Source organism: Chitinimonas viridis (genome assembly GCF_030409555.1).
Lineage (GTDB): Bacteria > Pseudomonadota > Gammaproteobacteria > Burkholderiales > Chitinimonadaceae > Chitinimonas > Chitinimonas viridis.
Map to the genome: position 1 here is coordinate 126,425 of NZ_JAUFPU010000009.1, position 107,765 is coordinate 234,189.

80 protein-coding genes are annotated in these 107,765 nt (G+C 60.1%); 44 read left to right on the forward strand and 36 right to left on the reverse strand.

The features are described 5' to 3' along the window. Nucleotides 1-134: 134 nt before the first annotated feature. Genes QWZ03_RS11855 through astE form a run of 3 tightly spaced genes read left to right on the forward strand, consistent with a single transcriptional unit; the run spans nt 135 to nt 2,636 of the window. Entirely contained in the window at nt 135-281 is a 147-nt protein-coding gene (locus QWZ03_RS11855; RefSeq protein WP_290332906.1) for a hypothetical protein, read from the forward strand. Between the two features lie 20 nt (nt 282-301). Then, nucleotides 302-1,648 (forward strand): N-succinylarginine dihydrolase, encoded by a 1,347-nt coding sequence (astB, locus tag QWZ03_RS11860; RefSeq protein ID WP_290332907.1) that lies wholly within the window; start codon nt 302-304, stop codon nt 1,646-1,648. Between the two features lie 10 nt (nt 1,649-1,658). Further along, complete coding sequence (gene astE, locus QWZ03_RS11865) at nt 1,659-2,636, forward strand: succinylglutamate desuccinylase (protein ID WP_290332908.1); 978 nt, start codon at nt 1,659-1,661, stop codon at nt 2,634-2,636. A 39-nt stretch (nt 2,637-2,675) separates the two neighbouring features. Here astE and QWZ03_RS11870 read toward each other — a convergent pair whose 3' ends face one another. Further along, complete coding sequence (locus tag QWZ03_RS11870) at nt 2,676-3,416, reverse strand: RNA methyltransferase (protein ID WP_290332909.1); 741 nt, start codon at nt 3,414-3,416, stop codon at nt 2,676-2,678. A 170-nt stretch (nt 3,417-3,586) separates the two neighbouring features. Between QWZ03_RS11870 and QWZ03_RS11875 the strand changes: the two genes are divergently transcribed. From QWZ03_RS11875 to QWZ03_RS11885, 3 genes are all read left to right on the forward strand, one after another. Further along, entirely contained in the window at nt 3,587-4,360 is a 774-nt protein-coding gene (locus tag QWZ03_RS11875; protein WP_290332910.1) for an inositol monophosphatase family protein, read from the forward strand. 203 nt (nt 4,361-4,563) lie between these two features. After that, a complete protein-coding gene (mutS, locus tag QWZ03_RS11880; protein WP_290332911.1) occupies nt 4,564-7,134 on the forward strand; it encodes a DNA mismatch repair protein MutS in 2,571 nt (856 codons plus the stop codon). Between the two features lie 307 nt (nt 7,135-7,441). Next, complete coding sequence (locus QWZ03_RS11885) at nt 7,442-7,861, forward strand: hypothetical protein (protein WP_290332912.1); 420 nt, start codon at nt 7,442-7,444, stop codon at nt 7,859-7,861. 133 nt (nt 7,862-7,994) lie between these two features. Here QWZ03_RS11885 and QWZ03_RS11890 read toward each other — a convergent pair whose 3' ends face one another. The 3 genes from QWZ03_RS11890 to QWZ03_RS11900 form a co-directional block, all read right to left on the reverse strand. Next, the gene (locus QWZ03_RS11890; RefSeq protein ID WP_290332913.1) at nt 7,995-9,113 is read right to left on the reverse strand and encodes a tryptophan 7-halogenase; all 1,119 of its coding nucleotides are present in this window, start codon (nt 9,111-9,113) and stop codon (nt 7,995-7,997) included. 2 nt (nt 9,114-9,115) lie between these two features. After that, a complete protein-coding gene (locus QWZ03_RS11895; protein WP_290332914.1) occupies nt 9,116-10,993 on the reverse strand; it encodes a LodA/GoxA family CTQ-dependent oxidase in 1,878 nt (625 codons plus the stop codon). A 186-nt stretch (nt 10,994-11,179) separates the two neighbouring features. Further along, nucleotides 11,180-11,818, reverse strand: coding sequence for a C40 family peptidase (locus QWZ03_RS11900; RefSeq protein WP_290332915.1), 639 nt, complete (start codon nt 11,816-11,818; stop codon nt 11,180-11,182). A 139-nt stretch (nt 11,819-11,957) separates the two neighbouring features. Here QWZ03_RS11900 and QWZ03_RS11905 point away from each other — a divergent pair, with 139 nt between their 5' ends. After that, the gene (locus QWZ03_RS11905; RefSeq protein ID WP_290332916.1) at nt 11,958-13,640 is read left to right on the forward strand and encodes an ABC1 kinase family protein; all 1,683 of its coding nucleotides are present in this window, start codon (nt 11,958-11,960) and stop codon (nt 13,638-13,640) included. Here the strand turns inward: QWZ03_RS11905 and ppsR are convergent, their stop codons facing one another. Beyond that, a complete protein-coding gene (ppsR, locus tag QWZ03_RS11910) occupies nt 13,641-14,465 on the reverse strand; it encodes a posphoenolpyruvate synthetase regulatory kinase/phosphorylase PpsR (protein WP_284196225.1) in 825 nt (274 codons plus the stop codon). 328 nt (nt 14,466-14,793) lie between these two features. Between ppsR and ppsA the strand changes: the two genes are divergently transcribed. Next, nucleotides 14,794-17,190: a phosphoenolpyruvate synthase gene (gene ppsA, locus QWZ03_RS11915; protein WP_290332917.1), complete on the forward strand. Its 2,397-nt coding sequence runs from the start codon at nt 14,794-14,796 to the stop codon at nt 17,188-17,190. 118 nt (nt 17,191-17,308) lie between these two features. Here the strand turns inward: ppsA and QWZ03_RS11920 are convergent, their stop codons facing one another. Next, nucleotides 17,309-19,300 carry an NADPH oxidase family protein gene (locus QWZ03_RS11920; protein WP_290332919.1) on the reverse strand — a complete coding sequence of 664 codons (1,992 nt, stop codon included), beginning with the start codon at nt 19,298-19,300 and terminating at the stop codon, nt 17,309-17,311. A gap of 401 nt (nt 19,301-19,701) precedes the next feature. Here QWZ03_RS11920 and QWZ03_RS11925 point away from each other — a divergent pair, with 401 nt between their 5' ends. The 9 genes from QWZ03_RS11925 to QWZ03_RS11965 all read left to right on the forward strand — a co-directional run bounded on the left by QWZ03_RS11925 (nt 19,702) and on the right by QWZ03_RS11965 (nt 29,366). After that, entirely contained in the window at nt 19,702-21,267 is a 1,566-nt protein-coding gene (locus tag QWZ03_RS11925) for a flagellin N-terminal helical domain-containing protein (RefSeq protein WP_290332920.1), read from the forward strand. Nucleotides 21,268-21,347: 80 nt separating this feature from the next. Further along, nucleotides 21,348-21,731, forward strand: coding sequence for a flagellar protein FlaG (locus QWZ03_RS11930; protein ID WP_290332921.1), 384 nt, complete (start codon nt 21,348-21,350; stop codon nt 21,729-21,731). Between the two features lie 88 nt (nt 21,732-21,819). Further along, on the forward strand, nt 21,820-24,222 hold the full coding sequence (gene fliD, locus QWZ03_RS11935; protein ID WP_290332922.1) for a flagellar filament capping protein FliD: 2,403 nt from the start codon (nt 21,820-21,822) through the stop codon (nt 24,220-24,222). Between the two features lie 29 nt (nt 24,223-24,251). Then, on the forward strand, nt 24,252-24,728 hold the full coding sequence (fliS, locus tag QWZ03_RS11940; protein WP_290332923.1) for a flagellar export chaperone FliS: 477 nt from the start codon (nt 24,252-24,254) through the stop codon (nt 24,726-24,728). Further along, nucleotides 24,721-25,053, forward strand: coding sequence for a flagellar protein FliT (locus QWZ03_RS11945; protein WP_290332925.1), 333 nt, complete (start codon nt 24,721-24,723; stop codon nt 25,051-25,053). Before fliS ends, QWZ03_RS11945 begins: the two co-directional genes overlap by 8 nt. Nucleotides 25,054-25,090: 37 nt before the next feature. After that, the gene (locus tag QWZ03_RS11950; RefSeq protein ID WP_290332926.1) at nt 25,091-25,465 is read left to right on the forward strand and encodes a DUF2802 domain-containing protein; all 375 of its coding nucleotides are present in this window, start codon (nt 25,091-25,093) and stop codon (nt 25,463-25,465) included. A gap of 54 nt (nt 25,466-25,519) precedes the next feature. Further along, a complete protein-coding gene (fliK, locus tag QWZ03_RS11955; protein ID WP_290332927.1) occupies nt 25,520-26,686 on the forward strand; it encodes a flagellar hook-length control protein FliK in 1,167 nt (388 codons plus the stop codon). Next, entirely contained in the window at nt 26,676-27,008 is a 333-nt protein-coding gene (locus QWZ03_RS11960) for an EscU/YscU/HrcU family type III secretion system export apparatus switch protein (RefSeq protein WP_290332928.1), read from the forward strand. Before fliK ends, QWZ03_RS11960 begins: the two co-directional genes overlap by 11 nt. 765 nt (nt 27,009-27,773) lie before the next feature. Next, on the forward strand, nt 27,774-29,366 hold the full coding sequence (locus QWZ03_RS11965) for a flagellin N-terminal helical domain-containing protein (protein ID WP_308447556.1): 1,593 nt from the start codon (nt 27,774-27,776) through the stop codon (nt 29,364-29,366). 93 nt (nt 29,367-29,459) lie between these two features. Here the strand turns inward: QWZ03_RS11965 and QWZ03_RS11970 are convergent, their stop codons facing one another. Further along, nucleotides 29,460-30,305, reverse strand: coding sequence for a 23S rRNA (adenine(2030)-N(6))-methyltransferase RlmJ (locus QWZ03_RS11970; protein ID WP_290332929.1), 846 nt, complete (start codon nt 30,303-30,305; stop codon nt 29,460-29,462). A gap of 163 nt (nt 30,306-30,468) precedes the next feature. Between QWZ03_RS11970 and cysD the strand changes: the two genes are divergently transcribed. The 13 genes from cysD to flgL all read left to right on the forward strand — a co-directional run bounded on the left by cysD (nt 30,469) and on the right by flgL (nt 45,777). After that, nucleotides 30,469-31,392 (forward strand): sulfate adenylyltransferase subunit CysD, encoded by a 924-nt coding sequence (cysD, locus tag QWZ03_RS11975; RefSeq protein ID WP_290332930.1) that lies wholly within the window; start codon nt 30,469-30,471, stop codon nt 31,390-31,392. Then, complete coding sequence (gene cysN / locus QWZ03_RS11980; protein ID WP_290332931.1) at nt 31,392-32,831, forward strand: sulfate adenylyltransferase subunit CysN; 1,440 nt, start codon at nt 31,392-31,394, stop codon at nt 32,829-32,831. The genes cysD and cysN overlap by 1 nt, the downstream gene beginning before the upstream one ends. A gap of 254 nt (nt 32,832-33,085) precedes the next feature. Next, complete coding sequence (gene flgB / locus QWZ03_RS11985; protein WP_284196211.1) at nt 33,086-33,499, forward strand: flagellar basal body rod protein FlgB; 414 nt, start codon at nt 33,086-33,088, stop codon at nt 33,497-33,499. A 66-nt stretch (nt 33,500-33,565) separates the two neighbouring features. Further along, a complete protein-coding gene (flgC, locus tag QWZ03_RS11990; protein WP_284196210.1) occupies nt 33,566-33,979 on the forward strand; it encodes a flagellar basal body rod protein FlgC in 414 nt (137 codons plus the stop codon). 15 nt (nt 33,980-33,994) lie between these two features. Beyond that, nucleotides 33,995-34,669 (forward strand): flagellar hook assembly protein FlgD, encoded by a 675-nt coding sequence (locus tag QWZ03_RS11995; RefSeq protein WP_290332932.1) that lies wholly within the window; start codon nt 33,995-33,997, stop codon nt 34,667-34,669. A 68-nt stretch (nt 34,670-34,737) separates the two neighbouring features. Next, complete coding sequence (locus tag QWZ03_RS12000; protein ID WP_290332933.1) at nt 34,738-36,756, forward strand: flagellar hook protein FlgE; 2,019 nt, start codon at nt 34,738-34,740, stop codon at nt 36,754-36,756. 97 nt (nt 36,757-36,853) lie between these two features. After that, nucleotides 36,854-37,591, forward strand: coding sequence for a flagellar basal-body rod protein FlgF (gene flgF, locus QWZ03_RS12005; RefSeq protein WP_290332934.1), 738 nt, complete (start codon nt 36,854-36,856; stop codon nt 37,589-37,591). 62 nt (nt 37,592-37,653) lie between these two features. Beyond that, complete coding sequence (gene flgG / locus QWZ03_RS12010) at nt 37,654-38,436, forward strand: flagellar basal-body rod protein FlgG (RefSeq protein ID WP_284196206.1); 783 nt, start codon at nt 37,654-37,656, stop codon at nt 38,434-38,436. A 51-nt stretch (nt 38,437-38,487) separates the two neighbouring features. Further along, nucleotides 38,488-39,159 (forward strand): flagellar basal body L-ring protein FlgH, encoded by a 672-nt coding sequence (locus QWZ03_RS12015; RefSeq protein ID WP_290332935.1) that lies wholly within the window; start codon nt 38,488-38,490, stop codon nt 39,157-39,159. Nucleotides 39,160-39,163: 4 nt separating this feature from the next. Beyond that, nucleotides 39,164-40,276, forward strand: coding sequence for a flagellar basal body P-ring protein FlgI (locus QWZ03_RS12020; protein ID WP_290332937.1), 1,113 nt, complete (start codon nt 39,164-39,166; stop codon nt 40,274-40,276). Between the two features lie 204 nt (nt 40,277-40,480). Next, nucleotides 40,481-41,386, forward strand: a complete 906-nt coding sequence (flgJ, locus tag QWZ03_RS12025) for a flagellar assembly peptidoglycan hydrolase FlgJ (RefSeq protein WP_290332938.1) — start codon at nt 40,481-40,483, stop codon at nt 41,384-41,386. Between the two features lie 48 nt (nt 41,387-41,434). After that, nucleotides 41,435-44,086 carry a flagellar hook-associated protein FlgK gene (flgK, locus tag QWZ03_RS12030; RefSeq protein ID WP_290332939.1) on the forward strand — a complete coding sequence of 884 codons (2,652 nt, stop codon included), beginning with the start codon at nt 41,435-41,437 and terminating at the stop codon, nt 44,084-44,086. Nucleotides 44,087-44,115: 29 nt separating this feature from the next. After that, nucleotides 44,116-45,777: a flagellar hook-associated protein FlgL gene (gene flgL / locus QWZ03_RS12035; RefSeq protein ID WP_290332940.1), complete on the forward strand. Its 1,662-nt coding sequence runs from the start codon at nt 44,116-44,118 to the stop codon at nt 45,775-45,777. Nucleotides 45,778-45,857: 80 nt separating this feature from the next. On the opposite strand, the gene dnaE is transcribed toward flgL, so the two are convergent. The 5 genes from dnaE to metG form a co-directional block, all read right to left on the reverse strand. After that, nucleotides 45,858-49,286 carry a DNA polymerase III subunit alpha gene (dnaE, locus tag QWZ03_RS12040; protein WP_290332941.1) on the reverse strand — a complete coding sequence of 1,143 codons (3,429 nt, stop codon included), beginning with the start codon at nt 49,284-49,286 and terminating at the stop codon, nt 45,858-45,860. A gap of 74 nt (nt 49,287-49,360) precedes the next feature. Next, on the reverse strand, nt 49,361-49,636 hold the full coding sequence (locus QWZ03_RS12045; protein WP_290332942.1) for an acylphosphatase: 276 nt from the start codon (nt 49,634-49,636) through the stop codon (nt 49,361-49,363). Further along, nucleotides 49,633-50,319 (reverse strand): HAD family hydrolase, encoded by a 687-nt coding sequence (locus QWZ03_RS12050; RefSeq protein WP_290332943.1) that lies wholly within the window; start codon nt 50,317-50,319, stop codon nt 49,633-49,635. The genes QWZ03_RS12045 and QWZ03_RS12050 overlap by 4 nt, the downstream gene beginning before the upstream one ends. Next, nucleotides 50,316-50,882 carry a GNAT family N-acetyltransferase gene (locus QWZ03_RS12055; protein WP_290332944.1) on the reverse strand — a complete coding sequence of 189 codons (567 nt, stop codon included), beginning with the start codon at nt 50,880-50,882 and terminating at the stop codon, nt 50,316-50,318. Before QWZ03_RS12055 ends, QWZ03_RS12050 begins: the two co-directional genes overlap by 4 nt. Before the next feature lie 104 nt (nt 50,883-50,986). Next, nucleotides 50,987-53,020 carry a methionine--tRNA ligase gene (gene metG, locus QWZ03_RS12060; RefSeq protein WP_308447559.1) on the reverse strand — a complete coding sequence of 678 codons (2,034 nt, stop codon included), beginning with the start codon at nt 53,018-53,020 and terminating at the stop codon, nt 50,987-50,989. A 101-nt stretch (nt 53,021-53,121) separates the two neighbouring features. On the opposite strand from metG, the gene QWZ03_RS12065 reads away from it, so the two are divergent. From QWZ03_RS12065 to QWZ03_RS12090, 6 genes are all read left to right on the forward strand, one after another. Next, nucleotides 53,122-53,967, forward strand: a complete 846-nt coding sequence (locus tag QWZ03_RS12065; protein ID WP_290332948.1) for an isopenicillin N synthase family dioxygenase — start codon at nt 53,122-53,124, stop codon at nt 53,965-53,967. Nucleotides 53,968-54,052: 85 nt separating this feature from the next. Next, nucleotides 54,053-55,141: an iron-sulfur cluster carrier protein ApbC gene (gene apbC / locus QWZ03_RS12070; protein WP_290332949.1), complete on the forward strand. Its 1,089-nt coding sequence runs from the start codon at nt 54,053-54,055 to the stop codon at nt 55,139-55,141. After that, complete coding sequence (locus QWZ03_RS12075) at nt 55,138-55,956, forward strand: GNAT family N-acetyltransferase (RefSeq protein WP_290332950.1); 819 nt, start codon at nt 55,138-55,140, stop codon at nt 55,954-55,956. Before apbC ends, QWZ03_RS12075 begins: the two co-directional genes overlap by 4 nt. A gap of 3 nt (nt 55,957-55,959) precedes the next feature. Continuing rightward, the gene (gene dcd / locus QWZ03_RS12080; RefSeq protein WP_290332951.1) at nt 55,960-56,535 is read left to right on the forward strand and encodes a dCTP deaminase; all 576 of its coding nucleotides are present in this window, start codon (nt 55,960-55,962) and stop codon (nt 56,533-56,535) included. A gap of 155 nt (nt 56,536-56,690) precedes the next feature. After that, nucleotides 56,691-57,293, forward strand: coding sequence for a peroxiredoxin (locus QWZ03_RS12085; RefSeq protein WP_290332952.1), 603 nt, complete (start codon nt 56,691-56,693; stop codon nt 57,291-57,293). A 169-nt stretch (nt 57,294-57,462) separates the two neighbouring features. Further along, entirely contained in the window at nt 57,463-58,389 is a 927-nt protein-coding gene (locus tag QWZ03_RS12090; RefSeq protein WP_290332953.1) for an ABC transporter substrate-binding protein, read from the forward strand. A 36-nt stretch (nt 58,390-58,425) separates the two neighbouring features. Here the strand turns inward: QWZ03_RS12090 and QWZ03_RS12095 are convergent, their stop codons facing one another. From QWZ03_RS12095 to QWZ03_RS12105, 3 genes are read right to left on the reverse strand one after another with little or no spacing between them, the layout of a single operon-like run. After that, the gene (locus QWZ03_RS12095; RefSeq protein WP_290332954.1) at nt 58,426-59,049 is read right to left on the reverse strand and encodes an alpha/beta hydrolase; all 624 of its coding nucleotides are present in this window, start codon (nt 59,047-59,049) and stop codon (nt 58,426-58,428) included. An 8-nt stretch (nt 59,050-59,057) separates the two neighbouring features. Next, on the reverse strand, nt 59,058-59,366 hold the full coding sequence (locus tag QWZ03_RS12100) for a (2Fe-2S) ferredoxin domain-containing protein (RefSeq protein ID WP_308447557.1): 309 nt from the start codon (nt 59,364-59,366) through the stop codon (nt 59,058-59,060). An 11-nt stretch (nt 59,367-59,377) separates the two neighbouring features. After that, nucleotides 59,378-60,484 carry a hypothetical protein gene (locus QWZ03_RS12105; protein WP_290332955.1) on the reverse strand — a complete coding sequence of 369 codons (1,107 nt, stop codon included), beginning with the start codon at nt 60,482-60,484 and terminating at the stop codon, nt 59,378-59,380. A 428-nt stretch (nt 60,485-60,912) separates the two neighbouring features. On the opposite strand from QWZ03_RS12105, the gene QWZ03_RS12110 reads away from it, so the two are divergent. Next, entirely contained in the window at nt 60,913-62,388 is a 1,476-nt protein-coding gene (locus QWZ03_RS12110; protein WP_290332956.1) for a methyl-accepting chemotaxis protein, read from the forward strand. A 96-nt stretch (nt 62,389-62,484) separates the two neighbouring features. On the opposite strand, the gene QWZ03_RS12115 is transcribed toward QWZ03_RS12110, so the two are convergent. Next, a complete protein-coding gene (locus QWZ03_RS12115) occupies nt 62,485-65,622 on the reverse strand; it encodes a glycoside hydrolase family 3 protein (RefSeq protein ID WP_290332957.1) in 3,138 nt (1,045 codons plus the stop codon). 308 nt (nt 65,623-65,930) lie between these two features. Between QWZ03_RS12115 and QWZ03_RS12120 the strand changes: the two genes are divergently transcribed. Genes QWZ03_RS12120 through QWZ03_RS12130 form a run of 3 tightly spaced genes read left to right on the forward strand, consistent with a single transcriptional unit; the run spans nt 65,931 to nt 68,883 of the window. Then, the gene (locus QWZ03_RS12120) at nt 65,931-66,959 is read left to right on the forward strand and encodes an efflux RND transporter periplasmic adaptor subunit (RefSeq protein ID WP_290332958.1); all 1,029 of its coding nucleotides are present in this window, start codon (nt 65,931-65,933) and stop codon (nt 66,957-66,959) included. Continuing rightward, the gene (locus QWZ03_RS12125; RefSeq protein WP_290332959.1) at nt 66,956-68,197 is read left to right on the forward strand and encodes an ABC transporter permease; all 1,242 of its coding nucleotides are present in this window, start codon (nt 66,956-66,958) and stop codon (nt 68,195-68,197) included. The genes QWZ03_RS12120 and QWZ03_RS12125 overlap by 4 nt, the downstream gene beginning before the upstream one ends. Continuing rightward, nucleotides 68,194-68,883: an ABC transporter ATP-binding protein gene (locus QWZ03_RS12130; protein ID WP_290332960.1), complete on the forward strand. Its 690-nt coding sequence runs from the start codon at nt 68,194-68,196 to the stop codon at nt 68,881-68,883. Before QWZ03_RS12125 ends, QWZ03_RS12130 begins: the two co-directional genes overlap by 4 nt. 136 nt (nt 68,884-69,019) lie before the next feature. Here QWZ03_RS12130 and QWZ03_RS12135 read toward each other — a convergent pair whose 3' ends face one another. From QWZ03_RS12135 to QWZ03_RS12180, 10 genes are all read right to left on the reverse strand, one after another. After that, nucleotides 69,020-71,542 carry a phosphoketolase family protein gene (locus tag QWZ03_RS12135; protein ID WP_290332961.1) on the reverse strand — a complete coding sequence of 841 codons (2,523 nt, stop codon included), beginning with the start codon at nt 71,540-71,542 and terminating at the stop codon, nt 69,020-69,022. Between the two features lie 397 nt (nt 71,543-71,939). Then, nucleotides 71,940-73,880 carry a S9 family peptidase gene (locus tag QWZ03_RS12140; RefSeq protein WP_290332962.1) on the reverse strand — a complete coding sequence of 647 codons (1,941 nt, stop codon included), beginning with the start codon at nt 73,878-73,880 and terminating at the stop codon, nt 71,940-71,942. Between the two features lie 76 nt (nt 73,881-73,956). Beyond that, nucleotides 73,957-74,175, reverse strand: a complete 219-nt coding sequence (locus QWZ03_RS12145; RefSeq protein WP_290332963.1) for a TM2 domain-containing protein — start codon at nt 74,173-74,175, stop codon at nt 73,957-73,959. A 154-nt stretch (nt 74,176-74,329) separates the two neighbouring features. Beyond that, a complete protein-coding gene (locus QWZ03_RS12150; RefSeq protein ID WP_284196179.1) occupies nt 74,330-75,541 on the reverse strand; it encodes an ABC transporter permease in 1,212 nt (403 codons plus the stop codon). A gap of 8 nt (nt 75,542-75,549) precedes the next feature. Then, complete coding sequence (locus QWZ03_RS12155; RefSeq protein WP_290332964.1) at nt 75,550-76,263, reverse strand: ABC transporter ATP-binding protein; 714 nt, start codon at nt 76,261-76,263, stop codon at nt 75,550-75,552. Further along, nucleotides 76,260-77,471: an efflux RND transporter periplasmic adaptor subunit gene (locus QWZ03_RS12160; protein WP_290332965.1), complete on the reverse strand. Its 1,212-nt coding sequence runs from the start codon at nt 77,469-77,471 to the stop codon at nt 76,260-76,262. The genes QWZ03_RS12155 and QWZ03_RS12160 overlap by 4 nt, the downstream gene beginning before the upstream one ends. A gap of 78 nt (nt 77,472-77,549) precedes the next feature. After that, a complete protein-coding gene (locus QWZ03_RS12165; RefSeq protein WP_290332966.1) occupies nt 77,550-78,227 on the reverse strand; it encodes a YIP1 family protein in 678 nt (225 codons plus the stop codon). Nucleotides 78,228-78,429: 202 nt separating this feature from the next. Next, on the reverse strand, nt 78,430-81,729 hold the full coding sequence (locus QWZ03_RS12170; protein WP_290332967.1) for an efflux RND transporter permease subunit: 3,300 nt from the start codon (nt 81,727-81,729) through the stop codon (nt 78,430-78,432). Between the two features lie 42 nt (nt 81,730-81,771). Continuing rightward, on the reverse strand, nt 81,772-82,953 hold the full coding sequence (locus tag QWZ03_RS12175) for an efflux RND transporter periplasmic adaptor subunit (RefSeq protein ID WP_290332968.1): 1,182 nt from the start codon (nt 82,951-82,953) through the stop codon (nt 81,772-81,774). Nucleotides 82,954-82,957: 4 nt separating this feature from the next. Beyond that, complete coding sequence (locus tag QWZ03_RS12180) at nt 82,958-83,803, reverse strand: TetR/AcrR family transcriptional regulator (RefSeq protein ID WP_290332969.1); 846 nt, start codon at nt 83,801-83,803, stop codon at nt 82,958-82,960. A gap of 261 nt (nt 83,804-84,064) precedes the next feature. Here QWZ03_RS12180 and QWZ03_RS12185 point away from each other — a divergent pair, with 261 nt between their 5' ends. Together QWZ03_RS12185 and QWZ03_RS12190 are read left to right on the forward strand one after the other, a co-directional pair. Beyond that, entirely contained in the window at nt 84,065-88,039 is a 3,975-nt protein-coding gene (locus QWZ03_RS12185; RefSeq protein WP_290332970.1) for a PAS domain S-box protein, read from the forward strand. A 99-nt stretch (nt 88,040-88,138) separates the two neighbouring features. Further along, nucleotides 88,139-89,341 (forward strand): glycosyltransferase, encoded by a 1,203-nt coding sequence (locus tag QWZ03_RS12190; protein WP_290332971.1) that lies wholly within the window; start codon nt 88,139-88,141, stop codon nt 89,339-89,341. 238 nt (nt 89,342-89,579) lie between these two features. Here QWZ03_RS12190 and acnA read toward each other — a convergent pair whose 3' ends face one another. Beyond that, nucleotides 89,580-92,279, reverse strand: coding sequence for an aconitate hydratase AcnA (gene acnA / locus QWZ03_RS12195; protein WP_290332972.1), 2,700 nt, complete (start codon nt 92,277-92,279; stop codon nt 89,580-89,582). 143 nt (nt 92,280-92,422) lie between these two features. Continuing rightward, on the reverse strand, nt 92,423-93,313 hold the full coding sequence (locus tag QWZ03_RS12200; RefSeq protein ID WP_290332973.1) for a transcriptional regulator GcvA: 891 nt from the start codon (nt 93,311-93,313) through the stop codon (nt 92,423-92,425). 201 nt (nt 93,314-93,514) lie between these two features. On the opposite strand from QWZ03_RS12200, the gene acnB reads away from it, so the two are divergent. Then, nucleotides 93,515-96,103: a bifunctional aconitate hydratase 2/2-methylisocitrate dehydratase gene (gene acnB, locus QWZ03_RS12205; protein WP_290332974.1), complete on the forward strand. Its 2,589-nt coding sequence runs from the start codon at nt 93,515-93,517 to the stop codon at nt 96,101-96,103. 145 nt (nt 96,104-96,248) lie between these two features. On the opposite strand, the gene QWZ03_RS12210 is transcribed toward acnB, so the two are convergent. Next, nucleotides 96,249-97,793 (reverse strand): M20/M25/M40 family metallo-hydrolase, encoded by a 1,545-nt coding sequence (locus tag QWZ03_RS12210; RefSeq protein ID WP_284196167.1) that lies wholly within the window; start codon nt 97,791-97,793, stop codon nt 96,249-96,251. 204 nt (nt 97,794-97,997) lie between these two features. Further along, nucleotides 97,998-98,891, reverse strand: a complete 894-nt coding sequence (locus QWZ03_RS12215; RefSeq protein WP_290332975.1) for a DMT family transporter — start codon at nt 98,889-98,891, stop codon at nt 97,998-98,000. 87 nt (nt 98,892-98,978) lie between these two features. On the opposite strand from QWZ03_RS12215, the gene QWZ03_RS12220 reads away from it, so the two are divergent. Continuing rightward, nucleotides 98,979-99,926 carry a LysR family transcriptional regulator gene (locus QWZ03_RS12220; protein WP_290332976.1) on the forward strand — a complete coding sequence of 316 codons (948 nt, stop codon included), beginning with the start codon at nt 98,979-98,981 and terminating at the stop codon, nt 99,924-99,926. 49 nt (nt 99,927-99,975) lie between these two features. Here QWZ03_RS12220 and QWZ03_RS12225 read toward each other — a convergent pair whose 3' ends face one another. The 6 genes from QWZ03_RS12225 to flgA form a co-directional block, all read right to left on the reverse strand. Then, nucleotides 99,976-101,022 carry a porin gene (locus QWZ03_RS12225; protein WP_290332977.1) on the reverse strand — a complete coding sequence of 349 codons (1,047 nt, stop codon included), beginning with the start codon at nt 101,020-101,022 and terminating at the stop codon, nt 99,976-99,978. A 319-nt stretch (nt 101,023-101,341) separates the two neighbouring features. Continuing rightward, on the reverse strand, nt 101,342-102,277 hold the full coding sequence (gene ispH, locus QWZ03_RS12230) for a 4-hydroxy-3-methylbut-2-enyl diphosphate reductase (RefSeq protein ID WP_284196163.1): 936 nt from the start codon (nt 102,275-102,277) through the stop codon (nt 101,342-101,344). A gap of 16 nt (nt 102,278-102,293) precedes the next feature. Beyond that, nucleotides 102,294-102,776, reverse strand: a complete 483-nt coding sequence (lspA, locus tag QWZ03_RS12235; protein WP_284196162.1) for a signal peptidase II — start codon at nt 102,774-102,776, stop codon at nt 102,294-102,296. Continuing rightward, nucleotides 102,769-105,639, reverse strand: a complete 2,871-nt coding sequence (gene ileS / locus QWZ03_RS12240; protein WP_290332980.1) for an isoleucine--tRNA ligase — start codon at nt 105,637-105,639, stop codon at nt 102,769-102,771. Before ileS ends, lspA begins: the two co-directional genes overlap by 8 nt. 76 nt (nt 105,640-105,715) lie before the next feature. Next, a complete protein-coding gene (locus tag QWZ03_RS12245; protein WP_290332982.1) occupies nt 105,716-106,660 on the reverse strand; it encodes a bifunctional riboflavin kinase/FAD synthetase in 945 nt (314 codons plus the stop codon). Nucleotides 106,661-106,755: 95 nt separating this feature from the next. Continuing rightward, complete coding sequence (flgA, locus tag QWZ03_RS12250) at nt 106,756-107,439, reverse strand: flagellar basal body P-ring formation chaperone FlgA (protein WP_290332983.1); 684 nt, start codon at nt 107,437-107,439, stop codon at nt 106,756-106,758. Nucleotides 107,440-107,765 lie beyond the last annotated feature (326 nt).

Here is a 107,765-nt window from a genome sequence, read left to right on the forward strand (position 1 = left end):
CCGCTTACGGTACCCGTACCGCTGCGCGTCCTGCGCCTTGCCCTTCATCCGGCAAGGTTGCGAACGACGCGGTGAAAAGACTTTGAACAGGCTCTTAGGCAGGCACGATATGGCTGGCGATCCAGGCGGGGTTGGTGGAAGCAGCACGATTCTGGAGTGCACGCGTGTTGAATGGTCAGTATTTTGATGGCATGGCGTACGGTGTGCTGCGCGAGGCGGGGCCACAGCGCCACCCTGATGGTTGGGCGACGGCACAGACCGACATGGTTGTTGAAGCCTGAATGAACACAAGGACAGAGCAATGAGCGCATTTGAAGCGAACTTTGATGGCCTAGTCGGCCCTACCCACAACTACGCCGGACTCTCTTACGGCAACGTGGCCTCCACCGGCAACCAGAACGTTACCGCCAATCCCAAGGTGGCGGCCAAGCAGGGCCTGGCCAAGATGAAAGCCCTGCATGACGCCGGTTTCAAGCAAGGCGTGCTGGCGCCGCACGAGCGGCCCAGCGTGGCCACGCTGCGTTTGCTGGGTTTTGGCGGCAGCGATGCAGAGGTGATAGCTCGTGCCGACAAGGAGGCGCCAGCCATTCTGGCAGCTTGCTCGTCGGCGTCCACCATGTGGACAGCCAATGCGGCGACGGTATCGCCCAGCGCCGATACGGCCGATGGGCGGGTGCATTTCACCCCGGCCAATCTGAACAACAAGTTTCACCGGGCCATTGAGCACCCAACGACGGGGCGGATCCTGCAGGCCATGTTCCGTGATGAGCGGCATTTTGCCCATCACCCAGCCTTGCCAGCACAAATGCATTTTGGCGACGAGGGCGCGGCCAACCACACCCGTTTTTGTGCCGAGTACGATAAGCCCGGCGTGGAGTTCTTTGTCTTTGGTCAGGCTGCATTCGACAGCCGCTATCCCAAGCCGGCGCGCTTTCCCGCGCGCCAGACACTGGAGGCCAGCCAGGCCATTGCCCGTCTGCATGGCCTCAAGCCGGAACAGGTGGTGTATGCCCAGCAGGATCCCGAGACCATAGACAAGGGTGTGTTCCACAATGACGTCATCTCGGTGGGCAATGGCAATGTGCTGTTCCACCATGAGAAGTCCTTCCTTGATCAAGCTGCCGTGCTGGACGAGTTGAGCCGTAAGTTGTCCGCAGTGGGCGGTCAGTTCATAGGCATAGAAGTGCCGGAGTCGGAAGTCTCTGTGGAGGAGGCGGTCAAATCCTACCTCTTCAACAGCCAGTTGCTGAGCAAGGCCGATGGCAAGCTGATCATTGTGGTACCAGAGGAATCGCGCAATATCGAGCGGGTCTGGCACTACCTCAGCAAACTGACCCAAAGCGGCGGCCCAATAGACGAAGTGCGGGTGTTCGATCTCAAGCAGTCCATGCAGAATGGCGGCGGACCGGCCTGTCTGCGCTTGCGCGTAGCCATGAGCGACAGGGAGCTGGCTGCGGTAAACCCAGCCGTCCTGATGAACGACACACTGTTTACCACGCTCAATCACTGGGTGGATAAGCACTACCGCGATCGCCTGGGTGCCGATGATCTGGCAGACCCGCAATTGCTGCTGGAGTGCCGCACTGCGCTGGACGAGCTGACCCAGATACTGCAACTGGGTTCGGTCTATCCCTTCCAACTGGGCTAGAGGCCGGCTGATGGACTACCTTGCCGATCTGCTTGCTGGCCGCTTACCCCAACTGCCGGCCAGCCTGGCCCAGGGCGCCAGGCTGAGTCTGCTGGGCGAGGGCCTGTTGGCGATAGAGCCCGTCGCCCCGGTGTTTGATGTATTGATCTCCAGTGGCATACACGGGAACGAGACAGCGCCCGTCGAATTGATGGCCAAATTGCTGCAAGCCTTGCTGGATGGCCAATTGCTGGCACAGGCACGGCTGTTGTTTGCCTTTGGCAACCCTGAGGCCATGCGGCGCAATGAGCGCTATCTCGACGACGACCTGAACCGGTTGTTTGGCAAGCCTGCCAGTGTGACCGGACAGGGGCCGGCCGCTTGCAGGGCACGCGAGCTTGAAGGGGTTTGCCGCGATTTCTTTGCGGGCTCAGCCGATCGCTGGAAGCTGCATTACGATCTGCATACGGCCATCCGTGGCTCCAGGATAGAGAAGTTCGCCATCTATCCGTATCCGCACGAGCAGGTCTTTGACGCCGCTGAGATTGCCCGCCTGGGCGCTTGCGGCATTGAAGCCGTCTTGCTGCAATCGACCGCCTCGCCGACCTTCAGCTACTACACCCGTCGTCACTGCGGCGCCCACGGCTTTACGCTGGAACTGGGCAAGGCTAGGCCCTTCGGACAAAACGCCTGCGTCAACCTGGATAGGCTGGAGGCCGAGCTGAGGCGCCTGATCCAAGGCCAGCGGCTGGATCACTTCGGCGCTGATGGCCAACCGGCCTTGTTCAAGGTGGCGCGCGAAGTCATCAAGCACAGCGATGCCTTTGCACTGTACCTGGAGGATGCGGTGGAGAACTTCACCGAGTTGGCACCGGGTTATGTGTTGGCCGAGGATGGCGACTATCGCTTTGTGGTGGAAGAGCAGGGCGCACGGATCGTATTCCCCAATCGCAAGGTCAAGAACGGCTTGCGCGCTGGCCTGCTGGTCGTGCCGGCGGCCTTACCTTAGGTGCCGCCAGCCTAGCCGAAAAGGCTTGGGTTGTGGCGCTTACTCGCCCTTGCGCTTGGTTGCAGCGTTCAAGATGCCGCGCCAGATGTCCACCTCCAGCTTCTCCAGCTGTATCCGGCCAAACATGCGGCGCAGCCGAGGCATCAGGCGCTTGGGATTGTCCGGGTTGAGGAAGGATATCGCCACCAGGGTCTGTTCCAGATGGGTGTAAAAGCGCTCGATATCATCGTGGCTGGCCAGCTCAGGTTTTTCTTCCAGATGGCTGATATCGTCGTCTACCCCGCAGCGTAGCTCGTAAGCCAGTATCTGTACTGCCTGTGCCAGATTGAGTGAGGAATAATCCGGGTTGGTGGGAATGGTGACCAGGCGGTTGCACATGCGCACTTCATCGTTGCTGAGGCCGGACATCTCGGTGCCGAACACCAAGGCGACTTCTTCGCCCATGGCGGCGCGTTCCAGTACGACTGACGCAATTTGCCGTGGCGTATGCCGGGGGACACTCAATTCATGCACCCGTGGGCAAGTCGCCACGGTCTGGGTGCAGCCGGTCAAGGCCTCCTCCAGGCTGCTGCAGACGACGGCACGGTCAAGAATGTCGTCGGCCCGCGAGGCCAGTGTGACCGCTTCGTCATCGGGGAAGCGTTTGGGATTGACCAGGTAAAGGCGGCTCAGGCCCATGGTTTTCATGGCGCGGGCGACGCTGCCGATATTGCGGGGCAAGCTGGTGTGCGAGAGCACGACGCGTACGCGATCCAGGTGAGAGATTTCCGGTTTATTCATTGTCTGACTTCGCGTAGAATTACGAATGAAAGCGGCGTCGATTCTGATCGGCGCCGTTTATATTTGATCTTTGCTTCCTGCCGCATCGTGTGCCTGTTGCCAACGCCTGTTGGCCGCGTGGTCTATTGTTCCTCGGTGGGAAGTCTATTACCGTTGCCCAAGGAATTGCCATGCACCCGATGCTCAACACGGCCATCAAGGCCGCACGCCGCGCCGCTTCCGTCATACAGCGCGCCTCCAACAACCTCGACGTGCTGCGCGTAGAGCGCAAAGAGCACAACAGCTTCGTGACCGAGGTGGATCGTGCCGCCGAGAAGGCCATCGTCGAGACCTTGCTGGAAGCGTATCCCAAGCACGCCATTCTAGCGGAAGAGAGCGGCGCACATGGCGAGAACGAGTACACCTGGATCATCGATCCGCTGGATGGCACCACCAACTTCCTGCACGGCGTGCCGCAATACTGCATCTCCATTGCGCTGGAGCACCGTGGTCAGATCAGCCAGGCCGTGATTTACGATCCCAACCGTAACGACCTGTTTACGGCCACCCGTGGTGCTGGGGCTTTCTTGAATGATCGCCGTATCCGGGTATCCAAGACCCGCGAAATGGCCGATTCCCTTATTTGCACCGGCTTCCCTTATTCGGATTTCTCCAAGCTCGATGCTTACATGCATCAGTTCCGCGACGTGGTGCAGAAGTCGGCCGGCGTGCGCCGTCCTGGCGCTGCAGCGCTGGACCTGGCCTATATCGCCTGCGGCCGCTACGATGCCTTCTGGGAGCTGGGCCTGTCGCCCTGGGATATCGCCGCAGGTAGCCTGCTGGTGCTGGAAGCCGGTGGCTTGATCACCGATCTGAGCGGAGAGGCAGGATTCATGGAAAGTGGCAATGTGGTGGCCGGCACCCCCAAGGTGTTCGCCCAGTTGCTACAGACACTGCAAGCCTGATCACGACGCTTGCCGAAAAACGCCACCGCATCACGGTGGCGTTTTTTATGATTCATCGATAAAGGCAACCTTGTCTTTGTCCGCCAGCGGCCAACGAAACTGCCAGAATAGGGCCAGAGTTAGCACCAAACCGGCGTCTCGCCTCTATAATCGCAAGCCCGGCCAATCTTGGCCGGGCTTTGCCATTCTGAATTGCCCTGTCCATGTCGAATACGCCTGCCCACACTCCCATGATGCAACAGTACCTGGCGCTGAAGGCTCAGCACCCGGACAAGCTGATGTTCTACCGCATGGGCGATTTCTACGAGCTGTTCTTTGACGATGCGGTCAAGGCCGCACGCCTGCTGGACATCACGCTGACGTCACGGGGGCAGACGGCCGGGATACCCATCAAGATGGCGGGCATACCCTACCATGCGGCGGAGCAATACCTGGCCAGGCTGGTGAAGCTGGGCGAGTCGGTCGCGATTTGCGAGCAGTTCGGCGACCCGGCTACCAGCAAGGGGCCGGTAGAACGCAGGGTGGTACGTATCGTCACGCCGGGCACCCTGACGGATGCGGCCTTGCTGGACGACAAGCGCGACAACCTGTTGCTGGCGGTGAATGCCATCAAGGGGCGCCTGGGCCTGGCTTGGTTGTCGTTGGCATCGGGCGAGTTCCGTCTGATGGAATCGGCCGTCGATGCCTTGCCCAGTGAACTGGAGCGGCTCAAGCCGGCAGAGGTGCTGCTGCCAGATGACCTGCACCTGGAGTTTCCGGCAGCAGCGGGTTACGCGGTAAAACGCATCGCCAACTGGCAGTTTGATGTCGAGACCGCCGCGCGCAATCTGGCGCGGCAATTCCAGACCCAGGATTTGAGCGGCTATGGCATAGACGAGCCCGGCGTGGCTGTGGGGAGCGCGGGGGCGTTGCTGGAATACGCGCGCCAGACCCAGTGCGGTGCCTTGCCCCATGTAACCGGGCTGGTGCTGGAACAATTAGGCCAGTATCTGGCGCTGGATGCGGCGACCCGGCGCAATCTGGAGCTGACTGAGACCATCCGGGGCGAGCCTGCGCCTACCCTGTACTCCTTGCTGGATGTGTGCGCCACCTCCATGGGTAGCCGCCTGCTGCGGCATTGGCTGCACCACCCATTGCGTAATCAGGCCAAGGTTGCCCGGCGCCGCGATGCGGTAGGAGCCTTGACCCAATCGCAGCTGCTGACCGACCTGCGCGAGCGTCTTGCGGGCATACACGATATCGAGCGGATATCGGCCCGGGTGGCGTTGCGCTCGGCCCGGCCACGCGATTTTTCCAGCCTGCGTGATAGCTTGCTGGCCTTGCCGGCGCTGATGCCGCTGTTACCGGCCGACCCGTTGCTGGAGGAGCTGGGCCGGCAGTTGCATGCGCCTTTAGAGGCGGTCGATCTGCTGCGCCGCGCGGTGATGGATGAACCCTCTGTCGTGATACGCGATGGTGGCGTGATACGCGCGGGTTTTCATGCTGAACTGGACGAATTGCGTGCCCTGCAGACCAATCATGGCGATTTCCTGCTGGCGCTGGAGACCCGCGAGCGGGAACGTACCGGTATTCCCAACCTCAAGGTGGAGTACAACCGGGTACATGGCTTCTACATAGAGGTCACCAACGCCCATGGCGACAAGATTCCGGACGACTATCGCCGCCGCCAGACCCTGAAGAACGCCGAACGCTACATCACGCCGGAACTGAAAACTTTCGAGGACAAGGCACTGTCGGCGCAGGAGCGTTCCCTGGCACTGGAGAAAGCGCTGTACGAAGGCTTGCTGGATGCCATGGCGCCTTTTGTGCCATCACTGCAGCTCCTGGCCCAGGCCGTGGCAGGGTTGGATGTGCTGGCTTCGCTGGCAGAGCGGGCCAAGCTATTTGATTGGGTGGCGCCATCGTTCCGCGAAGAAACCGTACTGCAGATCGAAGCTGGCCGTCATCCGGTGGTGGAGCAGCAGTTGCGCGACACCACGGGTGATGCCTTCATCGCCAACGATCTGCGCTTTGATGCCAGCCGCAAGCTGCTGCTGATTACTGGCCCCAATATGGGCGGTAAGTCGACCTATATGCGGCAGGCTGCCCTGATTGTGCTGATGGCCCACATCGGTAGCTTCGTGCCTGCCAAATCAGCCACCATAGGCAGGCTGGATCGCATCTTTACCCGCATAGGCGCAAGCGATGACCTGGCCGGCGGGCGTTCCACCTTTATGGTGGAGATGACCGAGACGGCGAACATCCTGAACAATGCCGGTGACCATGCGCTGGTGCTGATGGATGAAGTGGGTCGAGGAACATCGACTTTCGATGGTCTTGCGCTGGCCTGGGCTATTGCCCGTGCGTTGATAGAAAAGAATCGCAGCTACACGCTGTTTGCCACCCACTATTTCGAGCTGACCCGCTTGGCGCTTGATTACCAGCAGGTGGCGAATGTGCACCTGGACGCGGTGGAGCATAAGGACAAGATTGTTTTCCTGCACAGTGTGGAAGAAGGGCCAGCGAGCCAGAGCTACGGCTTGCAAGTCGCCCAGCTGGCGGGTGTTCCGCGCGAGACCATCAGGCAAGCGAAGCGCTATCTGACCGAGCTGGAAAACCAGCGCGTCAGCCATGGTGGCCAGGGTGACCTGTTTTCTATGCCAGTGGCACTGGAGGCGGAACCAGAACCACACCCGCTGGTCATTCAACTTGCCGCTATCGACCCGGATGAGCTCAGTCCACGGGCAGCCCATGACATGCTGTATGAATTGATACGGCAAGCACGGACGGATTGAAAAAATCAATCATTAGCGTCTTGCACGACGTCTATAACTCTGTGGAACTCAGGTTTAGTACTGCTAGCAAGGCCAGGCGCAGCGTTCTTGCCAGGCGTGCGCAGCAGGCAGTATGAGCGGCTAGCAAAACGCCGCGTAGCGGTTCTGGCTAGGCGTGCGAGCGTTGGCGTGCGCAGCTGACAGTACGTGGGTACGGCAAGCTCGCACAACAACGCCACACCCTTTTCGCTGGGCCTTGTTGGCGGCACGACGGCCGATATGGGGCTCTGCTGACATTGATATATTTATATTTGGGAGAAGCAATCGAATGGTAGCGTTGAAGGACAACCGGCTGGATGAAGGTCTGGCCCGCATCTTTGGCATTGCGACTGATCAGGCTGGCGTCCAGCTGGAAGCCATACGCAGCAAGGCAGCCGCCAATCTGGCCGCTTACGGCAAGCTGATTGCCGAAATGTTCGACAAGCAGTCGGTTCCGGTTCCTCCCCCGGTGCATCTGCAATGGTGGCCTGAAGGAAGCCGTATCCAGGTGGTGGGCTCCCATCCCGATCGAGAGCGTATTGAGGTGTTGCTCAATGGCGATGGCGAGATGGTGGAGGAGTTCAAGGAGCTTGAGCTACTGCATGAGATAGTCCGCAATACCGAGCTGGCAGGCGAGGGTACAACCCAGGGCCAGCATTTCAATATCGGCATTACCAGCACCGGCCCGCTGGCTTTCTACACCGAGTAGTCGTCGGCAATACGGACGGGTACGGCTGTAAGAGCCTGTTTAAGGTGGGCAGTGACACCGTATGCCGTAGGCACCCTGTAAAAGCCGATCCTTCGCGAGAAGGAATCGGCTTTTCGCATTATCCAATTGCGGCTCAGGCAGGTGCAGTTACCTCATATTGCAACGCAGCCAGGCGATGCCGGCGCTGCCAAAAAGGTGAGCCTGTCCAGCGCTGTTCTGCGCCATACCAGTAGGCCAGGTGCTGCTGATAAGCCTGCATGATGCGTGCTACTTCAGTCGCATAGCCTTGACAGGCGGTGATATCGCCAGCCAGGCTGCGGTCGCAGGCCTCAGCTGCGGCCAGGCCGGTATAGAGTGCGTTGAACAAGCCTTGCGACGACAATGGATCGAAGCTGAGCGCTGCGTCACCCACTGCAAACCAGCCCCGGCCCGCCGCTGGCATAGTGAGCGCAGAGTGAGCAGCCGTGAGCGCTGGCCCGGTGTCCGCCACAAAGCCGCTGCTGCATAGCAAGGCACCCAACTCGGGCAGCCCGGCCGCAGCAGCCGCCAGCCAGCCGGGCGTTCGCATCTGGCGGGCAGCGGGTAGGTCGGCATCGGTATGAAAAGCCAGTACCCGCTGGCGATGAGGGAGGGCGGCGCTGTACCACCATCCATCCTCGCAAGCTTCTATGCGTGATAGGCCATCGGCAGGTGCATGTTCATCGTGACCATGCACCCAGCCGCAGACCAGCCTATCTTTCTGTTGGCGGGTGGCGCCCAGCTTGCGGGCCAGGGTAGCCGCACGACCGCCTGCGTCGATCACGATGCGGGCATGTGCATGGCAGGGGCCATGGGGGCCTTGCAAAGTCAGTTGCCAGCCATCGGCCACACGTATGGCAGTGTCGGTATGCGCTGGCGCTAGCAGCACTGCACCACGCCGTATTGCATGCTGTCTTAACCAACGCTCAAACCGTGCTCGATCCAGGTGCCAACCGTGCCCGTCCAGGTCGCGCAGAAAATCCTGCTCGGCGGCCGTCCCGCCCCAGACAGATCGATTGCCATGCCAGGGGGTATGGCCCTGCAGGAGGAAATCCTCCAACAGACCCATATCGCTCAATAGCCGCCGGGCGGCTGGGGGCAGCGACTCGCCGATACGGCGCAGCGGCTGCACCTGACGGTCCAGCAGCAATACCCTGTGATGGGGCGCCAGATTGAGCGCGGCGCAGGCACCGGCCGGGCCTGCTCCTTGTATCAGTACGTCGAACTGCTGCATGCTCAATTGCGATGTCGGCTGGCAATACGCTGTACCTTCTCAACCACGCTCAGGTCCACGTCCTCGAATGTCTCTGCCGGTGGGGCAGACATCAGTAGCCTCTCGGCGACGATGTGTGGTGGTAGTTGCTCCACTTCCAGGGTGTGGGGAAAGCCCGCGCCATCGCGTGGTCCTTCACGTACCTCAACGATACCCATCTGGGCGATATCGGCGATCATGTTATTGATCTGATCCTCGTAGCTGATATTGCCCAAGGGCCGTATCCAGGCCGCGCGGCGGGCGAAGGCACTCATCCGCTCATCCAGCGGCTGGCTTTCATCCATCACGATATGGTAGGCCTGCTGGCTCATGACCTGATTGGGTACCCTGGCCGGCCAGAAGGTGGGCAGGTAAGGGTCATAGCTCTTCTGGTAGCCGGAGCGGCAGCTGGCAGTGTCGGTCTGCCACGGGACAGCCATCCAGCGACTCACGCCACCTGCTATCTGTGCGCCACAGGGCCCGGAGATATTGTCAGGAGTCAGCACTGCGCCGTAGTCGGGCTCTATCCAGCCAGGTGGCCGGTGCGCCAGCCGGAAGGGCGACATATACATGCTGCTCTGGCGCATGGGCCAGGTCATTTCGCAGCCAGGGTGAAAGGCGTCAGCCAGGCAGAATTCCATGGCAGCCTGTATCAGCATGTCCGGCTGCTGGGCCAATGGGAAATCCTCGATGCGCTGTGGTGGCACGGCGCTCGGATCGTAGTCGGCAATGAACTCGCCAGCGGCCCAAAGGCGCAGATGCGTGAGTTGCAGATCGCTGAGGGCCGCATTCTGGCGGGGTGTTTCGGCCGGAGGAACGCTCATGGCATCGCCATACAGCCAGGGCCAGGGTGTGGGTGCCCAGGCATCACGCTTGAACTGGCGGAACTCGTTGAACAGGGTCAGGCGCCATTCCTTCAGATTGGCGCTGGGATCGGCCAGCTTGCGCATCCAGCCCTGATCGCTGAACGGTGTGCTGCCACCCCAGCCAAAAGCAGCGGCAAAGCCGGCGTTGACCCACTGCAGGCGCGACAGGCGCTCGAAGATGGGGCGGATATCCTGCTGGAACGAAGGCTGTACCGGTGCCTTGAGGCTGCCTTTGGCGACGAACAGGTCGCGCATCAGGTCCCACATGGTCCGAACCGACTTCTGCTGTGGGGCATAGTTGGGTGGCGCCACCACCACCCAGGCTGGGTCAACGGGGATGTCGCGTCCCTGGTAACGCACACTGGCGGTGACCGGGCCGTCCGCCACATCATCGTGCCAGCCCTCGTTGTTGGCGAAGGTGATGGCACGTGCCCCATTCCAGGAGGCCGACTTGCCGTGGCCGCCCAGTACCAGCAAGCGGCCTTGTGGGTCAGTTCTCAACTCGCCGAGGTAAACCGGTGTACCCATGAACTTGCCGCTGTCAAAGGCGTAAGCGGCGCCATGCTGGTCGCGTCCAACGATCTTGCGCTGGCCGGGGGTAATGCTCAGCGTGGCACGGTCTGCCACGGCCATATTACGCAAGAAGGAGGGGGGCGCAGTAGCGGCCTCGGGAATATCCAGCGCTATCTGGAACTGATACCAGGCTGCCTTGGTATTGGCCAGGGTGGCGGCCCACTGTACTTCGGCATTGTCTGCATTCAGTTCAGCCACCACTTCGCCAGCCGAATTAAAGCCATAAACACGGAAGCGGGCCGCCTCGCGCTTGATAGCGCCGCTGGCATCACGGTAGAAGCCGGGCGCCTGCGGTGCCGGCTCGGGCACCTCTGGGCCGATGTAATAGGCTTCCTGGCTATTGCCGACCCGGGCAATGCCGATGGCGGGATAGATGGCGGCCTTGACGATATGGTTGTCGCCCGATGGGGAACCGGTTTGCATGCTTCCTCCTCCTGTTTGCTTTGTGTATATGTCCCTCAACACCTGTTTGTTGAACAGGCTCAAGCTAAGGGACACGCCTAGCCAGCTTAGTGCAGGCCAAACGGGGCAACATCATTCAAACGGGGGAGGACGTCAGCAGCTGACTAATGCATTTAGCCGGCAGCCGGACAAGGACCGCCAGCATGTCTATCGACGTTTCTTCTTGCTGCTTTTCTTCTTGGCTTTCTTGACCGGTTTTTTGGACTTCTTCTTGCTGGGTTTGACTTCGCGGCCTTCGCTCATCAGCTTTTGCAGCTGCGGGCTACGCTCGGCCACGCTTTCCTGGGTTACGCGCCGCGCGCCGTTATAGCGCTTGGCCCAGTAGGCGTCGGTCAGTCTCACCACCTGCACCTTGCTGCCGGAGGACGGCGAGTGGATAAAGCGATCATCACCCAGATAGATGCCGACATGGGAGAACTTGCGGCCCAGGGTATTGAAGAACACCAGGTCGCCTGGCTTGAGTTCTTCCTTTTCCACATCATTGCCCAGGCGGCTGATGGCAAAGGCGTTGTGAGGCAGGGCAATATTCATTGCCTGCTGAAATACATACTTGATGAAACCACTGCAATCGAGCCCGCTTTCGGGCGTATTGCCGCCCCAGCGGTAAGTCACGCCAATCAAACCCAGGGCTTGCAACATGATGTCCTGGGCAAAGCGGTTGCCATCTTCGGCTTCGCTCGCGGTCTGGACTTCATCCTCGGGTTTGTCGGCTGAGTATTCCCTGGGCGAGGCTAGCGCCAGGCAGGCCAGCGGCAATAGCAGCAGGTGTCGGAACTTGAACGTCATGCCGGCACTCTTGGTAATGGGTTATCGGTAAAGCGCGCCATGATGCCGAATTCCAGCGGCGGGCGTCTAGCCCTGGGGAATTCTGCAACCTGTACAAGGCGAGCGCGAAATAGTTGCGGACAGGCCTTACAATCCAGCCATGCTACGCGAAACTATCAGCCTGATGCGCGACCTGCCGCGCATACGTGAAATCATCGGCGTGTTGGCCAGACACGGTTTTGGCGATTTGGTTCGCCGTCTCAATGTACAACGTACTTTCGAGCGGGCCGGTGAGTCGCTTGATCTGCCTGAAGAGGAAGTGCGTAACGAGCAGGATGCGCCGGTGCGCGCGCGCCGTGCGTTGGAGGAACTGGGGCCGACCTTCATCAAGTTGGGGCAGGTCATGGCGACACGGGTGGATGTGTTTCCGCCTGACTGGATAGCCGAGTTCGAGCAACTGCAGTCGAATGTCCCGGCCACCCCGTTTGCCGAACTGGAGGCGGAGCTGGAACGGGTATGGGGTGTGCCGCCACGCGAGATGTTTGTCGAACTGGACGAGACGCCCATAGGCTCGGCTTCCATCGCCCAGGTTCACCGCGCCAGGCTGCCGGATGGCCGCGAAGTCATCCTGAAGGTGCGCCGTCCGCATATCGTGGCCAAGATAGAGGCCGATCTGCGCGTGCTCCATCACCTGGCCAGCCTGGTGGAGTTTGAATTTCCCGATGCCCGGCAGTATCAGCCCGTACGCATTGTGGAGCAGTTCGCCAAGTCGCTGCGGCGAGAGCTGGATCTGGCGCAGGAGGCCCACCATCACCGCCGCTTCGCCGAAAATTTCGCCAGCGACAAGCATATCGTCATCCCCGAGATCTTCTGGGACTACACCAACGAGATCGTCAACGTACAAGCCTATGTCGGTGGCGTACCGGGCAACGAGCTGAGCCTGCTGGAGGCGGCGGGGCTGGATCGCAAGCTGCTGGCGCAGCGTGGGGCGGACGCCGTGCTCAAGATGGTTTTGATCGACGGCTATTTCCACGCCGATCCCCATCCCGGCAATGTGATCTACCTCCCGGATAATCGTATCGCCTTCATCGACTTCGGCATGATAGGCCGCCTGCCCGCACCCCGGCGTGATGAAATCGTCGACCTGCTCGCCGCGCTGGCCGCCAGGGATGAGCGTGGGATACTGAATGTGCTGCTGGACTGGACCGCCGATATCGCGGTGGATGAGGAGAAGCTGGCGGCGGATCTGGCCGAGTTCATGTTCAACTACGAAAATCTGGCGCTGAAGGACATCCGCTTCGGCCAGCTGCTCAATGACGTGATCGCCATCATGCGTGAGCACGCCATTACCCTGCCGGCCGATCTGACTTTGCTGTTCAAGGCGCTGATCACGCTGGAGGGCCTGGGACGACAACTGGACCCGGAATTCCAGATGGTGCCCCACCTGACGCCCTTTGTCCGCCAGGTGCTGCTCAATCGCTATTCTCCCAGGGCGCTGGTCAAGAAAGGGCGGCGCAACCTGTGGGAAATGCTGACGCTTGCGGGCGGCATACCGCGTGATCTCTCACGACTCGTCAAGGCTGCCCGGCGCGGCAAACTCAAGATAGATCTTGATCTCAAGCGGTTGGATCAGTTTGGCGCGCAGATAGACCGTGCCGCCAATCGGCTGACATTGGGCATCGTCACCGGTTGCCTGATCATAGGATCAAGCATCGTCATGACCGTACCGGCAGGGCCACGTATCTTCGGTCTGCCGGCATTTGGCTTCATTGGCTTCCTGATTGCCTTCCTGAACAGTATCTGGCTGATCTGGTCGATCTGGCGCGCAGGCAAGCGTAATTGATCAGTACACCCGTCGCGCCAGGTTGAATTTGTGCACGATGGTGGAAGCCAGTTCCTCGATCGACTTGCTGGTGGTGTTGAGATGAGGAATGCCGGCGGCACGATAGATGGCTTCTGCTTCGGCAACCTCGTAACGGCAGTTGTCGATGGACGCATAGCGGCTGTCCGGCTTGCGCTCGGCGCGTATCTGCGACAGGCGTTCCGGCACGATGGTCAGGCCGAACAGCTTGTGCTTGCTGGGCAGCAGGGCCTTGGGCAGACCAGGCTGGCCGAAGTCGTCCGGGGTCAGCGGATAGTTGGCGGCCTTGATGCCATATTGCAGCGCCAGATAGAGACAGGTTGGCGTCTTGCCTGAGCGTGAAACACCCACCAGTACGATGTCGGCGCTATCCAGGTCAGACGGTTTGATACCATCGTCGTGCGCCAGCGCATAGTTCACGGCCTCGATGCGGGCATTGTATTCGTGGAAGTTCTCTATGCTGTGGCTCTTGCCCACGGTGTGCGAGGATTCCTTGCCCAGCTCCGCTTCCAGCGGCTCGATAAAGGCCTCGAAGAAGTCCACCACATGGGCTTCCGGGATATGGATGATGTCGCGGATATCGTTCTTCACAAAGGTGGAGAACACCAGCGGCCTGGCGCCGTCGTTGATGCCGGTCTGGCGTATGCGCTCCGCTACCAGTTCGGCTTTTTCGTGGGTATCGACAAAGGGCAGGGTGACGCGCTTGAATTCTATCCCCTCGAACTGGGTAATCAGGCTGTGGCCCAGCATTTCGGCGGTGATGCCGGTGCGGTCGGAGACGAAGAAGACGGTGCGGTGGGCTGACATGGCTTGGGTATCCGGTTTCGGTATCACGTAAGGATGGCAGGCTACACTGGTGTGCAGAAGCTGGCTGATGCAGCCATGTTGCCACAGCGCAGGCCAGGGCTGCGAGGGGTTGCGAGGCTGCAACATCAGGGAAAACGGCCTTTTTTCGGTCTATAGCCTGTAATGCCGGGTGTGCGACTACATTTTTGTGATACAAGCCTGACCGTGTTGTGTTGCATTGCGCAAAATAAGGTCGCTGCGACATCGCTTGTGTGGCTGCGCCGATGCCGCTAAACAAGTTAGAATTACCGCCTCAGATTCCCCAAATCCCCTGCAAGGAAACAAGCAAATGGCAGAGAACAACGTCATCTGGTTTGACGAACTGCGCATGACCGACGTCGAGCGCGTGGGCGGCAAGAACGCCTCGCTTGGCGAAATGATCAGCCAGTTGGCCGCTTCGGGCGTGCGCGTCCCCGGCGGTTTTGCCACTACGGCTGAGGCCTACCGAATTTTCCTGGCTTATGACGGCCTCTCTGCCCGCATCGATGCAGCCCTGACGGCGCTGGATGTGGACAATGTTTCCGAGCTGCTGCGTGTGGGCAAGCAGATACGCCAGTGGGTGGTGGATCAACCCTTCCCGCCAGCACTGGATGCCGACATCCGTACCGCCTTTGCCAAGATGGAGGCCGATTCCGGCGCGACCATCTCGGTGGCAGTGCGCTCCAGTGCAACGGCTGAAGATCTGCCTGACGCCTCGTTTGCCGGTCAGCAGGAGACCTTCCTCAATATCGTCGGTATCGACAATGTGCTGCACGCCATCAAGGAGGTGTTTGCCTCCCTGTATAACGATCGCGCCATTTCCTACCGCGTCCACAAGGGCTTTGCACATGCCGATGTAGCCTTGTCTGCCGGTATCCAGCGCATGGTGCGCTCGGACAAGGGGGCAGCCGGCGTGATGTTCACCATCGACACCGAGTCGGGCTTTGACGATGTGGTGTTCGTTACATCCAGCTATGGCCTGGGCGAGACGGTGGTGCAGGGGGCGGTCAATCCTGACGAGTTCTACGTCTACAAGCCCAATGTGGCTGCTGGCAAGCCGGCCATATTGCGCCGCAACCGTGGCTCCAAGCAGATCAAGATGGAATTCACCACCGAGGCGGCTGCCGGTAAGTCGGTACGCACGGTGGATGTATCCGATGTCGACCGCAATCATTTCTCCATCACTGATGCCGAAGTCGAGGAGCTGTCGCGCTACGCACTGATCATCGAAAAGCACTATCAGCGTCCGATGGATATCGAATGGGGACGCGATGGTGTGGATGGCAAGCTGTATATCCTGCAGGCCCGTCCTGAAACGGTGAAGTCGCAGGAAGCTCGTGTGGATACGCTGCGCCGTTACCGGTTGAACAGCAAGTCTGCCGTATTGGCCTCCGGTCGTGCCATCGGCCAGAAGATAGGCCAGGGCGTGGTACGCCTGATCAAGGACGCCAGCGAGATGGACTCGGTCAAGCCGGGCGATGTGCTGGTGACCGATATGACTGACCCCGACTGGGAGCCGGTGATGAAGCGTGCTTCGGCTATCGTGACCAATCGTGGCGGCCGTACCTGCCACGCTGCCATCATTGCACGTGAACTGGGCATCCCAGCCGTGGTGGGCTGCGGCGATGCGACCCGCTCATTGAGCGATGGCCAGTATGTGACGGTTTCCTGTGCCGAGGGCGATACCGGTAATATCTATGATGGTCAGCTGGCCATCGAGATCATCGACCTCAAGCTGGACTCCATGCCCAAGAGCCCGGTAAAGCTGATGATGAACGTGGGCAATCCTGAGCTGGCATTCGATTTCAGCCACCTGCCCAATGAAGGTGTTGGCCTGGCACGCCTGGAATTCATCATTAACCGCATGATAGGCATCCATCCCAAGGCGCTGCTGGCTTACCCCAATCTGCCCTGGGATCTGAAGCAGCAGGTGGATGAGCGCATTGGCGGTTACGCCAGCGCAGTGGATTTCTACGTGGAGAAGCTGGTTGAGGGTATTGCTACCCTGGCGGCCGCCTTCTATCCGAAGAAGGTCATTGTTCGAATGTCCGACTTCAAGTCGAACGAGTATTCGAACCTGATCGGTGGGCAGAACTACGAGCCTCACGAAGAAAACCCCATGATTGGCTTCCGCGGGGCGTCTCGCTACATCAGCGAATCCTTCCGCGACTGCTTCGAACTGGAGACCCGTGCCTTGAAGAAGGTACGCAATGAAATGGGTCTGACCAATGTCGAGGTGATGATTCCCTTTGTCCGTACCCTGGATGAAGCCAGCAAGGTGGTGGAGCTGCTGAAGGAAAACGGCCTGGAACGCGGTCGCGATGGCCTGCGCCTGATCATGATGTGTGAGATTCCTTCCAATGCCATCCTGGCGGATCAGTTCCTGGAATACTTCGATGGCTTCTCTATCGGTTCTAACGATATGACGCAGCTAACCCTGGCGCTGGATCGCGATTCCGGCGGCCCCATTGCCAGCCTGTTCGACGAGCGTAACGATGCAGTGAAGGCTATGCTGTCTATGGCCATCAAGGCCTGCCGTGCCAGGGGCAAGTACATTGGTATCTGTGGTCAGGGCCCATCCGATCACCCCGATTTCGCCAAGTGGCTGGTGGAGCAGGGCATCGAAACGGTATCGCTCAACCCCGATACCGTGGTGGAAACCTGGTTGTACCTGGCCAAGGAGCTGGGTAGCGGAGCTGCTGCCTGATATCGAGCCAGCAGTTTGCAATCAGCAGTCAGCAAGTAGAACAAGGCGCCTATGGCGCCTTGTTCTTTTCTGAGCGCACGGGCCAGACCCAGCGCAGTGGTACTTGGCTGCTACCTGCTCAGAATATCTCCTGTGAGAACGATATGCGCCGTGGCAGGCACTTTGCCTTGAGTTCGGTGGCAAAGGGCGTTGGACCGCAAAAGAACATCCTTGGGGGGTGGCTGGGATGGGCCAGCAGTATGCCATCCAGCTCTTGTTCCCAATCAGGACGGCCCCAGTGGAGCGGATAGCGGCAATCCGTCAGTGCGTCGCGCCCATGCCGCAGGTGATAGTGCTCGCTGGCCAGCTGCAAGGCCAGATCGCCCAGGTCTCGCTGTACAGCGCTGCAGAACAGCTTGATGCTGACCCAGCTGGCAGCGGGGCTGTCTGCCAATTCATCCAGCAATGGCCTGATCCAGGCTATGGCGTCGGGCGTACGGCATATCCAGTAGACATAGACATGCTGCTTCACCGGCCGCAAGCCTGCTTGCGACTGCAGGGTGATATGGCGCAGCAGTGAGGCAAACGGTGTGATACCTATGCCGCCTGCTACCAGTATGGTGACATCGTGACGCATGGCGATGGCGCTGGGGGCGGAATAGGGGCCATCCAGCTCCGCAGGCATGGGCAGGCTGGCGCCACCCGTCTGGCGTGCCAGTGCATGTAGCTGTCCAGTCCACAAGCCGGCATTGCGGATGTGCAGGGTCAGCTTGTCCTGGCCTGGGGCAGAGGACAGGGTAAAGGGATGCCACTGCTGGCGGTCGATTTCGGGCAGGCGCAGATAGACATAATCGCCGGCACGAAACTGAAAGCCGCTAGGGCGTTGCAGTTCCAGGATGGTGATCTGTTCGGCTGCTGCTTCCATGCCGACCACGCACGAGAGCTTGGACTTGCGCCTGGCCTGGAATAGGAGATTGATGCCGAATAACAGGCCGGGCAGCAGAAACCATAGCCAGAACTGCGGGCTATGCCACAGCATAAGGCCGAACCAGGCCCAATACAGCTTGTGGCTGAACTTGAACCAAGCGTAACGGCCTGGCTTGCGATAGAAGCGCTGCCTACCCAGGCCGGCCATGATGGCGATGACCACCAGCAGGATGACGCCCGTGATGCCCAGCGCGGTTTGCCAAAGAAAGGCGGACAGGGAATGACCCAGCGCTGCCTGATGGGCCAGTTGCCCTGCAATATGGATCAAACTGAAGACAACCAGCGAAACACCCACCAGCTTGTGCAGGCTGCGCAGGGCGCCATAGGGCATCAGGATATGCGGTAGGCGCCGGTGCAGGGTGGTGGTCAGGCTGCGTAGCATGGGCAGGCAGATCAGTGCTGTGCCTAGATTGACACACCCTGCTGCCCCGCGCGCCAGCTGTATGGCAAGGTCAGCACCGGCGGCGCGGTAGCTTTGTGCCTGCAGGTAGAAGACCACCAGGCATAGCAGCAAATAGCTGGCCGACCAGAACAATAGCTGGCGCTGTTGCGGGGCGCCTAGCCATTGCTGCACGGTGCTGGCTTCGGTGCGCCGGCGCAACTTGCCCAGCCAGTTCACCTGCTTGCTGTTCAATTGTCCCGGCAAGGTATGCAGAGCACGAAAGCGCTGGCTGAAATCCTTTGCATCCAGTGCAGCTTGGGCCACGGTGCCGGTATCGGGTTGGTAGAAGCTATAGGTCAGCCGTCGGCACACCAGTTTCCGCCGTTCGGGTTCCAGCATGCTCAGCGTGCTGAACAGCAGCTTGCTGAACTGGCGCTGGGTCAACTCTGCTGCGCTGCCTCTCAGGGCCAGGAACGCTGCGGCCTCCTTGTCGTCCAGCAACTCGCTATCAAGTAAGGTAATGAAATGCGCCAGGCGCTCTGGCGGCAGCACGGTGGCACCTGCGCCGGCCAGGCCTTCGAACAGCACACGGCCTATATAGCTGGAACGTATACCGCTGATCTCTTTGAACTGCTGGTAGTTGATATGCCTGCGCCGCCGCAGTGCTGCCTGTGCCAGCCGATAGGTGCGTGGGCCATAGGCCGCCTGGTTGACCGGGTCGTCGTCCAGTGCCTGTAGTACGGGGATGCTGATGCTGCTCATGCCAGGTAAATACCAATAAAACTCAATGACTTATTCTTGCATATGCAATGCGCATAGAGCGTTAAGCGTACCGACAAGCAAGTTCTTGTCGGGCTTAAACACGGCTGCATGCCGCTGCCCGCAAGGGCTTTGTAACCATCCGGCTTTCATTGGGAAGTGAGAGGTAAATTAGATTTTCTGCATTTACGCCTCAAGTATCGTGCTGGGCTGACGATATCCAGTTCGCAAGTGCAGGCAGTGGCCGGGCGGCAAGGGATGTTCCGCTTCAGCCCAGCAGCAATGAGCTAAATCGACTTTCGCTAAAGTTTTCTCAGCGCAGGCCGATAAGTGAGTCAGGATTCAGCGCTGCGAGGGTTCCGCGGGCCTGAAGAAAACGCAACCTCCCATGGAGATAGACGACCATGCAAACGATCAACACCAACATTCCCTCGCTGAATGCGCAGCGCAATCTGGGCAATACGGCGAATACGCTTAACACCTCCTTGCAGCGCCTGTCTTCAGGTTTGCGCATCAACAGCGCCAAGGACGATGCTGCCGGTCTCGCGATTTCCGAGCGCTTCAGCTCGCAGATCCGCGGTATGGATCAGGCCCGCCGCAATGCTAACGACGGTGTGTCGCTGGCACAGACCGGTGAAGGCGCCCTGCAGCAGATGGGCGATATCCTGCAGCGTATCCGTGAACTGGCTGTGCAGTCGGCGAACGCCACCAACAGCTCGTCCGACCGTCAGGCACTGAATTCCGAAGTGAACGAGCTGGTTGCCGAATTGGACCGCTTCGCCACCACGACCGAGTTCAACGGCCTCAAGATGTTCGACGGTTCCTTCTCGTCCTCCATCTTCCAGGTCGGTGCCAACGCCAACCAGAACATCACGGCGACCACCCGTAATCTGCGTACCGACCAATACGGTACCTACCAGGTCGGTAACAGCAGCCGCGCTTCGGGTTCGGACAAGGTGGCGGCTTACGATCTCTCCGGTACTGGCCATATCTCGGGCGGTACGGTGCTGACTGCCGGTACTTTCGAGCTGCGCGGCTTCGCTGGTGCGGCCACCATCTCGGGTGTAACGGGTGATACCGCTGCCTCGCTGGCCACCAAGATCAACGCGGTGACCGACAGCACCGGTGTGACGGCAACCGCCAAGACCACGGCCAGCTTCAAGTTCAGCGGCGACACCGCCGGCTCGGGTGCCTACTCCCTGGAAGTGCTGGGTAACCAGGCCAAGGAACAGGTCGCTTCGGTCAGCTTCACCATCTCCAAGAACGAGAACGGCACGCTGAACCTGCAAGAAGCTGTCACTGCCTTCAACGACAAGTCCTCGCTGACCGGTATTACTGCCAAGCTGTCGGATAGCCGTGAAGAACTGGTGCTGGAAAACGCAACCGGTGGCAACATCACCGTGAAGCTGACTTCGCTGTCTGCGGCACAGGTCATCAGCGGTGGCTACATCTCCAGCGGCGGCACCTTCGTGGCCGATGGTGAAGTGATCGATACGGCAGAAGACGCCCGTACCTACGGTGGTCAACTGACCTTGAACTCCACCTCGTCCTTCTCGGTCGAATCGGATGCAACGCTGGAACTGAACCTCGGTGCCATCGACGACGACGACACCCAGGGTTTGCAGGCCAGCACGGTGCTAGCGTCTGATCTGGAGGAAGTGTCGGAGATCAACATCTCCACCGTTGAAGGTGCCACCCAGGCCCTGCGTACGGTAGACGGTGCGATTGCTGCGATCACGGCTCAACGTGCCAAGTTCGGTGCCTTGCAGTCCCGCTTCGAAGCGACCATCTCGAACCTGCAAACGTCGTCGGAGAACCTCTCCGCCGCCCGTAGCCGGATTCGCGATGCAGACTTCGCCTCGGAAACTGCCAACCTGACCAAGGCGCAGATTCTGCAACAGGCTGGTACTGCGATGCTGGCACAGGCCAACGCGCTGCCGCAGCAGGTGTTGAGCCTCTTGAACGGCTAAACTAAGCTTTAGTGCTTAGCCTGTGAGTGCCCCGCCAGGCTTTATGCCTAGCGGGGCGTTTGCCCAAGGAGCGATTCATCATGCAAATCCAGACACTGAGTTCTGCCACCACCCTGGTGAGTGGCGCCAGCACCACCGATGCCCCTGTGGCCCGCAACCAGTACGCTGCCTCTGCGGGGCAAGCGGTAGAGGCGGTACGCGTCAGCGCAGATGCAGTCCAGGCTGTGCGCGCCAGCATAGACCCGGAAGACGTCAAGAATGCGGTAGAGAATCTGAACAAGACCTCTGCTGTATTCAATAACTCCTTGCAGTTCTCCATCGATGACTCGACCAAGCTGACCGTGGTCAAGTTGATCGACAAGGAGTCGGAAGAGGTGGTCCGTCAGATTCCTACCGAGGAAGTCCTGGCGATCGCCAAAGCCATCGACAAGCTGCAGGGCTTGCTGATCAAGGAAAAAGCCTGAGGGTGATTTCACTCTCAGGGTATTGCTGGGTCAGGCTTGAATATTGCTTGAAGCCAGGTTCAGCAATCAGTCGTGTAAGGAGTTTGCCATGGCCATCACCACGTCGGGCGTAGGATCTGGTCTTGATATCAACGGTCTGATCACCCAACTGATGACCGCCGAGCGTATGCCTGAAAAGCAGATGGCGCTCAAGAAGGCAGAGTTCGAGGCCAAGCTGACGGCCCTGGGTTCGGTCAAGAGTGCGCTATCCACCTTTCAGGGGACGGTGGCCGGGCTTACCTCCACCAGCCAGTTCCGCAAGATGAGCGCAACGCTGGCTGACACCACAATAGGGACCGTGACGGTATCGAGCATCGCCGCGGCTTCCTCCTATTCGCTCAAGGTCGACCAGATCGCCCAGAGCCATAAGGTCAAGTCAGGCAGCTATTCGAGCATCGATTCGGTGGTGGGTAGCGGCAAGCTGACCATACAGTTCGGCACGCTGGAGCAGATTGACCCGGCTGATCCCTCAAACCTGAATCCGGATGGCACTTACGAGCCTACCGATACCAAGTTCACGTTGAATGCCAAGCAGGCGGCCATTCAGGTCGATATTGGTCCAGGCAGCAATACACTGTCTGGCATACGCGATGCCATCAATGCCAAAAAAGCAGGGGTGACCGCCTCCATCATCAACGATGGCGGCGGCTTCCGGTTGGTTCTGTCGGCCACCGAAAGTGGTGCCGATGCGTCGATGAAGATCAGCGTGACCGATGATGACGGCAACGCGACCGATGCCGCAGGCCTGTCGCAACTGGCCTATGACGCTACCCAGGCTGTGGGTTCGGGCCAGAACATGACGCAGACCCAGCAAGCCCAGAGCGCGGTTTTTTACCTCGATGGCATCAAGATCACCAAGGCCAGCAATGTGGTGAGCGATGTGCTGTCTGGCGTGACCCTCACGCTGCAAAAAGCTACCGAGGGCAAGACGACTTCTCTGAGCATCAGCCGCGATACGTCCGGCGTGGTCGACAAGGTGGGCGAGTTCGTCAAGGGCTACAACGAACTGATGGCGCAGCTCAAGGAGCTGACTGCCTACAATGACAAGAGCAAGGAAGCGGCTGTCTTGCAGGGGGACCAGGCCATACGGTCGGTACAGACCCAGCTGAAAGGCATATTGAATGGTGTGATGGCAGGATCGGGCGACTTGCGCCGGCTCACGGACGTGGGCATCAGTTTCGACAAGGCTGGCGTCATGACCTTTGATACCGACAAGTTCGGCAAGGCACTGACCAGCAACCCCGACGCCGTGGCCTCCCTGTTTGGCGCCTATGGCTCCACCACCGACCAGCAGGTGAAGTACATCAGCAGCAAGGCCGCCACGCAGGCTGGCAACTACCCGGTCATCATTACCGACCTGGCAACCCAGGGCATAGTGCGGGCCAATACTGTCAGCAACACTAACTTCGACCTGACGGGGCTTAGCACCAGCTTTACCATAGGCATCAATGGCAAAAGCAGCGGCAATATCACGCTGGAGGCCAAGAATTATGGCTCCATGAGTGCATTGGCCGCTGAAATGCAGACCAAGATCAATGGCGATACCGGCATCAAGGCATCCGGAATTACCGCTTCGGTGGTGTGGAATAGCGTCACCGAGCGCTTCGAATTCTCGTCCACCCGTTTTGGCAAGGAGTCGAAGGTCGAGATTGGTACCGCCAGCGCCGATGCCCAAACCATGCTGGGCATGACTACCGGCAAGCAGGCAACCCTGTTTGGCGGCACCTTGATGTCGTCGACCATTACTGCTGGCGTCAATGACAGCCTGACGCTGAAGGTCAACGGCGGTGCAGCAACGGCCATCACCCTTGATGCAGCGGCATACGCTAATGGCAATGACCTGGCTTTGCATATCCAGTCCAAGCTGGATGCCGAGCCAGCCTTGGCCGGTGCCAAGGTGGTTTACAATAGTGCCAATAACCGCTTGGAGTTCTTCTCGGCCAATACCGGTACCAACTCGGCGATCGAGATTACCTCGGCCAATCCCTCGGTGCGCGAAACCTTGGGCTTGTCGGTACGTGCCGGGGTGACAACGGGCCTGGATGTGGCGGGTAGCATAGGCGGGGTGCAGGCGCAGGGGGCGGGCCAGGTGTTGACCGGGCAGGGTGAGGCGACAGGCCTGGCGTTGGAGGTTGGCGGCGGTTTGGCATCGCCCAATGGCGCAAGCCGGGGCATGGCTACCTATAACCGTGGCTTTGCCTACCAGCTGGATCAGTTGTTGACCTCCATACAATCGAAGACTGGCACCCTGGCAGGCCGTAGCGATAGCATCAACAAGGCGATCAAGGGCGTGGACGACCAGAAGGAGCGGTTTGAGCGGCGCATGGTCACCACCGAGGCGCGTTATCGTGCCCAGTTCACTGCGCTGGATGTACAGATTGCATCCCTGCAGAACACCAGCAGCTATCTCAATCAGCAGCTCGCGGCCTTGACTGCGAACAATCGCAGGTAGAATCGGCATTGGCACTGAGGAAACAATAGATGGCAACCCCGATACGTAACGCGCTTGATGCCTATGGCAAGGGTGGCCTGGAGTATGAAATTGATACCGCCAGCCCACACAAGTTGATCTGCATGCTGTACGACGGTGCGATCAAGGCCATATTGCAAGCCAAGGCATTCATTGGCGGCGAAATGATTGCTGCCAAAGGGTCAGCAATCTCCAAAGCCATCGCTATCATTGAAGAAGGACTGCGTGTCAGCCTGGACAAGACGGCTGGTGGCGAGCTGGCAGAAAACCTGGACGGTTTGTACGAGTACATGTCCGCCCGCTTGCTGGAAGCGAATCTGCGTAACGATGTGGCTGCGCTGGATGAAGTACACGGACTGTTGAACCAGTTGAAATCAGCCTGGGAAGAAATCGAACAAAACCGTGTGGCGACGCTGACGGCAGCTGCGCCGCAGGTGAATGAAGGCAAACCGGAGCAACGGGTGCCACTGAGTTATGGTCGTGTCTGAGCTACTGTCGCGCCTGGAAGCGCTGGCTGCAACCACCCAGCAACTGCTGGCTCTTGCCCGTGCCGAGCAGTGGGATGAGGTTGTGGATGCCATACAGGTGCAAACAGCGGCAACGGAAGCGTTTGCCCAGGTGAATCCACCGGCCGCGCAGCTACCGGCAACGGTGGCGGCAGAACTTGCCGCTCGCTTGACTGCCGTGCGTGAAGCGCACGAGGAAGCCTACAGCCGTATCGATGCGTGGCGGGACGAGCTAGGTCGGATATTGCAGGACATAGATGGCGCCAAACAAAAATCCAACCGCTTGCTGAGGGCTTACGGCGGTTAGCGAGTTTATGTTGTGGCCGTTCTGACGGAGCAGGCTCATGAATGGCATCTTTCTTAGCTGGCAATCACTGCTGATCGCGGGCCTGCTGCTATTGGCGGCGGGTTTGTCCGTCGTGTTGCTGCGGCTGCGCCGTGAACAGCATAAGCCTCATTTGACCCATGCACTGGAAGCCGAGCAGGAATGGCTGCGTGACGAAATGGTGGCGCTCAAGCGTGAGGTGGCCGGATTGCGCGCCAGGCTGGAGGAAGATGAGCCGGTGACCGCACCACCGGAAAGCGAATCTGCCTATGGTCAGGCGCTGAAGCTGGCCCAGAAAGGGCTGGATTCTGCCGCCGTAGCCGCCAGTTGCGGCATATCGCGCGGGGAGGCAGAGTTGATTGTTGCCTTGTATCGCGCCTCTCAGCGACCTTGATGACATCGTGATGCCGGCTTTCTCCAGGCACCCCAATTCGCATCGGGAGCCAACATGATTCCCGCCAATGCTGTCGCCAGCCAGCTGCAAGCCTATATCCGCGCGCCAGAGCAATCTCTGGTGCAGGTGGTCGATGCCATACAGGAGATACAGCAGCTATTCACCGTGGGTGAGCAGGTGCGTGCACTGGTAACCAGCCAACTGCCTACTGGCCGATTTGCCGTGCTGGTGAAGGACCAGTTGCTGGATTTGAATCTGCCGCGCAATACGGAAGCGGGCGAAGAGTTGGATATGCGGGTGGTGAGCAACTCGCCTCGCCTGAGTTTTCTGCTGCAGCGTGGTAATGCCGAGGCGGCGCCGCTGCCGCAGCCTGTTGCCAGCAACCAGTCGGTCGATGTGGAACTGAGCCCGACCGCCCGGTTTATTGGCAATCTGATTACCGGTACAGGCAATCAGGACGAGGCCACCCAGGATGCCCAGGCGCTTGCCCGCGCCAATCCCTTGTTTACTGAAGCCAAGCCAGACACTGTGAAGCTGGCCGAGACCCTCAAGCAGGTGCTGTCGGCCAGTGGCTTGTTCTATGAGTCGCATGTGGCTGAGTGGGCCGGTGGAAAAAGACCTTTAAGCCAGTTGCAGCAGGAGCCGCCAGCCAAATGGCTCGAAGCAGGCGCTTCCAGGCCCGAGGTTAAGGTAGAGGCTGAGCGCTTGGCCAGGCCTGTACTGGAAGGCCGGACCAATACCTTGGCACTACCCGAGCAAGAGCAGGAACTCAATCGAACAGGGGCTGAGCTGCTGGCGCAGGAGGCCGCAGAGTCCGGCAATAGCGAGCTCGACAACATGCCTGCCGCAGCACGCCAATTGGTGCAGCAACAGTTGCAGGCGCTGGATCAGCGCCAGGTGGTCTGGATGGGGCAGGCGTGGCCGGGCCAGCCGCTGCGCTGGGAAGTGGAAGAAGACGGCGGCAACCGCAGCCAGGAGGAGGGCGCCCAGGGCAAGATCTGGCATACCCGGCTGGAAATGGTGCTGCCGCACCTGGGCCATGTGGATATCCTCATCAGCCTGTCGGACAAGACCCGGGTCGAGGTGGGCTTCAGGGTGGCAGAGGTGGCGACGGCAGAACGCATCAGGGGAGCGCAGTCGCAGTTGCAGGCCCAGCTTGATGCCGCGGGGCTGGAACTGACTGCGAATCAGGTGGCGTTGGAGACGGACGATGGAAGTTAGTCGGTTCCGTCGGGCGCCGCAGCAGGAAGCGGTTGCACTGGCATATCGGGAGGGCAGTCAAGCGCCTAGGGTGGTCGCCAAGGGCCGTGGCCTGCTGGCAGAAACCATCATCGAAAAAGCCAGGGAGGCCGGTGTTTATATCCATGAGTCGCCTGAACTGGTAACGCTGCTGATGCAGGTGGATCTGGATCAGCATATCCCCGCCGAACTATATCGAGCGGTGGCGGAGTTGCTGGCTTTCATCCATATGCTGGAGCAGCAGGTGGAGAGCGGACTGGCGCCAGAATCAGCTGCGGCTTTCTTGCCGCCTGGCGGGCTATAGCGCGGCAAACCCTTGAAATCAAAGCGGCAAATTCTTGCCGCCAGGACATATGAAACCGGCAAGTGCTTCCAGGCACTTGCCGGTTTTGCTTTGAAGCGACGGGCTTTCACCATCTGAGCGGCAAGCATGTCTGCTTTTCTAGCTGCTCAAGGCCCTGGGGGCGATGTGGTTGGCATGCGTGGCACCTTGCGCCCTCAGTCCTGCCGGCTGAGCAGAGGGCCTGTGGCTATATGGCGGGGGCCGCAGAAAAAGCGTGCTGCGAGGCTGCGACCAAGTTGAGGTGTGGCTGCAAATGGCGTGCTTGCTGGGTTTGCTGGAGCAGGCCGTGCTGGCCCCCATCTTGCATTGCTGTGTGTGAAGGCCTTTCGATTCGGGCTTTTGCAAGGTTGCCAACAAAGCTGGCACACCCTTTGCTGTTACTACTACGTCCAAACCGTCATTGGTGTCCGCGATGAGCAGACCGAGACCGAATCAACAGGTAGTTCGCCATTCTTGCCGCAATGTCGGCAGCGATGGGGATTGGGCGGGACGTGAAAGCGGGGTGGGGTATGCATGCTGATTAGCGTATGTACTCCCCGCGCACGGGTGAATGAGCTTGTCTTGTTTTGAGTTATTCAGCTGTTGCGTCTTGACAGTCGGTTTGTTGCCCGGGGGCATGGGTAGCAATCGTGGGGAAATGAAAGCGATCAAAAAAAGCGACGTTTCCAATCGGTGGTCTAGCGACTACGTCCTGCTACCCAGGACAGAAGGCTAAGGAGAGCAATCATGCAAGTTATCAATACCAACATTCCCTCGCTAAACGCGCAGCGGAATCTGGATACTTCGTTAAACAGCCTCAACACCTCGTTGCAGCGGCTGTCTTCGGGTTTGCGTATCAACTCCGCCAAGGATGATGCGGCAGGCCTTGCGATTTCCGAGCGCATGACCTCGCAGATTCGCGGTAGCGACCAGGCACGACGCAATGCCAATGACGGCGTGTCGCTGGTGCAGACCGCCGAAGGCGCCATGCAGCAGATGGGTAATATCCTGCAGCGGATACGTGAGCTGGCCGTGCAGTCGGCCAATGCCACCAATTCGGCATCCGATCGCGCTGCGCTGAACTCCGAAGTCAACGAACTGGTGGCGGAGCTGGATCGTTTTGCCAGTGCGACCGAATTCAACGGTCTCAAACTGTTCGATGGCTCGACTACCTCGTCCATCTTCCAGGTGGGCGCCAATGCCAATCAGACGATTACGGCGACCACCCGCAATTTCCGCACTGATCAATATGGTACTTACCAGATCGGCAATAGCTCACATGTCTCGGGTACGGCGGTCTCGGCCGGCACCCTGACGGGTGGCCATGTGCCGGGTGCCTTGATCACCCCTAGCGGTACCTTCGAAGTACGGGGTTTCGCTGGCACCGTGACCATCTCCGGCGTGACCGGTGATTCGGCTCGCAGCCTAGCGGACAAGATCAACGCAGTGACTTCGCAAACGGGTGTGACGGCGGCAGCACAGACTGAAGTTGCGTTCCGCTTCAGTGGTGGTGCGACACAAGGCTCCGGTACCTATACGCTGGATTTGCTGAGTAACAACTCCACGACCAACCTCGCCAATGTGTCATTTGCGATCACCCGCAATGGTAATGGTTCGCTCAATCTGCAGCAGGCGGTAACGGCGTTCAACGACAAGTCGTCGTCCACAGGTGTTACGGCACGTATCTCGGACGATGGCCAGGCCCTGATACTGCGCAATCCGGATGGCGGCAATATCTCTATCGGCGCCTCGGTGATGCCTGCCGGTGCCAACGTCAGCGGCGGCTTTGTATCGAGCGGTGGCACCTTTGTCTCGCAGACGGGCGCGGCCGCAGCCAATGTGCTGTCGCAGGCCACACTGGGTACACCGCCCCAGGGCAAGTTCACCTTTGGCGGCCAGTTAACGCTGAACTCCTCGTCCAGCTTCGCGCTGACACCGGGCACCACGGTCCACTTCCGTGAAGGCGTACTGGGTGGTACGGCGGCCGATGCCACGCTGACGCCAACAGTGGCGTCGGACCTGGAAACTGTCGCGACGCTGGATATCTCGACCGTAGAGGGGGCAACCCAGGCGCTGCGCACGGTGGATGGGGCACTCTCGGCCATCAACGACCAACGTTCCAAGTTTGGCGCGCTGCAAAGCCGGTTCGAATCAACGATTTCCAATTTGCAGATCACCTCGGAAAACCTGTCAGCCTCCCGTTCCCGGATACGCGATGCGGACTTTGCATCGGAAACGGCCAACCTGACGCGAGCCCAGATTCTGCAACAAGCGGGTACTGCGATGCTGGCCCAGGCCAATTCGCTACCCAATCAAGTCCTGTCACTGCTGCAAGGTTAAGCCCCCGGACACCAAGCAGCAGATCTTCGAGCTAGCGGCTAACCCCGCTGGCTTTTTTTGCTTGCTAACCGGCACGCACGGCAGGGCTTGAACTCAGCCTGCCAGTTGTTCCAGTTGGAAGCTCGCCCCGATGTCCTGCGCCAGGGCCTTGGCCAGTATGGGCAAGGTGGTCTGCAGCTCATCATGCAGCAGCCAGGGCGGGTTGAGGATGAACAGGCCGCTGCCATGCATGCCGAAGCCGTCGGCACGCGGGCGATGTACGGTCAGGCTGGCATGCAGCCAGCTCTTGACCGGCAGTTGCTTGAGTTTTTCTGGGAGTAGCTGCGAGTCGCTACGCTGCAGCATCGGGTACCAGATGGCGTAGACACCGGTGGCAAAGCGCTTGAGTGCCTCTTCCATGGCGTCCACTACCCGGCCGTAGTCGTCCTTCATTTCGTAGGGGGGGTCGATCAGGGTCAGTGCCCGGCGAGTAGGCGGGGGGAGCAGGGCCTTGAGTCCGGCAAATCCATCGCCTTTTTGCAGCAAGGCCTGGCGCCCACTGCCGGCCATGTTTTCTTCTAGCAGGGGGAAGTCGGTGGGATGCAGTTCAAACAGCCGGAGTTTGTCCTCTGGCCGCAGGCAATGCTTGGCGACCAGTGGCGAGCCTGGGTAGTAGCGCAATTGCCCGTCTGGATTGAAGGATTTGATCAGGTCAACGTAGGCGGCAAGCCCTTCCGGCAGGTCTTGCCGGTTCCACAGCCGGGCGATGCCGGCAGCGAATTCTGCATTACGGGCAGCAAAGCCTGTATCCAGCTGGTAGCAACCGGCGCCTGCGTGGGTATCTATATACCAGTAGGGTTTGTCCTTCTGGTTGAAATAGGTCAGCAGGCGGGTAAGCAGGTAGTGCTTGAGCACGTCGGCATGATTGCCGGCATGAAAGGCGTGGCGGTAACTGAGCATGGCGGCGCCGCAAAGTGGTCAATGCCGGATTTTACCCTTCCCTACCAGCTCTGGATAACGATATGACTATTCGGTTTTTCTGTACCAGCCTGGCTTCTGGTAAAACAGCTGCTTCGATGGCCGGATTGACGGGCCTCCACCTATCGAGATTGCAGAATACCGTATGACGCTTCCCGAACATCGCCTGACCCACCTCAAGCAGCTTGAGGCCGAGTCCATCCATATCATCCGCGAGGTTGCCGCCGAATTCGACAACCCGGTGATGCTCTATTCCATCGGCAAGGATTCAGCCGTGATGCTGCACCTGGCAAAGAAGGCCTTCGCCCCTGGCAAGCCACCTTTTCCGCTTATGCATGTCGATACCACCTGGAAGTTCAGGGACATGTACGCGCTACGCGACAAGCAGGCCAAGGAAGGGTGGGATCTGCTGGTGCATGTGAATGAGGACGGGGTTAAGGCCGGCATCAATCCGTTTACCGCCGGTTCGGCCAAGCATACCGATGTGATGAAGACCGAGGGTCTGAAGCAGGCGCTGAACAAGCATGGCTTCGACGCCGCCTTCGGTGGCGCCCGGCGCGATGAGGAAAAGAGCCGTGCCAAGGAGCGGGTCTATTCCTTCCGGGACAAGCACCATCGCTGGGATCCCAAGAACCAGCGGCCAGAGCTCTGGAATATCTACAACTCCAAGATAGACAAGGGCGAGAGCATACGGGTGTTTCCGCTGTCGAACTGGACCGAGCTGGATATCTGGCAGTACATCTATCTTGAGAGCATCGAGATCGTGCCACTCTATTTCTCGGCAGAGCGGCCGGTGGTGAACTACAACGGCACGCTGGTGATGATAGACGACGACCGTATCCTCGAGTATCTGACGCCTGAGCAGAAGGCCAGCATCACGACCCGGTCGGTACGTTTTCGTACGCTGGGTTGCTACCCGCTGACCGGGGCGGTGGAATCCACGGCGGCCACGCTGCCGGAGATCATCCAGGAAATGCTGTTGACCACGACCAGCGAGCGTCAGGGCAGGGTGATAGACCATGATTCGGCCGGTTCGATGGAAAAGAAGAAAATGGAAGGGTATTTCTGATGTCGCACCAATCTGACCTCATTGCCAGCGACATCCTGGCCTATCTCAAGCAGCACGAGAACAAGGACCTGTTGCGCTTTATCACCTGCGGGAATGTGGACGACGGCAAATCCACCCTGATTGGGCGCCTGCTGCACGACTCCAAGCTGATCTTCGAGGATCAACTGGCGGCCATCCAACGTGATTCCAAGAAGTACAACACCACTGACGAAGAGATTGATCTTGCCTTGCTGGTGGATGGCCTGCAGGCCGAACGCGAGCAGGGCATTACCATCGATGTGGCCTATCGCTACTTCAGCACGGACAAACGCAAGTTCATCATTGCCGACTGTCCGGGCCATGAGCAGTACACCCGTAATATGGCGACGGGGGCCTCGACCAGCAATCTGGCCATCATCCTGATCGATGCCCGTCGCGGTGTGCAGACGCAGACACGCCGGCACAGCTTTATCGTGAGCCTCCTGGGCATACGGCATGTGATCGTGGCGGTGAACAAAATGGATCTGGTGGATTTTGACCAGTCCGTTTACGAGCGCATACAGTCGGAATACCTGGCCTTTGCCGAGCAACTGGGTATACCGGATATCCGCTTCGTGCCGATTTCAGCCTTGCGTGGCGACAATGTGGTGAGCGAATCGACTCAGGCACCCTGGTATACCGGGCCGACGCTGATGAAGCTGCTGGAGACGGTGGAAATAGATAGGGATGTGCATCTTGATGCCTTCCGCTTGCCGGTACAGTACGTCAATCGTCCCAACCTGGATTTTCGGGGCTTCTGCGGTACCGTCGCTGCGGGCGAAATCCATCCGGGCGATGCCGTTGTGGCGCTGCCGTCGGGCAAGCAAAGCCGGGTCAAAGCCATAGTGACCTACGAAGGCGAGCAGCCGCGTGCATTCAGTGGCCAGGCGATCACCCTGACCCTGGAGGATGAGATCGATATCTCCCGCGGCGACATGATAGTCAAGGCCAGCGAAACACGCCCCAATGTCTCCACCACGCTGGACAGCCATATTGTCTGGATGAGCGAGCAAGCGCTGGTGCCGGGCAAGGAATATGCCTTCAAGCTGTCGGGCAAGCAGGTGTTTGGCCGGGTTGAGCGCATTCTGCATAGGGTGGATGTCAATACATTGGCAGAGATGGAGACCCATCAGCTGGGCCTGAACGAAATCGGCCTGTGCCGGATTACCCTCAATGCGCCAGTGGCGTTCGATGCCTACCGCGAGTGCCGTGGCACGGGCAGCCTGATCGTGATAGACCGCCTGAGCAATGCGACGGCCGGTGCCGGCATGGTGGTGGCCGCTGCGGTGGCTGAGAGCGGGCAGGCCGACCTGAACGAACTGGAGCGGTTGCGGGCCTTCGAGGTGGAGCTCAATGGCCTGGTGCGCAAGTATTTCCCAAGCTGGGAGGCCAAGGACATCAGCGGTCTGCTGGGTAAATAGGCAACGCCAGTCCTCTCACGCTTTTCAGCCAGAACAGGCCAGCCTTTGCGCTGGCCTGTTTGCATTTCGCATCCCTGGCGGCAGTTGCCGCTAGCCCCAGGCGCCAAGCGGCAAGGCTTGCCGCCTGGCCTCTTGCCGTACCCCGGTTAGATAGGCAAGGGATTGATTTCATGGTGAATCTTGGCTTGGCATGCTGCGTGCTTTGCTGTTATCCGACAGGACCATAAAACAGCAATTCACCCCGTGAGGCCGCCATGATATCCAGGCTGAGTAACCACCTTGCTTTCAATGAAGCCGCGCTCAAGCTCAGAGCGACGCGGCAGGAAGTGATCGCCAGCAATATCGCCAATGCTGATACCCCGGGCTACAAGGCCCGTGATTTTGACTTTGCCCAGGCACTGGGCAATGCGGTATCGGCACAGCGTGGCGCTGGGCAGGGCGTGGGGCTGGCCAGGACCGATAGCCGGCATCTGGCGGGTAAGACCAGCAGCACGCTGGAGGCCGAACTGATGTACCGCAACGATATACAGCCGTCGATTGATGGCAACACGGTGGACATGAACGTGGAAATGAGCAATTTCACCGACAACGCCATCCGCTATCAGGCTGGGCTGACTTTTCTGCAGCGCCGCATCGAAGGCTACAAGTCTGCATTGCAGTCGCAGTAAGCGCAGCGAGCAGCATCCAGCGTAGCGCCGCTAAACGGCCAGGCAGGAAAACAGGAGTAGCACACCATGTCTTTGTTCCGCGTGTTTGATATTGCCGGGTCGGCCATGACCGCACAGTCGATACGGCTGAATGCGACCGCCAGCAACCTGGCCAATGCCGAGAGCGCCACCAGCTCCACGGGGCAACCCTACCGTGCCAAGCAAGTGGTGTTTGCCGCCACCCAGCTCAATGCCGGGCAGCCCCAGGCAGTGGGGGTGACGGTTGCGGCCGTGTCGGAAGATCAGGCGCCACCCAGATTGGTGTACGACCCCAAGAATCCGCTGGCAGATGGCAACGGCTATATCGCCATGCCCAATGTGAACGTGGTGGAGGAGATGACCAATATGATCTCCGCCTCGCGCTCCTACCAGACCAATGCCGACATGATGAATACCGCCAAGACCCTGCTGCAGCGGACGCTGCAACTGGGCCAGGCCTGATAGGGGACCGTCGCCATGACCACCACCACCGGCGTGACCAATAGTGCAGACCTGTTCGAGAGCATCAACAAGGCGCGCGACAGCAAAAACAAATCGCAGGAAACCCAGGATCGCTTCCTCAAGCTGTTGATTACCCAACTGCAGAACCAGGATCCGATGAACCCCATGGATAGTGCGGAAAGCACCAGCCAGATGGCGCAGATGAGCACCGTCAGTGGGATAGAGAACATGAATGCCAGCATCACCAGCATGATGGCGACCTTCAATGCCGCCCAGAGTTACCAGGCAGCGGCGCTGATCGGCAAGACGGTGATGGTGGAGGGCGACACCATGCAGTTCGACGGCAGCAAGCCCGTCACCAATGAGATTGATGTGCCTGCCGAGGGCGGCGTGGTGACCGTTGCCATCTACGATGCCAGCAACAACAAGGTGGATGAGATACAGCTGGGTAAGCAGCCCGGTGGCCGCCAGGCGGTGGAGTGGGATGGCAAGGGAGCCAATGGCAATAACCTGCCGGCCGGCAAGTACTACATTTCAGCCTCGGTGGCGCAAGCCAACGGCGGCAACAAGCAGATATCAAGCTACACCTACGTCAAGGTCGATAGCGTGGCGATGACTGGCGGCACGGTCAATCTGCGGCTGACCGATGGCCGTGTGCTGCCGTTTGGCGATGTCAGCAGCATCATGTAATGCCCGCCGGCTGCAGCCGGTAAAGAATCAAACAGCGTAATCCGCAAGCGATATCCAGGAGTAACACCATGGGCTTCCAGCAAGGTTTGAGCGGTCTGAATTCCGCCTCCAAATTCCTCGACGTGGTCGGCAACAATGTAGCCAATGCCAACACCGTCGGCTACAAGGGATCGCGCGCCGAGTTTGCCGATATCTATGCCAACACCCTGGCCAGCACCAGTGTGCAGGTGGGCATTGGTGGCCGCACGTCGAACGTGGCCCAGCAATTTGCGCAGGGCAATATCAGCAGCACCAACAATCCCCTGGATATCGCCATACAAGGCAATGGCTTCTTCCGCCTGATAGACCCTTCCGGTAGCTATAGCTACAGCCGCAATGGTCAGTTCCAGCTGGATCGTGACGGCTATATCGTCAACAACGGCCAGAAGCTGGCCGGTTACATCGCTAACGAGAATAACCAGCTACTGACCGGCAGCTCACCCGAGGCCATACAGGTGCGCACCTCGAATATTGGTGCCCGTGCTACGGGCGGCTCTACCCTGGCCAATGCCGGCCTGACGGTGGGGATGAATCTGGACGCACGGGAAGACCTGATATCACGCGGCACCCAGACGGTATCCGTAACAGGAGCTCAGTTGCAGCAGGGGGCTGGCGTAGGAACCCAGATCGACTATCAGACCCGGGTGGCGGATCCCATGGGGCAGTTCCATTTGCTGAATGTGCGGCTGATCAATGTGGGGCCAGCCACCTGGAGTGTGCAGACCCAGCTGGATGGGGCGGGCTCGTTCACCAGCACGTCTACACCACTGGTCTTCACGCCTGGCGGCCAACTACAATCGGGCGCTACCCAGTCGGTGTCCTATCCCATAGGTTCGCCTGCTCCGGCATATGGCTCGACACCGTTCAACTTCAATCTGAATTTCTCTGGCATCCAGGAGACAGCTGCGCCTGTCAACGGCACCATCAGTGTCAGCGATGTGGGATCGAGCACCACGGTGGCGGTCTACAACTCCAATCTGGATGCCAATGACCCGGTCACCACGCCCCATGTCTACAACACGACATTCCGCGACCCCAATGGTGTCACCCATACGCTGGCCATTACCCTGACCAAGGCGGCCACCAATACCTGGACGGCCACCTATGATATCGATGGTGCTGGGCCGGTCTCCACCTTGCCTGACGGCGTCACTCCTATTCCAGCCGTGGTGTTCAATACCAACGGCCAGATCATTTCTGCTCCCATCATCCCGGCAACCTATACCTACCCGCCCGGGCCTTTTGGTGAGCCCGGCGGCCCAATGAACTTCAATCTCAGCCTGCAGGGTGTGACCCAGCGTGCGGGGGTGTTCACCGCCGGTTCGGTGGAGACTCGCAGCTCACCGGCGGTGAACCCGACGGACCCCAATACCTTCACGCACTCGACCTCGGCGGATGTGTATGACTCGCAAGGGGTCAGGCATACCTTGACCTTCTATATGACCAAGGTAGGGGTGAATGCCTGGGAGGTGCAGACGAGCTTTGATGGGGCAACGCCGGTACTGCAACCGGGCTATGTCACCTTTGATTCCGCCGGCAAGATGAATGGTGGCACGAGCTTTGCATATACCTCTCCGATACCGTCACCGAGCGGTGCGCAGACGCCTTTGGCGTTTACCACCTTCCTGACGGGAACAACACAGTTCGGCAACCAGTTCGGTGTGAATGAACTGAGCCAGGATGGTTATGCAGACGGCAATATCACGGGGCTGTCGATAGGCAAGGATGGTCTGATACTAGGCCGTTACTCCAACGGCCAGAACCGCACGATAGGCCAGATAACGCTGTTCAACTTTGCCAACCCGCAGGGTTTGCAGCCTTTGGGCGATAACCGTTGGGCAGAAAGCTACGCGTCCAACCAGGCGCGGATTGGTACGCCGGGTACGAGTGACTTTGGCGCCCTGCAGTCGGGCGCGGTCGAGGATTCCAATATCGACCTGACCAAGGAACTCGTGGACATGATTACCGCGCAACGGTCCTACCAGGCCAATGCGCAAACGATCAAGACGCAGGACCAGTTGCTCCAGACCATGGTCAACCTGCGTTAACGCCTCAGAGCCAACCTAGCGCTCTCCGCGCGGATCGTTAAACGACCGGCAAGGTTTACCGGGCAACCGGCGAGCTTTGCCGCTCTGGGAGAGTTGCATGGATCGGCTTATCTACACGGCCATGACAGGGGCGAAGCACGCCAGCCTGCAGCAGGCCACCGTCGCCAACAACCTGGCCAACGCCACCACGCCTGGCTTCAAGCAGGAGCTGGCGGCGTCTCGCGCCGTGCAAGCCGTCGGCGGCACCGGATACCAGACCCGCAGCTATACGCTGGAACAGACAATAGGTTCGGATTTCAGCCCTGGTTCCCTGCAGACCACCGGGCGTGAGCTGGATATCGCCATCACGACCGAGGGTTTGTTCGCAGTCCAGACTGGCAATGGCGAGGCCTATACCCGCAACGGTAGCCTGGAAATCGACGCGACCGGCCTGCTCAAGACCCGCGAGGGCTATCCCGTACAGGGAGATGGCGGTCCCATCGTCATTCCCGAAAACAGCATCGTGACTTTTGGCAAGGACGGCACGATCACTGCTGCACCGGCCAATGACCCTGCGCAGAGCAATGAGATAGGCCGCATCAAGCTGGTGAGGCCAGACGAGCTGCAGCTGGAACGTGGCAGCGATGGATTGTTCAGGCTGCGCGATGGTCAGCCAGCCCAGGTCGATGCCAGCGTACAGATGACCAATGGCGCGCTGGAGGCCAGCAACGTCAATGCAGTGGATCAGCTGGTGAAAATGATTGATTACCAGCGCAACTACGATCTTCAGGTACGAATGTTGCAAACAGCTGATCAGAACGCCAAGGCTGCCGCACAGATCATGGCCGTAAGCTAAGTCGCCAGCCACTACCCGCAAGATACGAATAAAACGACAGGAAAGACGAAAGGATAGCCGCCATGATGCGCTCTCTGTGGGTTGCCAAGACAGGCATGGACGCGATGCAGATGAACATCGACGTCATCTCCAATAATCTGGCCAACGTCAATACCAACGGCTTCAAGCGTAGCCGGCCAATTTTTGAAGATCTGCTGTACCAGACGCTGCGCCAGCCAGGCGGCGCGACCAGCCAGCAGACACAACTGCCCACGGGGCTGCAACTCGGTACCGGGGTCAAGCCTGTTGCTACAGAGCGCATCCACACCCAGGGCAATCTGCAGCTGACCGACAATCCCTACGATATTGCCATCAACGGCCGCGGCTTCTTCCAGATCGAGATGCCGGACGGCACCATAGGCTATACCCGGGATGGTGCCTTTCAGTTGAATAACCAGGGGGTGATCGTCACGGCCGAGGGCTACCCCTTGCAAGGCAACATCACCGTACCGGAAGGTGCTTTGCAGTTTGGTGTCAGCCGTGACGGCATAGTGACCGCCTTGCAGGCTGGGCAGACCCAGGCTACCCAGATAGGCACGATACAACTGGCGACCTTCATCAACCCGGCCGGTTTGCAGAGCGTGGGCGAGAACCTCTATCTGGAGACCGCGGCATCTGGTGCGCCGCAGGCCGGAACGCCGGGACAGACAGGCCTGGGTGTGCTCAACCAGCAGTATGTTGAAACCTCCAACGTCAACATCACCGAAGAGCTGATCAATATGATCCAGGCGCAGCGGGCCTTTGAGATCAATTCGCGCTCCATCCAGACTTCGGACCAGATGTTGCAGAAGCTGACACAGCTGTAAACCACGTACGTGAACCAATGGCATAAGCAAAATACTGACAGGAGCCTGGCCATGATACGTAACACCTTCAGCCTGATTGCCGTGTTGTTGCTGAGCGCTTGCGCCAGCAGCATCCCACCGACCATCGTCACCCAACCGACCAGTGTACGGCCCATGGCGCAGCCGCAGGTTGCGGCAGGGCGGGGCAGCATCTACCAGGCGGCAACGGCCCGCTCGCTGTTCGAGGACAGGCTGGCCCGGCATATGGGCGACAACCTGACGGTGCTGATTGAAGAACAGATCAACGCCAGCAGCAATTCTGCCAATAAGGCCGAGCGGACCAGCGAGAACAGTACCGAGGTGGATGTCAATGCCAGCTCGAACTTCTTCCGGGGCATATTGGGCGGCCTGGCGCTCGATACGCAGTCAACCAACAAGCATGATGGCAAGGGCACAGCCAGTTCCAGCAACAGCTTCCGTGGGCAGATCACTGCACAGGTGGTGGATGTGCTGGCCAATGGCAACTTGGTGATAGCCGGCGAGAAGCAGGTCAATATCCGTGGCGAAATCAGTTATTTGCGAGTATCGGGCATCGTCAACCCGGCCGATGTGAAAGCAGGCAATGTGGTATCCTCAAACAAGATTGCCGAGGCCCGCATAGAAGAAATGGGCAGCGGTACGATTGCATCCGCCGACCGTGCCGGCTGGCTGCAGCGATTCTTTTTCAGCTTCCTGCCATTCTGACCCGATGCTTCTAAACCGTACCGCAGTCCGCCTGATAGCCTGTCTACTCCTGGCCCTTGGCTGCAGTACGGTTTACGCCCAGAAAATCAAGGAGCTGGCCAGCATAGGCGGGGTCAGGCCCAACCAGTTGATAGGTTACGGCATCGTGGTGGGCCTCGATGGTAGCGGCGACCAGACCACACAGACACCGTTTACCGTGCAGAGCGTCATCAATATGCTCACCCAGCTGGGGGTGCAATTGCCCCCAGGTACCAGTCTCCAGCTCAAGAATGTGGCGGCAGTGACCGTAACCGGTACCTTGCCGCCCTATTCACGTTCAGGCCAGGCCATTGATGTCACCGTGTCATCGATAGGCAATGCCAAGAGCTTGCGCGGTGGCATGCTGCTGATGAGCCCGCTCAAGGGGGCGGATGGCCAGGTTTACGCCATTGCTCAGGGCAATGTGATCGTGGCGGGTGCGGGCGCATCGGCCGGGGGCTCCAGCACCCAGGTCAACCAGCTGGCGGTAGGACGCATACCCAATGGTGCCACGGTGGAGCGCGAAGTGCCTGGCGGCGTGGGCGAGGGTGACTACATCACTCTGGCACTGCACGATGCGGATTTCAGCACCGCCAGCAAGGTGGCGCAGGTCATCAATACCGGCATGGGGGCGTCTACCGCCCGTGCGCTGGATGCCCGCACCATACAAGTTCGTGCGCCACAGGACCCCGATGCCCGTGTCAGCTTCATGGCCAAGCTGGAAAACCTGAACGTGATCCCGGCAGATGCGGTGGCACGGGTAATCATCAACGCCCGTACCGGGTCGGTGGTCATGAACAAGGCAGTAACGCTGGAGCCGTGTGCGATATCGCACGGTAACCTGACGGTAACCATCTCGGCCAAGAATGAAGTCAGCCAACCCAAGCCGCTATCCGGTGGCGAGACCCAGCCGGTACAGAATGCCGATGTGGAAGTGAAGGCGGAAAAAGGCGGCGTGACGGCTGTGCCTCGTAGTGCTTCGCTCAACGAAGTGGTGCGCGCGCTTAACCAGATAGGCGCCACGCCGCAGGATCTGCTGGCCATACTGCAGGCCATGAAATCGGCTGGTGCGCTGAAGGCGGATCTGGAAGTGATCTGACCCCAAAACCGCGTAGGAGAGGAGGGCGCCTTGGCGCCCTTTTTTGTTGCCTTTTGCTGCAGGTGGCAGTTCTTGCCGCCCACCCGGACTGATGATCGGAATTGCCCACTATTTTCAATTCAAGTTATTGAATTGTATGGGTAATATGGTCAGGCATCATCCTTGCTTTGTTTGGTTCGAGCCTACTCGAAACCGACAAGCGCCATGCAACTCACTGCCAACCCCACTGATGCCAGCCTCAACGCCAAGCTCGCGATAGATGCGCAGGCTGTGGGTGATCTGCGCGCCCGGCTAGCCAAGGACCCCAAAGGGGCGGCACGCGAGGTGGCAGGTCAGTTCGAGAAGATGTTTCTCGACATGGTGATGAAATCCATGCGTGACGCGACCCCCAAGTTCGACGAGCTGGAAAGCAGCACAGTGGGCATGTTCCAGTCCATGTATGACCAGCAGCTATCGCAGAACATGACCAGCGGTGCTGGCCGTGGCCTGGGGCTGGCGGATTTGATCGCAGCCCAGATAGAGCGGATGAACAACCCCGACAGCCTGCAGGTCATGCAGCGCAGCCCGGCGCGCGGTAGTTGGGGTGGCAATGGGACAGCTACTGTGGCGGCAAAGCTTGCCGCTCCGGTTGCGGCAGTGGCTGGCGATGCCGGCGAGTTCATAGGCGACATCGGCCAGTCTACCCTTGCCGCGGCGCAATCGCTGGGTTTGTCCCCCCATTTGATGCTGGCACATGCCGCACTGGAAAGCGGCTGGGGCAAGAAGCCCATAGTCGATGCCCATGGCAACAACAGCCACAACCTGTTCGGCATCAAGGCCGGCCGGGGTTGGGAAGGCAAGACCACGGACATTACTACCACTGAATACGTAGATGGCGTGGCGCAGAAGCGGGTGGAACGTTTCCGTGTCTACGACAGCTATGCCGAGGCCTTTGCCGATTATGCCCGCCTGCTGTCTTCGCGCTATGGCGATGCGGCGCAGGCCGGTGCAGATGCCAAGGTCTTCGGCAAGGAACTGCAAGCAGGTGGCTATGCCACCGACCCGGCTTATGCCGACAAGCTGGCCCGCGTGGCTGAGCACCCAGCGCTGAAGGCCTATAAGGCTGCCTGAGTAATAACGATAGACGTGCCGACATATGGGCGGCAGAGGTAGGAAATCATGGGTAACGGTATCTACGGCATTGCAGTATCGGGTCTGAAGGCGGCGCAAATTGGGCTGACCACCACCAGCCACAATATCGCCAATGCCAGCACACCCGGCTACAACCGGCAGGTAATAGGCCAGAGCGCGGTAGAACCCACGCCCACCGGCGGTGGCTTCCTGGGCCGTGGCGCCCAGGTCGATACCATTACGCGTATCTACAACGAGTTTGTTGGCCGTCAGGTGCAGACCGCACAGGCGCAGGCCGGTTACCTGACCAACCTGAAGTCCCACCTGGCCGATCTGGACAATCTGCTGGCCGACCCTTCGGCCGGTTTTTCGCCCTCGTTGCAGGACTTTTTCACCGGTGTGCAGACGGTGGCCAATAACCCGCAGGATGTGACCGCAAGGCAATCGCTGTTGGGCTTGGCCGAATCCATGATCACCAAGCTGCAGACGGTGGATTCGCGCATGCAGACGTTGCGCAGCGATGTGAATACCGAGATTCAGGCCACGGTAGGCAATATCAACTCCATCACCGGCCAGATTGCCCACCTGAACGACCAGATCATCCTGTCCACCACGGTGGGCAACAACCTGCCCAATGACTTGCTGGACAAGCGTGACCATCTGGTCACCCAGCTCAACCAGTACGTCAAATCCACGGTCATCAAGCAGACCGATGGCAGCTACAACATCTTTATCGGCAATGGCCAGAACCTGGTGGTGGGCAACCGCTCGTTCACCTTGGGCGCCGTGCAGGCGGTGGATGATCCATCCCGCCTGGATGTGGCCTACCAGCAGTTTGGCGTGACCGCTGTCATTCCTTCCGAAATGATTACCGGCGGCTCCCTGGGCGGCGTGCTGGAATTCCGCAAGGAAGTGCTGGATGTCTCGCAGAACTCCCTCGGCCGGGTGGCGCTTGCGCTGGCGCAGACCTTCAACGAGCAGCACCGCAAGGGGCAGGACCTGAATGGCCAGTACGGCGGCAATTTCTTCCAGTTCCCCACCGAACGCATCAGCGCCCAGCCGCGCGTAGGCGGCAACCAGGTGAGCCTGACGGCCGAGCTGACATCGGTACGTCCCTTCGTGGAGAGCGACTACAACATCGCGCTGGACAATACCGGGACCAACTACACCATTACCCGGCTGACCGATGGGCAAACCGCCACCATCAGCCTGGCATCGGGCGAGTTGACCAGTGCCACCGGCTTTACTGCCTTCGGTGTCCGCTTCAAGCTGGAGATCAACCCCAATGTGAACCCGCCTACCGGCCCTGATCTGCTGGCTGGTGAGAATGTAGGCATCAGCTTCAGGCCCGCCGCCTCCGAGGTGATCGCCAATGGCAGGAACCAAGGCAATGCTGACCTGCAGGTCTCGATATCGGATATCAGCAAGCTGGGCACCAGCGATTACGAGTTCATCTTCGACGGCCCCGATTACCGGGTGGTGCGCAGGGAGGATGGTGCCCAGTTCAATATCAATGCTTCGGCCTGGGCCAACCCGCCCATCGAGATTGATGGCCTGTCCTTCCGCATCAACGCCGGCAATATGGTGGCGGGGGATCGCTTTACGGTATTGCCTACCCGTGGCTTTGCCGATGAGATGACGGTGATGATCAAGGACACGGCCAAGGTGGCGGCAGCAGCCCCCATCCGTACCTCATCCGATACCTTCAGCATCGCCTCATCGGCCAATGCCGCCAATACTGGTGGCGCGCTGATCAGCAGCGTATCGGCTTCAGTGGCGGCACAGGGTGGCGTGGCGGCCAAGAAGATCGAGATACTGTTTACTGCTGCAGGCACCTTTGATATCCGCGATGCCAACACGGGTACCGTGCTGGCAGCCAACCAGACCTACACCTCCGGTAACAACATCAGCTACAACGGTTGGACCGTGCAGATTACCGACGGTGGCGGCCCACCTGTTGCCGGTGACCGCTTCGTGATAGACCCGCGCAAGAACACCGGCACGGCCAATATATCGGCTGGCGTGGTCACCACCATGCCCATCAACACCGATATGAAGACGCCGGTGGCGATACGGTTCGAAACGGCGACCCGCTTCAACCTGGTGAACCCAAGCACTGGCGAGGTGATCGACCCGGCAACCGGCAACCGCTTCCAGCCTAATACCGGCAATATTGTCGATCGCAGCGGCAATATCGTGTCGGGCGGCAACAGCCTGGACCCGGCTACCGGCAATGTGGTGGATGGCGGCATGACCGTGCAGTTCAGCTCACAGGCCTATACCTCGAACGGCAATATCTCCTACAACGGCTGGACAGTGCAGATCACCGGCGTGCCCGCAGCCAGGGATACCTTCCTGGTCGAACCCAACACCGGCGGCAAGGCCGATTCCCGCAATATGCTGGCGCTGGGCAAGCTGCAGACCACCAATATCCTTAGCGGCGGCACGGCCAGCTATCAGGGCGCATACAGCAAGCTGGTAGCCGATGTGGGCGTGCGCGCCAACCAGGTCAATATCAACGAGGCGGCCCAATCCCAGCTGTTGATGCAGTCGCAAACCAAGCTGGCAGAAGCGTCAGGGGTCAATCTCGATGAGGAGGCATCAAATCTGCTTATCTACCAGCAGGCCTATCTGGCATCGAGCCGGGTAATCCAGATTGCCCAGAAGGCATTCGAGGAAGTCCTGAACATAGGCCGTTAAGCAGCGATTGATCTGCAGGAGTAAATAGCATGCGTGTCGCCACCAGTTCCATCTACAACCTGGGCGTGTTCAATATGAACAATCGCCAGGTTGATCTGTTCAAGCTGCAGAATCAGCTATCGACTGGCCGCAAGATATTGACGCCTTCGGATGACCCGGTGTCCTCGGCCCGTTCGCTGGATCTGACCCAGGCGACACGGCAGAACGAGCAGTACGTCACCAACGTGAAGTACGCCAATGACACCATGGCACTGACCGAGGCCAATCTGCAGCATGCTATCGGAGTCATACAGGATATCCAGCAACTGGCGGTGCAGTCGGGTGCTACCACGCTGACCAATGCCGAGAAGCGTATGGTGGAGGCCGACATCCGTGGCAAGTACCAGGAGTTGCTGGGGCTGGCGAATACGACGGATGGCAACGGGCTGTACCTGTTTGCCGGCTTCAAGGGCGATACCAAGCCATTCAATGAGCAAGGCTACGGCAATGTGCGCTATGACGGCGATCAGGGCCAGCGCGCCGTGCAGGTGTCGCCATCGCGCCAGATACCGGTGTCGGATTCCGGATCGGATATCTTCGTCAAGATCAAGAATGGCAACGGTACCTTTACGACTGCGCAGACCCAGCCTGAACTGCCGCGTACTGTCAGGGTGGGCGATGGCGGTTCCATCCAGTTCTCGCGTGATCCGGCGGGGGGCTTTGTGGCATCGGACTACCGGGTGGACTGGGACAGCGTCAGTGGCAACTACACCATCACCCGGGCCGATGGCGCCACCACGGTGGCGTCGCACGCCGCGCTGGTGGGCGGTGTGTCCGCCCTGGGCATGGTGATTACGGCGCAAGGCAACCAGCCTACCGCCGTGAACGGTACCGCCACCTTCGATGCCAAGCTGCAGGCCAACGGCGGCACTGGGGTTGTCAGCCCCGGTGTGGTGGCCGACCCGGTAAAGTGGGCCAATCCGCTCAACAACCAGAACTACCGGGTGCAGTTCCACTCGGTGCCGGACCCGAACAATCCGGCCAAGATGCTGACCAGCTACGACATCATCGACAACGATACGGCCTCGGCCAATTACAACACCTCCTTGATTGACGGCTGGAATTACACCACCAGCACCGCCAGTGCCGCCAACCCGACGGCAACCCGCACCGACAGCGCCGGCAACCCCAATAGCTTTCCGCGCAAGTATACGGCTGGTTCGGACATCATTTTTTCCCAGCAGACCGGTGAAACCGGTGCGCTGTACCCCGGCTGGGATTTTGGCGGCAAGATATCGGTGGATGGCGTACCCAAGGATGGTGACAGCTTCAGCCTGGAAGCCAGCCGCGACTATGACCTGTTCAGCACCATAGGCGACTTCTCGGCCGCGCTGGAGCGCTACGAGGAGACCAATCTGGGCGGCGCCACTTTCCAGAACAAGCTCAATACGACCTTGTCCAACCTGGATAATGCCCTTACCCGTATCCTGACCATACAGGCGGGCATAGGCTCGCGGCAGAAAGAGGGCGAGTCGGTGCAGGGCACCAATGAAGACCTCAATGTGCAGTACAAGACCACCATCTCCAAACTGACCGACCTAGACTACGCCCAGGCTATCAGTGACTTTACCCAGACCCAGACCTATCTGGATGCAGCACGCAAATCGTTCTCATCGATACAGAATCTGTCGCTGTTCCAGTACATCAGCTAACTGATTGCCGATACAGGCAAAAGCCGCAGCACCGTGCTGCGGCTATTGCTTTTGTACATCGTGCTGCCGTGGTCTGTGGTCTAGAACTGTACTTTCACGGATTCATCACCCAGCCAGCCACGGAGTTCAGCCAGCAGCTCGTCCCGCAGCGTGACCCGCCATTCCTCGCCCAACTGCAAGGCACAGGCGGCGGCATTATTGCGGTAGTCGATACGGATGGGGCAGTCACCGCCAGCAAAAGGCTCCACCAGTTTGCGCAGGCGTGCCGGGTCGGCATTGCCATTGACGCCCAGCCTCAAGGCTTGGGCAAAACGGCTACGTGCTTCGGCCAGATCGAGTATGCGTTCGGCAATGATACGAACGCCGCTGCCACCACCGTAGCTGTCTTCACTGACCTTGGCCTCGATTACCAGCAGGCTGTCCACACTGAGCTTGTGACGGGCATCGTCGAATACCTCGGAATAGACCATGACATCACGCTTCATGGTGGCGTCGTCCAGCGTGATAAAGGCCATCTTGCCGCGCTGGCCTATCTTGGTACGCACTTCCAGCACGATGCCGGTAATCCATTGCGGGCTTTTGCTGGGCACCAGCCTTGCCAGCTCGTTCTTGGCGAAGGGGCGGACGAACCTAGCCTGGGCAGTAAACGGATGCCCGGAGAGGTAGAAGCCGATGGCAGTCTTCTCTTCGGTCAGCTTGACCGTCTCGTCCCAGCGCGGCACCTCCACCAGTTGCATCAGGTGTTCCGGCTCAGGCTCGAACGCATCGAACAGGCCACCCTGATTGGCGTTGGCCGCGGCCTGCTCGGCGGCTTCCAATGCCAGGCCCACGGTGGCCAGCAGGCTTGCGCGGTGATCGCTGAGGCTGTCGAATGCACCGCCCCGTATCAGGGATTCAATGACACGGCGATTGACGATGCGCTTGTCGGTACGGTGGCAGAAATCGAACAGGTCCTTGAACGGGCCATTCTTTTCGCGCTCGGCCACGATGTATTCCACTGCAGCTTCGCCCGTACCCTTGATGGCGCCCAGAGCGTACCGTATCTCGTTACGAGAGACGGGCAGGAAGCGGTAAACGCTGTGATTGACATCGGGTGGCAGGAATATCAGCTTGTTGGCCAGGCAGTCGTCATAGAAGAACTGCAGCTGATCGGTGTTGTCCAGTTCGGTGGACATGGTGGCAGCCATATAGGCTGCACAGTGGTGGGCCTTGAGCCAGGCCGTGTGATAGGCCACCAAGGCATAGGCGGCAGCGTGCGACTTGTTGAAACCATAGCCGGCGAACTTCTCCATGTAGTCGAAGATTTCGTTGGCCTTGGCCTCGTCTATGTTGTTCTTGCCGGCACCCTCCACGAACATGGCGCGCTGCGCCACCATCTCCTCGACCTTCTTCTTACCCATGGCACGGCGCAGCAAGTCGGCGCCGCCCAATGAGTAACCGCCACAGACCTGGGCCGCCTGCATCACCTGTTCCTGGTACACCATGATGCCGTAGGTGGGTGCCAGTACAGGTTCCAGCAGAGGATGCAGGTATTCAAAGCGTTCGCCGTGCATACGGCGGGTAAAGTCCGGAATCAGGTCCATCGGGCCAGGGCGGTACAAGGCGACGAAGGCGATAATTTCTTCAAACTGCTTGGGGCGGGCGTCCACCAGCATTTTCTTCATGCCGCTGGATTCAAACTGGAACACGGCCGTGGTATTGCCGCTGGCAAAGATCTTGTAGGCGGGCGCGTCATCCAGTGGCAACTTGGCGACGTCCACGTCCTCGCCGGTCAACTGCTTGATATAGCGTTGCGCCAGTTCGATGATGGTCAGGTTACGCAGACCCAGAAAGTCGAACTTCACTAGGCCGACCTGTTCCACATCGTCCTTGTCGTATTGCGACACGGGCGAGGCATCCTCGCCACTGGCTATATAGAGCGGGCAGAAGTCGGTCAGCTTGCCAGGGGCAATCAGCACACCACCAGCGTGCATACCGATACCGCGTGTCAGGTCTTCCAGCTTTTCGGCCAGTTCCAGCAGCTCGCCAGCGTCTTCGGCATCGATCAATTCCTTGATCTGCGGTTCCATCTCCATGGCCTTGGAGAGCGAGACGGGCTTGTTGGCCTCCAGCGGAATAAGCTTGGACAGGCGGTCACACAGGCCAAAGGGCAGGTCCAGTACCCGGCCAACGTCGCGTACCACGGCCTTGGACGACATGGTGCCGAAGGTAGCTATTTGGCTGACGGCCTCCACCCCGTACTTGCGACGGGTGTATTCGATCACGCGCCAGCGGTTTTCCTGGCAGAAGTCCACATCGAAGTCGGGCATGGATACCCGCTCCGGATTCAGGAAACGTTCGAACAGCAGGGCGTACTTGAGTGGATCGAGATCGGTGATGTTGAGTACATAGGCTACCAGCGAGCCTGCACCCGAACCCCGGCCTGGCCCCACGGGGCAGCCATTCTGCTTACCCCAGTTGATAAAGTCGGCCACGATCAGGAAGTAGCCAGGGAAGCCCATCTTGATGATGGTGTCGCACTCGAACTTGAGGCGGGCATCGTATTCCGGGCGGCGGACAAGGCGCTCCGCCTCGTCGGGATACAGGTGCAACAGCCGCGCCTCCAGCCCCTGCTTGGCCTCATGCACCAGGAAGTCATCGAGAGTCATGCCCTCGGGCACCGGGAACAGCGGTAGGTAGTTCTTGCCCAGCACCACGGTAAGGTTACAGCGTCGACCTATTTCTACCGTGTTGGCCAAGGCTTCCGGCACATCGGCAAACAGGGTGGCCATTTCGTCCGGGGTCTTGAAGTACTGCTCTTCGGTATAGAGTTTGGGCCGACGCTTGTCGGCCAGGACGTAACCTTCGGCAATACAGGTACGGGCCTCGTGTGCCTTGAAGTCGTCCTTGTCCAGAAACTGTATGGGATGGGTGGCCACCACCGGCAGATCCAGCTCGCTGGCCAGCAGCAGGGCGCCCTGTACGGCGGTTTCCCACTTGGGGTCGCCTGTGCGCTGCAGTTCCAGGTAGTAGCTATCGGGGAAATACCTGGCCCACCAAGCCACCAACGCCTTGGCGCTATCGAGGTTGCCGTTCAGCAGGGCCTGGCCGACATCACCGAGGTGGGCGCCTGACAATGCGATCAACTGGCTATTGTCGCCACTCTCCAGCCAGGAACGCTTGAGTTCGGCGCGGCCCCGGTACTGGTTGTGGCGATAGGCCTCGGTAATCAGCTCGCACAGGCGGCCATAGCCATCACGGTTCTTGGCGATCAGCAGGGCGCGGAAGGGCTTGTCGCGATCTTCCTCGTTCTCGATGAATACATCCACGCCGGCTATGGGCTTGAGGCCACTGCCACGGGTTGTCTTGTAGTGCTTGATCATGCCGAACAGGTTCATCAGATCGCTGATGCCCAGGGCTGGCATATTGTGTTGCTTGGCCCGCTTTACCGCGTCATCGATACGGACAATGCCATCGGTGACGGAATACTCGGAATGCAGGCGGAGATGAATAAATGCAGGAGACGTCATCCCCCAATTTTACCTGCCGGGGGGAGGTCAGTGATGGTCTGGGCCGGAAAAAATAGCGGTTGACGCAAGTGGCATCAGGCCGTGGGCAGGCGCAGAAAGCGGGTTTCGTGAGTGGGGGAGGTGTCGGTGACCTCTACCTTGCTGACCTGGGCATGGGCTGGGCCACGATGTGCCCAGTCTACCAAGGCCTGCACGGCATCGGCCGGGCCTTGCGCATGGGCTTCCACCGTGCCGTCCAGGCGATTGCGCACCCAGCCTGCCAGGCCCAGCAGTTGGGCCTGGTCTTCCATGGCATAGCGATAGCCGACGCCTTGTACTCGGCCATGCACGCGCATCAACCGGGCGATCATACGCCTTGCTCGCTAGGGGTATAGCGCGCCTGCAGCAGCGCGTGGGCATCGGTCAGGGAGCCGACGATGCGGTGTCCCAGTGCGATGACCTCCGGGCCGGGGGACTTGAGGTCGGGTACTTGTATGGGGGTCATGCCAGCCGCGAGGGCGGCACGCACGCCGGGTTCGGAGTCTTCCAGCACCAGGCAATGCGGCGGCGCAACGCCCAGCAGGCTGGCTGCCTTGAGGTAGATATCGGGCGCGGGCTTGGGGTGCTCGATATCGCTGCCAGTGACGACGACCGGGAAAAACCGGATCAAGCCGCTGCGGTGCAGCTTCTGGTCGGCCCGCTCACGCCGGGTTGAGGTGGCCACGGCGCGGGGGACGCCCAGATCCGTCAGCCATTGCAGTAGCTCGATGATGCCAGGCTTGAGCGGCAGGCCTTGTTCGACCTTGTCGTGGTAGAGGCGATCGGTGGTCTCACCCAGGGTGCGGATATCCAGATCAGGCCGGTGCTCGCGCAAGAGGGCTATGCAGAGCTTTTCATGCAGACCCACCATGGCATGCAGCAGATCCTCCTCCAGCGTGACACCGTGGATATCGGCCGCTTCCAGCCAGCAAGCCATGACCGCCTTTTCGCTATCTATCATCAGGCCGTCCATATCGAACAGCACGGCGGCTGGAGTGAAGTCCAATTTCATCATGGTTGCGATGCCTGTCTGACAGCCGGCCAGTCATGGGCCAGCAGAGAGTAGCTATCAAGGTCGTGGAACTTGCCGCCCCAATAGCCTTGCTGTCGATGCCGGCCTTCGTATTGAAAGCCCAGTCCCCGCACCAGCCTGACCGAGGCATGGTTGTCTGGGTGTATCTCGGCCTGGATACGATTGAGTGCCATCTGGTCCACGCCGTAGCCGAGCAGGGTTTGTAACGCTTCCTGCATATAGCCATGACCCCAGTAGGGGCGGCCAAGTTCATAGCCCAACACACAATTGCGCCAACCACGGTTCCAGCGGAACAAGCCTGCCGTACCCATGAACACGCCGCTTTGGCGATGCACTATGCCCCAGCGGGTGCCTGGATTGGGCTGAGTGCGCCAGTTCGCAAACATCTCGATCAGCTGCAGCGCCTGCTGGCGATCCTGCATGGGGTCGGCACCAAACCAGCGCATGACCTCGGGGTCGCTCTGGATGGCGAAGAGGGCATCGGCGTCGCGGACGGTGATTTCCCGCAACAACAGGCGTGTGCTGCCAAGAAGAGGGAATTGCATAGGCTTGCCTGCCCGACAGGCCGGCTCCATGGTGTTGCTGTTGAGGCTTCACAGTCAGCCTGCCATCGCCTTGGTGGGCGGTGGCAGGCTGCGGTTTGGCTGTACTAGCTGACTCGCATGCCTGGCTGTGCACCACTATCCGGGCTCAGCAGGTAAATGCCGGGGTTTTCACCGCTGGCAGCCAGTACCATGCCTTCAGACAGGCCAAACTTCATCTTGCGCGGCGCCAGGTTGGCCACCATCACCGTCAGGCGACCCACCAGCTCTTCAGGCTTATAGGCCGACTTGATACCGGAGAACACATTGCGGGTGTGGTCGCCCAGGTCTAGGGTCAGCTGCAACAGCTTCTCGGCGCCTTCGACATGCTTGCAGTCGATGATCTTGGCGATGCGCAAGTCTATCTTGCCAAAGTCGTCGATGTTGATGGTGGGGGCAATCGGCTCAATGGCGGATTTGGCGGGTGCGGCCGCTTCGGTGGCAGGTGCCAGGCTTTGCTTGTTTGCTTCTACCAGGGCCTCGACCTGCTTGGGATCGATACGGGTCATCAGGTGGCTGTAAGGCTTGATCTCGTGGCCCAGCAACAGAGTCTGGGCATCGTGCCATTGCAAGGGGGACACATTGAGGAAGGCCTCAACGTCAGCCGCCAGCTTGGGCAGGATGGGCTTGAGGTAGATGGTCAAAAGGCGGAACAGGTTGATCAGTAGCGAACAGGCAGCATGCAGTTCGGCATCCTTGCCCTCCTGCTTGGCCAGCTCCCACGGCTTGACCTGATCGACGTACTGGTTGACCTCGTCGGTCAGCGCCATGACTTCGCGCAGCACGCGGCTGTATTCGCGAGCCTCCAGCCCCTCTGCCAAGTCGGTGGCGGCAGCCTGCAGGCGGCTAACCAGCGGGCTGTCTGGCAGGCTGCCGGCCAGCTTGCCGCCAAAACGCTTGCTGACAAAACCGGCAGCGCGACTGGCGATATTGATGTATTTGCCGACCAAGTCGCTGTTGACGCGCGCAACGAAGTCGCTCAGCGACAGATCGGCGTCCTCAATGCCACTGCCCAGCTTGGCGGCGTAGTAGTAGCGCAGCCATTCGGGGTTGAGGCCGACATCCAGGTAGCTCTTGGCGGTAATGAAGGTGCCGCGCGACTTGGACATCTTTTGCCCGTCCACCGTCAGGAAGCCGTTGACATTGATGGCGGTGGGCGTGCGATGACCCGAGTATTCGAGGATGGCAGGCCAGAACAGGGCGTGGAAGTAGAGTATGTCCTTGCCGATGAAGTGGTACAGCTCGGCGCTCGAATCCTTGCCCCAGTAGGCGCCAAAATCCTCGCCTATGCGATCGAACAGGTGCTTGGTGGCGGCCATGTAGCCAATAGGCGCATCCAGCCAGACATAGAAGTACTTGCCTGGCGCATCGGGAATCTCGAAGCCGAAGTAGGGCGCGTCACGGCTGATGTCCCAGTCCTGCAGGCCAGCCTCGAACCATTCGCCCATCTTGTTGGCGGCCTCCTTTTGCAAGCGGCCCGGTTGGCGTGTCCAGTCAGCCAGGAAATCGCGGCAATCGGACAGCTTGAAGAAATAATGCTCGGACTCACGCAGCTCAGGTGTGGCGCCAGAGACGGCCGAGTAGGGGTTTTTCAGTTCGGTAGGGGCATAGGTGGCGCCGCAGACCTCGCAGTTGTCACCGTACTGGTCGCGTGCGCTGCACTTGGGACACTCGCCCTTGACGAAGCGGTCCGGCAGAAACATCTGCTTTTGTGGATCGTACAACTGGCTGATGGTCTTGACCGCGATCTTGCCGTCGGTCTTGAGTCGGCGGTAGATGCTGCCAGCCAGTTCCTTGTTCTCCGGCGAATTGGTGGTGTAGAACTCGTCGAAGCCGATATGGAAACCGGCAAAGTCGGCCACGTGCTCGTCATACATCTTGGCGATGAAGTCTTCGGGCGTCATGCCCTGCTTCTCTGCATTGATCATGATGGGCGTGCCGTGGGTGTCGTCGCCGCAGACGTAATGCACTGTATTGCCTCGCATCTTCTGGAACCGCACCCAGATGTCGGCCTGGATATAGCCGACCAGGTGGCCGAGGTGGATGGCGCCATTGGCGTAGGGCAAAGCATTGGTGACGAGTATCTTGCGGGCGGACACGATTCAATCCTGTCTATCAAAACGTACACGGAAGCTGGCGATTATAGCTGAACGGCTTAAAATACCCGGCCTGCTACATCACATAAAAGCGTTAAACCTGCTCCATGAATGTTCAAACCGTTGATTATTGTGCCCATGATGCGCCGGGCCGCTTTGTACAATCCCTGCGCGAAACCGGTTTTGCCGTGCTGGTGCGCCATCCGCTGCCGCCTTGGCTGATCAGCGGCATCTATCGCGACTGGCTCCAATTCTTCGAATCGGGCGAGAAAGAACCCTGGCGCTTCAGCCGTGACACGCAGGACGGCTGGTTCCCGCCCGATGTCTCCGAAACGGCCAAGGGACGCAGCCAGCGCGACCTGAAGGAGTTCTACCACGTCTACACCTGGGGCCGCATACCGCCAGAGCTGCGCACCGATGCCTTGTCCTATCACGGTACTGCCAACGCCCTGGCCGCCGAACTACTGGGGTGGATAGAGGCAGCCTTGCCGACCGAGGTGTCCGGCAAGCTGAGCGAACCCTTGTCGACCATGATAGATCGCAGCCCTAATACCTTGCTGCGGGTACTGCGCTATCCGCCGCTCAGCGGCGACGAGCCGGCAGGTGCATTGCGCGCGGCCGAGCATGAAGACATCAACCTGATCACGCTGCTGCCTTCGGCCACCGGTCCGGGCCTGGAAGTGCGCGACCGCCAGGGCAACTGGCATGCCGTGCCGTACGAGACGGGCGCACTGGTAGTGAACGTGGGCGATATGCTGCAAGAGGCGACGCAAGGCTGGCTGCCTTCCACACCGCACCGGGTGGTGAACCCGATGGGCGCGGATGCGGCCGAATCGCGTATTTCGCTGCCGTTGTTCCTGCACCCGCGCGACGAAGTGGTCTTGTCTGAGCGTCATACCGCCCGCACCTATCTGGATGAGCGGCTGCGTGAGTTGGGTATCAAGCGCGCATAAGGGCTGGCTGGATACGCAGCGCGAAGTTTGAGGGGACGCGGGCATGGATGCCCGTTCCCGATATTTGAATGGAAGAAGGCAAGCAATGACGACCGAAACCGACCTGCTCGACAAGCTGAAAACCTGCGTCGATAGCGACACGGGCCGCGACTATGTCGCTATGAAGGCGGTGCGCGATCTGCGGCTGGAAGGGGGGCAGGTTAGCCTGACCATCGCCTTGCCCTATCCGGCACGCAGCCGGCATGCCGAGATTGCGGCTCAGGTGGAAGCGGCGCTCAAGACGGTGCCGGGTGTGGTTGGTGTCGCCGTCAAGGTCGAAGCCAGGATAGAGGCCCACACGGTGCAGCGCGGCCTGACGCCGCTGCCAGGGGTCAAGAACGTGATCGCTGTGGCCAGTGGCAAGGGCGGAGTGGGTAAATCCACCACGGCCGTGAATCTGGCGCTGGCCCTGGCGGCAGAAGGTGCCCGTGTGGGTTTGCTGGATGCCGATATCTATGGCCCCTCACAGCCCCTGATGTTGGGCCTGCAAGGGCAGAAGCCGGAGTCACCGGACGGCAAGTCCATCCTGCCCATGCAGGCTCATGGCATACAGGCCATGTCCATCGGTTTTCTGATTGATGCCGAGCAGCCCATGGTCTGGCGCGGCCCCATGGTTACTCAGGCCTTGATGCAGCTGCTCAACGATACCCGCTGGGACAATCTCGACTACCTGCTGATCGACCTGCCGCCGGGCACCGGCGACATTCAGCTGACCTTGTCGCAGAAAGTACCGGTGACTGGCGCCGTCATCGTGACCACGCCGCAGGACATCGCCTTACTGGATGCCCGTAAGGGGCTGAAGATGTTCGAAAAGGTAGGCGTGCCGGTGACAGGCGTGGTCGAGAACATGGCCATGCATATCTGTTCCAACTGTGGCCATGTGGAGGCGATCTTCGGTGAGGGCGGCGGTGGCCGTATGGCCGTCGAATATGGTGTGGAGCTGCTGGGCCAACTGCCGCTGGAGCTGTCGATACGCCTGGCCACCGACCAGGGCAAGCCCAGCGTGGCGGCGGAGCCGGACGGCAAGGTGGCGGCGCTGTACAAGGCGATTGCCCGTAAGGTGGCGGTCAAGGTGGGCGAAAAGGCCAAGGATTTCTCCGCCAAATTGCCGAAGATCGTGATCCAGAATACATGATGGACCTGAGCCAATCACTGGTGGATGCCACAGCGATGATTTTCCATCGCTTTGAGGGCGTCGTGCGCGACAGGGGCGACTACCTGTGCATCACCACGCCTGGCAATCCCACCTTTTACTGGGGCAACTATCTGTTGTTTGCCCAGGCGCCAGGGCTGGGTGTGCTGGCGGATTGGGAAGCGCTTTTTATTGCTGACATAGCAGCAGAGCAGCCACAATCCCGCCATCGCTGCTTTGCCTGGTTGGGCGGGGCGGGTGAGCAGGCGCAGTTCCTGCAGGCGGGCTACAAGGTCTATGCCTCGCAAGCACTGGCTTGCAGCCAGCCTAGCAAGGCGCCAGGCATGAATCCGCAAGTACAGGTGCGCCCCCTGGTGAGCGAGATGGACTGGCAGGCCGCTATCGCGGTGCAGGTGGCCAGCCGTGATGAGAGCCAGGAGCAACAGGCTTACGAGACGTTCAAGACCGCCCAGTTCGCTACCTATCGCAGCATGGTGGCGGCAGGGCTGGGGCAACGCTATGGGGCCTTCGCCGGCGACACCCTGGTGGCTGAGCTGGGGATATTCATGGGTGAGGGTGGTCTGGCACGCTATCAGAATGTCTGCACCCACCCGGACTGGCGCCGCCAGGGCATAGCAAAACGCCTGGTTTACGAGGCGGGGCACCAGGCCATAGCTGAATTTGGTGCGACTAAGCTGGTGATCGTGGCCGATGAAGAAGGCCCCATCCAGCTCTACCGCAGTGTGGGTTTTGCGCCGGTTGGGGTAGCCTATGGCGTGGATAAGGCGCCGCCTGCGGCGCAGGACAAGGAAAACTAGAGTATGAGCATCAAATCCGACCGCTGGATACGCAAGATGGCCGAACAGCACGGCATGATAGAGCCGTTCGAGCCGGGCCAGGTGCGCTATGTGAACGATCAGAAGATCGTTTCCTATGGCACCTCCAGCTATGGCTACGACATCCGTTGCGCCGACGAATTCAAGCTGTTCACCAACCTGAACAGCACGGTGGTGGACCCCAAGAATTTCGATGAGAACAGCTTTGTCGATGTTTCTGGCAAGGGCTATTGCATTATTCCACCCAACAGCTTTGCGCTGGCGCGCACGGTGGAGTATTTCCGCATTCCCCGCAATGTGCTGACCATCTGCCTGGGCAAGTCGACCTATGCCCGTTGCGGCATCATCGTCAATGTCACGCCTTTCGAGCCGGAGTGGGAGGGGTATGTGACGCTGGAGTTCTCCAACACCACCCCCTTGCCGGCCAAGATCTACGCCGATGAAGGTTGCGCCCAGGTGTTGTTCCTGGAGGCCGATCCTGACGATGTATGCGAGACGTCGTATAAGGATAGGGGCGGCAAGTACCAGGGCCAGGTTGGCGTGACGCTGCCGAAGACCTGACGTGGCAGGGTGTTTGGGTGTAAGCTTTTTCTCCAATGTCTCGTGAACTTTGATAGCTAAATACTATCGAAACATTCCGCTTTTTAAATTGGACGCTGTAGGGCTTAGCGCCTACAGTTGATCGTCTTTTTGCAACCCATTTCCGGAGAACCTCTATGGCCGTCCTCGTTAACAAGCAAGCCCCCGATTTCACCGCAGCTGCCGTCCTGGGCAATGGCGAAATCGTTGAGAACTATAGCTTCAGCGCCGCCACCAAGGGCAAGTACGCCGTTGTGTTCTTCTACCCGCTGGACTTCACTTTTGTCTGCCCGTCGGAACTGATCGCCTTCGATCACCGCCTGGAAGAATTCAAGAAGCGCAATGTGGAAGTGATCGGCGTGTCCATCGACAGCCAGTTCAGCCACAGCGCCTGGCGCAACACCCCGGTGGACAAGGGCGGTATCGGCCCGGTTGGCTACACCCTGGTGGCCGACATCAAGCACGATATCGTCAAGGCCTATGATGTCGAGCACGCTGATGGCGTGGCGCTGCGCGGCTCTTTCCTGATTGACAAGCACGGTGTGGTGCAACACCAGGTGGTCAACAACCTGCCGCTGGGCCGCGATATCGACGAAATGCTGCGTGTGATTGATGCCCTGCAGTTCACCGAAGAGCACGGCGAAGTGTGCCCGGCTGGCTGGAACAAGGGCAAGGCCGGCATGAAGGCCGATGCCGCTGGCGTGGCCAAGTACCTGGCTGAGAACGCTGGTCAGCTGTAAGACATTGCTTGGGCTTGGGCTGGCCGGTGCCAGCGTCGCAAGCGCAGCAGATAACCCCGCTTAGGCGGGGTTTTTCTTTGCCCGTCGCCGCTTGCCCCCTACAGTAAGACGTAGTGGCTTTGATCTGGACTACGAAAATGGACGGGCGGCAAAGATGAGATGCATTGCAATGGCAACCTTCGCCTTGTGCAGCCTCGCGGTGGCGGCACAGGAGCTACCACGGGGTGGGGCGCTGCAATCCTTGGGCATGAGCATCAGCTCGTTGGAAAACCCCTTCTTCGTGGCCTTGGTCAAGGGTGCCGAGCAGCAGGCGCGGCGCTACAACCCCACCGTCAAGGTGACCACACTGGCCAATGAGTATTCACTGGATAAGCAGATTGCCCATCTGGAGCGTTTTACAGCCGAACGGGTGGACTTGATCCTGTTGAACGCCGCCGATGCCGTTAAGGTGGAGCCTGCCGTGCAGGCAGCCAGGGCAGCCGGCATTGTGGTGGTTGCCGTGGATGTGTCGGCTAACGGGGTAAATGCTACGGTAATGACAGACAACCTGCAGGCAGGGGAGCAGGCTTGTCAGTACCTGGCCCAGGCCTTGTCGGGGCAGGGCAAGGTCATCATCCAGAGTGGTCCACAGGTGTCTTCGGTCATAGACCGGGTAGCGGGCTGCCATATGGCCTTGAAGCATTTTCCCGGTATCACGGTTCTGACCGACAAAGGTGACGGCAAGGGGTCACGCTGGGGCGGGCAGCAGCTGATGCAGCAGCATCTCAAGCAATATCAGAGGATCGATGGCGTGTTTACCATCAACGACCGTCAGGCTATCGGCACTGATCTGGCGGCCCGCAAGGCAGGCTTGAAGCGGCTGCTGATCACCTCGGTGGATGGCGCTCCCGATATCGAGCAGGCCTTGCAGCAACCGTCCTTTATCGTGGCGTCTGCTAGCCAGAGCCCCCGGCTTATGGCCGAGCGGGCAGTGAGCGTCGGCTATGAGCTGATGCAGGGCAAGCGCCCGGCCAAGTCGCTGATATTGATGGAGCCTACCCTGGTAACGCGTGAAAACCTGGCGCGCTACAAGGGCTGGAACGACGCCGGGAAGTGAGCAGCGGCCCCTTGTTGGATAGCGGGGCCCGGCGACCTATTCAAGATTTCGGTTGACGATATCGGCCAGCGTGGTGAGCTTGCCATGGAAGAAGTGGCCCGTGCCTGGCACCACTACCACAGGCAAACCTTGCGGTCTGGCCCAGTCGAATACGGCTGCCAAAGGGGCGACATCGTCTTCTTCACCGTGTACCACCAAGGTGTCTGCAGGGACGGTGGGGAAGTTCCATTTGGCTGTAGCAGGGCCGACCAGCACCATGCGGGCTATCGGGCCGTCGCCCAGCCGTTCGCGCAGCTGGCTCTGCACAAAGGTGCCGAAAGAAAAACCGGCCAGTATCACGGGGAGACCAGGATAAGCCGCCTGGGCATGTGCCAGCACTGCTGCCATATCGTCAACTTCGGCCGAGCCGAAATCATGCTCCCCCTCGCTCTGCCCCACACCGCGCAGATTGGGGCAGAAGGCAACATAGCCCTTGCGTGAGAATACCTTGGCAAGGGTTTGCACGACCTTGTTGGTATTGGTGCCGCCCTGGGTGGGGTTGGGGTGGGCGACCAAGGCGATGCCGCGTGGGCCGTCGTCCCATGCGCTATCAAGCAGCAGGGTTTCCAGCCGGCCCACCGGGCCGGCCACGGTGATGGGCTGGAACTGGGGTGATTTCATAAGCGGGGTCAGATCTTGAGCCGGGCAACTTCGCGTCCGTTGAGCAGATGCTCCTGGATGATTTCCTCCACGTCTTCCTTGTCGACGTACTGGTACCAGACATTGTCGGGGTAGACCACCATGACAGGCCCCAGGGCGCAGCGATCCAGGCAGCCCGCCTTGTTGGTCCGTACCTTGCCTTCGCCTGCCAGGCCAAGCTCCTTGACCCGGTTTTTGGCATAGGCATGCATCTCGCTCGCGCCAAAATCAGCACAGCAACTCTCGCCATTGGGGCGCTGATTGGTGCAAAAGAATACGTGGTGCTTGAAGTAGCTCATGATGGCTCGGTTCAGTGGCGGGTGGCGGCGGAAGGCAGCTCGGTTGGCAGGGGAAAGTAAGGCAGATCGTCCTTCACCTGTGGCAGCAGGTCGGGCAGCACGCGGACATCGTCATGGTGGCACTCGCGTAGCAGGCTCACCATCATGTGCTGCAGGCCATCGACTCGATCTTGTGGGCCCAGTGGCCAGATAAAGCCGGCCCATTCTTCGCCATTCTTCTCGGCACCCAGTGTCACCCGCAATTCATTGCCTTCGTGGCAGGAGAACACTGCTACCGGGGTTTCACCGGCCTCGCGCAACTTGCGCAGCGTATTGCTGGCAAATACCTGGAAGCGTATTTCCTGCTGGGCAATGCGGCCATCGTCCAGTGCCGGCAGCCAGGCATGTGGGCTGCGCGGCAGCGGGAACAGCGTCATGGCATCGTGCTTGAGCTGCTCGCCCAGCAGCTTGGTCAGGGCCATGGCCCAGGTGCCGGGGGGGGCATTGAGCTGTACCACGGGGTCGGCATCAGCAGGTTGCATGGCTACCCCCACCAGATAGCGCAGGTAGACGCCATCACCATCCACGGTGATGGGGCTTTCGCTGAATTCGTGCGGTAAGCCGCCGGAAGCGTACTGCAGGGCATCGCGCCAACGGGCCAGCGAACTGGACGGTATCGCCTGCAATTGCTCGCGATCCAGCAGGCGCCCTGATAGCTGGATATCGCTGCCGGCCTTGAAGATGCCATGTTCGGTCAAGAGGGCCTGTACAGCGCTCACATCGGGCAGGCGCCCGGCAATCACATGCTTGCCACGTACGCCCGCGACCAGGACCAGGGGTAAGGCAAAGATCACGGCATGCATGGCACTGCCGGGGGCTGGGTTCTCGACCGCCACACGCAGGCGTTCGCTCAGTATGCGCAGCACGGCCGGGTTGGGCGGTGTGGCGAGCGCTGCCTGGATAGCCGCGTCGTCATTGGCAGTCAGCAGCCGTGCCAGTTCGGCATCCAGTGCAGCCTCTGCTGCGACCAGCCTGCCCAGGTCGCGTTCGTCCAGCAGTACTTGGGCCAGGCTGTGCAGCGGGCTGGTGGCGGTGCCGGTGTATTGGCGCGGATCGGGCAGTAGGGGCAGGGCTTGCATGGGGAGTCGGTCGTGAGGCTAAAAGCGGGATTATACCCTGGCTATGAGTAGCCCAAGCAGGCGCAGATAGGTTGGACGCAGCTTGCGCTGATCGAGCGGTACCACCATGTAGTAGCGGGGAAATGATGTGGCCGGCCAGCAAGGCAAGGGCAGTGATGGAAAAATTAGACAGTTGTACAATTAAAAATTGACACAGATGTACCAATATAAGAAAATCAACATATCGAATGGGTGCGCAAGTGCTCGCTCGATGTTTCTCCTCTATTCTCCTTTGTATTTTTCATGGCCCAACCGCAACGTTGGGCTATTTTTTTGACTGCTATAACGGGTGTGGAGCAAATACTTTAGTCGCGGTTAGTGCAAGCGCTTGCTTGTGTAGAATGCCCCTAAGTCATACCTAAGCTTGTCAGCGCCAGGAGATGCCACCGATGTCCATCAGCCAGACCTTCAGCAGTGTTCTTGACTGGTTCATTCCTGAATCCATCCGCCAAAGCCCGCTGGACCTGAGCCGTGCCCGCAACATTGTTGGCGCCACGTTGCTCGCTGCTGTTTTTGTGCCTATTTTCGCCCTCAACTACTTCAAGTTGGGGCATGGCGCCATGGGCTGGGGCATCGTGACGGCGGGCTTCCTGATGTTGACGGCAGGCTTTTTGCTCAAGCTCACTGGTTTGCTACCCTTGGTGCGGGAGTACGCGATTGCCGTGTTCTTCGGCATGGTGGTCTGGATGTGTTACGTCAACGGCGGGATAGAGTCGTCGTCATCCCCTTGGTTCCTGCTGGTGCCGGTGGCGTCGATGTTCATCGGCGGCAAGAAAAGTGCGACGTTCTGGAGCGTAGGTGCGCTGATCGCCATCGTGCTGTTCTTTGTGGCGCACAAGCATGGTTGGGCCTTGCCCAAGAGCCCCCTGGGCGCCGAACTGCACCCTCAGCTGCAAACCCGTTCGCTGGTTGGCCTGACCATCGTGATCTACGCCCTGGCCATGGTGTTTGAGTTCGGCAAGGTCAAGAGCTTCGAGAAGACTGAGCAGGCCAGGCAGGAGGCAGAGCGGGGCAATGCTGCCATGCAGCAGTTGCTGGCGCAGGTAACGGGTGCCATCGGCACGGCTTCGGGCCAGACCGCGCAGATTAGTGAGCGTACGGCTTCGATCAGCCAGACCATGCGTCACCAGGCTGGCGAGGCCGCCGAGATGGCCCGCATCGTGGATGAGATTGCGGCCTTGACCGTAAAGAGCGCCGAACAGTCAGGCCAGGCTGCGAGGGAGGCACAAGAGGCGGGACGGCTGGCCGGCGAGGGCGGGCGGGCCATGAACCTCACGCTCAGCAACCTGGGCAAGGCATCTGAAGTGGTTACCCACTCGGCAGCACGCATTGAGGAACTGGGCCGGCGCAGCGACGAAATAGGCGGCATTGTGCAGGTGATACGGGAAATCGCCGATCAGACCAATCTGCTGGCGCTGAACGCGGCCATTGAGGCTGCCCGTGCGGGCGAGCAGGGACGGGGCTTTGCGGTGGTGGCGGATGAAGTCCGCAAGCTGGCGGAGCGGACCAGTACGGCAACCCGTGAAATAGAAGAAAAGATAGGCGCCATTCTGGCAGGCACCAATCAGGCCATGGAAGCCATGCGCGAAGGCACCCAGCGCATGGGCGAAATCAACCTGAGCGCCGCCCAGGCGGGGAATCGTCTGGACGAGATCATTTCCGGCGCGGGCCGTGTTGCCAGCCTGATCGGCGAAGTGGCAAAAAATGAGGAACGCCAGTCGGGCCAGTTCCAGACCATCGCCACCGATATTGCGGAGCTACGGGTGGATATGCAGACGGCCAGCCATTCGGCGGAGGCCATCGACCAGGCTGTCAGCAAGCTGGATACCACGGTTCGGGGTCTGGACGAGTTTATCAGGGCGTAGTAACCAGGCACCTGGATTGCAGGCTGGCTTGCTACGCGAGTCGCCTGCTTGTGGGCGAGCCAAAACACTGGCTGCCCACATTGGTAGCAGACGGCGCTACTGCCTGAAAGCGATCTTGCGTAGCCGTAGCGCTACACCCGACTGGTCTCCCCATACGGGCAGCAGATCAAATGGCGCGTTGAGCTGACCCAGTCTGAAGCAGGGTGTGGGGTTGGCCAATATCTCCGTCATCGGCAGGGAGAAGCGTGTCCAGACACCTGCCTGGGGCCGGCCTATCCGGTAGTCATTGCTGTGGCAGCCTTGACCTGTACTTTCCAGCTTGATGGCCAATCCCTGCGTATTGCCACCCCAGCTTTCTACCAGCAGCTCAAACTCCAGTTTGCCGTGGTCAAATGCCTGCAGATCCAAGGGGCCGCCGGTGACATAGAACAAGCCATTGCCGGGGGCTGGATGGGCCCAGCGCAGTGCCAGCTCACCATTACCCGCTGCGGCCATGCCGACTACGCCGGCCTGGCTGGACCACAGACTGGGTTGAAGCCCCGCCGCAAACTGGCCCCCCTCCAATACCGTGTAATAAGGTCCTGGCTTGGCTGCGCCCGCTTGCAATTGGTCACAGCGTACCGCGTCGGCATCCGCACCGGCACCCGCTTGCCAGCGCACATGGGCAAAGGCTGCGCTGAATGGCTGATCGGTATAGACCAGGAAGGGTACGTTGATACGGCTGAAATCACTGCCGCGGGCGGCAAAGCAGGACAGGGGAAGCTTGAGTGTCTGGCGTGTTCCCAGCGGCAGGCGCTCGAACAGCGCCGTTACATCGACTTCGCCCCGGCAAGGATAACCGCAGTCTATGGCCAGTTTGACCGCTCCCCGGGGCAACTGCAGGGTCTGCACATCGAACAGCAGCGCACCCTGTTGATCCAGGTAGCTGCGCAGATCCTGTGGCTGGCTGCTTGCAGCATAGAATTGGCCCGCAGCGCGCCAGGTCAACAGCTTGGCATCCTGTTGCACATTCAACTGGGTGGTGCTGAGTAGCAGCGAGGGGTTGCTGGCGGGCAGGGCCAGGCTGGCATTGAGGTCATTGCCTACCGGCACACCGGCCCAACCGTTGGCTGCGGTACTGATCTGCAAGGCGAACGGTGCTTGGTCGGTCTGGCGGAAAACCAGCAGTTCAGGTGGGGTATTGCCATTGCAGGGCTGGTTGCTGCCGCGCTCATCCAGCGCCCCCAGGTTGCCGGTCTGCGATACGCTCAAGCCGTAACCGTAAGCAAACAACGGCGGCGTGCCGCCATCGCCACGGTTGACCGTAGTCTGGCAGGCGGTGGCAGGCCAGGAGAATGACAGCCGGCCACTGAAATCGTAAGCCACGGCACCGTCTGACCGACGGAATAGTAGATCGGCCACACCCGCGCCTTCGGTACCCGGTAGCCAACCGGAGATAAAGGCACTGGAGCGGTTCAGCAGATCGTTGACATGAGCGGGCCGCCCACTGAGCAGAATGGTCACGACCGGCACACCACGCCCGCTTACCGCATTGAGTACGGCCAGGTCTTCCGGGTAGCGCCGGCTATGGCTCAGATTGCCGGCCAGGCCAATGTCGCCGCTGCCTTCGGCATAGGGTGTCTCGCCGATGACCGCGATCACCGCATCCACATCGGCCAGGCTCACGCCCGAGGCAGTTTCGCTATAGCGTACCAGTGCCTCACCCAATGTCTGCTTGATACCGGCCAATACCGTATCACCTACGGGGAAATCGGCGTTGCTGTTGCCAGTGCCCTGCCAGCTGAGTGACCAGCCCCCGGTCTGGTTCTGTAGGCTGTTGGCGCTCTTGCCCACCACCAGGACCCGGCTGTTGCGCGCCAAGGGCAGCAACTGCTGCTGGTTTTTCATCAATACCAGGGATTTGCGTACTGCCTCGCGCGCCAGGGCTCTCGCTTGCAGGGCTGCCTGGCTGCCGGCCTCCGGGCGTTGCGATGGGCGTTTGCCGTCGAATAGCCCGGCACGCAGCTTTACCCGGAGTATCCGCCTGACAGCATCATCTATCCGTGCCTGGCTGATCTGCCCATTCTGTACCTGCGCCATCGTATTGCTGATGAAGGCGCGCCATTCATCGGGCACCATGATGATGTCGATACCGGCGTTGATGGCTTGCGGACAACTGGCATTGCTACAGCCCGGTATCTGGCCTATGCCGTTCCAGTCCGAGACCAGCAGGCCATCAAACCCCATGCGGGTCTTGAGCACACCATTGAGCATGGCATGGCTGCCATGCAGCTTGCCTACCGGCTCGCCGTTGAGGGGCTTGTCCCAGCTGTTGAAGCTGACCATGACGGTCTGTACTCCTGCAGCCAAGGCACTGTAATAGCCCTGCCCATGCCGATTGATCAGCTCTGCCTCGCTGGCGCGGTTTACCCCCTGGTCAATGCCGGCTTCCGTGCCGCCGTCTCCGATAAAATGCTTGGCGGTGGCCAGTACATTGGCCTCACCCAGATTACCCTGCAGCCCTAGTACATAGCTGCGGCCATAGGCGGCCACGATTTCCGGGTCTTCCGAGAAGCCTTCGTAGGTTCGGCCCCAGCGATCATCGCGCACCACGGCCAATGTCGGTGCGAAGGCCCAGTGTATGCCGGTTGCCCTGACCGCACGGGCCGTGGCCGTACCGATGCGTTGCACCAGATCGGCGTCATTGGCTGCACCCAGGCCGATATTGTGCGGAAACAGGGTGGCGCCGTAGACGTTGTTGTGGCCATGCACGGCGTCTGTCCCCCACAGCAAGGGTATGGGAACGGCCATATCGGTACTCATGGCGGCAGCGTGGTAAGCATCGGCCAGGGTCAGCCAGTCGCTAGCCTGGGCGTGCTTGTTGTTGCCTGGCCAGGAGCCGCCCCCATTCAAGACCGAGCCTATGTAATGACGCCGTACCTCCTCGGGGCTGATGCTCTTGATCTCAGGCTGTGTCATCTGGCCTATCTTCTGCGCCAGGTTCATGCCGGCCATGATTTGGCTGATACGTGCTTCCATGCTTGGGTTGATCGGAATGGCGCTCTGGATGGCCGGCCAGTCGGCATAGGTGGGCAGGGCGCTGCTGGTGGCGGTCGCATAGCTGTGCTGGGTGGACTTATGGCTGATTGGGGATTTCTTGCTGGCTGGCTCGGTGAGGGCTTCGTCCGAGCATGCGCCCAATAACAGGCAAAGCGCGGCCGAGGCTGCCGTGGTGGCGACCTTGAATGTGGGCATCTGTCTATTCTCCATGGGTGGATAGTTTCAACGTGGATAGCATTACTTACGCAATACTTTCCTGTTTCTGTCTCGAAACTTACGTTGAGCCTGCAGTATCGGTATCTCTCCTGGCAGAAAGCAAGCTAGGCTTGGAGTGCGTTGCATAAACCCATCCTGCCTTGCGCTTCCGCGATTGCCTGCTGCACCCGGAGGCAGGGGATGGCGAAGTCCATGACAGACTCAAAAGCTGGAAGTCTGATCCAGCGCAAACCATAGTGCAGGGCAAGGCTGGCATGCTCTAGGCAGGCAACTGGGAGCGAGATACGGTGCGAAAACACGGCTGGTGGCTTGCGATACTGCTGGTAGCTATCGTGGCGGGAATAGGGTGGTACTGGCGACCAAGGCTGGTTCAGGTAAGCAAGCCTGCCCAGGGTACGGCGGTGGAGGCCATCTATGCCAGTGGCCAGGTAGAGCCCGGTGTGCAAGTACCGATCACTACCCGCAGTGCGGGCCAGGTGACTGCTGTGCTGGTGCAGGAAGGCGAGGCTGTGAGGCGTGGGCAGATCCTCATACAGTTGCAGGATGATGATCTGGCCAGCGGCGTTGCAGAGCTTGCCGCCAGGGCGGAACTTGCCCGGCAGCAATTGCAGCGAGCGGAGGTGCTGTGGCGGCAAGGTTTTGTGGCGGCCGCCGAGCGCGATGCTGCCGCCAGCGCCAATAAAGCCGCCCAGGCAGCCTTGCTGCGTAGCCAGGCGCAGCGGCGTTTTCTGCAACTGGTGGCCCCGGCCGATGGCGAGATACTCCAGCGCGATGTGGAGGTAGGGCAGGTTGTCTCGCCCGGCCAGGCCTTGCTCTATCTGGCCTGCTGCGCACCCATGCGGGTGGTTGCCGAGGTGGATGAAGAAGATATCGGCCGGGTGCAACAGGGCCAACCGGTAGTGCTGGGGGCGGATGCATTGCCCGGCAAGACATTTGATGGGGTTGTCAGCAGTATTACGCCCAAGGGCGACCCGTTGACACGCAGCTATCGGGTGCGGATTGCCATCGATCAGCCCGAACGCTTCAGGGTAGGTATGACGGTCGATGCCAATGTGATCCTTGCCCGCCGTGAACGGGCGTTGCTGCTGCCCCGTAGCGCCGTGCGCGAAGGCCTGGTATGGCGGGTGCAGGATGGGCGGCTGACACAGGTGAGGGTGACGACCGGTGCGAGTATGGGGGACCAGGTCGAGATACGTAGTGGCATAGGGCCGGATGACTTGATAGTCAGCGTGCCCGATGAGCAGTTAGCGGTGGGCCAGGTGGTAAGGATCCGCCAGGCCGAGGCTGGGCCGGCCAGAACGGGCTCGGCGCCATGATCGCGCTCAATATTGCCTGGACCCATTTGACCAGCCGGAAACGGCAGACGGCGGTATCGCTGGTGGGGGTGGTGCTGGGTGTGGCTTTCTTCCTGGCGGTATCGGCCTTGATGCGTGGGTCGGAGAAGGACTTCATTACCCGCCTGATCGATAACAGCCCTCATATCACGGTTTCGGACGAATTCAGGACGGCTCGTTTGCAGCCCGCGCGCTTACGTTGGCCTGATGATCTGGTGGAAATTGCCGGATTGCGGCCCAAGAACGAAACGCGGGGCATACGTGGCTGGCGCTATAGGCTAGGGCAGATAGACTCACTGCCTGGGTTGAGAGCGGCTCCGGTGCTGGTGGGGTCGGCCGTGTTGCTGTTTGCGGGGCAGGAGCAGGGTATCAGTCTGTCCGGCATCCTGCCGGCCCGCATGCGGGGGGTATCGACCATAGAAGAAAAACTGGTCGAGGGCTCGCTGGATGACCTGGAGGCGAATCCCGGCGGCATCATTATCGGTGCCGGACTGGCCGAGAAATTCAGCCTGCGCCTGGGGAGCACCGTCAATCTGGTGGCTGGCGGTGGGAGCAACCGCAGTCTGACGGTAGTGGCGATTTTCCGCACCGGCAATGCTGGTTACGACGAGAGCCAGACCTATGTACTGCTCAAACGTGCGCAACTGCTGCTGGGGCGGCCGGACAGAGTCAATCGCTTCATCATCAAGCTGGCGGATGCCAGCCAGGCGCTGCTTGTGGCCAACCGTATAGAGGCCATGGGGACCTACAAGGCAGTCAGTTGGGCAGAGGCATCGGAGGATATCCTCAATGTGCTGTTTGTCCGTAATGTCATCATGTACAGCGTGGTATCGGCCATCCTGCTGGTGGCCTCCTTTGGTATCTACAACACGCTCTCCACCATCGTGATGGAGAAAACCCGCGACATCGCCATCCTGAAGTCGGTTGGTTTTCAGGCCAGGGATATACGCCACATCTTTGTGCTGGAGGGCTTGATTGTGGGCACACTAGGCAGTGTGCTGGGGCTCGCGGTGGGGGCGGGCTTGATGCAACTGATGGCCAGCGTGCAGATACGTCCGCCAGGGGGAACTGCCATGGTCAATCTGCCGGTCTGGTGGGGTGGGGAGCAATTTCTGATGGCCGCAGGGTTTGCCCTGCTTTCATGCCTGCTGGCGGCCTGGCTACCCGCCCGTAAAGCCGGCAGGCTGCATCCGGTGGATATCTTGCGGGGGGCGACATGAGCGTGGTCCTACGCGCACAGGGATTACACAAGATACTGGCAGGTGATGTTCCCACTACCTTGATCAAGGGCGTCGATCTGGAGATATCGGCAGGAGAGTTTGTCTGCATCATGGGCCCCTCGGGCTCCGGCAAATCGTCCTTGCTCTATCTGCTAGGCCTGCTGGATGTGCCTACCCATGGCACCATCGCGCTGGATGGCGTCAATACACAGGGTTTTAACGATGCTCAACTGACCCAGCTAAGGCTGGAGAAGCTCGGGTTCGTGTTCCAGTTTCACTTCCTGCTGTCGGAATTCAGCGTGCTGGACAATGTCTGCCTACCCATGCGGCGGTTAGGCCGATGGCCGGAGGCGCAGTGCCGCGAGCGGGCCATGTCCTTGTTGACGCGGCTGGGTGTGGCGGCACAGGCGTCAAAGCTACCCAGCCAGCTATCGGGCGGGCAGCGCCAGCGGGTGGCGGTGGCGCGGGCATTGGCGAATGATCCGCTGATACTGCTGGCGGATGAGCCCACAGGCAACCTCGATACTGTGGCGAGCGCGAATGTGCGGCAAATATTGCATGATCTGACCCGCGAACTGGGCAAGTCGGTGATTGCTGTGACGCATGACCCCAAATTTGCCGCTGGCGCTGACCGGCGCATCAATGTGGTTGATGGCCAGATAGACCCGGATTGGCAACCACTGTAGCAGTGTCAAAGCGTACTGCTTGTCGTTGCTCCATCGCGACGGCGCCTTGGCGCTGTATCTGGCCTGTAGCATGACGCTTGGATGCCCCTGGCACAGGGCTCATGATGGGTACGGTGCCTGGAGACATCTATACGGATTAGCGCAGGTCGGCTGGGTCACCCAGGCCGAGTACTGCATCCCGTTCCTCTGACGTAAGCAGGGCATCCAGCCCTAATTTCAGCAATTCACCAGCCTTGGCGACAATATGGGCCCAACTGCAGCGATTGGCATACAGCATGCCAGCGGTATCCAGGGTGCCGCCTTGATTTAGGAAGCCCAGACCCACGGTATGAGCAGGCCCGGTATCGATACGTCGCATGGCGCCCAGCAGGGGGCCGGGGCGGGTATGGCCCACGATGATGCGTAATGGGCTGTGATGGGGGAAGGCGCTTGCCAGTTCGGCATCTGCCAGTAGTCCGGCGTTGGCGGCGAGCCCCTGGTGACTCCCTAGCCTGGCCGGTTCGTAGACATACACCACGGCATGCGGGATATCGTGCTCGTCCAGGCGGCGCGAGGCGCGCAATGTCTCGGTCAACTGATAGCTGCCTACTGCCACCAGTATCAGTTTTTCGTCCGCCTCACCTTTGCCGACCAGCCGGAGCCACCCCTGCTCAGTCAACTGGCGTGCCGACTCCGGTGGCAGGCGGACAGGTACGGCGCGCTTGGGCGCAACCACACACCAGAGTTGGCCCCGGCTGCGATAGCAGGCATCCAGCGTGGCGACCGCGCTGTTCCAGTCGGGCGGGAACACCAGCCGGGCATGCCTGCTGGCTTCGGCCAACCAGGCTTCCGCCAGGGTTGTGTCCTGGTGTGAGAGTTCGTTCTTGCCATTCTCCCAGGCGTGGGAAGACAGCAGCAGTGGGACAGACAGCCAACCGGGTGGGCGGCCAGCCTCGGCCTGATTGCGGGCGAAATTGGCTTCCTGTCGCAGTGCGCCCAGCATTTTCACAGCAAAGGCCTCGTAGCTGACCGCCAGATTGAGTCCACCCTTGTTGGCCAGGGCGGCGCAGATGACAGCCTCTTCATTGAGTGCGGTGATCACACCGCCGGTCAGTGATTCCGGATTGCCTGGCTCGGGGTGGGTGACCCGGTGCTTGAACCGCTCCAGCGTATTGCCCATGCCATTGCTGCGTAGTTCGTCTGGGTTGGCCACCCGTACCCTGAGTTGCGGATTGGCCTCGGCGATGGCGCAGAAGGTGGCATCAAACGCCGCCATGGGCGATACCAGCGGCGATGCCATATCGTCCCGCCAGGGCAGGCTGGGGGCATGGTAGTCCGGGTGTCGCTGCGCCATGGCGTGATCGCGCTCGGTAGGCCTGCCTTGCACCGCATGGGTGCGGAACCTCCGGCGGGCGTCCTGCCAGGCCGAGGGGTGGACCCAGAGCTGGGCTGCAGCATGGTTGAACCGTTGGCGGCAGCTTGCATCAAGGCTGGGGTTGCCGCCCAGCGGCAGATTGTGGGCCAGGTTGGTGCCAGCACCGGGGAAGCCAAAGCCCTTGGGGGCATGGGCGATGGCGTAGGGCATACGTACCGGGTACTCGGCACGGCCCTGTGCAATCTCGGCCGACTGGGCTGCCAGGCTGGACTCCATATGCAATATGGCCCAGGCAAAGGCTGCCGGGTCGGTGCCATCAATCTCCATGGGCTCGAAGCCATTCAGGCGCAAGTGCTCGATAAACCACGCCACGCCGCCATCCTGCTCCAGTCCGCTGCGCTGCTCAATGCGGCGGCCATTCAATATCATCACGGGGAGGGCCGCTCCGCAGTCTTCTGCCCGCCACCAGCGGGGTATCCAGTCGCTGCCGCGTTGCTCTTCGAAGGCGCCATCGCTGAGGAAGCTGACCAGCGTCTCTCCCGGTAGCGGCATGTGCACATACTGAAGCTCGGCAAAGCCTAGGTAGCCACCTTCGATCACGCCCCCCGCAGTATGGGCGTTGACATGGCTACCCAGTGGCGCCTGAGGCCGTCCGCTGGCATGGAGGGCATAGCTGTAGAAGTCCTGGCAGAGCTGGCTTAGCCCTGCATCATCACAGGGGTAGCGTTCGGCCTGCTCCGGGTATTGGTTGCCCAGCAGTGTGTTGACAGCTTCGATTGCGGCGACGCAGTGGCCTTGCCCCATGAGCCAGCTACGAGTCTGTCCGGTCAGGGCGTTGGCCAGCAGATAGCCAACATAGGCCGGCACCATATTGAGTGCACCACCGGTATGCCCCTCTGGTGTCGACTTGAAGTCCGTTGCAGCCGGGGGGGTGCCATCCAGCCTCACCTGCTTGCAGTAGGTCATGTGGGCGACCAGCCACATGGCCTGGCTACAAAGCCGGTCGGCGGCGTGCAGCAGGGGTGCCACCAGGGTGCTGTCGCCACCATGCCAGGGTATGGCGGCTGACTCTATCAGCTGCGCCCAGCGCGCCTGGGTATGCGGGTCGTGGTGGATTACACCATATCCCTGTGCCCAGGCATGCAGCTCAGGTGGGGGTTGAACGTCTGCCGGGGTGGGTGTGGGTTGGTAGGCGATAGCCGTGCCGGCCTGCAGCTTGCGGTAGGGGAAGCCTCTGTGGCCGTCCTGCATGGGCAGTCCGGCATCATGGGCGGCGGTATGGAGCAATTGATCAAGATGGTTCAAGGCTTCCTCCTGTGGGTCTAACGCCTGTCATGAACGTCAATCTTTGAAAGCTGAAATCAATTCCCGCAAGCAGCTCAACTTGATGACGAGTGCCAGCAAGGCTCACTCGCAGTGGCGAGGGAGGACCCAAACTGAGGGGAGCCTGCTGGTTCAGGCTTACCCGGCGCTTGTGCTAAGTAGCACCTTACCCCCCGCAGCAAGGTTGGACGTTGATGCGGATCAAGCTCGCATTGGTGGCCAAGGTTTACTGCACTTTAGTGCCTGTTCAAGGCCTTTTCCTGTGCCAGATCGGCGGAGAGGCGAAAGATCGGATACAGGCTCTTTTGTCATACTGGCGCCCCATCAAAAGAAAACAGGGGAGGCTATGCCTCCCCTGTGATGCTGTACTGCAAACCGTTTATTTGGCCGGCTTCAGGTAGCGCTCAAAGAACTTCAGTGTATGGCCTATGCTGGCCACTTGGTTCTCGCGCTTCTGTGCGCCGTGGCCTTCGTCGGCAAACAGGATCAGATCCGAGGGCACACCTTTCTTCTGGGCGGCCTCATACATCTGCACTGCCTCGCCTACCGGTACGCGGGGGTCGCTGGCTCCCTGGATGATGAGCAAAGGATCCTTCAGCTTGTCGATATGGGTGATGGGCGAGAGCTTGATCAAGGCCTCGCGGTCAGCGACCGGGTCACCATACTCGGCTACGCGCAGGGCGCGGCGGTAGGGGGCGGTGTTTTCCAGGAAGGTCAGCAGGTTGGAGATGCCAACGGTGGAGACGCCCGCATCGTAGCTGCCGGAAAACATGGTCATGGCGGCCATGCTGGAGTAGCCCCCATAGCTGCCACCCATCACGCCTATCTTGGGTGCAATGCCGTTCTTGCTCCAGGCCTTCTTCATATAAATGGCGGCATCTTCGATATCGGTGACCACCTTGAGGCGCTTGGCACCATTGTCCATGTTCAGCCAAGTCTTGCCATAGCCGTCAGAGCCACGGACATTGGGCTCGACATAGATGAAGCCGGCGTCGACGAACAGTTGAGCATAGGGCGAGAAGCCAGCATCTGACTGGGCTTCCGGCCCGCCATGGAAGTGTACGACGACAGGGCAGGGCGCGGGGTTGCATTGAGCCGGGCGGCGTACAAACATGGGGATCTGGGCACCATCACGCGTCGGATAGGTTTCCAGTGTGGCGACCGCGAACTTGCTGGTGTCGGTCTCCGGTGATGACGGCAGCACCCACTGGGTCAGCTTGCCGCTGTTCCAGTCCAATACATAGCTGGTGCGGGGGGCCGTGGCCGTCTCCACGCTGACAATGATCTTGCTGCCATCGCGCGTGCCACCGCTGACGGTAACGTGATCAGCACCTTGGAACTCGGGGAGCTTGATGGGCTTGAGGGTTTTCGCATCCAGCGCGAAGGTCTTGGTGTACCCACCCTCGTTGATGGAGTAGAACAGGCGGCTCTTGGGCTTGTCCAGGCCAAAGCCGGCGACATCCCACTTCAGTTCCGGGCTGATGGCCTCGAACTTGCCGGCTACCCATTTGTACAGGCGGCGGAATTCGCCGAACTTGTTGGTTTGCACCAGCAGTTCACCATCACGCGCACCGTAGCGCACATCGTATTCTTCCTTCTCGGCTTGGCCGATTATGGGCTTGAGCTTGCCATCCTTGGGATTCCATTCCCATACCTCGGTCGCCACATTGCTGAGCGCCTTGCCTGCCAGCAACGTGCCATCGGGCTTGTGATCGATGATGCTCCAGTAGCCCTTCTCGCCAAACAGGCGTTCCTTCTTCTTGCCCTGCAGATCGTAGCGGTAGACGGTGTAGCTGTCGCGGCTCTCGTCATTGCTGCGGAAGTAGATGTAACGACCATCATCGCTGATGAATTCAAAGAAGGTTTGCACGCCAGGAATGTGCTGAATGACCTGCAGTTCGCCGCCACGGGCGGGTTGCAGATAGAGCCCCGGATTCTCCTCGCCCTTGCGGTCGCGGCTCAGGACCAGCCATTTGCCGTCTGGGGTGATGTCGGCAATGCTGGTGGCATCCTCGCCACCGGTCATCTGCACCGGAAAGGCCTGCGGGCCATCTATCCGCCAGACCTGTGCGACACCGGTGACCCGCCAGCCGAAGTACAGCGATTTGGCATCGGGTGACAGCAGGCCTGCACCGGGTGCGCGCAGATCCAGCACGCCCTGAACCTTGCGGCTCAGGTCTGAATCCAGTGGTTTGGCGCGGAATTTCTCCAGCGTATCGGCGCTGACGCTATCTGCACCCAGACCCTTGTAGGTGGTGTTCTCAGCGGCCTGGGCGGCAAAGCCGGCTGCTATCAGCGCGGCGAGTAATGCATGTTTCATGTGTGAGTTACCTATTGGCTTGAAGTTAAACATGGGTACCAAGCACCCGCTTGCGCAGTTTGAAGGCGCTGTATAGTCAGTCCATCTTCCAGTCGGCTATCTTCAGTTCATTGCTATCCTTGAACTCGCCAAACAGGATGATCAGCAGGTCTATCATTGCCCAGATGCACAAGCCACCCAAGGTGAGTAGCTGTATCACGGCGGAAATGGTCCGGCCTGCATAGAAGCGGTGGGCACCGACCCAGCCAAACAGCAGGCACAGGATCAGCGCCAGGGACCGGTTCTTATCGCTCATCAATCTCCCCTAAGGTAATGCGTTGCAGTGCGGCGGTATGCTTCCGCCTGTCTTCTGCACATGCTGGCATAGCCGACCCAAAACTGAACGCGCAGATGCATAGCGTGGCAGGCGAGGGTCAACCATGCACTGCTTGCCGGGCCGGCAATAGCGGTTATTCGTAGCGCAAAGCCTCGATAGGATCAAGGTTGGCGGCCTTGGAGGCAGGCATGATACCGAACACCACGCCCACCACGGCACAGAAGGCTGCCGCCCCCAGGCTTGCCCACAGCGGCACGGATGCCGGTGGGAAGTTGGGTATCAATGCTGCCACGCCATGCCCTAGGCCGTAGCCGATGGCGATACCTATCAGGCCACCGATCAGGCTGAGCAAACCGGCTTCGATCAGAAACTGCACTAGAATGTCGCGTCGGGTTGCCCCCAAGGCTTTCAGGATGCCGATCTCGCGCGTCCGCTCCGTCACCGATACCAGCATCACCGTCATGATGCCTATACCGCCCACCAACAGGGAGATACCGACGATACCGCCCAGCACCAGGGTGCCCATGCTGGTGATCTTTTCAAAGGTCTTGGCAATCTGATCCGGCGACTGGATCTCGAAGTCATCTTCCTCATCAAACTTCAGGTTGTGGTTGATACGCAGGGCGCGCGTCACACGGGCCTTGACCGCTTCAACCTCGTCGAGTTGGGAGATCGTGAAATTGATCTCGAAATCCACCTTGGCCTTGTTGCCTGTCAATGCCCTGGCCGTCTCAAAAGGAATCAGGGCGTAGTTGTCCTGGTTGAAACCAAAGACCTCACCACGGGATTCCATGACGCCCACCACCTTGAACCATTCACGGCCCAGCTGGATGTAACTACCGACTGGATTGTCCGGCAGCTTGAGATCCTCGCGCACCTTGTCGCCGATGACGACGACCCGGCGACGGGTGTCATTGTCAGCTGGCACCAGAAAACGACCCAGACGGGTAAAGCGCCGTTCTATCATCTGGTATTCGGCGGTAATGCCCAGTACGAATGGCGTGGCCGTCTCGGCACGATGGCTGGCGGTACCCAGCGGTGCTGCCATGATGGGAGCCACATGTCCTACGCCTTCCACCCGGTAGCGCAACAGATCCAGGTCGGAATCCTTCAGGTATCGATAGTCACCGCTCAGCCGGTTTTCCCGGGTGTTGAGGGCTTCCACCTTGAGCGAACCGCCGCCCAGATCGGCAAACTGGGCCGAGATCGACTGGGCAAAGCCCTGCATCAAGGCCACTACGGCGACCACAGCGGCGGTGCCGATCAGGATACCCAGGGTAGTGAGAAAGCTGCGCAAGCGATTGGCCAGGATATTGGCCATGGCGGCACGCAGTGATTCAATCATGACGATGATCATGCGGCCACCTCGCTGACAGTGGCTTGGGCTGCGCTGTCAAAAACGATACGCCCGTCATTGACGCGTACGGTGCGCTGACAATGGGCGGCAATATCAGGTTCGTGCGTGACCAGCACCACGGTCTGGCCATCCTGGTGGAGGGCATCGAACAGGGCCATGATTTCCTCGCTGGTACGGGAGTCCAGGTTACCGGTCGGTTCGTCGGCCAGCAGCAAGGACGGATTGCCTACCAGCGCCCGGGCCACAGCCACGCGTTGGCGCTGCCCCCCTGACAGCTGGTTAGGCCGGTGTTGCAGCTTGTCACCCAGGCCAACCCGGCGCAAAGACTCTGCCGCCTGCCGTTCACGCTCCTTGAGTGGTATGCCCCTATACACCAGCGGCTGTGCGACATTGCCCAGCACCGTCATGCGCGGCAGCAGGTGAAAGCTCTGGAACACAAAGCCGATTTCCTGGTTGCGTATGGCTGCCAGTTCATCATCGCGCAGGGTGCCGATATCGCGATTGTTCAGCGTGTAGCGCCCAGTGGTTGGGGTATCCAAGCAGCCCAGCAGATTCATCAGGGTGGATTTGCCCGAACCGGATGGTCCGACCAGTGCCACGTATTCGTTACGCTGTATCTGCAGGTCCACCCCGCGCAGGGCCTCAAACTCGGTGTCGCCCATACGGTAGCGCTTGACGATGCCCGACAGCTCTATCAAGGCCCGACTCATTCGGCTTCATCCTTGTTCTTGCTCTTCTTATCGGCCTTCTTTTCATTGGCCTTGAGCGGGTCGCCATTCTTCAGTTCATTCAGGGTCTTGCCTGGGCCTGTCACTACACTGTCACCCACCTTCAAACCCTTGGTGATTTCCTGCCAGCGGTCATCGGACGTACCCAGTTCGATTTCCACCCGCTTGGCCTTGCCATCCTGCGCCAGTACGAGGAAGCGCTGGGTGGTCTTGGCATTTTCCTTTTCTTCGGTGATGACGGCCTCGACCGGCACAGCCAGGCGCTTGCTGCCATCACTCAGAAATATCTCAGCCCGTGCGCTCATGCCCGAGCGTAGCTTGAGGCTGGTGTCCGGCTTCAGGCTGACGGTGACCTTGTAGGCTCGGCTTTGGCCTTCGGTGGTGCTGGCCAATGCGACTTTCTCCACCAGGCCCTTCAAGGCGGTCTCGGGATACGCTGCCGGGTAGATGTCAACGGCCTGGCCAACATTGACCTTGGCGATATCACCCTCATCCACCTTGATTTCCGCCTGGATGGCCGAGGTATCGGCAATAGTCAGCAACTGGGCGCCGGCTTGGCTTGAAATGGAAGGAATCGCAGTCTCGCCGACCTTGATAGGCAGATTGACAACGCGGCCAGCCATCGGGGCACGGATTTCGGTCTTGCCCAGTTGCTCGCGCGCCTCCTTCAGCACGGCATCGGCGCGGCGCAAGGCCTCCTTGCTGGATTTCAATTCCACTTCGGCCAACTGCAACTGGTTCTTGTCCTGGTCGAATTTGGAATGGTCAACCATGCGGGCTTCAAACAGCTTGCGGGTACGCTCGAACTGGATACGGCGCAGTTCCAGCGCGGTGCGCTGCTGTTCTATGCTCAAGCTACTCTGGCGCAGCCCGGCCTCTTCGCGTTCTATGGCGTTGCGATAGCTTTCCGGGTCCAGCCTCAGCAGCAATTGCCCAGCCTTTACATCGTCACCTTCCGCCACCAGGATTTCCTGCACGCGCGCCGTGACTTCGGAACGGAGGTCGACCTCGGTACGATAGGTCAGGCTGCCTGAGGCCAGGATGGTGGGCTTGATCTCTTGCTGTGCTGCAATCGCGATGTCCACCGGCTTGCCGTCACCGCCAGATTTGGATTTGACCACCAGGGGAACCGCAATGATGCCGATGACGGCAATCAGGCCCAGCCACTTTTTCTTGAACGGAAGCTTCATGGATGTCTCGGTAATAAATGCGGGCAAAAATGCAAACAGAAGTGGTGCAGGCTTTTGCCTGCACCGCAGGTAGGGGGCTTACATCACGGCGACGACCACGGCCCAGATGCCATAGATGACCACAGAGGGCAGGGCGGCGACGATGATGGCAGACGTCCAGCTGCTACCTGTCCAGCTGCGCAGTCCGATGGCGGCGAGGCCCATGGACCAGATGCTCAGCAAGTCCACGCTGGTAGCCAGCGAGTACCAGCGGCTGTCGCTGGGCAAGTCCAGCAGCAAGGGCGACAGATGGGTCAGGTTCAGCGACTGCAGCGTGGTTTCGGGCGACATGCCGAAAATGCCTACCAGGGCGACAAGACCAGATAACAGTTGCGGCATGGATGACCAGAGCGAGAATGACAACCAGGCGAGAAAGCGCTCATCCTTGCAACCCAGCACCTTACCGGCCAGCATGTAGTAGACCGCCATGATCAGGTAGACCACCGGTATGCCCAGCGCAGCGCCAATCAGGCCGCTGAACATCATGATATTGCCGCTCATGTGCTCTTTGGCGGCTTCTATCTCTGCCGGCTTCATGTCCTCATTGGCCGAAAGGGTTTGCATGATCATCCAGTCGACGTCCACTCGGCTGAAGTAGAAGAAGATGACCAGGCAACTGACCAGGATGAACAGGCCCATGGGAAAGAGGACATCGGGCTTTTCCTTGAGTCGCTCGAACAGCTTGCCGGGTTCGGTAAAAACGTTGATCAGTTGCATGATGTCCTCTATTGCCTTTGTTATGGGGTGATCCAGGCCGCGCTATCTGGCAGTGCCGGCAGCAGCATCAGGAACGGGCTGGATGTTAGCGATAGACAGCTATGCCGTGAGATTGAATGCGATGGAACGGCGGAAAATGTACACGAATGACGACAGTCCAGGATTGAGTGCGCCCTCCGCGTAGGAGGGCGCATACGCTCAATCAGCGGCCGCTGCCTGGTTGCTCGGCCACCTGCAGCTCAACCGGGCCATGCTTGCCATCGGCAGGCTTGACGAAGAAGCCTTTCAACCAGCTGACCATGTCATCGAGATAGGTGTAGAACACCGGCACCACGATCAGGGTCAGCAGGGTGGAGGTAATCACCCCGCCTATGATGGCGTGCGCCATCGGCGCCCGCGACTCCGACCCTTCGCCCAGAGCCAGGGCCAGCGGCAGCATGCCGCCTATCATGGCAAAGGTGGTCATCAGGATGGGACGCAGGCGTACCCGACCCGACTCGACCACAGCGTCGAAGCGCGATTTGCCGTCCTCACGCAGGCGATTGACGAAGTCCAGCAGCAGGATGGCGTTCTTGGTAACCAGCCCCATCAACATGATGATGCCGATGATGGAGAACAGGTTGAGGGTGGAGCCCCAGACCTTTAGTGCCAGGAATACCCCCAGCAGACTCAGTGGCATGGACATCATGATGGCCAGAGGCTGCAGGAAGCTGCCGAACTGCGAGGCCAGCACCAGGTAGATGAACACGGCGCCGATCAGCATGGCAATGCCGGCGTAGCCTGCCGATTCCAGCATGAACTCGTTGTCACCTTCCTGTACCTGACGGTAGCCCGGTGGCATCTGTATGCTCTCCAGCACCTTCTTCACTTCACCCTGCACCGAACCCACCGGCACGCCTTCGACTTCGGCGCTGATGGTGACGTTGCGGTACTGATCACGCCGTTCGATCAAGGTCGATGTGCCGCTATCCTTGACCGAGGCTACCTGACCCAGGGGGATCATGATGGGTTGGCCGGTACGGGCATCCACATCGTGGCTGGAGATGGGTAGCTCAGCCAGATCCTCCGCGATGCGGCGATTGGACTTGGGCAATTTCAGTATCACGTCGTAGTTCTCACCGTCTGGCGACTTCCAGGTGGTGATTTCGTCGCCGGCAATCAGTGGGCGCAAGGCTTGTCCGATCTGGCCGACCGACAGCCCGACCTGGGCCGCCATCTCGCGGTTGACTTCAATATCGATGGCCGGTTTTGCGGCCCGCAGCGAAGTCTGTACCTCGGTCAGATGAGGTATGCGCTTGAGGCGCTCAGCGATGGTTTCGGCAATGCGCTTGAGCTCATTGAGATCCTTACCTTGCACCTGTATCTGTACCGGCGCGCCGCCGCCGCCGCCGCTAGGCCCACGCACGCTGCGTACTTCGATACCCGCGATACGCTCGATACGGGCACGGATGCGCTTGACCATTTCTTCCTGGCTCGCTTCACGCTCCTTCTTGCTGACCAGTTTGATATTGGATCGGATGATGTGCTTGTTGTTGCTGCCTATTGTGGTGTAGATCTCTTCGATTTCCTTGAACTCGGCCAGCGCGGCCTCTACCTGCATGGCCTTGCTGGTGCTGTAGTCTAGGGCAGTACCGATGGGGGTACGGAAATCTATGTAGACGCGGCTTTGATCGGACTTGGGCAAGAACTCGCCGCCCACCCAGCCCATGACAGGGAACATCAAGGCCACGATCACCGACGACAGGCCGATCAGCGACACCACGAAGCGATGCGACCAGGTGGGCTTGCCCCTGAAGCCGGACATCACCCAGGCGCGTGCACGCGGGCGGGTGATCAGTGCCAGCAGCGTGATGGGGAAGGCCGCCACCGCAAGCAACAGCACCAGCCAGCGGGGCAGGGCAAAGCGGTGCTCACCCAAGGCCCAGCGTATGACCCGGCTGTAGAGCGCCGATACCTTGTCCATCCAGGCCTCGAAGCCATCCAGTATGCGGCCTAAGAAGCCCTTGTGGCGCATGCCGTGGGCGTGCGGATCGTGCCATACCGAACTCAGCATGGGGTCGAGGGTAAACGACACCAGCATGGAGATCAGCACCGAGGCGCAGACAGCAATGCCGAACTGGTAGAAGAACTTGCCTATGATGCCGCCCATGAAACCAACAGGCAGGAACACCGCCACGATGGTCAGCGTGGTGGCCAAAACGGCCAAGCCGATTTCCTGGGTGCCTTCCATCGATGCCTGGTAGTGCCCCTTGCCCATCTCTATGTGCCGCACGATGTTCTCGCGCACCACAATGGCATCGTCCACCAACAAGCCTATGCACAGCGACAGGGCCATCAGCGTCATCACGTTGAGCGAGAAGCCAAAGGCCTGCAGGAAGAAGAAGGTACCGATCAGGGCTACAGGCAAGGTCAGACCGGTAATCACGGTCGAGCGCCACGAGCCAAGGAACAGCCAGACGATCAGGATGGTGAGCAGTGCGCCCTCGAACAGAGTGGCCTTCACATCAGCCAGGGAAGTACGTATACCCTTGGACGAGTCGTTGATCACCATCAGGCTCAAGCCTTCTGCCGCCAGCTCTTCGTTCAGCTTCTTGGTCATGGCCTTGACGCCATCAGTGACCTCGATGGTATTGGCGCCATCCACCTTGCGAATGTCGATTGACAGGGCACGCTTGCCGTTCACCAGCGACAGGGAGGTTTCTTCCTCGGCGCCATCAATCACGGTCGCCACATCCCCCAGTACAATGACCTGACCATCACGACGGCTCAGGACCACATTGCGGAAATCCTCCGCATTCTTGATGCGGCCCTTGAGCTGAACCACCCGCTCGGTCTTGTCAAATTCGATGTTACCGACGGGTACTTCCTGGTTCTCGCTACGCAGTGCGCTGATCACCTGATCGGCCCCCACGCCCAGCGCCCGCATCTTCTGCGGGTCCAGCTCCACCCGTACCTGTCGGGCTACGCCGCCGACGATCTCGGCTGAGCCCACACCCTTGAGTGTCTGGAATTGCCGACGGACATACTGATCGGCCTTGACCGTCATCTCCCGCATGGTCAGCTTATCGCTGGTCAAGGCTATCGAGATGGCGGCCTCATCATCACTACGCTCCTGAATGACCTGCGGCTCGGTGATCTCCTCGCGGAATTCGACCTTGGCCTCGTCGACTTTCTCGCGTACGTCACGCAAGGCTTTTTCGGTGTCTATGCTGAGCTCGAACTCGGCGACCACCACCGACTGGCTGTTATAGGACGATGACGAAACATGTTTGATGCCCGACAAGGTCGCAATCTTCTCCTCTATGGGCCGAGAGATTTCGTTCTCGACGATTTCAGGCGATGCACCGGGGTAGCTGGTCACCACCACCACAAAGGGGAACTTCACGTCGGGCATTTCTTCGACGGGTAGTTTCCAGTAGGCGGCAAGGCCGAGCACCACCAGCGCCACCATCATCATGGTGGCAAATACCGGGTTCTGGAGGCTGATACGGGTGAACCACATGGGTGGGGTTCCTTCCTTGATCTGGGATTAAGTGCAGGCAGGCTAGCTTTGCTTGCTGCTGGTAACCGGCTTGGCGGCCGGTTTATCGCTCTCGCCGGGCAACTTGACTTGCTGGCCGGGCTTGATGTTTTCCAGTTTGGCAATGATGACTTGCTGTCCTGCCTTGGTGCCGCTGGCAATGGCTGCTGTCTTGCTGAGCTGGTTGATCAAACCCAACTGCACCTTGCGTTCGACGACCTTGCCGCCTTCAATCGTGTAGACGAAGGGCTGCTTGCTTTCCAGGCCGCGGATGGCGGACAGGGGCAGCATGTCGGTATCGCTGGCGGTGGCAACGGCCACTTCACCTTGGGCAAACATGCCGCCCTTGAGGATGCCGTCAGTGTTCTTCAGCCGCACATACACCGACACCATGCGGGTGCCGCTATCGGCCACAGGGGCAATACGCTCGACCCGGCCCTTGAACTGCTGGGTGGTGAAGCCTTCTATATGCAGGACGACATCCTGTGCAGGCTTGATCTGGGGTAGCGCAGCCATGGCGACCTTGGCCTCGAACTCCAGTTCGGCCAGATCGACCAGGCTGAACAGCTTCTGGCTAACGCCTACACGGGCGCCAGGCTCTATCGACCGCTCGGCGATCACGCCGGAGAACGGTGCGCGCACGGTAGCGTCGCCCAGTGCTTTACGGGCGATGGCGACCTGTGCTTCCTCTGCCTTGACCTGGGCCAGTGCCACAGCGTATTGATTCTCGGCTGCATCGTGGCTATTGGGAGAGATGAAGTTCTGCTTGAGCAGATCGGCACTGCGGGCGCGATTCTTCTCCGCCAGCTTCAGTTCAGCACGGGTGCGGTCCAGGTTGGCCGAGCGGGCAATCAGCTGGTCATTCAGTTCACGGGTATCGAGCTTGGCCAGCATTTGGCCTGCCTTGACGGTTTCGCCAGGGCGCACCATGACCTCGGCCACTACGGCCTCGACATCAGACGACAGAACAGTCTGGCGCACGGCGCTCAGGCTGCCCGACAAGGGCACCGGTTGCTTCAACTCGCCGTGAGCGACGATAGCCAGGTCAGACGAGGACAGTTCGAATACCTTGGGGGCTTCGGACTTCTTCTGGCTGTCAGGCGCAGCACGGCCCGTCTGGGTAGCAACAATGCCGCCCAGGGTCAGCGCAGCGACGACGCCGATGACCAGGGTACGGCGATTAAAGCGGGGGCGGAGAGCTTGCATGGCTTTACTCCTTCTCAATAGCAGGGGATGACGTGAATTCGGGAGCGGGAGCGAGGCCGTGCCAGAGCATGTCCACCATGCGCGGCATCAGGCTGTCGAGTTGTATACGCTCGGGGTTGACCAACCAGGCCATGATCAGACCGTCCATCAGGGCACTCCAGAAGATGGCCAGCAACTCTGGATCGGCCGGCGGCTGCTGGCCACGCAGCTGATGCTGATGGGCAATGAGACCGGCCGACATACGCCAGGAATCCTGATAGGCCGTGGCCAGGCGGTTACGTACATCAGGGTCGCGCGCTTGGCCCATGAACTCCAGGAACAGGCGGGGCCAGTCCGGATCTTGCTTGACTCGGTCTACTACACCACCCAGTAGTTCCTTGAGGCCGTCCTTGGGGTCGGTATGGGCAGCATCACGTGCCAGTGCGGCTGGCAGGTGCTCGTCGTATTCCTGCTGGAAGCGGCTGTCGAGCAGGGCAAAGAACAGATCGCTCTTGCTCTTGAAATGCCAGTAGACGGCACCCTTGGTCAGGCCGGCATCGGCTGCCACTTCATCCAGCGATGCGCCAAGATAGCTCTTATTGGAAAATACCCGAGCGGCTGCATCCAGGATGCGATCACGGGTATCAACCAGTTCCGGCCCACCACCGTCCAGCAAGGCAGTGAACTCTTCCCGTGGGCCTAGCAATCGCTTGACGGTCTGCCAGGGGAGACCAGCTTCAGCCGCGATCTCGCCATAGTTCACCTCCGGTGCAGGGCGGGCCTGGCTCAGCTGGCGCAAGGCCGCAATAGCGCGTTGGCGCGCCTCGTGTATATCCAGCTCGACAGCGGCAGGGGTGACAGATCGGTTCAAGGCCGGTACTCCAATAAGCATACTGATCGGTATTTTATGGTTTGATGTCCCGAAATGTAAAGCACCGCTTGGCAGTGCATGCCGAAATACCGGCCATTGCACGCTTGCGTGACAGATACCTACTGCAGGCGATAAGGCTGGGAGAAACCCTGTGCATCGCCACCTATACTGCAATGTACAAGAATCGAATATATAAACAGTCTATTTGCCCGGATTGGACGGATGCTTCCTGATACCACGCTCTCAGCACGCAGGCTGTGGATGCGATTGTTTCTTCGCACTTTCGTGCCCTTGTTGCTTTTGGCGCTGCTGGCGACGCTTTGGCTTTGGCGTACGGAACGCGAGCAGGCACTGGAGGATCTTGCGCGGCAGGCAGATGTGCACTTGGCGGCAACCCAGCGTGACCTGTATGGGACAGTGACGGCGGCAGCGGTTGATTTGATGCTGCTGGCCAATGACCCCGAGCTCGCCATGCGGGTTGAGCGTCCCGCCTCGGAATGGGGTTCACATGCCGAGCACTTTCTCAGCTATCTCAGCTACAAGCCGGTTTATGACCAGATACGACTGATTGACCTGCAAGGGCGCGAGCGATTGCGGGTCAACCTGAATCGCGGCTCCCCGATGGTCATGCCGGAAGAGGCCTTACAGGATAAATCCAATCGCGATTATTTCAGGGATAGCGTCGGGCTAGCACGGGGCCGTATCTACCTCTCCGGCCTGGATCTCAATATCGAGCATGGACAGATAGAACGGCCCTTCAAGCCCACACTGCGTCTCGCGACACCTTTCTATGATGCAAGCGGCGTCAAACGCGGTGTTCTGGTAGTCAACCTGCTGGCCAACCAGTTCCTGGAGAAGCTGGGCGAGGGCGGCGGCGGGCGCGTAGCCTTGCTCGATGCCGCCGGGCAATGGCTGCGTGGCGGGCAAGAGCATGACAACTTCGGTGCCATTACAGGTGAGGGCAGGTTGCTGAGCCAGTTACGCCCTGGTTTATGGACGGCCATCAGCAGCGGCACGGCTGGCTATTACCGGGATGAGGGAGGCCTATGGAGTTTTCGCAGGCTGACGCCAAACGACCCCGGTAGCCAGGCTGACCTGTTGCGTTTACGCCTGCCTTTTGCGACGGGCTCGGGGCCGCAGCATTGGTGGTTGCTCAATCATTATGATGCTGCCGCATTGAAGCAGGCACAAGACGCTGCCATACGGTTGAGCCTGCTATTTGGTGGCGGTGCGCTGGCGCTGGCGCTGATCGCCGGAGTGCTGCTTGCCAGCAGCGCCTTGAAGGGTGAGGCACGGCAGGCGCGTGAGCAGGTATTCCTGGCCTTGCTGGAGCAGGCGCCGCTAGGCGTAGTGGTTCTGGATCAGGCGGGCGAGGGGTATTTCTTCAACCACAACTGGGTCAGGCTCACAGGCATGAATCCAGCACTGGCCAAGGGCCAGGGCTGGTGGAGTTTGCTGGAGCAGGCAGACCAGGTGCGCCTGCAAGCGGTAATGGCAAAGTTTCTCGAGGACGGGGAGGCACCCAACCTGGAGATGCAGCTGCGCCTGGGCGATGGCAGCCGTCGCTGGGTATCCTGCATGGTATCGCAGGGCCCAGGGCCAATGCTACGAGCCATGGCCTGCATTCTGAGTTTTGCCGACATTCAGGCCAGCAAGGATCACGAGGCGCAACTGGCCAATGCCTTGCAACTGGTTCAAGGGGTGGTGACGGGCAGCGGCGACCCTATCCTGGCACTGGATCGCAGCTTGCGCGTGACGCTGACCAATCCCGCGCTGGGGCAGGCCTTTGGCGCCATGTACCGGGATGTGCCGGCCGTAGGAACGCAGCTATACGAATGGATGGCACGCTCCCCTGCAGACCAGACCAACCTGATGAACCAGTTTGCCCATGCCTTGCAAGGCAGGCAAACGCAGGTCCGCCTGACTCTGGGCCCATCGCGCCGGGTATTTGACGCCTCGTTTGCGCCACTGCGTGACGACGAAGGCAATCTCGATGGTGCCATCCTGTTTGCCCGTGATGTGACCGATATGGCCCGCATACAGGCGCGGGTTGCGCGTAGCGAAGAACTATTTCGCGCGGTGTTCAGTGGCAGCCTTGATGCGGTTTTCGTGCTTGAGGCTGTCAAGGACGAAACGGGCCGTATCGTCGATTTTCTCTATGTGGAAGCTAACCAGATCGGCCTGGGCGCAGTCGGCATGCAACGAGAAGCGTTTATTGGCAAGTTACAGTCACAGATCAATCCGGAAGCCCGCGAGCTTGGCTATTTCGACCGTTACGTCAGGGCCATGGAGTCGGGCGAGCCCTTTGTCGAAGAGGACTACCTGCAGCATGCCGGCCTCAAGCCTGGCTGGTATGAGAACCGGGTGGTGCCCATGGGGTGGGGCATTACCCTGACCAGCCGCAATATCACGGCCCGCAAGCAGGCGGCGCTGGATTTGGCCAGTAGCGAGGCCTTGCAGCGCAATATCCTGGATTCGGCCCCGTATATGATCGCGGCGACCGATGCCAGCGGCAAGATCAGTCTGCTCAATCGCGCGGGCGAGCAGATGTTGGGTTACGCCGCTGACGAACTGATAGGACGCGCCACTCCCATGCTGTTCCATGAGCCGGCTAATATGAGTCGGATGGCTGCCCAGCTTAGCCAGGAGCTGGGGCGCACCATACAGCCGGATGCCAGCCTGTTCGAGGCAGTCTCGCTACTCTCCACCGATGGTGTCAGTACTCGGGAGTGGACCTATGTCGCCAAGGATGGCCGACATATACCGGTACTGCTGACGCTGACCGTCAGGCGTGATGCCGAGGGCAGGGCGCTGGGCACCATGGGTATCGCCTACGACATCAGCGAGCAGAAGCGGTTGGAGGAAGAGCGGGACAGGCTGCATGCCGTGGTCGAGGTATTGCCCGACATGGTGGGCATGAGTGACCTTGATGGGCAGTTGATCTATCTGAACCAAGCGGGACGGCGTATGCGGGGTATCGCGCCAGAGGCTTCGCTGGAAGGCATTACCATCCGTTTGGGTTGGGCTGAATGGGCCTACCAACTGATCAGCCGCGTGGGCTTGCCGCAGGCGCTGGAGGGCAGGCCATGGAGTGGCGATACCCAGATGATCCTGCCCGATGGCCGCACACTGGAAACGCGACAACTGATAGTGGCGCCCCGCATGGGCGGAAGAGAGCCGAACTTCACCGCGACCATCGTGCACGATCTGACTGAGATGCGTGCCATGGAAGCCAAGATGATAGAGGACGAAGCCACCCTCAATTCAGTCCTGGAGAGCGTGCAGGACGCCATCGTGGTGCTGGACGACAATGCGATTGTCCAGGCACTCAACCCTGCGGTCAGCTCAGTGTTCGGCTATGGCCTGCACAAGGTCATGGGGCGAGAGATATTCATGCTGTTGCCGCAGGTGCTGTCCGAGCAGTATCGCAACAGCTTCCGCCAGTATATCGAGACAGGTACCCACAGCGGCAAGGTGATCGGGCAACGGGTCGAGGTCGATGGTCAGCGCGCCGATGGCAGCTCCTTCCCGTTGGAATTGACTATCAGCGAGGTAAAGCTGGGTGATAAGCGGCTGTTTACCTGTGTGATGCGCGATATTTCGCAGCGCAAGGCATTTGAAGAGAAATTGCTGGAAAATATCGACGAGCTGCAGGCCACCCAGGACGCGCTCAATGCGGCCAATGAGCAATTGATGGACGCCAATATGGAGCTGGGCCGCATGGCCCAGCAGGATGGGCTGACCGGGGTGGGTAATCGGCGGGCATTTGATCAGCGGCTCCGGGCCGAGTGGGGGCGTGCAGCCCGTAGCGGCAAGGCCTTGGCCTTGCTCATGATAGACGTGGATCATTTCAAGAAATACAACGATGGCTACGGTCACCAGCTGGGTGACGAATGCCTGCGCAAGGTGGCCGAGATACTGCGCGGCGCGGTCACCCGCGCCAGCGATTTTACGGCCCGTTACGGCGGCGAGGAGTTCGCCATCCTGTTGCCCGATACCGATGAGGCCGGTGCCATGGAGGTGGCGGTACATATCCGGCTCAGGCTGGCCGAGGCGGCCATCCCTCATGCCTTCTCGCTGACCAGCCCGCATGTGACGGTCAGCATAGGCTTGGCCTCGGTCGTACCCTTGCTGGGGGTGGCGCCAGACCATCTGGTGGCCGGGGCAGACCGTGCGCTCTACCGTGCCAAGGATGCGGGGCGGAACAGGGCGGTGGGGGTGTCTTCTCCGGCATGAGGCGGCCGGCGCAAAGCTTTGGCACCGTACTGTCATCTGGCTGAGATAAACCAGGCCTAGTCTGGCGTGTGTCTATCTTGCTGAAACCAGAGGCCTGGCATGCGCGTCTTGATGGTGTCCGATGTGTATTTCCCTCGGGTCAACGGGGTCTCCACCTCGATACAGACCTTTCGTGAGGCATTGGCTGTGCTGGATGTGCAGGTAGATCTGATCGCGCCGGCCTACCCCAATGAACTGGACGAACCTGGCGTATCGCGGGTGCCATCACGTTATCTGGCGTTTGATCCGGAAGACAGGATGATGCGGCGGGGGCTGATACGGCGCCTGCTACCGCAGTTGCAGGCAGCCCAATACGATCTGGTCCATATCCAGACACCCTTCATAGCCCATTACGCCGGTATGGCGCTGGCACGCCAGCTTGGAGTGCCGGTAGTAGCGACTTACCATACCTTTTTTGAAGAGTACCTGCACCACTATGCCCGCTTGCTGCCTGCCGTGTTAACGCGCGCCTTGGCCAGGCGATTTTCACGTAGCCAGTGCAATGCACTGGCAGGTGTCATTGCCCCCTCCAGCGCCATGCACGATGGCTTGCGGCGCTATGGCGTGACGGTGCCGATAGCCGTGATACCTACCGGTATACCCTTGCGGCAGTTTGCCGAGGGGGATGGCGCAGGCTTCAGGCAGCAACATGACATAGCGCCTGACCGTGAGCTGGCCTTGTTTGTAGGCAGGGTGGCGCACGAGAAGAATATCGACCTGCTGCTGGAAGTGGCAGCCAGGGCCCGGCTACAGCGCCCACGACTGCTGCTGCTGATCGCCGGGGAAGGGCCGGCACTGGCGCACCTGCAGGCTCGCGCCACCCAACTGGGGCTGGGAGAGCATGTGCGCTTTCTGGGCTATCTGGACCGGGCCAAGGCATTGCCAGACTGCTATCGGGCGGCCGATGTGTTTGTCTTTGGTTCGACCACAGAAACCCAGGGCCTGGTACTGCTGGAGGCCATGGCCATGGGCGTGCCGGTACTGGGCATTCCAGCCATGGGGGCGAGGGATATCTTGGGGCCGGGCATAGGGTGTGTCTGTACCAGCGACAATGCCGATGACTTTGCCGCCAAGCTGGTGGCGCTGTTGCAAGATCCGCAGAAACGACAGCAACTGGGCATGGCTGCCTGTGACTATGCGCAAGGCTGGAGCGCACCGGCGACGGCGGAGAGGTTGCTGGCGTTCTATCGACAGACCGTGTTGCCACAAGCGAATGCGCTGCCCGACGGGGCAGTGCAACCCCAAACGGCCACAGGCCGCTAATGACGCAGATGGATACTCAGCGCGTGTGATGAACTCAAGCAACTGAGAAGCGGCTGCTCGACCTTCCGCAATCGATAGCGCCAGGGTTTCCCTGGCGCCAGTACAGTCCGATCCCACCTCTCAATGGCGTGGGCTCGCAACAGGTTTTCGCACCACTCTAGCGCCACTGCACCCTACTGCAAGGCGTCTCGCCGATGTACTCCCCCACCTGACTTGTACTCTCGCGTTGTGGCGATGTTCACCGGGCCATCAGTTCTCGCAGCACAAAGGGCAAGATGCCACCATGCTTGTAGTAGTCCACTTCTATCGGAGTATCGATGCGGCATAGGACGCTGACTTCAAAGCGGCTGCCATCATGGCGGGTGACGCGCAGGCTCAGGTCCTGCTGCGGTCTGAGGGCCTCGTTCACACCCAAAATATCAAAGGTTTCGTCGCCCCTGATATTGAGCGATTCAGTACTATCACTGCCTTTGAACTGTAGCGGCAGTACGCCCATTCCTACCAGGTTGGAGCGATGGATACGCTCGAAGCTGCGCGCAACCACCGCCTTGATGCCAAGGAGTTGCGTACCTTTGGCGGCCCAGTCCCGGCTGGAGCCGGTACCATATTCTTCGCCAGCAAAGACCACGGTGGGAGTGCCGCGGCGGATGTACTCCATCGCAGCATCAAACACGGTAGCCTGCACACCATCCAGCAGGGTGTAGCCGCCCTCTACACGGCTACCATCATCCTTGGGCGGCAGCATCAGGTTCTTTACCCGCACATTGGCAAAGGTGCCCCTTATCATGATGTCGTGGTTGCCGCGCCGGCTGCCGTAACTGTTGAAGTCGGGCTTTTGCACGCCGTGCTCCAGCAGGTAACGGCCCGCTGGTGTGGTTTCCTTGAACGAGCCCGCAGGCGAGATATGGTCGGTGGTCACCGAATCGCCAAGCAGCAGCAATGCGCGTGCGGCAACGATATTGCCTATCTGTCCCGTGCTCATGCTGAATTCGTCGAAGAACGGTGGGCGGGCGATATAGGTGGAGTCCGGCCAGGTATAGACCTGCCCTGTCGGTGCAGGAATAGCATTCCACAGGTCATGGTCGCGAGTGAAGTCGCCATAGAGCCGGCGGAAGGTTTCCGGGTTCATAGCATGGTGCATAAGCGCGGCGATCTCATCACTGCCAGGCCAGATATCCCGCAGGAACACGGGTTGGCCATCCTGGCCCAGACCCAGGGCTTCCGTCTCCATATCGATATTGACGCGGCCTGCCAGTGCAAAGGCCACCACCAAAGGGGGGCTGGCCAGGAAGTTGGCCTTGATATTGGGGTGTATGCGTGCCTCGAAATTGCGGTTGCCCGATAGTACGGCGGCTGCGATCAGGTCATGGTCGAGGATGGCTTCGTTGAACTCGGCAGCCAGATCACCCGCATTGCCTATGCAAGTAGTACAGCCATAGGCGGCCACATTGAAACCCAGGTGGTCCAGATAGGGCTGCAGGCCGGTTTCGTTCAGGTACTCAGTCACTACGCGCGAGCCTGGCCCGAAGCTGGTCTTGACCCTGGGGTGGACCTTGAGGCCCTTCTCTACCGCTTTCTTGGCCAGCAGGCCGGCGGCAAGCAGCACGCCAGGATTAGACGTATTGGTGCAACTGGTGATGGCTGCGATCAGTACGTCACCATGCCCCAGGTCGATGCCGTCCTTCTTGCTCGCTACCCGGCTGGCTAGGTTAGCGGCGGGCTTGTTGAAGCCATTTTCGGCCAGAGGTTTGCTGAACAGGTCGTTGAAGGTATTCGCCATATCAGGTAGCGCAATGCGATCCTGCGGGCGCTTGGGGCCAGCCAGGCTGGGGACAATGGTGCCAAGGTCCAGTGATAGCGTCTTGCTGTACTGGATATCGCCAGCACGCGGCATGCCGAAGAGCCCTTGTGCCCTGAAGTAGGCCTCAAATGCCTCGACCTCTGCATCATTACGACCTGTGCCCTTGAGGTAGGCCACGGTTTTTTCATCCACGGGAAAGAAACCCATGGTGGCGCCATACTCGGGCGCCATATTGCCTATGGTGGCCCTATCCACCACGCTTAGTGTGGCGGCGCCGTCACCAAAGAACTCCACGAACTTGCCGACGACCTTCTCGCGTCGCAGTATCTCGGTTACCGTCAACACCAGGTCGGTAGCGGTAATGCCGTCACGCAACTGGCCCTTGAGCTCTACGCCCACCACATCGGGAGTAAGAAAGTACACCGGCTGCCCCAGCATGCCGGCCTCGGCTTCTATTCCTCCCACACCCCAGCCGACCACACCCACGCCATTGATCATGGTGGTATGGCTATCGGTACCCACCAGGGTGTCCGGGAAGGCCATGCCGTCGCGTATCTGCACACCACGGAACAGGTATTCCAGATTGACCTGATGGACGATACCAATGCCAGGAGGTACCACCTTGAACGTGTCAAATGCCTGCATGCCCCATTTCATGAACTGGTAGCGCTCGCTATTGCGCTGAAATTCAAGCTCCATGTTCAGGCGCAGGGCATCGGCGGAGCCGTAGTGATCTATCATCACGGAGTGATCGACCACCAGGTCTACCGGCACCAGCGGCTCTATGGTCTTGGGGTTCTTGCACAGCTTGGCGGCGACATTGCGCATGGCGGCCAGATCGGCCAGTAGCGGGACACCGGTAAAGTCCTGCAGCACAACGCGCGCCACCACAAAAGGAATCTCATCCACCCTAGGTGCCGATGCCCCCCAGTTGGCTAGCTGCCGAACATGTTCCTCAGCCACTTTCTTGCCGTCGCAATGGCGCAGTACCGCTTCGAGCACTAGCCTTATCGATACCGGCAGCTGGCTGATTGGCCCCACACCAGCAGCCTCCAGTGCTGGCAGGCTGTAATACTGCAACTGGGTGCCCGAGGAGAGTGTCAGTGACTTGAGGGTATTGTGAAGATTGTGGGGCATGGTGCTTCCTCCGAACGGAATGCGGGTATTTCGATTAGGACTGGGCGGCAGTCTGGTGGTTCGTCAATCTCCTTATCTTCGACCATGCCCGGCAGGATGCAAGCCATTGCGATGTGGGTGCTGAACATAGGCTGGCGGCTATATCAGGCCAAGGTGGCTGCACGTCCCTCCAGCCATTGGCAAAAAGCAGTAATGGCGGGGTCGTTCATCATGGCGCGTGGGGCGATCCAGCAATAGCCCCGCACCGGTACGATAGGGCCACGCAAGGGGGCAATCAGTGTGCCGGCCTCGATTTCGGCCTGCATCATAGGTAAAGGACCCAGGGTGACGCCCAGGCCATCCATGGCCGCCTGCAGGGCCAGGTAGAAATGGTCGAATTGCTGGCTGGCGGCCGGTTTCAGATCAGGGACGCCGGCTAGCGTCAGCCAACGCTGCCAGGCCGTGGGACGGGTATCGGCATGCAGCAGCGTGTGGTGCATCAGGTCTGCGGGTTCGCGTATCGGGTGGCGCTCCAGCAAAGCAGGGTTGCACAAGGGGATCTCCCATTCATCTAGAAAGGGTTTGCTGATATAGCCTGGCCAATCGCCGGGCCCACGCCGTATGGCAAGGTCAAACGGCACATCCAGACGGCTGATGTCGCGGTCGCTGGTCATCAAGCGTAGCTCTACGTCAGGATGCTGGCGCTGGAAGTCGGTTAGCTGCGGCAGAAGCCAATGCATGGCCATGGTGGGGGTGGAATTGATCACCAGCCGGCGCTGGCGATTGGGCTGCATCAGCTGCGCCGTGGCATTGGCGATGATATCGAGGCCATCCTGCACCTGCACCAGATAGCGCCAGCCCACTTCAGACAGCTTGACGCGGCCGCCCACGCGTTCAAACAGCTTCACCCCTAGCCATTCCTCCAATTGCTTTATCTGTTTGCTCACAGCACCATGGGTAACAAACAGTTCGTTGGCAGCAGCTGAAAAGCTTTCCAGTCTGGCTGCAGACTCAAAGGAGCGAAGGGCGTTGAGTGGGGGGAGGTTGGGCTTCATGCTGTGATGTTAACTCACAGTGTGTGTAGCAAATACTCGTTTGTGCCTTGTGCCGGTTGGGCGTAATCTTCGGCCATTCGCAAAAACCGCCTCGCCGACATGGGAATGATCCCGGCAGCCAGGCGGTATAAGCCGGATCTGTGGCTGCAAGCAGCCACGCCGCTTCCCAAAAATCGCAACCGCAAGCAAAGGTTCCCCATCATGCTAGAAGCCTACCGCCAGCACGTCGCCGAACGCGCCTCCCTGGGCATTCCGCCGCTCCCGCTCACCGCCCAACAGGTGGCCGACCTGGTCGAGCTGCTGAAGAACCCGCCGGCCGGCGAGGAAACCACCCTGGTTGATCTGATCACCCACCGTGTTCCGCCGGGTGTGGACGATGCTGCCAAGGTCAAGGCCTCCTTTCTGGCTGCCGTGGCTGAAGGCAGCGTGAAGTCGCCGCTGGTTGACCGCGCGCTGGCGACCAAGCTGCTGGGTACCATGCTGGGCGGCTATAACGTCAAGCCTATGGTCGATCTGCTGGCTGACGCTGAAGTGGGCGGTATCGCTGCTGATGGCCTGAAGAAGACCCTGCTGGTGTTTGACTATTTCCATGACGTGAAAGCACTGGCCGATAGCGGCAATGCCAACGCCAAGGCAGTGTTGCAGAGCTGGGCTGATGGCGAGTGGTTCAAGAGCCGCCCAGAGGTGGCCGAAAAGATCACCGTGACCGTGTTCAAGGTGACGGGTGAGACCAATACTGACGATCTGTCTCCTGCACCGGATGCCTGGTCGCGCCCGGATATTCCGTTGCACTACCTGGCCATGCTCAAGAACGCCCGCCCCGGCATCACCCCGGAAGAAGACGGCAAGCGCGGCCCCATGCAGTTCATTGAAGACCTGAAGAAAAAAGGCCATCTGGTCGCCTATGTGGGCGATGTGGTGGGTACCGGGTCCAGCCGCAAGTCCGCCACCAACTCGGTGGTCTGGGCGACCGGCCAGGACATCCCCTTTGTGCCGAACAAGCGTTTTGGTGGCGTGACCCTGGGCGGCAAGATCGCCCCCATCTTCTTCAATACCCAGGAAGACTCCGGCTCCTTGCCTATTGAAGTGGACGTGTCCACATTGGAAATGGGCGATGTGATCGACATCTATCCCTACGCTGGCAAGATCGAGAAGAACGGCGCTACCGTGGCCGAGTTCAAGCTCAAGAGCGATGTGATCCTGGATGAAGTACGTGCCGGTGGCCGTATCAACCTGATCATCGGTCGCGGCCTGACCGCCAAAGCACGAGAAGCACTGGGCCTGCCGGTCAGCACCGAGTTCCGCCTGCCCAAGGCGCCGGTGGATAGTGGCAAGGGTTATTCGCTGGCCCAAAAGATGGTGGGTCGTGCTTGTGGTTTGCCGGAAGGCCAGGGCGTGCGCCCGGGTACTTATTGCGAGCCCAAGATGACCACCGTGGGTTCGCAGGACACCACGGGCCCGATGACCCGCGACGAGTTGAAGGATCTGGCTTGCCTGGGTTTCAGCGCCGATATGGTGATGCAGTCGTTCTGCCATACCGCGGCTTATCCCAAGCCCGTGGATGTGAAGATGCACAAGGAGCTGCCGGCCTTTATCAGCACCCGTGGTGGTGTTGCCCTGCGCCCCGGCGATGGCGTGATTCACTCCTGGCTGAACCGTCTGCTGCTGCCTGATACCGTAGGCACCGGTGGCGACTCGCACACCCGTTTCCCTATTGGTATTTCCTTCCCCGCAGGTTCCGGCCTGGTCGCCTTTGCGGCGGCTACTGGCGTGATGCCGCTGGACATGCCCGAGTCGGTGCTGGTGCGTTTCAAGGGCGAGATGCAGCCCGGTGTCACCCTGCGTGATCTGGTCAATGCCATTCCGCTGTATGCCATCAAGGCTGGTCTGCTGACGGTAGCCAAGGCAGGCAAGAAGAACGTGTTCTCCGGCCGCATCCTGGAAATCGAGGGTTTGCCTGATCTGAAGGTCGAGCAGGCATTCGAATTGTCCGATGCCTCGGCAGAGCGCTCTGCTGCTGGCTGTACCGTGCATCTGGACAAGGCGCCGATCATTGAATACATGACGTCGAACATCACGCTCATGAAGAACATGATCGCTAACGGCTATGCCGATGCCCGTACCCTGGAGCGTCGCATCAAGGCCATGGAGGCATGGATTGCCAAGCCTGAGCTGCTCAAGGGCGATGCCGATGCCGAATACGCTGCCGTGATCGAGATCGATCTGGCCGATATCCACGAGCCTATCGTGGCCTGCCCGAACGACCCGGATGACGTGAAGACGCTGACCGAAGTGGCAGGCGCTACCATTGATGAAGTGTTCATCGGTTCGTGCATGACCAATATCGGCCACTTCCGCGCCGCTTCCAAGCTGCTGGAAGGCAAGCGCGACATCCCCGTCAAGCTGTGGGTGGCTCCACCTACCAAGATGGATGCCGAGGAACTGACCAAGGAAGGCCACTACGGCACCTTTGGCACTGCCGGCGCGCGCATGGAAATGCCAGGCTGCTCCTTGTGCATGGGTAACCAGGCTCAGGTGAAGGAAGGCGCCACCGTGATGTCTACCTCCACCCGTAACTTCCCCAACCGCTTGGGCAAGAACTCCAATGTCTACCTGGGTTCGGCCGAGCTGGCCGCCATCTGCTCCAAGCTGGGTCGTATTCCGACCAAGGAAGAGTACATGGCCGATATGGGCGTGCTGAGTGCCAAGTCCGGTGAAATCTACAAGTACATGAATTTCAACGAGATCAAGGATTATCAGGACGTGGCCGACACGGTTGCAGTCAAATAATCACTGCGAGTGCTGCAAACAAACAGCCCATCGGAAACGATGGGCTGTTTGTTTTCATGGGCTAGGCAAGATGGGGGCCGTCAATGATTGATCAACTCCACCCCTTGCTACTGAGGATGGGTTTACACCCATCCTCCTTGCTCACTTACTTTCCTGATGCCTGCTTGATCGTCAGCGTGTAGCTGGCGTCGCGGTAGCCATCCACCATCAGGTAGACGTCGCCACTGTAGCCTACCGGGCTGCTGCAGCTTTCCTCGCTGTCACCACGATAAGGGCGGCAGTCCCATTCCATCTTGGTGGGGGCGCTACCGGCACGCAGGTAGATATCCGCATCACCCTGGCCGGTGAGCTGGGCGGTCAGCCTGGCGCCTGCGGTAAGGCGGTAAGGGCCGTAGGCCAGGTTTTGGCCTTGCTTCAGCGAGCCGGTCTGGGTCTCAGTCTGGCCGCCGCCGTTGCCTGGGCCGCTGGCGTCGCTACCCAGCTCTACGGCGTAGGCGGTGGCGAGTTGGGCGAACTTGAGCGCGTGCTGTGCTTGGCTACCCATGTTCTCGAAAGTGTCTTCCGCGGTATGGATGCGTTTGTTCATGCCGCTGAAGCTGGCTTCAAATGGCATGGAGGCCGGATAGCCTTGGCCAGTCCAGGAGGCGTGGTCCGAACAGCCATAGCCACATTTGTCCTGGCCTACCTTCAAGGTGGGCAGGTAGGTCTTGATCAGGTCTGCCAGGAAGGTGTTTTGTGCGGCGTCGGTGTAGTCGGTGTAGAGGTAGATGTCGCTATCTGAGCCCTTGTAGTTGGTCATGTCCAGCTGCATGACGCCCACCACATTGGTGTTTTGGGACTTGAAGCGCTGGGCGATATCCTTGGAGCCGCGCAGGCCGCCTTCTTCGGCGGCATAGCCGATGAACTTGATGGTGCGGTCGGGCTTGTAGCCCTGGGCGATCAGGACGCGCAGGGCTTCGGTCATGCTGGCGATACCTGATGCGTCATCATCAGCGCCGGGGGCGCGGGTGTCCTCGCCCATGGTGCCCTTGTGGATCGAGTCGAGGTGGCCGCCGATGACGATGACTTCGGACGGCTTGGTCTGGCCCTTGATGGTGATCATGACAGACTTCTGCGGGTAGTCTGCATGCGTGATCTGCTCGGCGACGATGTCGTTACGGCCCTTTGCCAGGCTTTGCCAGTGCTTGAGCAGCCAGTCGGATGCGGCGACGCCATGACGGCTCTTGAAGTGGCGGTTGGTGAAGGCCGACAGTGTGACGATGGTGCTGGCGATATGGCTTTCCTGCAGCATGGGCAGCAGGGGCTGGACCTGGGCTTGATTGTCGATGGCGTAGCTGGGGCGGGTGATGGCGGCTGGTTGTACTGGTTGCAAGGCGCGCAGTGCGTCAGCGTAGCTATTGTGGGCGATGAAGCCACCGCAGCGGTGCAGTTCCTCGTGCACGGCTTCGGACAGCGAGTGCAGGCTGGACTCCTCGACTTCGACAACGTGTACCTGCTCGGCAAACAGGCCTTGATCGCCACGGCCGGCTGAGATGGTGCGTGATTGCTTGGCGATGCTTTGTGGGGCCACGCGCTGCAATTGGGCGTAGGCGTCGTCGCCTACGGTGATCCAGATCTTCTTGGCGGGGGCGGCTTGGGCGGTGTTGAGAAATGCTAAGGTCAGCAGGGATGCGAGCAAGGTGTGACGCACGGGGTTCTCCATCTGTATTTTGGGTCCACTGTCGGGGCGCAAAGGGGTTTGCGTGGACGAGGAGACTATCATGACAAATGAATAACCGCACTTAAGCCAGCCTTAGCGCTTGGTTAAGCAAGGCTGGTGTGTGGTGGGTGGGATACGATATCCGGCCTTGAATAGTGCGTTTGCATGGATTTTGTTGTTGTTTGAATGATTATGTCATATTGCCTTGTGGTGTGCGGCCCAGAATGCTGACAGGACGATAAGGGCGCCGCCTAGCCAGGCGATGGGGCTGAGTGTTTCGCCCAGCCAGAGGACGGCAAACAGGGCACCGAAGACGGGCTCGCTGCCGGTGAGGAGGCTTACCCGTGTGGGGGAGCTGTGGCGCAAGGCCCAGTTCTGGGCGAAGAAGGCAAAGATGGTGCAGCCCAGTACCAGGTAAGCCGTTGCCAGCCAGAAGCCAGGATGCGCAGGCAGGGCCGGTAGGCCTTGTGGGCTTAACCAAGCCAAGAGCAGGCTGCCACAGCCTATGACCCCTGCCTGCACTGCGGTCAGTGCCAGTGGGGCGACCTGGCGGCCCTGGGTGAGCTTGCTGGTGAGGCAGACCGTTATGGCGCGCAGCAGGGCTGCACCCAGCATCAATAGATCGCCCAGGCCGAAGCGGGCCTCCAGACCTCCGCTCAGCAGCAAGGCACCCAGCAGGGAAACACCGGCGAAGACAAAAGCCGGTGTTGCTGGCCGGCGGCGCAGCAGCCACCACTCCACGAAGGGTGTCATGACGATGCACAGGCTGATCAGGAAGGCGGCATTGGCGGCCTGGGTCATGGCGACGCCGAAGGTCTCGCAGATAAAGATACCCAGCATCAGGGCGCCCAGTGGCAAGCCGGCCAGCAGCGCATCGCGGCGGGCTGGTGTGCTGATGTTCAACAGCGTGGGGGCCAGCAGGGCAAAGGTCAGCAGGAAGCGTATGGCCAGGAAGCCCAGTACCGGATAGTAGGCGAGGGCGCCTTTGGCTATGCCATAGCTGGTACCCCAGACCATGGCGACCAGAAGCAAGAGGAGATCGGACAGACGCAGCAATCCGGCGGGCTGGGGAAGGGTAAGTGAGGACATGGCGTCAGCCTGGAGAGAGTGATGCCGGATTATCAATTTATCCGATTGAGATGATAATCTGCCGTATTGGAACAGGATTTGTGCGCCATGAGAACAAATGAGGAGTTTGAAAGCCTGCCTGAGATGGCGGTGTTCGCCAGGGTGGTGGAGGCGGGTAGTTTCTCGGCTGCGGCCAGGCAGCTTGGGCTGACACCCTCGGCGGTCAGCCGTTTGATAGCCAGGCTGGAAGCGCGCCTGCAGCTACGGCTGCTGGAACGGACCACCCGGCAGCTGCGTTTGACCGAGGCGGGCGAGGCGGCCCTGGCCTGTAGCCAGGACATGCTGGCAGCGGCCGGAGGGGTTTTGGCTTTGAAGGATGCCTACGCTGCAGCACCGAGGGGGTTGATACGGATCAGTGTGCCCAAGGCGGTGGGGCGGCAGGTGGTGCATCCGTTGATGGCCGAGTTCCTGCGGCGCTATCCGGAGGTTGATGTGCAGCTGGTGGTAACTGACCGGACCGTGGATCTGTTTGCCGAATCGGTGGAACTGGCCATACGCATGACGGACAACCCGCCGCCCGGGCTGGCTGGCCGGCCATTGATGACGATCAGCCATATGCTGTGCGCCAGCCCGGACTACCTGGCGGCGCATGGCACGCCTGTGCACCCCAGGGAGCTGGCAGGGCATAGCTGCCTGTACCTTGGGGAGGATGAGCGGGACCGGCACTGGCGATTCAGACTGGGTGGCGAGCTGTGTACTGTGGCTGTGCGTGGTCGCTATGTGGCCAATCACAGTGAGATGCGGCTGGAAGGGGCATTGGCGGGTCTGGGGATTGCCAGCCTGCCCGCATTTGCGGCTGCCGCCAGCTTGGCACAGGGCCTCCTGCGGGTGGTGTTGCCTGATTGGGAGCACCTGACAGCATATGCCGGGACGGCCTGGGTGTTGTACCCGTCCAACCGCTTTGTACCACCCAAGTTGCGGGTGATGATTGACTTTCTGGTGGCGCAGTTGGGTGGTGATCAGCAGGCGCAGCAGGTAAAAAAACACCCCGCCTGAGCGGGGTGTTTTCGGCAGCGTCGGCTTGCGCCGATGTAGCGGGTACGGCTTAGAACAGATGGATGATGCCAGTGGTCCAGGCGCTGTTGTTGCGCTTGGTGCCGGCGGCGCCACCTTGACCAGCCGAGGTTTCCAGCAGCGAGACGTTGTTCTTCTCGTTGGTGGCGCGGCTGAATTCGGTGTAAACGATGGTGCGCTTGGACACGGCGTAGTCCACGCCCAGGGCCAGGTAGTCGCCGCCGGAGCTGTCCACACCGTCCAGATCGCCCACGTGGGTGTAGCCGATACGGGCAGTAGCGTTGCCGAAAGGCTGGCTGACCACACCGATGATGGTGTCGCGGTCGGTATCGACTGGGCCAAGGCTGAAGTTGGACTGACGGTAGGCCAGCTTGAAGTTGGTGCCAGCTGGCAGGGTGTAGCCTGCGCCCAGCAGGTAGTTCTTGATGCGGGCGCCGTCCATGACAGGCTTGGTGCCATCAGCGATGACGGGGGCCAGATCGCGTTGCGACTCAAAGGCGCCGATCAGTTGCAGCGAGCCCACGTTGTACTCCAGCGAACCGATCACGGCCGATGGGGTCACGTTGTTGGTCTTGCCTTCCATGTCGCCGTACTGCAGCTTACCAACGAAGCCGCCCAGGTTGGGGGTTTCGTAGGCGATGTTGTTGCTGGAGCGGTAGTAGACGCCATCGATCAACAGGCTGTTGATCATGGTGGAGTTGCCGTTGAAGCCGTCGAAGTTCTCTTGGGCCAGGTCGAAGTAGGTCTTGCCGCGACCCAGCTTGACGGTACCGAAGTCGCCCTTCAGGCCAAGCCAGCCTTCGCGGTTGGCGAAGCCGCTTGCGCTGGCGTCGTCAAGGCGAACCTTGCTTTCGATCTTGAAGAAAGCGCTGAGGCCGTTGCCCAGGTCTTCTTCGCCCTTGAAGCCGATGCGCGAACCGGTGTCTTCAATGATGGTCTTGGTGACATCGTCGTTGTTGACGATGCTGACGCCGGCTTGGGCGATACCGTAAACGGTAACGTTGGCGTTTTCGGCGTGAACCAGTACAGGAGCAGCAAACAGACCAGCAACCAGTGCAGCGATGCGAGCGTATTTCATGCGGGATTTCCTTTTCTTCTTAAGTTAGGCCAAGGGCGCATAGCACGCCCGTGGCAGGCGAACGCATTGTGATGAGAGTGGCGGATAAATGCATTAGGGAAAACGGTTAGGGAACTATTTCACCTAAGGGGCTAAACACACCGGTCGGTATGTCTACTTTCTTAATTAAAACAATGCGTTGCGCTTGTATTTATATCTGGCTTTGGCGCGTTTAATAAAAAGGCCGGTAATAATATTACCGGCCTTTGTAGCGCGCACGCTACAACTACATTAGATAGTTGACAGCGTTTGCGGGTAATGAATATCAGTAATTCACCATTTATTGGGTATTCAATCCCTTGGGTAAAGAGAACACAATGCCTTCAATCGTGCCTTCCATTTCCTCTACCGATTGAGCGCCGAATTCCTGAATACGGGCTATGACTTCCTTGACCAGTATTTCGGGGGCTGATGCGCCAGCGGAGACACCCACGCGGGCCTTGCCGGTAAACCAGGCGGCCTGCAATTCGCTGGCATTGTCGACCAGGTAGGCATCGAGACCGGCGTTGGCCGCCACTTCGCGCAGGCGGTTGGAGTTGGAGCTATTGGTGGAACCGACCACCACCACTACATCGGCCTGGCTGGAGAGCTTTTTGACGGCATCCTGGCGATTTTGCGTGGCGTAGCAGATATCGTCCTTCTTGGGGCCAACGATGGCGGGGAAGCGCTGCTTGAGTGCATCCACCACTACGGCCGCGTCATCCACACTCAGGGTGGTCTGGGTGACGTAGGCCAGCCGGCTTTCGTCTTGCACGGCCAGCCTGCCCACATCGGCAGCGTCTTCGACCAGGTACATGCCACCCTGGGACTGTCCCATGGTGCCCTCCACCTCGGGGTGACCCTTGTGGCCGATCATGATGATCTCGAAGCCTGTCTCGCGCAGCTTTTTGACCTCCATGTGGACCTTGGTCACCAGTGGGCAGGTGGCATCAAATACCTTGAGGCCACGTGATTCTGCTTCGCGGCGTACTGCCTGGGATACCCCGTGGGCGGAGAAGATCAGGGTAGCGCCAGCGGGCACGTCGTCCAGCTCTTCGATGAAGATGGCGCCTTTCTGCTTGAGGTCTTCCACCACGAACTTGTTGTGCACCACTTCATGGCGGACGTAGATGGGGGCGCCGAACTGATCCAGCGCGCGCTCAACGATGGCGATGGCGCGGTCTACGCCAGCGCAGAAGCCACGTGGATTGGCGAGTACGATTTGCATGATGGTCATGGCAATTCCTGTTTGATCAGGTGGTCTGGTCGGCCGGCTTCTTGAAACTGTCCAACACCATCAATACGGCGCCGACGCAGATGGCCGAGTCGGCGATATTGAAGGCGGGCCAGTGGCTGGTGCCCCAGTAGACATCGAGAAAATCGATGACGTGGCCGTAGAGCAGGCGGTCTATCAGATTGCCTACGGCGCCACCGAGGATGAGCGACAGCGCCAGGGCAAAGCGGGTTTCGCCGTGGTGCTTGCGCAGCATGGCTACGATGGCAACCGAGACGACCAGGGCCAGCAAGGTGAAGAAATGCCGCTGCCAGCCCCCGGCGGTGGCCAGGAAGCTGAAGGCAGCGCCCTTGTTGTAGGTCAGGACCAGGTTAAAGCCGTTGAAGATGGGCAGGACATCACCGAACTCGAAGGCCGACTCAATGGCCAGCTTGGTGGCCTGGTCTACCACCATGATGATGAAAGCCAGTAGCAGCCAGCGCGCCATGCCTTGCTTAAGCATGCTTGCGTACCTCGCCCGTGCCAAACAGGTTGCTGACGCAGCGGCCGCAGAGGCTGCCGTGCTCGGCATGGCTGCCTACGTCGCTGCGATAGTGCCAGCAGCGCTCGCATTTGGCGGCCGTGGCGGGTGACACGCTGACGCGGGTTTCGTCGCCGCTGACCAGACTGAGGCTGGAGACGATAAGGATGAACTTCAGATCGTCGCCCAGTGCGGCCAGCAAGGGGTAGAGCTGGGCATCGGCTGTGATGGTCAGCTCGGCCTGCAGGCTGGAGCCGATGTTGCCGGCTTCGCGCAGGACTTCCATCTCCTTCTTGGCCTGTGCCACCACGCTACGCACAGCGGACCAATCTCTTGCCAGTGCTGCCGCATCGGCGGGCTGGGGTAGCGTGTACCAGGTGTGCAGCAGGGTGTTGTCGTCGCTATTGCCTTCCAGTGTGTTCCAGACCTCGTCGGCCGTGAAGCTGAGTACCGGTGCCAGCAGCAAGGCCAGGCTGCGGGTGATGTGGTACAGGGCAGTCTGGGCAGAGCGGCGGGCCGGGCTGTTGGCCGCGGTGGTGTAGAGGCGATCCTTCAGGATATCGAGGTAGAAGCCGCCCAGGTCGTCCGCACAATAGTGGTGGACGGACTGCATGGCCGTGTGGAAGCTGTAGCGACCGTAGTCGGCCGTGACGGCATCCTGGAACTGCTGTGCCATGACCAGGGCGTAGCGATCCAGCGTCAGCATCTGGTCTACGGCGATGGCGTCGGTGGCGGCATTGAAGTCGCTGAGGTTGGCCAGCAGGAAGCGCAGGGTGTTGCGTGCGCGGCGGTAGCTGTCTGCCACTCGCTTGAGGATCTCGTCCGAGATGCTCATCTCGCCCGAGTAGTCGGTGCTGGCGGCCCACAGGCGCAGCATGTCGGCGCCGTATTGGTCGATGACCTTCTGCGGCGCAACCACATTGCCCTTGGACTTGGACATCTTCTCGCCCTTGCCATCCACCGTGAAACCATGGGTCAGCAACTGCTTGTACGGGGCGCGGCCCTGGGTGGCGCAGCCGGTCAGCAGGGACGACTGGAACCAGCCGCGATGCTGATCTGAGCCTTCCAGGTAGAGATCTGCCGGCCAGGCCAGTTCGGGCCGTTGGCGCAGCACGGCGAAGTGGGTGGAGCCGGAGTCAAACCACACGTCCAGGGTGTCGTTCAGCTTGTCGTAGTCCTTGGCCTCGTCGCCCAGCAGCTCGGCCGGGTCGAGCGCGAACCAGGCGTTGATGCCGCCGGTTTCCACACGCTTGGCGACGGCTTCCAGCAGCTCCAGCGAACGGGGGTGCAGATCGCCGGTCACCTTGTGGGCAAAGAAGGTCATCGGGGTGCCCCAGTTGCGCTGGCGTGAAACGCACCAGTCCGGGCGGTTGTTGATCATGGATTCCAGCCGTGGGCGGCCCCAGTCGGGGAAGAACTCGGTGTCATCGACCGCCTTCTGCGCCACGGCACGGAGCGCCTGGCCGGCGTGGCCGGGTTTTTCCATGCTGATGAACCACTGGGCGGTGGCGCGGAAGATGATGGGCGTCTTGTGGCGCCAGCAGTGCGGGTAGCTGTGATTGAGACGCACATTGGCCAGCAGCAATTCGCTGGCGGCCAGGTTTTCGATGATCAGCGGGTTGCCTTCCCATACCGACTTGCCTTCGAACAGGGCGACACCGGGTTTGAAGCGGCCGTCGTTACCCACCGGGTTTTCGTCGCTCAGGCCGTAATGCTGGCCGACCAGCCAGTCGTCCAGGCCGTGCGCGGGCGCGGTATGCACCAGGCCGGTACCGGCGTCAGTGGTGACATGGTTGCCCAGGATGATGAAGGATTCGCGCTCGTAGAAGGGGTGTTGCAGCTTCAGGTGTTCCAGCTTGCTGCCGTGGGCCTGCGCTACCACCTCGACCGATTCGAAACCGTAGCGCTTGATGGCGCCTTCGGCCAGTTCGCGCACCAGGATCAACAGGCCCTTGGGGGTTTCGACCAGATCGTAGGTCAGTTCGGGGTGTACGCAAACTGCCCGGTTCGCTGGTAGCGTCCAGGGGGTGGTGGTCCAGATCACGGCATAGGCAGGCACGCCGGCAATGCGATCGGCCGGCAGACCGAAGGCAGCGGCCAGGGCGGCGGTATCCTTGACCGGGAAGGCAACATCGATGGCGGGGCTGTTCTTGTCCTCGTACTCCACCTCGGCCTCGGCCAGCGAGGAGCCGCAATCAACGCACCAATGCACGGGCTTTTGGCCCTTGACCAGATAGCCCTGGCGATGTACTTCGCCCAGGGTGCGGATGATGTTGGCCTCGGTCTCGAAGGCCATGGTCTTGTAGGGGTGCGCCCAGTCACCGATCACCCCGAGGCGGACGAAGTCCTTCTTCTGGCGCTCGATCTGGATCTCGGCGTATTCGCGGCACAGCGTGCGGACGAAATCGACCGGCAGGTGGGTGGCTTTTTCGTCCAGGCCGTTTTCCTTGCGGAAGGCCACGATCTTGGCGTGGATGGCCGGTGCGGCTTCGATGGCCTTCTTGTCGCCCTTTACCAGCTTTTCGATCTGATGCTCGATAGGCAGGCCGTGGCAATCCCAGCCCGGAACATAGGGTGCATCAAAACCCGACAGGGTCTTGGTCTTGACGATGATGTCCTTGAGTACCTTGTTGACGGCATGACCGATGTGGATGTCGCCATTGGCATAGGGGGGGCCGTCGTGCAGGATGAACTTGGGCCGGCCCTGGGCGGCTGCGCGGATGCGCTGGTACAGCTTCTGGTCTTGCCAGCGCTGCAGAAAGCCGGGCTCGCGGCGTGCCAGATCGCCCCGCATGGGGAAGGGGGTATCCAGCAGGTTGACTGGGTATTTGCTTTGTTCGGACATGGTGGTAACTCGATGAATTCAGTCTCTTGACCGGTGCTTTGCACCGATCAGCGTGATTCGTGCAGCCCCCGCCCGCTCACGGACGGGGGAGGCTAATTCGTTCGCGGTAGAAGGCGCGGGCGTTCTCCACATCCAGCTTGATCTGGGCGATCAGGGGTTCCAGGCCATCGTACTTGGCTTCGTCACGCAATTTGTGCAAAAAATCCACCTGCAGATGACGGCCGTACAGGTCGCCACTGAAATCGGGCAGGTAGACCTCCAGTGCGATGCGGCCGCTGTCGTCCACCGTGGGGCGCTTGCCCAGGCTGGCTGCACCCAGCAGGGGCTGGTCGGCCGCGCCGTGGACTTCGGTGACAAAGATGCCGGTGAGGGGCGGGCGGTTATGCTTGACCTGGATATTGGCCGTGGGAAAGCCTATCTGCCGGCCCAGCTTGGCGCCATGCACCACACGGCCGCTGATGCGATAGGGGCGGCCCAGCAACTGTTCGGCCAGCGCCAGATCGCCGCTGCCCAGGGCCTCGCGCACGGCGGTGCTGGAGGCGCGGCGGCCGTCTACGGCTATCTCGGGCATGGCCTCGGCCAGGTAACCAAATTGCTGGCCATAGGTGGCCAGCAGGCTGTTGTCGCCAGCACGGCCTTTGCCAAAACGGAAATCGTCGCCCACCAGCACGTAACGCGCACCGATCTGTCTGGCTACGATCTCGCCCGCAAAGGCCTCGGCGGTAAGCGAGGCAAAGCCCCGATTGAAGTGGGCCAGGTAGACCCTGGCGATGCCGGCATCGCGCAGCAGCTCGAGCTTCTCTCGCAGGCTGGAGAGGCGGGCGGGGGCGGCATCGGGGGTAAACAGTTCGCGCGGGTGCGGCTCGAAGGTGAGCACGGCGGGCGGCAGGTTGGCGCGGCGTGCTTCGGCCACCAGGCGATCAAGCATGGCGCGATGGCCGCGATGCAAGCCATCGAAGTTGCCTATGGTCAGGGCACAAGGCCCGGCCTGATGAAATGGGACGCCGCGAAATACCTGCATGGAGTAGAGAGAATGCACTCGCCGTGGGAAGAACCGGCAATTCTACTTGTGGGGGGGCTGGGGGTCTAGGCGCGAATGGCGCAATGCAACAAGAATCAGTACTTTATCTCGACCGTGCCGCCTGCGCGGGCGATGCCTTGCACCACGGCACCGCTGACCATCTTGACGCTGACCTGTTGGCCTTCGTTGGCATTGCCCATGGCGCGGCCCTCGCTGGCCACTTCGAAGCCGTTGCCGACGGCCACTACCTTGACGAAATCGTTCACCTTGACGGCGAAGGGGGCGCGCAATTGATCGCTACGCAAAGGGGCGCCTGCGGGGGTGCCCCCGACCAAGTGGCGGCCGACGGCTTGCACGTGGTCGACCACCACGGCGGGGGGCAATTGGGATAGATCGCCGGTGCGGCGCTCGATGTCGGATTCGGTAATCTCGTGGCCGGAGGGTAGGGCGCGTGCAGCAACCCAGTAATCGGCCTGTATGGTGATGGCGGCCGGCAGGTTGACTGTCCACTTGGCGCCCTTGCTGCAGCGTATTCGCAAGCTGGTGTTGCCCAGCAGCCGGTTGCCCTGCGCCAGTTCCACATCTATCTTCTGGCAGGGTGCAAGCGTTAGCCGGCTATCCAGCCTGCCCAGCTGGAAGGTGGCCCGATCGCCGTGGCTGGCAAGTTGGGTGGTGAGGTAACGATTGGCCGCCTCGTACAGACTCTCCAGACCCTGCCGAGCATCGCCGGCAGCAGCAAGGGAACAACTCAGCAAGATGAGGATAAGGCAGCGGTACATCGCGGAGCAGCTATGACAGTGGGTTTTCAAGTGTGGAACCGTCGAGGCTGAAACGCAAGGTCGGCGTGGTTTTGCGTGGGCTCAGGGTGGTGCTTATGAGCGGCTTGGGGCGGCACAGCAGTGTGAGTTGCAAAATAAGGCATGTGAGAACCAATACGTAAGGAGAAGGACAGGCCGGCTATTTCACGCGACTGAGTATCCGCATCCCCTTGAAGCGGTTATTCCCCCGAAACCCGCCCCCAGCCTCATTCCTGCTGCTTTGCAGCAAATCTATCAATAACAATGACTTGCCACCATTCACCCGCCTCGGGTAGAGTGCCGCCCTT

Excerpts from the sequence above, each read along its gene's own strand:
- QWZ03_RS11995 (WP_290332932.1), top strand. The coding sequence starts at position 33,995 with ATGACCACCACCACCGGCGTGACCAATAGTGCAGACCTGTTCGAGAGC.
- QWZ03_RS12155 (WP_290332964.1), bottom strand. The coding sequence starts at position 76,263 with ATGAGTCGGGCCTTGATAGAGCTGTCGGGCATCGTCAAGCGCTACCGT.
- QWZ03_RS12220 (WP_290332976.1), top strand. The coding sequence starts at position 98,979 with ATGAGAACAAATGAGGAGTTTGAAAGCCTGCCTGAGATGGCGGTGTTC.
- dnaE (WP_290332941.1), bottom strand. The coding sequence starts at position 49,286 with ATGACGTCTCCTGCATTTATTCATCTCCGCCTGCATTCCGAGTATTCC.
- QWZ03_RS12115 (WP_290332957.1), bottom strand. The coding sequence starts at position 65,622 with ATGCCCACATTCAAGGTCGCCACCACGGCAGCCTCGGCCGCGCTTTGC.
- astE (WP_290332908.1), top strand. The coding sequence starts at position 1,659 with ATGGACTACCTTGCCGATCTGCTTGCTGGCCGCTTACCCCAACTGCCG.
- QWZ03_RS12190 (WP_290332971.1), top strand. The coding sequence starts at position 88,139 with ATGCGCGTCTTGATGGTGTCCGATGTGTATTTCCCTCGGGTCAACGGG.
- QWZ03_RS11925 (WP_290332920.1), top strand. The coding sequence starts at position 19,702 with ATGCAAACGATCAACACCAACATTCCCTCGCTGAATGCGCAGCGCAAT.
- QWZ03_RS12145 (WP_290332963.1), bottom strand. The coding sequence starts at position 74,175 with ATGAGCGATAAGAACCGGTCCCTGGCGCTGATCCTGTGCCTGCTGTTT.
- QWZ03_RS12000 (WP_290332933.1), top strand. The coding sequence starts at position 34,738 with ATGGGCTTCCAGCAAGGTTTGAGCGGTCTGAATTCCGCCTCCAAATTC.
- QWZ03_RS12170 (WP_290332967.1), bottom strand. The coding sequence starts at position 81,729 with ATGTGGTTCACCCGTATCAGCCTCCAGAACCCGGTATTTGCCACCATG.
- ppsR (WP_284196225.1), bottom strand. The coding sequence starts at position 14,465 with ATGTCAGCCCACCGCACCGTCTTCTTCGTCTCCGACCGCACCGGCATC.
- QWZ03_RS12110 (WP_290332956.1), top strand. The coding sequence starts at position 60,913 with ATGTCCATCAGCCAGACCTTCAGCAGTGTTCTTGACTGGTTCATTCCT.
- fliK (WP_290332927.1), top strand. The coding sequence starts at position 25,520 with ATGATTCCCGCCAATGCTGTCGCCAGCCAGCTGCAAGCCTATATCCGC.
- cysN (WP_290332931.1), top strand. The coding sequence starts at position 31,392 with ATGTCGCACCAATCTGACCTCATTGCCAGCGACATCCTGGCCTATCTC.
- fliS (WP_290332923.1), top strand. The coding sequence starts at position 24,252 with ATGGCAACCCCGATACGTAACGCGCTTGATGCCTATGGCAAGGGTGGC.
- QWZ03_RS12245 (WP_290332982.1), bottom strand. The coding sequence starts at position 106,660 with ATGCAGGTATTTCGCGGCGTCCCATTTCATCAGGCCGGGCCTTGTGCC.
- QWZ03_RS12125 (WP_290332959.1), top strand. The coding sequence starts at position 66,956 with ATGATCGCGCTCAATATTGCCTGGACCCATTTGACCAGCCGGAAACGG.
- flgJ (WP_290332938.1), top strand. The coding sequence starts at position 40,481 with ATGCAACTCACTGCCAACCCCACTGATGCCAGCCTCAACGCCAAGCTC.
- QWZ03_RS12105 (WP_290332955.1), bottom strand. The coding sequence starts at position 60,484 with ATGCAAGCCCTGCCCCTACTGCCCGATCCGCGCCAATACACCGGCACC.
- QWZ03_RS12140 (WP_290332962.1), bottom strand. The coding sequence starts at position 73,880 with ATGAAACATGCATTACTCGCCGCGCTGATAGCAGCCGGCTTTGCCGCC.
- QWZ03_RS11960 (WP_290332928.1), top strand. The coding sequence starts at position 26,676 with ATGGAAGTTAGTCGGTTCCGTCGGGCGCCGCAGCAGGAAGCGGTTGCA.
- QWZ03_RS12150 (WP_284196179.1), bottom strand. The coding sequence starts at position 75,541 with ATGATTGAATCACTGCGTGCCGCCATGGCCAATATCCTGGCCAATCGC.
- QWZ03_RS12020 (WP_290332937.1), top strand. The coding sequence starts at position 39,164 with ATGCTTCTAAACCGTACCGCAGTCCGCCTGATAGCCTGTCTACTCCTG.
- fliD (WP_290332922.1), top strand. The coding sequence starts at position 21,820 with ATGGCCATCACCACGTCGGGCGTAGGATCTGGTCTTGATATCAACGGT.
- astB (WP_290332907.1), top strand. The coding sequence starts at position 302 with ATGAGCGCATTTGAAGCGAACTTTGATGGCCTAGTCGGCCCTACCCAC.
- QWZ03_RS12075 (WP_290332950.1), top strand. The coding sequence starts at position 55,138 with ATGATGGACCTGAGCCAATCACTGGTGGATGCCACAGCGATGATTTTC.
- QWZ03_RS12175 (WP_290332968.1), bottom strand. The coding sequence starts at position 82,953 with ATGCAAGCTCTCCGCCCCCGCTTTAATCGCCGTACCCTGGTCATCGGC.
- QWZ03_RS12055 (WP_290332944.1), bottom strand. The coding sequence starts at position 50,882 with ATGCAATTCCCTCTTCTTGGCAGCACACGCCTGTTGTTGCGGGAAATC.
- QWZ03_RS11900 (WP_290332915.1), bottom strand. The coding sequence starts at position 11,818 with ATGACGTTCAAGTTCCGACACCTGCTGCTATTGCCGCTGGCCTGCCTG.
- flgG (WP_284196206.1), top strand. The coding sequence starts at position 37,654 with ATGATGCGCTCTCTGTGGGTTGCCAAGACAGGCATGGACGCGATGCAG.
- QWZ03_RS12065 (WP_290332948.1), top strand. The coding sequence starts at position 53,122 with ATGAATGTTCAAACCGTTGATTATTGTGCCCATGATGCGCCGGGCCGC.
- QWZ03_RS12165 (WP_290332966.1), bottom strand. The coding sequence starts at position 78,227 with ATGCAACTGATCAACGTTTTTACCGAACCCGGCAAGCTGTTCGAGCGA.
- QWZ03_RS12100 (WP_308447557.1), bottom strand. The coding sequence starts at position 59,366 with ATGAGCTACTTCAAGCACCACGTATTCTTTTGCACCAATCAGCGCCCC.
- flgL (WP_290332940.1), top strand. The coding sequence starts at position 44,116 with ATGCGTGTCGCCACCAGTTCCATCTACAACCTGGGCGTGTTCAATATG.
- QWZ03_RS11890 (WP_290332913.1), bottom strand. The coding sequence starts at position 9,113 with ATGCAGCAGTTCGACGTACTGATACAAGGAGCAGGCCCGGCCGGTGCC.
- QWZ03_RS12160 (WP_290332965.1), bottom strand. The coding sequence starts at position 77,471 with ATGAAGCTTCCGTTCAAGAAAAAGTGGCTGGGCCTGATTGCCGTCATC.
- QWZ03_RS12200 (WP_290332973.1), bottom strand. The coding sequence starts at position 93,313 with ATGAAGCCCAACCTCCCCCCACTCAACGCCCTTCGCTCCTTTGAGTCT.
- acnA (WP_290332972.1), bottom strand. The coding sequence starts at position 92,279 with ATGCCCCACAATCTTCACAATACCCTCAAGTCACTGACACTCTCCTCG.
- acnB (WP_290332974.1), top strand. The coding sequence starts at position 93,515 with ATGCTAGAAGCCTACCGCCAGCACGTCGCCGAACGCGCCTCCCTGGGC.
- QWZ03_RS11970 (WP_290332929.1), bottom strand. The coding sequence starts at position 30,305 with ATGCTCAGTTACCGCCACGCCTTTCATGCCGGCAATCATGCCGACGTG.
- QWZ03_RS11905 (WP_290332916.1), top strand. The coding sequence starts at position 11,958 with ATGCTACGCGAAACTATCAGCCTGATGCGCGACCTGCCGCGCATACGT.
- QWZ03_RS11875 (WP_290332910.1), top strand. The coding sequence starts at position 3,587 with ATGCACCCGATGCTCAACACGGCCATCAAGGCCGCACGCCGCGCCGCT.
- QWZ03_RS12015 (WP_290332935.1), top strand. The coding sequence starts at position 38,488 with ATGATACGTAACACCTTCAGCCTGATTGCCGTGTTGTTGCTGAGCGCT.
- apbC (WP_290332949.1), top strand. The coding sequence starts at position 54,053 with ATGACGACCGAAACCGACCTGCTCGACAAGCTGAAAACCTGCGTCGAT.
- lspA (WP_284196162.1), bottom strand. The coding sequence starts at position 102,776 with ATGCTTAAGCAAGGCATGGCGCGCTGGCTGCTACTGGCTTTCATCATC.
- QWZ03_RS11870 (WP_290332909.1), bottom strand. The coding sequence starts at position 3,416 with ATGAATAAACCGGAAATCTCTCACCTGGATCGCGTACGCGTCGTGCTC.
- QWZ03_RS12085 (WP_290332952.1), top strand. The coding sequence starts at position 56,691 with ATGGCCGTCCTCGTTAACAAGCAAGCCCCCGATTTCACCGCAGCTGCC.
- QWZ03_RS12095 (WP_290332954.1), bottom strand. The coding sequence starts at position 59,049 with ATGAAATCACCCCAGTTCCAGCCCATCACCGTGGCCGGCCCGGTGGGC.
- QWZ03_RS11920 (WP_290332919.1), bottom strand. The coding sequence starts at position 19,300 with ATGAGCAGCATCAGCATCCCCGTACTACAGGCACTGGACGACGACCCG.
- dcd (WP_290332951.1), top strand. The coding sequence starts at position 55,960 with ATGAGCATCAAATCCGACCGCTGGATACGCAAGATGGCCGAACAGCAC.
- flgA (WP_290332983.1), bottom strand. The coding sequence starts at position 107,439 with ATGTACCGCTGCCTTATCCTCATCTTGCTGAGTTGTTCCCTTGCTGCT.
- QWZ03_RS12185 (WP_290332970.1), top strand. The coding sequence starts at position 84,065 with ATGCGATTGTTTCTTCGCACTTTCGTGCCCTTGTTGCTTTTGGCGCTG.
- mutS (WP_290332911.1), top strand. The coding sequence starts at position 4,564 with ATGTCGAATACGCCTGCCCACACTCCCATGATGCAACAGTACCTGGCG.
- flgC (WP_284196210.1), top strand. The coding sequence starts at position 33,566 with ATGTCTTTGTTCCGCGTGTTTGATATTGCCGGGTCGGCCATGACCGCA.
- flgF (WP_290332934.1), top strand. The coding sequence starts at position 36,854 with ATGGATCGGCTTATCTACACGGCCATGACAGGGGCGAAGCACGCCAGC.
- flgK (WP_290332939.1), top strand. The coding sequence starts at position 41,435 with ATGGGTAACGGTATCTACGGCATTGCAGTATCGGGTCTGAAGGCGGCG.
- cysD (WP_290332930.1), top strand. The coding sequence starts at position 30,469 with ATGACGCTTCCCGAACATCGCCTGACCCACCTCAAGCAGCTTGAGGCC.
- QWZ03_RS11930 (WP_290332921.1), top strand. The coding sequence starts at position 21,348 with ATGCAAATCCAGACACTGAGTTCTGCCACCACCCTGGTGAGTGGCGCC.
- QWZ03_RS11885 (WP_290332912.1), top strand. The coding sequence starts at position 7,442 with ATGGTAGCGTTGAAGGACAACCGGCTGGATGAAGGTCTGGCCCGCATC.
- QWZ03_RS11950 (WP_290332926.1), top strand. The coding sequence starts at position 25,091 with ATGAATGGCATCTTTCTTAGCTGGCAATCACTGCTGATCGCGGGCCTG.
- QWZ03_RS12045 (WP_290332942.1), bottom strand. The coding sequence starts at position 49,636 with ATGATCGCCCGGTTGATGCGCGTGCATGGCCGAGTACAAGGCGTCGGC.
- ppsA (WP_290332917.1), top strand. The coding sequence starts at position 14,794 with ATGGCAGAGAACAACGTCATCTGGTTTGACGAACTGCGCATGACCGAC.
- ispH (WP_284196163.1), bottom strand. The coding sequence starts at position 102,277 with ATGACCATCATGCAAATCGTACTCGCCAATCCACGTGGCTTCTGCGCT.
- flgB (WP_284196211.1), top strand. The coding sequence starts at position 33,086 with ATGATATCCAGGCTGAGTAACCACCTTGCTTTCAATGAAGCCGCGCTC.
- QWZ03_RS11895 (WP_290332914.1), bottom strand. The coding sequence starts at position 10,993 with ATGCAAACCGGTTCCCCATCGGGCGACAACCATATCGTCAAGGCCGCC.
- ileS (WP_290332980.1), bottom strand. The coding sequence starts at position 105,639 with ATGTCCGAACAAAGCAAATACCCAGTCAACCTGCTGGATACCCCCTTC.
- QWZ03_RS12215 (WP_290332975.1), bottom strand. The coding sequence starts at position 98,891 with ATGTCCTCACTTACCCTTCCCCAGCCCGCCGGATTGCTGCGTCTGTCC.
- QWZ03_RS12050 (WP_290332943.1), bottom strand. The coding sequence starts at position 50,319 with ATGATGAAATTGGACTTCACTCCAGCCGCCGTGCTGTTCGATATGGAC.
- QWZ03_RS12130 (WP_290332960.1), top strand. The coding sequence starts at position 68,194 with ATGAGCGTGGTCCTACGCGCACAGGGATTACACAAGATACTGGCAGGT.
- QWZ03_RS11965 (WP_308447556.1), top strand. The coding sequence starts at position 27,774 with ATGCAAGTTATCAATACCAACATTCCCTCGCTAAACGCGCAGCGGAAT.
- QWZ03_RS12090 (WP_290332953.1), top strand. The coding sequence starts at position 57,463 with ATGGCAACCTTCGCCTTGTGCAGCCTCGCGGTGGCGGCACAGGAGCTA.
- QWZ03_RS12225 (WP_290332977.1), bottom strand. The coding sequence starts at position 101,022 with ATGAAATACGCTCGCATCGCTGCACTGGTTGCTGGTCTGTTTGCTGCT.